Annotated in this window: 60 protein-coding genes, 1 tRNA gene and 1 pseudogene (2 of these 62 running past the window's edge); 48 read left to right on the top strand and 14 right to left on the bottom strand. The window is 73.7% G+C overall.

Features of this window, described 5'->3' with window-relative positions:
- The 5 genes from murJ to O7598_RS17855 all read left to right on the top strand — a co-directional run.
- On the top strand, positions 1–777 hold the 3' portion of the coding sequence (murJ, locus tag O7598_RS17875; RefSeq protein WP_269692475.1) for a murein biosynthesis integral membrane protein MurJ. The gene continues 912 nt to the left of window position 1, outside the view; 777 of the gene's 1,689 nt are visible here — the last part of the coding sequence; the start codon falls outside the window, past its left edge; its stop codon occupies positions 775–777.
- Positions 774–1,907: a glycosyltransferase family 4 protein gene (locus O7598_RS17870; RefSeq protein WP_269692474.1), complete on the top strand. Its 1,134-nt coding sequence runs from the start codon at positions 774–776 to the stop codon at positions 1,905–1,907. The genes murJ and O7598_RS17870 overlap by 4 nt, the downstream gene beginning before the upstream one ends.
- Positions 1,907–4,306, top strand: coding sequence for a hypothetical protein (locus O7598_RS17865; RefSeq protein WP_269692473.1), 2,400 nt, complete (start codon positions 1,907–1,909; stop codon positions 4,304–4,306). The genes O7598_RS17870 and O7598_RS17865 overlap by 1 nt, the downstream gene beginning before the upstream one ends.
- A gap of 226 nt (positions 4,307–4,532) precedes the next feature.
- Positions 4,533–6,266: a CTP synthase gene (locus tag O7598_RS17860; RefSeq protein ID WP_269692472.1), complete on the top strand. Its 1,734-nt coding sequence runs from the start codon at positions 4,533–4,535 to the stop codon at positions 6,264–6,266.
- A complete protein-coding gene (locus O7598_RS17855) occupies positions 6,263–6,871 on the top strand; it encodes an NUDIX domain-containing protein (RefSeq protein WP_269692471.1) in 609 nt (202 codons plus the stop codon). The genes O7598_RS17860 and O7598_RS17855 overlap by 4 nt, the downstream gene beginning before the upstream one ends.
- Before the next feature lie 65 nt (positions 6,872–6,936).
- Here O7598_RS17855 and O7598_RS17850 read toward each other — a convergent pair whose 3' ends face one another.
- Positions 6,937–7,188, bottom strand: coding sequence for a TM2 domain-containing protein (locus tag O7598_RS17850; RefSeq protein WP_269692470.1), 252 nt, complete (start codon positions 7,186–7,188; stop codon positions 6,937–6,939).
- Positions 7,189–7,479: 291 nt separating this feature from the next.
- Between O7598_RS17850 and ald the strand changes: the two genes are divergently transcribed.
- The 9 genes from ald to O7598_RS17805 all read left to right on the top strand — a co-directional run bounded on the left by ald (position 7,480) and on the right by O7598_RS17805 (position 15,919).
- Positions 7,480–8,595, top strand: a complete 1,116-nt coding sequence (ald, locus tag O7598_RS17845) for an alanine dehydrogenase (RefSeq protein ID WP_269692469.1) — start codon at positions 7,480–7,482, stop codon at positions 8,593–8,595.
- Entirely contained in the window at positions 8,592–9,578 is a 987-nt protein-coding gene (locus O7598_RS17840) for a site-specific tyrosine recombinase XerD (protein WP_269694899.1), read from the top strand. Before ald ends, O7598_RS17840 begins: the two co-directional genes overlap by 4 nt.
- A 169-nt stretch (positions 9,579–9,747) precedes the next feature.
- Positions 9,748–10,671 (top strand): ParA family protein, encoded by a 924-nt coding sequence (locus O7598_RS17835; protein ID WP_091657002.1) that lies wholly within the window; start codon positions 9,748–9,750, stop codon positions 10,669–10,671.
- 41 nt (positions 10,672–10,712) lie between these two features.
- The gene (locus tag O7598_RS17830) at positions 10,713–11,783 is read left to right on the top strand and encodes a segregation and condensation protein A (RefSeq protein WP_442929868.1); all 1,071 of its coding nucleotides are present in this window, start codon (positions 10,713–10,715) and stop codon (positions 11,781–11,783) included.
- 4 nt (positions 11,784–11,787) lie between these two features.
- On the top strand, positions 11,788–12,666 hold the full coding sequence (scpB, locus tag O7598_RS17825) for an SMC-Scp complex subunit ScpB (protein ID WP_269692468.1): 879 nt from the start codon (positions 11,788–11,790) through the stop codon (positions 12,664–12,666).
- Positions 12,653–13,423 (top strand): pseudouridine synthase, encoded by a 771-nt coding sequence (locus O7598_RS17820; protein WP_269692467.1) that lies wholly within the window; start codon positions 12,653–12,655, stop codon positions 13,421–13,423. The genes scpB and O7598_RS17820 overlap by 14 nt, the downstream gene beginning before the upstream one ends.
- 171 nt (positions 13,424–13,594) lie before the next feature.
- Positions 13,595–14,275 (top strand): (d)CMP kinase, encoded by a 681-nt coding sequence (cmk, locus tag O7598_RS17815; RefSeq protein ID WP_269692466.1) that lies wholly within the window; start codon positions 13,595–13,597, stop codon positions 14,273–14,275.
- Positions 14,272–15,678 carry a ribosome biogenesis GTPase Der gene (gene der, locus O7598_RS17810; protein ID WP_269692465.1) on the top strand — a complete coding sequence of 469 codons (1,407 nt, stop codon included), beginning with the start codon at positions 14,272–14,274 and terminating at the stop codon, positions 15,676–15,678. Before cmk ends, der begins: the two co-directional genes overlap by 4 nt.
- A 164-nt stretch (positions 15,679–15,842) precedes the next feature.
- Positions 15,843–15,919 (top strand) — tRNA-Pro (locus O7598_RS17805).
- A 130-nt stretch (positions 15,920–16,049) separates the two neighbouring features.
- Here the strand turns inward: O7598_RS17805 and O7598_RS17800 are convergent.
- Positions 16,050–16,589, bottom strand: a complete 540-nt coding sequence (locus O7598_RS17800) for a tyrosine-type recombinase/integrase (RefSeq protein ID WP_269692464.1) — start codon at positions 16,587–16,589, stop codon at positions 16,050–16,052.
- 155 nt (positions 16,590–16,744) lie between these two features.
- Here O7598_RS17800 and O7598_RS17795 point away from each other — a divergent pair, with 155 nt between their 5' ends.
- The 7 genes from O7598_RS17795 (at position 16,745) to O7598_RS17765 (ending at position 29,167) form a co-directional block, all read left to right on the top strand.
- Positions 16,745–17,179 (top strand): DoxX family protein, encoded by a 435-nt coding sequence (locus O7598_RS17795; protein ID WP_269692463.1) that lies wholly within the window; start codon positions 16,745–16,747, stop codon positions 17,177–17,179.
- An 885-nt stretch (positions 17,180–18,064) separates the two neighbouring features.
- Entirely contained in the window at positions 18,065–20,416 is a 2,352-nt protein-coding gene (locus O7598_RS17790) for an Ig-like domain-containing protein (RefSeq protein ID WP_269692462.1), read from the top strand.
- Positions 20,417–20,703: 287 nt separating this feature from the next.
- Positions 20,704–21,897, top strand: coding sequence for a hypothetical protein (locus O7598_RS17785; protein WP_269692461.1), 1,194 nt, complete (start codon positions 20,704–20,706; stop codon positions 21,895–21,897).
- Positions 21,894–24,725, top strand: coding sequence for a right-handed parallel beta-helix repeat-containing protein (locus tag O7598_RS17780; RefSeq protein ID WP_269692460.1), 2,832 nt, complete (start codon positions 21,894–21,896; stop codon positions 24,723–24,725). Before O7598_RS17785 ends, O7598_RS17780 begins: the two co-directional genes overlap by 4 nt.
- A gap of 61 nt (positions 24,726–24,786) precedes the next feature.
- Positions 24,787–25,038, top strand: coding sequence for a hypothetical protein (locus O7598_RS17775; RefSeq protein ID WP_269692459.1), 252 nt, complete (start codon positions 24,787–24,789; stop codon positions 25,036–25,038).
- 377 nt (positions 25,039–25,415) lie between these two features.
- Positions 25,416–26,090, top strand: coding sequence for a GNAT family N-acetyltransferase (locus O7598_RS17770; protein WP_269692458.1), 675 nt, complete (start codon positions 25,416–25,418; stop codon positions 26,088–26,090).
- Positions 26,091–26,329: 239 nt separating this feature from the next.
- Positions 26,330–29,167, top strand: coding sequence for an FtsX-like permease family protein (locus O7598_RS17765; RefSeq protein ID WP_269692457.1), 2,838 nt, complete (start codon positions 26,330–26,332; stop codon positions 29,165–29,167).
- Between the two features lie 137 nt (positions 29,168–29,304).
- Here O7598_RS17765 and O7598_RS17760 read toward each other — a convergent pair whose 3' ends face one another.
- From O7598_RS17760 to O7598_RS17745, 4 genes are read right to left on the bottom strand one after another with little or no spacing between them, the layout of a single operon-like run.
- Complete coding sequence (locus O7598_RS17760; RefSeq protein WP_269692456.1) at positions 29,305–30,117, bottom strand: ABC transporter ATP-binding protein; 813 nt, start codon at positions 30,115–30,117, stop codon at positions 29,305–29,307.
- The gene (locus O7598_RS17755) at positions 30,110–30,925 is read right to left on the bottom strand and encodes an ABC transporter permease (RefSeq protein WP_269692455.1); all 816 of its coding nucleotides are present in this window, start codon (positions 30,923–30,925) and stop codon (positions 30,110–30,112) included. The genes O7598_RS17760 and O7598_RS17755 overlap by 8 nt, the downstream gene beginning before the upstream one ends.
- A complete protein-coding gene (locus O7598_RS17750; protein ID WP_269692454.1) occupies positions 30,922–31,692 on the bottom strand; it encodes an ABC transporter permease in 771 nt (256 codons plus the stop codon). The genes O7598_RS17755 and O7598_RS17750 overlap by 4 nt, the downstream gene beginning before the upstream one ends.
- 7 nt (positions 31,693–31,699) lie before the next feature.
- Positions 31,700–32,674 (bottom strand): ABC transporter substrate-binding protein, encoded by a 975-nt coding sequence (locus O7598_RS17745; RefSeq protein WP_269692453.1) that lies wholly within the window; start codon positions 32,672–32,674, stop codon positions 31,700–31,702.
- Between O7598_RS17745 and O7598_RS17740 the strand changes: the two genes are divergently transcribed.
- From O7598_RS17740 to O7598_RS17730, 3 genes are read left to right on the top strand one after another with little or no spacing between them, the layout of a single operon-like run.
- On the top strand, positions 32,661–34,127 hold the full coding sequence (locus O7598_RS17740; protein WP_269692452.1) for a flavin-dependent oxidoreductase: 1,467 nt from the start codon (positions 32,661–32,663) through the stop codon (positions 34,125–34,127). The two genes, O7598_RS17745 and O7598_RS17740, sit on opposite strands and share 14 nt — an antisense overlap.
- Positions 34,124–34,591 (top strand): MarR family winged helix-turn-helix transcriptional regulator, encoded by a 468-nt coding sequence (locus O7598_RS17735; RefSeq protein WP_269692451.1) that lies wholly within the window; start codon positions 34,124–34,126, stop codon positions 34,589–34,591. Before O7598_RS17740 ends, O7598_RS17735 begins: the two co-directional genes overlap by 4 nt.
- Positions 34,588–35,085, top strand: coding sequence for a DUF3237 family protein (locus O7598_RS17730; protein ID WP_269692450.1), 498 nt, complete (start codon positions 34,588–34,590; stop codon positions 35,083–35,085). Before O7598_RS17735 ends, O7598_RS17730 begins: the two co-directional genes overlap by 4 nt.
- 66 nt (positions 35,086–35,151) lie before the next feature.
- Here the strand turns inward: O7598_RS17730 and O7598_RS17725 are convergent, their stop codons facing one another.
- The 4 genes from O7598_RS17725 to O7598_RS17710 all read right to left on the bottom strand — a co-directional run bounded on the left by O7598_RS17725 (position 35,152) and on the right by O7598_RS17710 (position 38,499).
- Positions 35,152–36,009, bottom strand: coding sequence for an RNA polymerase sigma-70 factor (locus O7598_RS17725; protein ID WP_269692449.1), 858 nt, complete (start codon positions 36,007–36,009; stop codon positions 35,152–35,154).
- 9 nt (positions 36,010–36,018) lie between these two features.
- Positions 36,019–36,924, bottom strand: a complete 906-nt coding sequence (locus tag O7598_RS17720; protein ID WP_269692448.1) for an NAD-dependent epimerase/dehydratase family protein — start codon at positions 36,922–36,924, stop codon at positions 36,019–36,021.
- Between the two features lie 85 nt (positions 36,925–37,009).
- Positions 37,010–37,462, bottom strand: a complete 453-nt coding sequence (locus tag O7598_RS17715) for a hypothetical protein (protein WP_269692447.1) — start codon at positions 37,460–37,462, stop codon at positions 37,010–37,012.
- A 335-nt stretch (positions 37,463–37,797) separates the two neighbouring features.
- On the bottom strand, positions 37,798–38,499 hold the full coding sequence (locus O7598_RS17710) for an RNA polymerase sigma factor (protein ID WP_269692446.1): 702 nt from the start codon (positions 38,497–38,499) through the stop codon (positions 37,798–37,800).
- Positions 38,500–38,637: 138 nt separating this feature from the next.
- On the opposite strand from O7598_RS17710, the pseudogene O7598_RS31465 reads away from it, so the two are divergent.
- The 8 genes and pseudogenes from O7598_RS31465 to O7598_RS17675 form a co-directional block, all read left to right on the top strand.
- A pseudogene (locus tag O7598_RS31465) lies at positions 38,638–38,829 on the top strand (hypothetical protein); the annotation flags it as partial.
- A 49-nt stretch (positions 38,830–38,878) separates the two neighbouring features.
- The gene (locus O7598_RS17705) at positions 38,879–39,445 is read left to right on the top strand and encodes a FadR/GntR family transcriptional regulator (protein WP_269692445.1); all 567 of its coding nucleotides are present in this window, start codon (positions 38,879–38,881) and stop codon (positions 39,443–39,445) included.
- Entirely contained in the window at positions 39,442–40,299 is an 858-nt protein-coding gene (locus O7598_RS17700; RefSeq protein ID WP_269692444.1) for a fumarylacetoacetate hydrolase family protein, read from the top strand. Before O7598_RS17705 ends, O7598_RS17700 begins: the two co-directional genes overlap by 4 nt.
- Before the next feature lie 37 nt (positions 40,300–40,336).
- Positions 40,337–41,116, top strand: coding sequence for an SDR family NAD(P)-dependent oxidoreductase (locus tag O7598_RS17695; protein WP_269692443.1), 780 nt, complete (start codon positions 40,337–40,339; stop codon positions 41,114–41,116).
- A gap of 10 nt (positions 41,117–41,126) precedes the next feature.
- A complete protein-coding gene (locus tag O7598_RS17690) occupies positions 41,127–42,095 on the top strand; it encodes an aldo/keto reductase (RefSeq protein WP_269692442.1) in 969 nt (322 codons plus the stop codon).
- A complete protein-coding gene (locus O7598_RS17685; protein ID WP_269692441.1) occupies positions 42,092–42,823 on the top strand; it encodes a (Fe-S)-binding protein in 732 nt (243 codons plus the stop codon). Before O7598_RS17690 ends, O7598_RS17685 begins: the two co-directional genes overlap by 4 nt.
- A gap of 20 nt (positions 42,824–42,843) precedes the next feature.
- Positions 42,844–44,262, top strand: coding sequence for a lactate utilization protein B (locus O7598_RS17680; RefSeq protein WP_269694897.1), 1,419 nt, complete (start codon positions 42,844–42,846; stop codon positions 44,260–44,262).
- On the top strand, positions 44,259–44,888 hold the full coding sequence (locus O7598_RS17675; RefSeq protein ID WP_269692440.1) for a LutC/YkgG family protein: 630 nt from the start codon (positions 44,259–44,261) through the stop codon (positions 44,886–44,888). The genes O7598_RS17680 and O7598_RS17675 overlap by 4 nt, the downstream gene beginning before the upstream one ends.
- 13 nt (positions 44,889–44,901) lie before the next feature.
- On the opposite strand, the gene O7598_RS17670 is transcribed toward O7598_RS17675, so the two are convergent.
- On the bottom strand, positions 44,902–45,606 hold the full coding sequence (locus O7598_RS17670) for a FadR/GntR family transcriptional regulator (RefSeq protein WP_269692439.1): 705 nt from the start codon (positions 45,604–45,606) through the stop codon (positions 44,902–44,904).
- Between the two features lie 346 nt (positions 45,607–45,952).
- On the opposite strand from O7598_RS17670, the gene O7598_RS17665 reads away from it, so the two are divergent.
- The 8 genes from O7598_RS17665 (at position 45,953) to O7598_RS17630 (ending at position 54,142) form a co-directional block, all read left to right on the top strand.
- Positions 45,953–46,981 (top strand): sugar ABC transporter substrate-binding protein, encoded by a 1,029-nt coding sequence (locus O7598_RS17665; protein WP_269692438.1) that lies wholly within the window; start codon positions 45,953–45,955, stop codon positions 46,979–46,981.
- On the top strand, positions 46,978–48,522 hold the full coding sequence (locus tag O7598_RS17660) for a sugar ABC transporter ATP-binding protein (protein ID WP_269692437.1): 1,545 nt from the start codon (positions 46,978–46,980) through the stop codon (positions 48,520–48,522). The genes O7598_RS17665 and O7598_RS17660 overlap by 4 nt, the downstream gene beginning before the upstream one ends.
- Positions 48,515–49,549: an ABC transporter permease gene (locus O7598_RS17655; RefSeq protein WP_269692436.1), complete on the top strand. Its 1,035-nt coding sequence runs from the start codon at positions 48,515–48,517 to the stop codon at positions 49,547–49,549. Before O7598_RS17660 ends, O7598_RS17655 begins: the two co-directional genes overlap by 8 nt.
- 183 nt (positions 49,550–49,732) lie before the next feature.
- Positions 49,733–51,058 carry an enolase C-terminal domain-like protein gene (locus O7598_RS17650; RefSeq protein ID WP_269692435.1) on the top strand — a complete coding sequence of 442 codons (1,326 nt, stop codon included), beginning with the start codon at positions 49,733–49,735 and terminating at the stop codon, positions 51,056–51,058.
- A 99-nt stretch (positions 51,059–51,157) separates the two neighbouring features.
- Positions 51,158–52,006 (top strand): amidohydrolase family protein, encoded by an 849-nt coding sequence (locus O7598_RS17645; RefSeq protein WP_269692434.1) that lies wholly within the window; start codon positions 51,158–51,160, stop codon positions 52,004–52,006.
- 17 nt (positions 52,007–52,023) lie between these two features.
- The gene (locus O7598_RS17640) at positions 52,024–52,362 is read left to right on the top strand and encodes an L-rhamnose mutarotase (RefSeq protein ID WP_269692433.1); all 339 of its coding nucleotides are present in this window, start codon (positions 52,024–52,026) and stop codon (positions 52,360–52,362) included.
- Positions 52,359–53,384 carry a zinc-dependent alcohol dehydrogenase gene (locus O7598_RS17635; RefSeq protein ID WP_269692432.1) on the top strand — a complete coding sequence of 342 codons (1,026 nt, stop codon included), beginning with the start codon at positions 52,359–52,361 and terminating at the stop codon, positions 53,382–53,384. The genes O7598_RS17640 and O7598_RS17635 overlap by 4 nt, the downstream gene beginning before the upstream one ends.
- Positions 53,381–54,142, top strand: a complete 762-nt coding sequence (locus O7598_RS17630; protein ID WP_269692431.1) for an SDR family oxidoreductase — start codon at positions 53,381–53,383, stop codon at positions 54,140–54,142. Before O7598_RS17635 ends, O7598_RS17630 begins: the two co-directional genes overlap by 4 nt.
- Positions 54,143–54,201: 59 nt before the next feature.
- Here the strand turns inward: O7598_RS17630 and O7598_RS17625 are convergent, their stop codons facing one another.
- The 3 genes from O7598_RS17625 to O7598_RS17615 are packed head-to-tail and all read right to left on the bottom strand — an operon-like array spanning position 54,202 to position 56,467.
- Complete coding sequence (locus tag O7598_RS17625; RefSeq protein ID WP_269692430.1) at positions 54,202–55,179, bottom strand: ABC transporter permease subunit; 978 nt, start codon at positions 55,177–55,179, stop codon at positions 54,202–54,204.
- Positions 55,176–56,075, bottom strand: coding sequence for an ABC transporter ATP-binding protein (locus tag O7598_RS17620; RefSeq protein ID WP_269692429.1), 900 nt, complete (start codon positions 56,073–56,075; stop codon positions 55,176–55,178). Before O7598_RS17620 ends, O7598_RS17625 begins: the two co-directional genes overlap by 4 nt.
- On the bottom strand, positions 56,072–56,467 hold the full coding sequence (locus O7598_RS17615; protein WP_269692428.1) for a GntR family transcriptional regulator: 396 nt from the start codon (positions 56,465–56,467) through the stop codon (positions 56,072–56,074). The genes O7598_RS17620 and O7598_RS17615 overlap by 4 nt, the downstream gene beginning before the upstream one ends.
- A gap of 244 nt (positions 56,468–56,711) precedes the next feature.
- Here O7598_RS17615 and O7598_RS17610 point away from each other — a divergent pair, with 244 nt between their 5' ends.
- The 8 genes from O7598_RS17610 to O7598_RS17575 form a co-directional block, all read left to right on the top strand.
- Entirely contained in the window at positions 56,712–57,452 is a 741-nt protein-coding gene (locus O7598_RS17610; protein ID WP_269692427.1) for an alpha/beta hydrolase, read from the top strand.
- A 149-nt stretch (positions 57,453–57,601) separates the two neighbouring features.
- Positions 57,602–58,234: a GyrI-like domain-containing protein gene (locus tag O7598_RS17605; RefSeq protein WP_269692426.1), complete on the top strand. Its 633-nt coding sequence runs from the start codon at positions 57,602–57,604 to the stop codon at positions 58,232–58,234.
- 147 nt (positions 58,235–58,381) lie between these two features.
- On the top strand, positions 58,382–59,626 hold the full coding sequence (locus tag O7598_RS17600; protein ID WP_269692425.1) for a cytochrome P450: 1,245 nt from the start codon (positions 58,382–58,384) through the stop codon (positions 59,624–59,626).
- 91 nt (positions 59,627–59,717) lie between these two features.
- Entirely contained in the window at positions 59,718–60,527 is an 810-nt protein-coding gene (locus O7598_RS17595; RefSeq protein WP_442929867.1) for an ABC transporter ATP-binding protein, read from the top strand.
- Positions 60,512–62,380, top strand: a complete 1,869-nt coding sequence (locus O7598_RS17590; RefSeq protein WP_269692423.1) for a hypothetical protein — start codon at positions 60,512–60,514, stop codon at positions 62,378–62,380. The genes O7598_RS17595 and O7598_RS17590 overlap by 16 nt, the downstream gene beginning before the upstream one ends.
- Before the next feature lie 185 nt (positions 62,381–62,565).
- Positions 62,566–79,200 carry a type I polyketide synthase gene (locus O7598_RS17585; RefSeq protein WP_269692422.1) on the top strand — a complete coding sequence of 5,545 codons (16,635 nt, stop codon included), beginning with the start codon at positions 62,566–62,568 and terminating at the stop codon, positions 79,198–79,200.
- 39 nt (positions 79,201–79,239) lie between these two features.
- Positions 79,240–104,514, top strand: a complete 25,275-nt coding sequence (locus tag O7598_RS17580; RefSeq protein WP_269692421.1) for a type I polyketide synthase — start codon at positions 79,240–79,242, stop codon at positions 104,512–104,514.
- Between the two features lie 37 nt (positions 104,515–104,551).
- Positions 104,552–115,343 carry the 5' portion of a type I polyketide synthase gene (locus O7598_RS17575; RefSeq protein ID WP_269692420.1) on the top strand. Its footprint extends 12,587 nt past the window's final position, so 10,792 of the gene's 23,379 nt are visible here — the first part of the coding sequence; the start codon lies at positions 104,552–104,554; the stop codon falls past the right edge of the window.

Here is a 115,343-nt window from a genome sequence, read left to right as displayed (position 1 = left end):
GCGTACCCGACGCTGGTGGCGGCCCGGGCGAGCGGCGACGAGCGCGCCTACCGCGACACCCTGGCCCCGGCGGTGCGCGGGGTCGTGCTGTTCAGCCTGCTCGGCGCCGCGGCGCTGGCCGGCGCCGCGATCCCGCTCGGGCACTTCTTCTTCCGTGATCCGGTCGACGCGGGCACCGCCGCGGCCGGGATCGCCGGGTTCGCGCCCGGCCTGCTCGGCTACGGCCTGTTCGCGATCCTCTCCCGGGCGCTCTACGCGCGCGGCGAGACCCGCGCGGCGAGCGTCGCCACCGCGCTCGGCTGGTTGAGCGTGCCCGCGCTCGCGGTCCTGCTCGCCCAGGCGCTGCCGCTGGCCGACCGGGTGCTCGCGGTGACGCTCGCCACGTCCGTCGGCATGCTGCTGCTCGGCGCGCTGCTGATCGCCGCCGTGCGCCGGTCGGCCGGGCCGGAGGCACTGGCCGGGGTCGGCCGGGCCGGCGCGGCCGGGCTGCTGGCCGCCGTGGTCGCCGCGGCGGGCGGGGCGGCCACCGCCCGGGGCCTCGCCGGCCTGGCGGGCGGGACCCCGACGACATTCGAGGCCCTCGTGCAGGGCATGCTGTCCGGGGTCGTGGTCGGTGTCCTGTTCCTCGCCGTCGCCTGGCTGACCGACGCCCGCGACCTGCGGCCGCTGCTGGCGGCCGTGAACCGCCGGCTGCGACGCCGGCGACCGGCCGACGGCCCGCCGGCGGACCAGAACCCCGGCGACCGGGGCGACGGAAAGGAGATCGTTTCCTCATGACGGACGCCTCGCCGGCACCGCGCTGGCCCGGGTCGGTCGCCCTGGTGCTCGCCTCCAGCACCGGCGGCGTGGGACAGCACATCCGCTCCGTCGCCCGGGGCCTGACCGAGGCCGGCGCGTCGGTCCTGGTCTGCGGCCCGGCCGCCACCCAGGACCAGTTCGACTTCACCGGCGCGGGCGCCCGGTTCACCCCGGTGGAGATCCCGGCCAACCCCACCCCCGGCGACGCGCGGGCGGTCACCGCGCTGCGCCGGGCGCTGGCGGAGACGCCTGTCGACGTGGTGCACGCGCACGGGCTGCGCGCCGGCCTGGTCGCGGCGCTCGCCCGGCCCGCCGTACCGCTGGTGGTGACCTGGCACAACGCGGTCCTCGCCGGTGGGCTGCGGGGCACGCTGTCCCGGCTGGTCGAGCGGGTCGTCGCCCGCTCCGTGCGGGTCGCGCTGGGCGCCTCCGCCGACCTGGTCGAGCGGGCCGCCGCGCTGGGCGCCGGCGACGCCCGGCTCGCGCCGGTCGCCGCGCCCGCGCTGCCCGCGCCGCGCCGTCGCCGCAGCGCGGTGCGCGCCGAGTTCGGCGTGACCGGCGACCGTCCGTTGATCCTCTCGGTGGGCCGGCTGCACCCGCAGAAACGGTACGACGTGCTGATCGACGCCGCCGCCCGGTGGCGCGCGCGGACCCCCTCGCCGGTGGTGGTGATCGCCGGCAGCGGCCCCGCCTACCTGCCGCTGGCCGCCCGGATCTCGACCGCCCGCGCCCCGGTGACGCTGCTCGGGCACCGCACCGACGTGGCGGACCTGCTGGCCGGCGCCGACCTGGCCGTGGTGACCAGCGACTGGGAGGCCCGCCAGCTGTTCGCGCAGGAGGCGCTGCGCGCCGGTGTCCCGCTGGTCGCCACCGCGGTCGGCGGCCTGCCGGAGCTGGTCGGCGACGCCGCGGTGCTGGTCCCGCCCGGTGACGTGGACGCCGTGGACGCGGCGGTGCGTGCGCTGCTCGACGACGCGTCGCGGCGCGCCGAGCTGGGCCGCAGGGGCGCGGCCCGGGCCGCGAGCTGGCCCACCGAGGCGGACACCGTGGCCGCGCTCGCCGACCTGTACGCCGAGCTGACGCCGCAACGCGCACCGGGAACCCGCTGATGCTGCGCAGACTGACCCCGGTGCTGCTGACCCTGATGGTGGTGGCGCTGGGCATCACGGCGCTGGCCGCCCGCCCGGACGACGGCACCCCCCGGCGCAGCGCCGACTTCGTGGTGCTGGTCGGCGCGGCGGGCCTGCGCTGGGACGACGTGGACCCGCGGAACACCCCGACGCTGTGGAAGATGGCCGAGCAGGGTGCGATCGGCTCCCTGTCGGTGCGCTCCGCGCACCGACCCACCTGCCCGGTGGACGGCTGGTTGACCCTCGGCGCCGGCAACTTCGCCGCCTGGAACGGCAGCCGCCCGGGCGGTGGCTGCCCGGCCAGCGGGGTGACGGTGGAGGAGCCCGACGGCATCGGCGCCAACCTGCCCGACCAGCCCGGTGTGGTCGCGTACAACCAGGACAAGCTGGCCTGGGGCGCCACGCCGGGCGCGCTGGCCGAGTCGGTGCGCTGTTCGGTGGCCGTCGGTCCGGGCGCCGCGGTGGCCGCCGCCCGGCCGTTCGGCCGCGTCGACCGGTACGAGTCGTCGCTGCCCGCCGACCCGGCGGGGCTGCTCGGCTCCTGCGTGCTGAGCGTCGTCGACGTGGGCACTGTCGACGACGACGACCCGGCGGTACGGGCCGCGCAGGCGCGTCAGGCCGACGCCCGGCTCGCCCGGGTGCTCGCCGCCCGGCCACCGCGCTCGCTGGTGCTGGTCGCCGGCGTCTCGGACACCGACACCCCGGCGCGGCTGCACGTCGTGGTGGCGGACGGTCCCGGCTGGGACGGCGGCTGGCTGACCTCGCCGAGCACCGGCCGGTCCGGCTACCTGCAACTGGTCGACCTGGCGCCGACCGCGCTCGCCGCGCTGGGCCGGCCGATGCCGGAGCGGCCCTTCCTCGGCCGGCCGGCGATGACCGTCGACGACCGGCCGGACGACCTGCGGACCGCGATCGCGGCGCCGGCCGACGCCGACCGGGAGGCCGCCGCGCAGCGCCGGGTCGCCGGCTGGTTCTTCACGCTGCTCGCCGCCGCCCAGATGGCGCTCGCGGTGGCGGTCCTGCCGCTGCTGCGCCGGGCCCGCCGGCTCGCCGGCCCGCACTCGCCGGCGCCGGTGTCCCGGCGGGTGGTGGCGGTGGTGGAGTTGCTGCTGATCGCCGCCGCGCTGGCCGTGCCGGCGGCGCTGCTGGCCGACGCGGTGCCGTGGTGGCGCGGGCACCACGCCGGCTGGTGGTTCGCCTCGGTGACCGCGCTGCTCATCGTCGGCGGCACCGCGGCGGTCCGGTTCACCCCCGGGCACGACCGCACGCTCGGGCCGCTCGGCGCGGTCGCCGGGCTGGCCACGCTGGTGGTCGGCGTGGACGTGCTCACCGGGTCCCGGCTGCAACTCAACGGGGTGGTCGGCTACTCCGCGCTGGAGGGTGGCCGGTACGCCGGGCTCGGCACGGTGGGCCTGGGCGTGTTCATCGCCGGTGCGCTGCTGTGCGGCGGGTGGCTGGCCCAGCGGGTACGCCGCGGCTGGCGGCCGGCCGTCCTGGTGACGGTGGGCGGCGTGGCCGTGGTGATCGTGGGCAGCCCCTATCTGGGCGCCGACTCGATCGGCGCGATCGCGTTGACCGCCGGGGTCTCCGTGGCGGCGGCGATCTGCACCGGCGGCTGGTTGACGGTCAGCCGGCTGGCCTGGGCCACCATGGCAGGGCTGGCGGTGACCATCGGCTTCGCGCTTGTCGACCTGGACCGGCCGGCGGCCGAACGGGGCAGCCTGGGCCGGTTCCTGGCGGCGCTCGGCGACGGCACCGGCGGGCTCACCGTGCACCGCTCCAGCACCTCGAACTTCCAGACGCTGGTGAACAGCCCGCTGACCGTGCTGGCCCTGGCCGGGGCTGCGCTGGTCTGGCTGGCGCTGCTGCAGCCGTGGGGCGGGTTGTTGCGGCTGTTCGGCATCTACCCGGCGATCCGGGCGGCGATGGCCGGCACCGGGGTGGCCGCCGGGCTGGGCGGCGTGCTCGGCGGCTCGGCGCTGGACGTGGCCGGTGCGGCGGGCGCGCTGGTGGTGCCGATGGCGGCGCTGGCCGCGTTGCGGGTGCTCGACCACTCCACCGACCGCACCGTGCCCGACGGCGGGCGCGGCGGGGGAGAGGGCGGCGCGGGCCCGTCGGGTGGGGCGGGTCCGGACGGCGCGCGCCCGTCGGGCGGACCGCGGCCCGGTGGCGCCCAGGTGCCGGGCGGGCCGGCCGGTGGCGCGGTCCCGGCCGGTCGACTCCGGTCGGTCGACGGGGAGGGTTCCGCGTCCGGCGACGCCGGCGGGGACGGTGCCGCGCCGGGTCGCCCGGGCCCGCCGGCCGAGGACGGCGTGGCCGCCCACCCACGGATACCCGGCCAGGTCACGCCGGCGTCGACCGAGGTGCCGGCCCGCTGACCGGTGGCCCGGCGCGCGGGCGGGGTCCGGCGGGCGGTGCACCCGCCGGTTCGGCGTACCGGGGCGACCGGGAGCGCCGGAAATGGGCCTCACGTGCGCCGACTGCGAGTGCGACGGCAGCTCACGGTCCGGAAGGTGTTACCGTGGAATCCCGTGGATCGCGTGATCACTTGGCTGATCGGCACGGCGGTTCGCACGACCGCTACGGACGACACGGGAGCAGGCCTTGGCCCCTTCAGCACGGACGACCAGGCACATTTTCGTCACCGGGGGAGTCGCCTCCTCGCTGGGTAAGGGCCTCACCGCCTCCAGCCTCGGCAACCTGCTGACCGCGCGCGGTCTGCGCGTGGTGATGCAGAAGCTCGACCCGTACCTGAACGTCGATCCCGGCACCATGAACCCGTTCCAGCACGGCGAGGTGTTCATCACCGAGGACGGGGCCGAGACCGACCTCGACGTCGGCCACTACGAGCGGTTCCTCGACCGGGACCTCTCCGGCAAGGCGAACGTCACCACCGGGCAGATCTACTCGGCGGTGATCGCCAAGGAGCGGCGCGGGGAATACCTGGGCGACACCGTCCAGGTCATCCCGCACATCACCAACGAGATCAAGGCCCGGATCCTCGGCATGGCCGACCCGGACGCCGAGGGCCAGGTGCCCGACGTGGTGATCACCGAGGTGGGCGGCACCGTCGGCGACATCGAGTCGCTGCCGTTCCTGGAGTCGATCCGCCAGATCCGGCACGACCTGGGCCGGGACAACTGCTTCTACCTGCACGTGTCGCTGGTGCCCTACCTGGCGCCGTCGGGCGAGCTGAAGACCAAGCCGACGCAGCACTCGGTGGCGCAGCTGCGCAGCATCGGCATCCAGCCCGACGCGCTGGTGCTGCGCTGCGACCGGGAGATCCCGGACAAGGTCAAGGAGAAGCTGTCGCTCTACTGCGACGTGGACCGGGAGGCGGTCACCGCCGCGCCGGACGCGCCGAGCATCTACGACATCCCGAAGGTGCTGCACCGCGAGGGCCTGGACGCGTACGTGGTGCGCCGGCTCGGCCTGTCGTTCCGCGACGTCGACTGGACCAGCTGGGACGACCTGCTGGAGCGGGTGCACCAGCCGCGCCACACGATCACCGTGGCGCTGGTCGGCAAGTACGTCGACCTGCCCGACGCGTACCTGTCGGTGAGCGAGGCGATCCGGGCGGCCGGGTTCGGCCACCGCGCCCGGGTGCAGCTCAAGTGGGTGCCCAGCGACGAGTGCGTCACCCCGTCCGGTGCGGCCGCCGCGCTGGCCGGCGTCGACGGCATCGTGATCCCCGGCGGGTTCGGGGTGCGCGGCATCGAGGGCAAGGTGGGCACCGCCCGCTACGCCCGGGAGAACGGCGTGCCGCTGCTCGGCCTCTGCCTCGGCCTGCAGTGCATGACCATCGAGGTGGCCCGGCACCTGGCCAACCTCGACGGGGCGAACTCGCTGGAGTTCGACGAGGAGGCCGTGCACCCGGTCATCGCCACCATGGCCGACCAGGAGGACATCGTGGCCGGCCGCGGCGACCTGGGCGGCACGATGCGGCTCGGGGCGTACCCGGCGACGCTGGCCGAGGGCTCGATCGTCGCCGAGGCGTACGGCAGCACCGAGGTCAGCGAGCGGCACCGGCACCGGTACGAGGTGAACAACGCCTACCGGGACCAGCTCACCAAGGCCGGCCTGACCATCTCCGGCACCTCGCCGGACGGCCGGCTCGTCGAGTTCGTCGAGCTGGACCGCACCCTGCACCCGTTCTTCGTGGCCACCCAGGCGCATCCGGAGCTGAAGAGCCGCCCCACCCGTCCGCACCCGCTGTTCGCGGCGTTCGTGGGCGCCGCTGTCGCGTACTCCGAGTCCGACCAGCTCCCGGTGGACCTGGACGGCGCGGAGTCGGCCGGGAAGAAGCCCGGCCGCGCGGCGAAGGCGGCCGCGAAGTGAGTGACGCGGTGGAGCACCGGTACGAGGTGACCGCGCATCGTGACGTCTGGTCCGGGCGCATCTTCTCGGTGGTCAGCGACGACGTGACGATGCCCGGCGGCGGCACCGCGACCCGGGACTACGTCCGGCACGTGGGCGCGGTGGCCGTGGTGGCGCTCGACGACGCCGGTCAGGTGGTGCTGATCCGGCAGTACCGGCACCCGGTCGGCCGGCACCTGTGGGAGCTGCCCGCCGGGCTGATGGACGTCGGCGGCGAGGACCTGGCCGTCGCGGCGACGCGGGAGCTGGCCGAGGAGGCCGACCTGACCGCGGGGCGCGTCGACGTGCTCGTCGACCTGCACAGCTCACCGGGCTTCTCGGACGAGGTGATCCGGGTCTTCCTGGCCCGCGACCTCGCCGAGGTGCCGGCGGAGCGGCGGCACGACCGGCGCGACGAGGAGGCCGATCTGCAGGTGGTCCGCGTCGACCTCGACGAGGCGGTCCGGATGGTGCTGGCCGGCGAGATCACCAACGCGCCCTGCGTGGCCGGGTTGCTCGCCGCCGCCCGGGCCCGGGAGACCGGCTTCACCGAGCTGCGCCGGCCGGAGGCGCCGCTGCCCCGCTGATCGGGAACCGACGACGAAAGGGGCCGTGCGGCGTGTGCCGCGCGGCCCCTTTTCCGTGCCCCCGCTCAGTCGCGCAGCGGGCGCCCCTGGCCGTCGACGCCGCCGTTGACCAGGAGCAGGATGCCGTCGACGAGGCCCCAGACCGCGCCGAAGCCGCAGGTCACGATCGTGACGACGAGCTGGATCACGGCGGTCTTGGTGTCGCCGATGTAGAACCGGCCGGCGCCGAAGCCGCCGAGGAGGATCTGGAGGATGCCCGCGACGACCTTGCTCTTGTCCGAGACGCCCTGCGGGTACTGCTGGTAAGGAGTGGTCATGAGCGGACACCATAGTGATCCACTCGCGTCCTGTCCGCATCGGCACCCCGACGGTGCGAGGATATTTACCGAAGTCTGTCCTGTCGGCTGACGGCGTCTCCACCGGCCGGCCCGGTCCATGCCTGACACTCCGTCAGCACCGCCGGGCACCGGATGTCACTGTGTTGGCGTCCCCGGGCCTCCGGCGCGCCTAGACTGCCGCCGGCGGGACCGGTGGACCGCGTCGGCAACGGAGCCGGCGGGGCGCCGCGCTGTCGGGGGAGAGCCGCCCCGGAGGAAGGTGTCTGCATCGTGAAGGTCGGAATCCCCCGCGAGGTCAAGAACCACGAGTACCGGGTGGCGATCACGCCGGCGGGCGTCAACGAGTTCACCCGCCACGGCCACGAGGTCTTCGTCGAGGCGGGCGCCGGGGTCGGCTCCAGCATCACCGACGACGAGTTCGCCGCCGCCGGCGCGAAGATCCTGGCCACCGCCGACGAGGTGTGGGACACCGCCGAGCTGGTGCTCAAGGTCAAGGAGCCGATCGCCGAGGAGTACCACCGGATGCGGGAGGGGCAGGTGCTCTTCACCTACCTGCACCTGGCCGCCTCCCGCGAGTGCACCGACGCGCTGGTCGACCGGAAGGTCACCGGCATCGCCTACGAGACCGTCGAGCTGCCCGACCGGTCGCTGCCGCTGCTCGCCCCGATGTCCGAGGTGGCGGGCCGGCTCGCCCCGCAGGTCGGCGCGTTCTACATGATGCGCACCGGCGGCGGCCGGGGCGTGCTGCCCGGCGGCGTCTCCGGCGTGTACGCGGCCAAGACCGTGGTCATCGGCGCCGGCGTGTCCGGCCTGAACGCCGCCGCCATCGCGCTGGGCCTGCAGTCCGAGGTGCTGCTGCTGGACAAGAACGTGGCCCGGCTGCGCTCCGCCGACGCCATCTACCGCGGCCACCTGCAGACCGTCGCCTCCAACGCGTACGAGATCGAGCGGGCCGTGCTCGACGCGGACCTGGTCATCGGCGCGGTGCTGGTGCCCGGCGCGAAGGCCCCGAAGCTGATCTCCAACGAGCTGGTCTCCCGGATGAAGCCGGGCAGCGTGCTGGTCGACATCGCCATCGACCAGGGCGGCTGCTTCGAGGACTCGCGCCCCACCACGCACGCCGAGCCGACCTACAAGGTGCACGACTCGATCTTCTACTGCGTGGCGAACATGCCCGGCGCGGTGCCGAACACCAGCACCTACGCGCTCACGAACGTCACCCTGCCGTACGCCCTCGAACTGGCGAACCAGGGTTGGCGGGGGGCGCTGCGGGCCGACCCGGCGCTGGCACTGGGGCTGAACACCCACGACGGCAAGGTGGTCTACGGCCCGGTCGCCGAGGCGCACGGGATGGACGTGCTGCCGCTGGCCGAGGTGCTGAGCTGACCGAGACGACGCGCCGGGCCGGCGCGCAACCCGCGCCGGCCCTGCGTCGGGCGGTCCGCGGCTACCTGGACCACCTCACCGTGGAGCGCGGGCTCTCCGGCAACACGCTCGCCTCGTACCGCCGGGACCTGGACCGCTACCTCACCACCCTGACCGAGGCCGGGGTGGGGGACCTGGCCGCCGCCGGCCCGGGCGAGGTCGAGGCCCACCTGGCCCGGCTGCGCGCCGGCGACGACGACCACCCGCCGCTCGCCGTCTCGTCCGTCGCGAGGGCCGCGAGCGCGGTACGCGGCCTGCACCGCTTCGCGCTGCGCGAGGGCCTCACCGGCGCCGACGCGGGCCGTGACGTCCGGCCGCCCACGCCGCCGCGCCGGCTGCCCCGGGCGCTGCCGGTCGACGCCGTCCTGCGGCTGCTGGAGGCCGCCGGCCCGACCGGGACCACCGGCGACGCCGCGCCCCGCGCGCTGCGCGACCGGGCGCTGCTGGAGTTCCTGTACGGCACCGGCGCGCGGATCTCCGAGGCGGTCGGCGCGGCCGTCGACGACCTCGACCTCGACACCGGGACCGTGCTGCTGCGCGGCAAGGGCGGTCGGACCCGCCTCGTCCCGGTCGGCGGGTACGCCGCCGACGCGGTGCGCGCCTGGCTGGTCCGCGGCCGGCCCGGGCTGCTCGCCGCCGGACGGGGCACCCCGGCGCTGTTCGTCAACGCCCGCGGCGGACCGCTCACCCGGCAGGGCGCCTGGGGCGTGCTGCGTGCCGCCGCCGGTCGCGCCGGCCTGCCCGTCGACGGCCCCGAGTCGGTCTCCCCGCACACGCTGCGCCACTCGTACGCCACCCACCTGCTCGACGGCGGCGCGGACGTGCGTGTGGTGCAGGAGCTGCTGGGCCACGCGTCGGTGACCACCACCCAGGTGTACACGTTGGTCACTGTGGAACGGCTGCGCGAGGTGTACGCCACCGCGCACCCGCGCGCGCTCTCCTGACCGGCGGCCGACACGCCGACCCGGTACCGAAGCTGCTGCTGGCCGGTGGCGTACAGTCGGCATCGGCGCGGGCCTCCAGGTGCGACGGACCGGGGGTGCGCAGCGGCGCCGCGAGGGACGTCGGACGGCTCCGACGCCGGGTTGGTCGTCGGGAGGGGGCAACGAGGACATGGCAGGAAACGGTGACCGTGCCGAGACCTGGACGTCGGAGCTCCGTGAGCAGCAGGCGACGCTCGGCGCCGACCTCGGTCCCGCCGACCCGGCCGCGTACACGATGCGCAAGCCGATCCCCGAGCCGATGCCGACCGACCGGCACGGCCCGGCGCGGATCATCGCGATGGCCAACCAGAAGGGTGGCGTCGGCAAGACGACGACCACCATCAACCTGGGCGCCGCCCTCGCCGAGTACGGCCGCAAGGTGCTCCTGGTGGACTTCGACCCGCAGGGCGCCCTCTCCGTCGGCCTGGGCGTCAACCCGCACAACCTCGACCTGTCGGTCTACAACCTGCTGATGCAGGACGACGTCACCGCCGAGGACGTCCTCATCAAGACCGACGTGGCCGGGCTGCACCTGCTGCCGGCCAACATCGACCTCTCCGCCGCCGAGATCCAGTTGGTCAACGAGGTCGCCCGGGAGATGGCCCTGGCCCGGGTGCTGCGCACCATCCGCAAGGAGTACGACTTCATCCTGATCGACTGCCAGCCCTCGCTGGGCCTGCTGGCGATCAACGCGCTGACCGTCGCGCACGGCGTGCTCATCCCGCTGGAGTGCGAGTTCTTCAGCCTGCGCGGGGTGGCGCTGCTGCTGGACACCATCGACAAGGTGCGCGAGCGGCTCAACTTCGACCTGGAGCTCGAGGGCATCCTCGCCACCATGTACGACAGTCGCACCACCCACTGCCGCCAGGTGCTGCAACGGGTGGTGGAGGCGTTCGGCGACAAGGTCTACCAGACCGTCATCACCAAGACCGTGAAGTTCCCCGAGTCGACGGTGGCCGGCGCGCCCATCACCACCCTCGACCCGGCGTCCTCCGGCGCGCGCAACTACCGCCAGCTCGCCCGCGAGGTGATCGCCGCGGAAACGGACCGGTAGGGCGCACGCCGCCGGCCTGCCGCGTCGACTACGGTTTCCCGGTGACCGCACCGCCCCTCGACCCGCACGCCGACCCGGCCGACGCCGCCGGGCTGGCCGCCGAGGTCGACGGCGTCCTACCCGCCGACCCCGCCGTCGTCGAGGAGACCAGCGGCTTCACGGTCCGGCTGGACAACTTCACCGGCCCGTTCGACCTGCTGCTCCAGCTCATCAGCAAGCACAAGCTGGACGTCACCGAGGTCGCCCTGCACAAGGTCACCGACGAGTTCATCGCCTACCTGCGCGCCATGGGCGACCAGTGGGACCTGGACGAGACCAGCGAGTTCCTCCTGGTGGCCGCCACCCTGCTCGACCTCAAGGCGGCCCGGCTGCTGCCCTCAGCCGAGGTGGAGGACGAGGAGGACCTGGCGCTGCTGGAGGCGCGGGACCTGCTCTTCGCCCGACTGTTGCAGTACAAGGCGTACAAGGAGGCGGCGGCGCACATCGCCGAGCTGGAGTCGGTCGGCGGCCGGCGCTACCCGCGCGCGGTCACCCTGGAGCCCCGCTACGCCGAGGCGCTGCCCGACCTGGTGCTCGGTATCGGCCCGCAGCGGCTGCTCAAGCTGGCCGTGAGGGCGATGAGCCCGAAGCCGGTGCCCGAGGTGTCCATCGCCCACGTGCACATGGTCCGGGTCAGTGTCCGGGAGCACGCCGGCGTCATCGCCGAGCGCCTGCGCCGCGCCGGGGTGGCCACCTTCTCGCTGCTCTGTGCCGACTGCGAGATGACGCTGGAGGTGGTGGCCCGGTTCCTGGCGCTGCTGGAGCTGTACCGGCAGGGTCTGGTCGCGTTCGTGCAGGAGCAGGCGCTGGAGGAGCTGACGGTCCGCTGGACCGGCCCCGCCGACGGCGACGCCGAGCTGACCGTCGACGAGTACGCCGGCTCGCCGGACCCGGCTGACGCAGCCGGACCGGATGCCGCCCCCGCTGCCGGTGGGCCCGACGACGCTGTCGCCGACGGCGGCCCGCCCGCCGACGTCGACGCCCGAGCCGCTGACGGCGGCCCGCCCGCCTACGCCGCCGCCTCGGACTCGCGTCGCGAAGCGGCGGACACGACCGCACCGACGCAGGAGTGACCTGATGAGCGACGAGGAGCGCCGCGACTCGCTGGCCGACCAGGCCGCCGCCTGGATCCCCCCATGGGCGCGCCCCACCCCACCCGAGCCCGCCCCTTCCGACGAGGAGCGTGCGGATCTCGACTCCTCCGCAGATCTTGGAAGCAATGGGCCCCCAGAAGGGCCGATTCCTTCCAAGATCTCGCCTTCGGGCGAGATCTTGGGGGAGACCTCGGGTGGCGACGTCGGGGTGCCGGGTCGGGAGTCGGCAGTCGATGACGGGGGGAGCGCCGGCGGCGTACCCCCGAGGCGGGGGCGGCGGCGGGCGGCGCCGGAACCGGCGCCCGCGCCGGTGCTGGACGATGCCGAGCTGCGCGGCGCCCTGGAGGCGATCCTGCTGGTGGTGGACCAGCCGGTCAGCGAACTGGTGCTGGCCGAGGTGCTGGAGCAGGCCCCGGAGCGGGTGGGTGCGATGCTCGACGACATCTCCGCCGGCTACACCGCGGCCGGGCACGGTTTCGAGCTGCGCCGGGCCGCGGGTGGCTGGCGTCTCTACACCCGGCCGGAATACGCTACCTACGTCGAGCGGTTCGTGCTTGACGGGCAGTCGGTCCGGCTGACCCAGGCCGCGCTGGAGACCCTCGCCGTGGTCGCCTACCGCCAGCCGGTGACCCGTTCGCGCATCTCGGCCATCCGGGGTGTCAACTGCGACGGGGTGCTCCGTACCCTGGTGGGTCGCGGCCTGGTCGAGGAGTGCGGCACCGAAGCGGACAGCGGTGCGTTCCTCTACCGGACCACCACCATGTTCCTGGAGAAGCTGGGGCTCAACTCGGTGGACGACCTGCCGCCCCTGGCCCCGTTCCTTCCCGACGACGTAGAAGAGCTTGCCGATGCGACGCGATGACCGTGCCCCGAAGCCCGACGCCCCCGTGTACGAGAGCGCCGAGCGCCTGCAGAAGGTGCTCGCCGCCGCGGGGGTGGGCTCGCGGCGCGCCTGCGAGGACCTGATCTTCCGGCGGCGGGTCACCGTCAACGGGCGGGTCGCGCAGCTCGGCGACAAGGCCGACCCGACCCGCGACGTGATCGTCGTCGACGGCGAGCGGTTGCAGGCCGACGTCCGCCTGGTCTACGTGGCGATGAACAAGCCGCGCGGGGTGGTCACCACCATGGCCGACGAGAAGGGCCGCACCGAGCTCGCCGACTTCATCGGCGCGCGGCTGGAGCAGCGGGTCTACCACGTCGGGCGGCTGGACGCCGACAGCGAGGGCCTGCTCCTGCTCACCAACGACGGCACCCTCGCCCACAAGCTCATGCACCCGTCCTACGAGGTCCTCAAGACCTACCTCGCCGAGGTGGCCGGGCCGATCCCGCGCAACCTGGGCAAGCGGCTGACCGCCGGCGTCGAGCTGGAGGACGGGCCGGTGAAGGTCGACGGGTTCAGGGTGGTCGACACGCTGGGCAAAACCGCCCAGGTCGAGCTGACCCTGCACGAGGGGCGCAAGCACATCGTCCGGCGCCTGATGGCCGAGGTGGGACACCCGGTGTCCCGGCTGATCCGTACCTCGATCGGTCCGATCAAGCTTGGCGACCTGCGCACCGGGCGTCTGCGGCGGCTGACCAACGCGGAGGTCGCCGCCCTGTTCAGGGCGGTGGGTGACTGACCCGGTCGATCGGGTACGGCTCCCGGTAGGCTTCGACGCGGTCCGCGGGCCGGCGCATGCGCCCCTGCGGGGCGCCCGCGCGGCGCGGGCATGATTGACGACGAGACACATCCGCTCAACGGCGCCGGACATTCCGGTCGACCCGCGAGGTACGGGCTGAGGAGGACAACGGTGGAGGAAAACGTACCGGCCGGGCGATGCGTGGTCGCTGTGGACGGGCCGTCCGGTTCGGGGAAGTCCACCGTGTCGCGACGCCTGGCGGTGAGCCTCGGCGCCCGCTACCTCGACACCGGCGCCATGTACCGGGCGCTGACCTGGGCGGTGCTGCGCTCCGGGGTCGAGCTGACCGACGCCGAGTCGGTGGCCAAGGTCGCCGGCGAGGCCGACCTGCGCATCGGCACCGACCCCCGGGGGTACGCGGTGACTGTCGACGGCACCGACGTGTCCACCGACATCCGCGGCGCCGAGGTGACCGGCGCGGTCTCCGCGGTGGCCGCCGTCGGCGCGATCCGTGAGCTGCTGGTCGACCGGCAGCGCCGGCTGATCACCGAGGCGGGCCGGATCGTGGTCGAGGGCCGCGACATCGGCTCCGTGGTGGCGCCCGACGCCGACCTGAAGGTCTACCTGACCGCCTCCGAGGCGGCCCGCGCCCGGCGGCGCAGCGCCGAGGACGCGGCCGACGTCACGGCGACCGCCGCCGACCTGGCCCGGCGGGACCGGCTCGACTCGACCCGCAAGGTCAACCCGTTGCAGCAGGCCACCGACGCCGTGGTGCTGGACACCACCGAGCTCGGCATCGACGAGGTCGTCGCCCGCCTGCGTGACCTCCTCACCGAGCGGGGCGTGGCGTGAGCGACGAATTCGGCGGCTGGGTGGAGCTGCGTGAGCCGGAGGTCGAGGCCGACGAGCCCACCGGCCCGCGGCCCGTGGTGGCCGTGGTCGGTCGCCCCAACGTGGGCAAGTCCACGCTCGTCAACCGCATCATCGGTCGCCGCCAGGCGGTCGTCGAGGACATCCCCGGCGTGACCCGGGACCGGGTGCCCTACGACGCGCAGTGGAACGGCCGGGAGTTCACCGTGGTGGACACCGGCGGTTGGGAACCCGACGCCAAGGACCGGGCCGCAGCCATCGCCGCCCAGGCCGAGACGGCCGTGGTCACCGCCGACGTGGTGCTGTTCGTGGTGGACGCCATGGTCGGCTCGACCGATGTGGACGAGGCCGCGGTGAAGATGCTGCGCCGCAGCGCCAAGCCGGTGATCCTGGTGGCCAACAAGGCCGACAACACCACCATCGAGATGGAGGCCACCTCGCTGTGGTCGCTCGGTCTCGGTGAGCCGTTCACGGTGTCGGCGCTGCACGGCCGCGGCTCCGGCGACCTGCTCGACGCGATCATGGCCGCGCTGCCCGAGGCGCCGAAGATCGTCGAGAACCGGCCGCGCGGCCCGCGTCGGGTGGCTCTGGTCGGCCGCCCCAACGTCGGCAAGTCCAGCCTGCTCAACCGGTTCTCCGGCGAGGACCGTGCGGTGGTCGACTCGGTCGCCGGCACCACCGTCGACCCGGTGGACAGCCTGGTCGAGATCGGCGGCGAGACCTGGCAACTGGTGGACACCGCCGGGCTGCGCAAGCGGGTCGGCAGGGCCAGCGGCACGGAATACTACGCGAGCCTGCGTACCGCCTCGGCGATCGAGGCGGCCGAGGTGGCGGTGGTGCTGCTCGACTCCAGCGAGGTGATCAGCGAGCAGGACCAGCGGGTCCTCACCATGGTGGTGGAGGCCGGCCGGGCCCTGGTCATCGCGTTCAACAAGTGGGACCTGGTGGACGCCGACCGCCGCTACTACCTGGACAAGGAGATCGACCGGGAGCTGCGGCGGATCCCCTGGGCGATCCGACTGAACCTGTCCGCGCAGACCGGCCGGGCCGTCGACAAGCTCGCCCCGGCGCTGCGCAAGGCGCTCGCGAGCTGGGAGACCCGCATCCCCACCGCGCAGCTCAACCAGTGGCTCACCGCGCTGGTCCAGGCCACCCCGCACCCGGTACGCGGCGGGCGCGCGCCGCGCATCCTGTTCGCCACCCAGGCCGGGGTGGCGCCGCCGCGGTTCGTGCTGTTCACCACCGGCCCGCTGGACGCCGGCTACCAGCGGTTCGTGGAACGCAAGCTGCGCGAGGAGTTCGGCTTCGAGGGCAGCCCGATCGACATCTCGGTCCGGCCGCGCAAGAAGCTGGGCCCGGGGGGTCGCGGCAAGGCGCACGGCTGACCGTTCCCAGAAGCCGCCGGGGTACCACCCCGGCGGCTTCTTTCCTAGGACGCTCTAGGGGGAGTGACGTTGGCGTCGTGCCGCACGGAGGGGCCTGTGCGTACGGTGCGAAGATCTTGCGCTAAGCTGTACCGGCTGCTGCGGGGGAGACCGCGCGGGGGCATCGGGACGTGGCGCAGTTTGGTAGCGCACTTGACTGGGGGTCAAGGGGTCGTCGGTTCGAATCCGGCCGTCCCGACCAAAGTCAAAGCCCTGACCAGCGTAAATGCTGGTCAGGGCTTTGACTTTCTTCTATGGGGATTTGAACCGCCCCCCGAAAACCCCCCGTTTACGTGGTGCGGCAACCACGTTCGTCATCGATGTGCATCGTTCTAGTCTGATGATGATCCTTGGCTGCTCGGGTGGCTGCCGAGCCGTTCGAGGATGCCGGACACGTCCAGGGCTTGTACCCGCTTGGCGATGTAGTAGGTGTCCGTGACCTCCTCGCTGGAGTGCCCGAGCTGCGCCGTCGCGCTCTCGGTGTCGGTCTCCTCCTTGATCAGGGTGGCGACGGTCTTTCGGAAGGTGTGCGGGGTGACCCAGTCGAGGTCGGCTTCGGCGCGGGCCTGGCGCCGCTGACGGCGAACGTTGTTGGGTGAGAGCCAGGTGCCTCGTCGAGAGGTGAAGATCGCGTCGTGCGGGTTGTCCGCGGCGGTGAGGTTGCGGGCCATCAGCATGCCGACCGCGAACCGGGGGAGGACGACCCTCCGGTAGCCGGCGTCGCTCTTGGTCCAGGGCTGTCGGAAGAAGCCTTGCCCCTTGAGGAAGACCAGCGTGCCGCAGATCGTCAGGGTCGGTCGTTCGGCGGCGAGGTCCAGGTCCTCCCAGCGGAGGGCGAGGATCTCGCCGATACGGGCGCCGGTGGCGAGCATGAGGTCGACGACATCGGCCAGGTCGCCGCTGTGCCGAGGCCCGGGCTTGCCAGGGATCGGCCGCTAAGATGGGCCGCCTCTTCTGTCCGTAGGGTGGTAAGAGTCGCCCCCGCGGCGGGCCGGCCGTCCCTCGTTCACACCATGAAAGAGAAACCATGACATCCACGTCCGCCCGACGGATGACGGGCGCGGTCGGCCAGGTCGCGTTGGGCGTGATGCTCCTCGTTGCCGGAACCGCCCACCTCACCGTCGCGCGCCAGGAGTTCCTGGCGCAGGTGCCCTCCTGGGTCCCGCTCGACGCCGACCTCGTCGTCGTCGCCTCCGGAGTGGTCGAGATCCTTCTGGGACTCGCCCTGCTCGCCGCTTGGAGGCAGCCCGTCCGCGGCATCACCGGAGCGGTCGTAGCCGCCTTCTTCGTCGCGGTCTTCCCGGGCAACATCGCTCAGTTCACCGAAGGGCGTGACGGATTCGGCCTGAACACCGACGCCGCACGGGCGGCCCGCCTTGTCTTCCAGCCGCTGCTCGTGCTCTGGGCGCTCGCCGCCACCGACGCGGTTCCCGCGCTGCGCTCACTGCGTCGTCGCACCTGACACCCGAACCGAATCCAACGACATCATCAGCCTGGTTGCCGCTCGTTGCCTGGTGCCAGCTATAGATCATCTCTGATGGCGCACACGGATGCTCGGATGTCGTCGCCCCTCGGCCACAAAATTGCAGCATCCGCGCTTTGCTTCGCGTACTGGTGGTCAAGCACGCTTGACCACGCAAATCTGATCTCAGCGGCGCCCTCGACCGAACCTGTCTCGATCGAGGGCGGTTGTCGTGGCTTATCGTTCCGTGGCTTCCGTCATCCCCACCAACCGCTCGATTCGGAGAACCAGGACCTAGCCGAGGGGTTCGTCGTCGTCCGGCGGTCCGTGCTTCGCCGGCACCGGCCGACCGGCCGAGCCCTGGCCGGTAGTTTCCGGCCTCACCGGGGAGCGGTCGGACCACCGTGACGCGGGACCGGACCAGGCGCGGACGTGCGGTCCGTACGAGCCCGATGCAGGATGACGTCGGGGTGGCGTACATGTAGCAGGTCACCGCGTTGGCCAGGGAGAGATCACTCGGATGCTTACATGGTCCGGAGCGGGTCCCAGGCCAAGACATCACGGCATCGAGTGAAAACAGAGTCGAGCCGTCCTGGAAGCCATCAAAGCTGAGAGAGCATTGACGTCGAACTCTTAGCTCTCTGAGCGCCCAGTTGTTCGTCCTGAGGACGATTCGTACGTGATCGCCAGCGGTTCCTTATTTCCCGCCATCTCGAAATCTGCCTCTCGGTCAACCGCCTTGAGCTGGGTTGTTGACCGTGACGGAAATTCCACAGTCCCCGCCGGGAGATGCGCGTGCGAGATTGGCCCCGCCAGGCCCGCGAGGGTCGATCCGACGAAGGGACCGCAGTGCACCGTCGATCATGGACAACTCGGCTACGCATCGTGCCCACCGCCATTCTCGTCACCCTGCTGTTGGCTGCCGCGCCCCTGCTGAACCCCGCGGCCGCGCTCGCCACGGTCACACCGGTGGCCGACATGAAGCCCCGACTCACTGGCGTGGGCGTCCCGGCCGGCTCCACGGCGGACATCGAGGGGATCGGCGGCACCGGGCCGGACCGCGCGCGGTTCACCTCGGTCGCCGCCGATTCGCCAATCCCTTTCTCGCTCAAGGTCGACTTCTCGGACGCGGCGACCGCGCCGGCCACCGGCTACGTCCGCGACTCCGGAGAGGCATACCTGGCGACTCGCGGGTACGGCTGGGTCGACCTGGGCGAGCGCACCCCGGTGAGCCTGGTCGGCAACGGTCGCAACCGCAACCCGGCAGCCGGCCAGAGCGACCTGCGGCTGGCCACCTTCATGCACGCCCAATTGCCGGCCGGGAGCGCCGGCGTGCCGACGCCCGGCGCCTGGGAGGCTGCGGTGCCGACCGGCAGCTACACGGTCACCGTCGCGGTCGGCGACGCCGGCACGGCGGTCGACAGCGTGCACTGGGTCAACATCGAGGACCAGAACGCGATCGCCGCCTTCGTGCCGACCTCCACGACCAGGTTCGCCACCGTCACCCGCACAGTGAGCGTCACCGATGGCAAACTCACGGTGACCCCGACGGGCGGCACCAACACCAAGTTCGCGTACCTCGACATCACCAGCGTGGCCGACTCGGCCACCACCCCGACGGTACGCACCAGCACCCCGGCCAACGGCGCCACCGGCGTACCCACCACGACCAGCGTGGTGGAGGACCTGGTGCTGCCCAACGGCGGGGTGGCCGCAGCCACGCTCACCTCGTCAACGGTGCGGCTCACCCGCCTCGCCGACGGCGCGGCGGTACCTGCCACCACGATCACCAGCGGCGGCGGCGACGTCATAAACCTTTCCCCGACCGCACCGCTCGCGTCCAACACGGCGTACCGGTTCAGCATCACCAGCGGCGTCACCGACGTGACCGGCAAGCCGTTCGCGCCGTACTCCATCGTGTTCACCACCGGCGCGGGCGCGGGCGGCAGCGGGCCAATCGCCTTCGACAAGACCGTCGGCGTGGCCACCGGCAAGTCCTTCACCACCGTGGTCAAGGGACCCGACGGCCGGCTCTACGCCGGGACCCTGGACGGCTACGTCTACCGCTTCCCGATCAACGCCGACGGCACGCTGGGCACGCCGACGGTCATCGCCGCGGTGCGCACCAACGCCACTGCCCTCGGCCTGCCCGGCGCTCCGGCCCGCACGATCATCGGCATGGCCTTCGACCCGGTCTCCACGCCCACCGCGCCGATCCTGTGGGTCACCGACAACTACCAGTACGTCGGGGCGCTGAACGTGCCGGACTGGTCCGGACGGGTGGGCCGGCTCAGCGGTGCCGACCTGGGTACGTACACCTCGGTGGTGGTGAACCTGCCGCGCTCCGTCAAGGACCATGAGACCAACTCACTGGCCTTCGGCCCGGACGGCGCACTCTATTTGAGCCAGGGCGCCAACAACGCGATGGGCGCCGCCGACTCCACCTGGGGCAACCGGCCCGAGCGCCTGCTCAGCGCCGCCGTGCTGCGGCTGGACCCCGCCCGGCTGCCGGCCACTTTGCCGCTGAACGTCCAAACCGAGGCGGGCGGCGTCTACGACCCGTATGCGACCGGGGCGCCACTGACGCTCTACGCCACCGGCGTGCGCAACGCCTTCGACCTCGTGTGGCACAGCAACGGACACCTCTACGCGCCGACCAACGGCTCGGCTGCGGGAGGCAACACCCCCGCCACGCCCACGCCGCTGCCCGCCTCGTGCACACGCCGCGGCTACACCGGCCCGGCAGTTCCCGCTCTGACCGGCGTGCCGACGGCGGAGACCGACTACGTCTTCGACGTCAAGCCGGGCCGCTACTACGGCCACCCCAACCCGCTGCGCTGCGAGTGGGTGCTCGCCGGCGGCAATCCGAGCGCCGGCACCGACCCGTTCGAGGTGCCCGCCTATCCCGTGGGCACTCAGCCCGACCCGAATTTCGACCTTGCCGGCACGTACGATGCCGGCCTGCACGCCTCCGCCAACGGCGCGGTCGAGTACCGCGGCGGCGCCTTCGGCGGTGCGCTGCGTGGCAAACTGCTGGTGGTGCGCTACTCGGCCGGTCAGGACATCGAGACGTTCGACGTGGCACCCGGCGGGGTGCTGTCCAACCGCACGACGGGCCTGGCCGGGTTGACCGGTTTCAGCCAGCCGCTGGACGTCACCGAGGACACAGCCACCGGCAACCTGTACGTGACTGAACTCGGCGCCAACCGCATCACTCTGCTGCGACCACGCGTCTAGCCGCAGGCACAGCCGTCGTCCGCGGCGATGGATCCCGGCCGCCCCGTCCTGCGAGACGGGGCGGCCGCGCTCCCGCCGGCGGCCGGCTGCGCCCCGGTGCCAGACGCAAGACGCATACGAACACCAAGTATCGGTCCGCTGAACAGGGATGACATGGTGCACTCCCGAAGAGTCGACGACTTCCGGAGTCAGTCTTCACCGAGCGGCGGCATAGGTCGGATCCATGATCTGGCAGGGGTCGGGTTCACGACTGCCTCGGGTGACCGAGGGCTCCTACGCTGAAATTTGTGGAAGATGTCGATGACGCCCGCGAGCTCGTTGAGCAGCGGATGCGCGCCACGGGGTTCGAGGAGGACATCCTCGACAAGGTCTTGGATCTGCTGGAACGCTTCGACACCGATCGGGAGAAGCTGTTCGAGGAGATGCTCTCCAAGCTGGAGCAACCGGGCTATGACGGCCTGACCGACCGGTGGGAGACCAACTGCGAGCAGGCCGAGGCGCTGATGGAGCGCCTCGAATCGGACATCCGGTCGGTGCTGGAGGACAGCCAGGCCAACGCGATGTCCGTCGACGAACGGTGGATCGCGGTCGGCCCGCGTGACTTCCTCGCCGGGGAGCGCAAGATCTGGGCGCAGGTCGCCCGGCTCGACGTCCCCGAGGTCGCCACGCTGATGAGCAAGGTCCTGGAGGCCGACCTCGCGCTCATCAAGAAGTGCGAGGAGGACCTCAAGAACGCGCGCAGCAACGACGCGATCGTCGAGCAGCTGCTCCTCAAGAACTTCGGCTCCATCCAGGACACGGTCAAGAGCCTGCTGGTCAAATACCTCCCGACCTCGGGCGCCCGCCTGATCGTCCTCTTCATGAAGGACCCGTCGTCCAAGGAAGCCGCCAACGAGGCGATCAAGAACTTCGAGAAGCTCACCGCGGAGAACCTCATGGCGGCCAAGCAGAAGCGTGCCGCGAAGCAGACGGTGGTCGACAACATCAAGCTGCTGACCGCGGCCCGCGAACAGCTCGACGAGGACTGGATCGACAAGCTCTTCGCGCGCGGCGCCGAGGCGGCGGGGAACTGGCGCGGCATCGGCGCGTCCGGCGACTACCGGGCCACCGACTGGGACTGGATGAAGGAGAACGTCCTCGACCGAGGGCTCGACACGCGGGCCGAGGCGGCCAAGGAGCAGTCCAGCAAGCTCTACGACGAGCTCTTCCCCACGCTCGTGGAGGAGAGCACCAACGCCTTCGCCCAGCTGACCGATGATCAGGGCACGCTGGCGAAGTTCAACGAGGAGCTGGCGAAGGCCTCGGAATCCCTGGAGTCGCTGCTGGCGACCGAGGAGGAATACGTCAAGGACCTGGCCGAGGGACCTTACAAGCAGACGGGCCTCGCCGCGTTCGCACAGGTCAGAGACGCGGTCAAGGTGGGCTTCAAGCTGCTCGCGGACAAGACGAAGGAAGCCGACGACGAGGTGAAGAAGTCATGACCGACCTCTTCGTCGCGGCGGGCGGCCCGGTCGGCGACGGCACCCGGGCCCGGCCGTTCCACGACCCGTGGCTCGCGCTGCGGCAGGCTGCGCCCGGCGACCGCATCCACATCGCGGCGGGCACCTATACCGGGCGTGGCGAGCGCTCCTCGTGGGTCGTCGACACCCCCGAGCTGACCCTGCTCGGCGGATACAGCACCGACTTCGCCCGCCGCACCCCCTGGCAGACACCGACGGTCTTTGCGGCAAAGACCGGCCTGCGCGTCCCGAACGAGCCGAACATGCTCCAGGGCATCGACGGCCACGACGGCCTCGTCCTGGACGGGCTGTTCTTCGACGGGGCCGGGCGCGACGACTACGACGAGCAGGGCGGCCTGCAGCGCGCCTCCTACGGGGACGGCTCGCTGGTGAGCCTGCGCGGCGAGCGCATCGCCGTCCGCGACTGCTGCTTCGCCAACGGCAGCTCCGGCGCCGTCGAGCTCGGCGGCGACTCCGTGGTCTTCGAGAACAACATCGTCGTCAACTGCGTCGGCCTCAGCCTGCTCACCGTCCGCGACGGGGCCCCCGAGACCCCGGCCGCGGTCAGCCGCAACACCTTCGCCTTCGCCCACGACGACTCCGACCCGCCGCGCGGCTCCGGCGCCGACCGGGCCGTCGGCGTACGTGTCGACGGCGCTGCCGCGATCGCCGACAACGTGTTCGTCGGCTGCGGCAACGCGGCCGTCGCCTGCCTGCGCGACGTCGGGCAGATCGCCATCGACCGCAATCTGTTCTTCGCCACACCGCGCGACATCGTGCGCAGCCGGGTGTCGGGCGCGGAGGCCGAGCTCACCGAGGAGTACGCCACGGAGCTCGAAGACGTCGGCCTGCGCTCGGCGGCCGGCAACACCGTCGCCGACCCACAGCTGACCGGGCTCCCCGCGGCGTGGCTCGACACGTACACGGTGGACGTCGCCGTCACGTACGAGCGCCCGCCGATCGCCGCCCTCAACGCGCTGCGGAAATCGGCCGGCCTCGGTGAGCTGCCGTCCACATCAGACCGCGATGTTCAGCGGCCCGTCATGCGCCGGCTCGCCCCGGCCGAGGTGCTCGCCCTCGCGGTCGGTGCGGCGCCGGGGGCGCACCCCGCCGACCTGGCGGCACCGGAGCCGTTCACCGAGCTCCCGGCCGGTCCGGCGTACCAGGCCGTCGACTGGGCGCGGCTCTACGAGGCCGACCCGGCGCTCGCCGGAGCCCCGGTGCAGGTGCGGGCCGGGGTCGGCTTCGACCAGAACACGCAGATCCTCCCCGAGCTCGCGGAGACGCACATCGGCGTCGCCGTCTACGAGCCCGGCACCGACAACAGCCCGTGGTGGGCGCTCGCCCCACGCTACGGCCTCGTCCATCACCAGACTGAGGAGGCCGTACGGTATTCGCGCGGCCTCGACGTCGAGTCCACGTACCTGCTCCGCGGCACGTATCGCCTCACGCCGCCCGGCGGGCGTCAGAGCGCCACCATCGTCCTCGACTCCCTCGCGCCCGTGCTCGACGTCACGGCCCCCGAGCCGCCTCGGCCGCCCGGCCGCGACTGGTTCGTGCGAGCCGGATCCTCCGGCGGGGACGGCAGCCGCGAGGCGCCGTTCCGCGACCCGTTCCAGGCCCTCGAAAAGGCCGCCGAGGGCGACCGCATCCTCGTCGCCGCAGGTGAGTACACGGGCCGCCTGCGGTCGGGCACGTGGCGCATCCCCGTACGCAACCTGACGCTGCTGGGCGGGTGGGACGCCGAGTTCGCCGCGCGCGACCCCTGGCGACACCCCGTGCGCTTCGTGCTCACTCCGGAGACCAGAGCGAAGGGCATCTTCGGCGATCCGGTGCTCACCGGCGAGGACTCGGGGGAGGGCCTCATCCTTGACGGGTTCATGTTCGACGGGGCGACCTACAACGCGTACGCCGACAGCGGCGCCCTCGACGCGGGCCATTCCCAATCGGCGGCGCTGCTCGACCTGCGCGGCGGCAGCGGCGGCATCACCGTGCGCAACTGCGTCTTCGCCAACGCGGCTTACTGCGCCGTGCAGCTCAGTGCGGCGTACGGGACTTTCGAGAACAACGTGGTCGTCAACACGAGCGGCACCGCCGTCCGTATCCAGGCACCCGGCGCGGGCCCCTGGACCATCCGCGGCAACACGGTCCTGTTCGCCGCCGACCCCACCGGCCGGGCCTCGACCGGGCAGTCCACGACCGGCTGCCTGCTGGACATCTCCGGCCGGGGTGTCATGCGGGTCGAGGCCAACGTGCTCGCCTTCGCCGACAGCATCGCCGTCCGCGCGACCGTGCCCGACCAGAACCTGCTGCTCGACGGGAACGTGCTCGCCGCCAACCTGTACGCCGACCTCCACGACGGCCGCCACGTGCTCGTCGACGCCGAGAACCGCGACCGGGTGTTCCGCGACGCCCCGTTCGGCGCTCAGACCGGAACCCGGTTCGAGTTGCCGGCGGTGCCGGTCGACGCTGCGTACGCCGACCAGGCCGTCGGCCGCCTCTCGGCGCTGGCCGCCGCGATGCCGAAGGACGGGCTCAACGCCGCTGCGGCGGCGCTCGGCGTCTCGATCACGGCGCCGAAGACGGAGGCACCCGTCGAGGCGGCGCCCCCGGAGCCGAAGAAGGAACCGTCAGTGGCCGACCTGCTCGCGGACCTCGGCCGGGCCCGCAAGGCGTTCGAGGCGAAGGACGCGGCCCCGCCGGCCACAGACACTCCGCTGTACTGCCCGGTCTATCCGGTCGAGGCGGCGCTGAGGCTGGCCCTCGACGCCCCGCCAGGCGAGCCCGGCGCCCACGCCCCGCCCTCATGATCGAAGAGCTTGTCACATCCTGATCCCGCAACCCATCTGGCTTGCTCCACCCACTCGCTCGATGATCAGCATCGACCGTACCGAGGCCGGGCAGGTGTTCATCTACTGGGAGTGTGCCGAGGGCCTGCGGTCGCGATCGATGGCAGCGTTCGAAGCCCGAGACCTCAGCAGCCCTGACCTTCGACGTAGGGCCTGCGCTCAGCAGGTGATGGGGGAGGCGCTGGTCGCCATTCTCTCGGGAGCGGGCTACGAGGCTGGCCTGGGTGCGGATCTGGATCCCAGCAGCGTGTGGGTGCGACGCAAGTCCAACTGACGGGCTGGTGGCTTGGCGCTGCTTGACCGCCGGTCAAGGCTCAAGCGTCCAGCCGGGATGGTTGGCCAATCGTTCGCTCTCGATATGAAGGCGGCCCGCAAGCGGGCCGCGTCGGCCGGCCACGCTTGGGACGATCAGACCTGAAGGCCTTGGGGGTTCCACCCCGAACGCCGGCCCTCTTCAGAGATGCCGGGGCGGATCACCTCGCCAGGCGCCCCAGGACTGCCAGCCTTCGTGAACGTGGCCAAGGTCGTTCCGGTAGGGCGCCCCACCTTGGCTCCGTCCGGGAAGGCTGGACGGGTCGACGACTACCCGACGAGGAGATCCGCCAACACCTTCGGGCGACGGCAAACGGCAGGACAGGGCATGATGCTCGGATGACATTGGCCGATATCTGGCCCGTGCGCCGGATGCGGGTGACGACGTCCGTGCTTGAGCTGGCTGTACCGGGTGAGGACGAGCTTGCCGAACTGGCGGTCCATGCGGCAGCCGGCATCTACGATCCGCAGAACCGCTTTCTGGCGCGTTCGCCCGTAGCGGGATGGGAGTCGGGACCGTCTCCCCAGGCCGAGTTGTCGTTCCTGCGGTACTGCTGGGCGTCCCTGGCGGACTGGCGGCCCAGCAGATGGAACCTGGTAATGGCTGTGAAGGTCGATGGCGCGTGCGTTGGGGTGCAGGAGATCGGCGCGCAGGACTTCGGGGTCACTCAGACCGTCTCGACCGGGTCATGGATAGCGCGGCGGTTCCAGCGGCGTGGTTACGGCAAGGAGATGCGGGTCGCCGTCCTGCACCTCGCGTTCGCCGGGCTGGGAGCGGAGCGTGCCGAGTCCGCCGCCTGGTCCACTAACGCGCCGTCGCTGGGAGTCTCGCGGTCGCTCGGCTATCAGTCGAACGGCACCACAATCCGGACCTTCAACGGTGTCCGCCAGGAGCAGATCAACCTGGTGCTCGACCGTGAGCGGTGGGAGAGCCGCCGTGACGACATCGCGATCCATGGACTCAGCGACGAGGTGCTCGAGCTGATGGATGTTAAGCGGGCCGCATCCCGGTGATGGCCGCTGCCTGCGTGGCCGCACGTCTGTTGGGCTGGACAGGACCGGCCACCGCCGTCGCGCCGGCGGGCGCCACCGGCGCGGTGGCCGGCCCGAGCGGTTCCGGCTCGATCAGGAGGAGTGGGAGAGGTTACGTCCGGGTCCGGGACTGCCGAAAGGCTGCGACAGCATCGGTACGACCTGCGGCTCCTGCCGCACCACCACGACGCGCTGCTGACTGAGGGGAGAAGCTCCCACCCATGTTGCGAATGGTCTGGTCACAGTTGCGGCACACTCGCGGCCGGAGCCTGGCGGTGTTCGCCGCCGTGCTGGTCGCGACCACCGGGTTCACCGTGCTCACCGGTGTCGCAGCCACCTCGCGGCTGGTCGCCCGCGGTTCCATCGACGGCCAGTTCCGGCCGTCGTACGACATTCTGGTCCACCCGGGGCCGGCCGACGGTCTGCTGCACCAGGACCGGCCCACCGCAGCCTACGGCGGCATCGCCCTGGACCAGTGGCGGCGGATCGAGCGCATCCCCGGGGTCGAGGTGGCCGCCCCGTTGGCGGTCCTCGGGCTCGCCGACATCCGATCCGACCTGCGGGTCGACGTGACCGACCAGGTCGACCTGACAGCCGTGCGGCAGGTCGTCGAGGTCGCCCCCCGGGTCAGCGCAGATCGTGGGCTGAGTACGCTCGCCGCCGCCCCCACCTACGTGTACGTGTCCCGCCGCCCCCTGCTGCCACTGTCCTGGATCAGGGGTGACCAGCGGATGTTCGTCTACACCGACGGCACCCGCGTCGACCAGACCGCTTCCGCCGCCGAGTGCCCGGGCACCGGAGGGGGAGGTGCCCTGGAGGTGCAGCCCGACGGCCGGCGCCTGCAGGTGTGCGCGACCGCCGTCGGCAGTTTCGAACCGGGCGCCCGACGGACCAAGGTCAGCGCGCTACAGGCGTACCAGTTGCTCCCGGACGGCACCTTCCGGTTGGCGTCCGTGATAACACTCGGCCGCGCCGCTGCCGCCATTCCCGCCACCGCCCGACTGGAGCTCCGGCTACCCGCGCTCGTACCGATGCTCGTGGCCGGGATCGACCCCGCGGCCGAGGCGCGGCTGGTCGGCCTGGACCGGGCGGTACGCCAGGGCCGCTACCTGACCGGCTCCGACACCATCGGTCCCGCGACCCGGAGCACATCGACGTCCCCGTTCGCGCCGGTCGGCCCGGCGGGCCGGGCACTTCCGGCACTCGCCGCCACGGACCTCGCGGTCGACGAGCAGATGAACCTCGCCGTGTCCCGACTCACGGGTCAGACCGCCCGGCGGGTGCCCGGCTCCACCACAGAAGCGCTGTGGCCACTGCTGCGCGACTCGACGAGGACACCCCCGCGGGCGGCCGCGTACGACCTGGGGCAGCTCTACCGTGCCCGACTCGACACGGCCCTGGCTGGCCACACCCCCCTGTCCGGCGTCCAGACCCTGCTACGGCCCGCACCGGCGACGTACACGCCACAACCCGACGGCGCGAGCCGGATACAGCCCCGGGCCGGTGAACCCGGCGCCACCGACCAGGCCGTCGACGACCTGTGGCGGGACGCCTGGTTCAGCGCCGGCGGTGTCGGCACCGGAGAGCCGATCGTCCTGAACGGGCAGAGCGAGGAGTGGTCGATCACCCCCGTGGGCAGCTTCGCACCCGAGGACCTCCCCACCGCCGGCAGCGCCGCCCAGCAGGCCCTCGACCTGTACCGGCCGGCCGCACCGGTGGGCGGCGACCCTCGTACCCGACGACTGCTCGCCGACCGTCCACTACTGCCCGGCGACGATCCGCTGGGCTATCCGCCCCGCCCGCCCCACCTGCTGACCACCCTGACCGCCACCCACGACCTGTACCAGAGCGTCCGGTCACCGGCGGCGGACGCACCGCTGAGCTCCGTCCGGGTGCGGGTGGCGGACATCGGCCGGTTCGACGAGGTGGCCCGGGAACGCGTCCGGCTCGTGGCCGACGAGATCGTCCACCAGACCGGACTGACCGTCGAGATCGTGCTCGGCGGCTCCACCGTACGTAGCCCCGTGCTGCTGCCCGCCAACCAACTCGGCCGCCCCGACCTGACGCTGGCCGAGGCCCGCACGCGCAAGGGCGTGGCCGCCGAGATCGTGACGGCCGTCGACCGCAAGAACATCATGCTGCTCGGACTGCTCCTGGTGGTCTGCGCCCTGCTGGTCGGCAACGCGGCGTCCACCGCCGTCCGCGCCCGCCGCCGCGAACTGGCCATACTGGCCTGCGTCGGCTGGCCCGGCTGGCGACTGAGTCAGCTGGTCCTCACCGAGACCACCACCCTCGGCCTCGCCGCGGGCCTGCTCGGCGCCGGCCTGTCCGGGCCGCTCGGCCACCTCGCCGGCGTCCAGGTCTCCGGCACCGTCGTCCTGCTGTGCATACCGATCGCGGTGCTGCTCACCGCGGTTGCCGGCGCGCTCCCGGCGATCCAGGCCGCCCGGACCCGATCAGCCGAGGCACTCCAGGCAACCTCCGTGCCGGCCCGACGGTCCGCCCCACGGCGGACCTTCGCCGGACTCGCCGTGGCCAATCTGGTACGGGCACCAGCCCGCACCTTCGCCGGAGCCGTCAGCCTTGCCGCCGGCGTCGGCGCGGTCACCTTGATCGCCGCCTCCCTCTGGGCGTTCCACGACGGCATGGTGGGCTCACTGCTCGGCCAGGCCGTCTCCGTGCAGGTACGCGGAGTCGACCTGGTCGCGGTCGGCGGGGTGCTGCTGTTCGGGCTGCTCAGCGTGGCCGACGTGCTCTACCTCAACGTGCGGGAACGGTCAGCCGAGTTCGCCACCCTCCGGGCCGTCGGATGGCCGGACCGCGCACTCAACCGGCTGCTCGTCTACGAAGCTCTCGGCGTCGGGATGCTCGGTTGCGTTCTCGGGACCGTGGCGGGCCTCGGATCGGTGGCCCTGCTGGTCGGCCACCTCGACGGCCGGCTGGCGGTCCTGGCGCTGGCCGTGACCGCCGCAGCGCTGCTGCTGACCGTGCTCGCCGCGCTGGTCCCGGCGATCCTCATTCGCCGGCTCCCGATCGCCGCCCTGCTCACGGAAGAATGACAACCATCGAACGAGGTGCCAACCGGTGGCCGGAACGCCCCACGGGAGGAACCAGGACGTCGGTTCGAACCCGGCCGTCCCGATCGGCTTCGGCGCGTGCCGGCGGCTACGGGCGTTGCCGGGGTCGGCGAGGCGCGTCACGGTGCCGGGTGGCGCGCCGAGGCCGGCGCACGCTTGGCCCGCTGGATCTGCGCGTAGACGTGGGTCCGCAGCTCGGTGAACCGGGGCAGCGCCCGGGTGGTGAGCTGATCGCGTTCCCGCGGGAGGTCGATCACGAGGTCTTCCTGCACCCGGGTCGGCGAGTGGGACAGGACGAGCACGCGCTGGCCCAGATACACCGACTCGTCGATGTCGTGCGTGACGAAGACAGTGGAGATACCGCGGTTCAGGTGCAGGTCGCGTACGAGGTCCTCCAGGTCCGCGCGGGTCTGCGCGTCCACCGCCGCGAACGGCTCGTCCATGATCAGCACTTCGGGCCGGTACGCGATGGCGCGCGCGATGGCCACCCGTTGCTGCATCCCGCCGGAGAGCTGCCACGGGTGGCTGCGTGCCGACTGCGGCAGTCCGACCGCGTCGAGGGCGTCGGCGACCCTCCGGTCGCGTTCGGCGCGGGAGAGCTTCTGGTGTCGAAGGGGAAGCTCCACGTTGCCCCGGACCGTGAGCCAGGGATAGAGGCTGCGGCCGTACTCCTGGAACACCACTGCCATCGCCGGGCTCGGGCCCGTCACCGGGGATCCCTCCATCTCGACGAGGCCGCTGGTGGGCCGGAGCAGTCCGGCGAGGCATTTCAGGAGGGTGGTCTTTCCGCAGCCCGACGGGCCGACGACGCACAGCAGTTCGCCGGGCAGCATGGTGAAACTGAGATCCCCGATCGCCTCGACCTCGCCCCGGCCGGAGGCGTAGACCTTCCGCAGGTGCTCGACCCGTAGCAGCGGACGTGCGTCAGGCACGGGTGACCTCCCTCATTCCGTGGTACCAGCGCAGGACGCGGCGTTCGACGACGCCGAAGGCCACGGCGAGGAGGACGCCGATAAGGCCGAGCAGGAGGATGCCGCTCCACATCTCGGCGATGAGGTAGTTCCGCTGGAAGTAGGCGATCCGGTAGCCGAGGCCCGCCGAGGACGCGAACATCTCCGAGATGACCATGAGGATCAGGGCCACCGAGAGTGCCTGCCGTACGCCGGTCATGATGCGCGGACTCGCCGCCGGGAGGATCAGCAGCCACACCCGGTCCCACCGGGAGATCCGGTACGAGTCGGCGGTCTCCAGCATCACGCTGTCGGTCGCCCGGACGCCCTCGATCGTGTTCAGCAGGATCGGCCAGATCGCGCCGGAGGAGATGACGACGACCTTCATGGTGTCGGTGATGCCGAGCAGAAGCATCGCGACCGGAATCAGCACCGGTGGCGGAATCGCGCGGAAGAACTCCAGCAGCGGTTCGAGGATCTCGCGTAGCGGGCGGAACCGGCCGATGAGGACGCCGGCGGCGACGCCGAGCACGATCGACGCGAGCAGGCCGGCCAGCAGTCGGTACACGCTCGGCAGCACGTCGTCGACGAACGCCGGGCCGATCCAGGTCTGCCGGAACGCGTCGAGGAGCGGGCGGGGGCCGACGAGGAACCGGTTGGCCGACCGGGTGGACCAGACGGCCCAGAGCCCCACGGCCAGGACGGGGAGCCCGACCGCGTACAGGATGTCCTCGGCGACCCGGACGCCGAGGCCGCGGGGGGCGGTCCGGCCGGCACCGAGGGCGGTCATCGGGTTGCCTCGTCCGCGAGCACCGACTGGTGCCAGGCCAACGAGCGGCGTTCGGCGAAGCGGAACACGACGTTCACGACCACGCCGAGGAGCCCGGTGACCACGACGAGGCCGTACAGGCCGACGGCGTCCCCGGCGGAGCGCGACAGCTCGATCATGCGTCCGAGGCCGGGGTTACCGATCACCATCTCCGCGGTGACGGCCAGGATGAGCGCGACCGCCGCGGCGAGGCGCAGGCCGGTCATCAGGTACGGCAGCGCGGTCGGAAGGACGAGGTACCGCAGCCGCTCGTAGCGGGTGAGGCCGAAGCTCCGCGCGGTGTCCCGGGCGACCGTGTCGACGTCGGCGACGCCGTAGATGACCTGCACGAACACCTGCCAGAACGCCGCGTAGACGATGATGACGAGTGCGGCGCGCATCTGCAGGCCGAACATCAGCACGGCGAGGGGGATCAGCGCGACCGACGGCACCGGCCGCAGGAACTCGACAGTCGTGTGCGTGGCGCGACGCAGGAACGGCACCAGCCCGACCACCGTCCCCAACCCGACCGCGGCGAGCGTCGCCAGCGTCAGGCCGATCGCCCAGGACGTCATGGTGAGCCGGAGCCGCCGCCAGAACGCCAGGTCGCGGAGATCGTGGAACAGCCGTCCGAACACGTCGGTGGCGTACGGCAGGTCGTGCCGGTCGACCAGCCCCAGAGCCGGGAGCAGTTGCCAGACGGCGAGGAACCCCAGCAGGCCGACGGCGCCCAGCAGGATCTTGCGCATCGGTCGGCTACTGCTGCTGGACGAGACGGTCGAAGTCGGGCTGCCGGTCGAGTACGCGGTACTTCTGGGCGAGCGTTGCCAGTTGCTCCAGGCCGGCCTGGTCGATTTCCCACCCGAACGCCGGGAGCCGGACCGAGTCCGCCACCGCATCCGGCAGTTCGAGGTTGTCCTTGATGGCCTGCCGCAGCGCGGCCTGGTTGGCCGGGTCCTTGGCCCAGGTGAGCGTCTTCTTCATCGCCGACGAGAAGTCCGCCACCAGCGTGGCGTCGGAGTCCTTCAGCTTGCTCGACGTGATCGTGGTCAGGGTGGTGAGTCCGGGAACGGTGGCCTGGTACGGCGCGACCACGAGAACGTCACCGCGCTTACGCATCTGGGTGATGAACGGCTCGGTCACCCAGGCGGCGTCGATGGTGCCGGCGGCGAGCTGGGCCGGTGCGTCCGGGAAGGCCACCTCGACGAACTTGACCTTCGTCGGATCGCCGCCGTCCTTCTCGACCGCTGCCATGATCGTGACGTCGCCGGCGGCGCCCAGGCTGTTCACCGACACCTTGCGTCCGGCGAGCTGGGCCGGCCGGGTGATGCCGGACTTCGCGGACGCCACCACGGCGTTGATGTCGTCGCCGTCGGCGTAGGACGACGCGTAGTTCCCGATGATCACCACGCCGAGGTTCTGCAGGTCGGCGCGGAACGGGCCGAACGGCTGGCCGATGGCGAAGTCGATGTCGCCATTGATCAGGGCCGGGATGGCCTGGGCGCCGCCCTGTGCGGGCACCACCTCCACGTCGAGCCCCTGCTCCCGGAAGATGCCCGCCTTGATGCCGCCCCACAGCGCGGCGGTCTCGCTGATCGGCAGCGCCGCCACGCGGACCTTCCGCAGGTCGCCGCTCGCCCCGGGGGACGGGTCGGTGGCGTCGGAATCCGTGCAGCCGGTCAGGGCGATCACGACGCCGGCGAGAGCAGCGAGGGCGGTGACCTTCTTCATGGACGGGCCCTTCCGTGCGCAGCGCTTGTGCAGCCTGACGAGTGGGGTCGACGGAGTGCCGAAGCATCCGATCGCGTCGATCAGCGTCATGCAGAAGCGATTGATTGTCAAGAATTCCCAAAGGGCGAATGGCGTATTGAGAAGACGTCTTGACGGTCGACGATTTTGTGACCAAACTGTGCGGTTGGTGGCGCGGGGCGGAGAGGGCGACGACGTGGCAATCGTGATCGTGGGCGCTGGTATCGGTGGCCTCGCCACCGCACTCAGCCTGCACCGGGTCGGCTTCCGTGAGATCACCGTCTACGAGCGCGCCGCCGCGCTGCGCCCACTCGGCGTCGGAATCAATCTCCTCCCGCACGCCGTCCGTGAGCTGACCGAATTGGGTCTCGGGGAACGCGTGGAAAGGCTGGGCGCCGCACCCGGCACGCTTGCCTACTACAACCGCCACGCTCAGCAGATCTGGAGCGAGCCACGCGGACTGGACGCCGGATATCGCTGGCCGCAGCTTTCCGTGCACCGCGGCCGGTTCCAGATGGAACTGCTCGCCGTGGTGCGGGAACGGCTGGGCGCCGACGCGGTGCGCACCGGGCACCGGCTCGTCGGCGTCCGCGACGGCGTCGCGCGCTTCGAGACGGCGGCAGGGGAGGTGAGCGTCGCCGGCGACCTGGTCGTCGGGGCGGACGGCATCCACTCCGCGCTGCGCCGGCAGCATCAGCCCGACGAGGGCGAGCCGCTCTGGAACGGGCTGACGCTGTGGCGGGGGACGGCACGGGCACCCGGATTCCTGGACGGGCGGACCATGATCATGGCCGGGGACGCGGAACAGAAGTTCGTGGCGTACCCGATCGGCGCCGGCCTGATCAACGTCGTCGCCGAGCGGCGCGGGCCCGGTTTCGCCGGGCCCGACGCGGACTGGAACCGGACGGTCGACCCCGCGCCGGTCGTCTCGCTCTTCGCGGACTGGCGTTTCGCGTGGCTCGACGTGCCGGAACTGCTGGCCGCCGCCGACGAGATCCTCGAATACCCCATGGTGGACCGCGATCCGATCGACACGTGGACCCACGGCAACACCACGCTGCTCGGCGACGCGGCCCACCCGATGTATCCGAACGGTTCCAACGGGGCGTCGCAGGCGATCCTGGACGCACGTACCCTCGCCTTCCACCTCGCCACCGCGCCGACGGTCCGGGCGGCGCTCGACGCCTACGAGGCGGACCGGCGGCCCGCGACCACCGCGCTCGTGCTGAGCAACCGGCGGCAGGGCCCGGAACAGGTGATGGTGCTCGCCCACGAGCGCGCGCCGGACGGGTTCACGCACATCCACGACGTCATCGGACCGGAGGAGCTCACCGCTATCGCCACCGGCTACAAGAAGGCGGCCGGTTTCCTACCCGCCGACCTCAACGAACGGGCCTCCCTGACGCCGACGGCCCTCCCAGGCGTCCTGCCGTGACCGGCCCGGAGCCGACCGAACTGGACGCGGCGCGACTGGCGTCGGTGATCTCACCGCTGCGCCGCACGCTGCTCGCCGCAGCCCGGGCCGCCGAGCACCTGCCGGAGATCCCGGACGCGCAGATCGAGATCGTGCGGGCCCTGCCCCGGGGCACCGTGGCCAGCCCCGGTGAGCTGGCCGAGCGGCTGCGCCTGAGCCGATCCACGGTCAGCAACCTGCTCACCGCGATGGAGGGCAACGGTCTCGTCGAGCGTCGCCCCCGTCCCGGCAACCACCGCCACGTCGACGTCCTCGCCACCGCGAAGGCCCTCGACCTGTTCGACCGCTTCGACCTCGCGAGCGGAGACCTGGTCGCCCGCGCCGCGGCGACCCTGCCGGCGGCGGACCGCGCGGCCCTCGCCGCCGCGGTGCCCGCGCTGGAACGCCTCCGCGACGCCCTCGCGCACGCCGAGGACACTCCATGAGTACGCGCCGAGCCGCCGGTCGGGACGCCGTGACCGCCCCGCCGGTTCCCGGGCTGGAGGCCGCGTTCGAGGTGGAGGTGCGGCTGGGCGCGCTGGAGGACCACGGGACGACCCGTGCCGGTCACCGTCGCGTGGTGCCTGTCGTCGGCGGCCGGGTCACCGGTCTCTTCGACGCCGACATCCTGCCCGGCGGCGCCGACTGGCAGGTGGTCCGCCCCGACGGCGCGATCGAGATCGACACGCGCTACTCGGCGCAAACCGCCGACGGCGGTCACGTCTACCTGCGTACGTTCGGCGTCCGCAGCGGCCGCGCGGAGGTCCTTGAGGCGTTGCTGCGCGGCGACGCCGTCGACCCGTCCGAGTACTACTTCCGCCTGGGCGTACGACTGGAGACGTCGGTGCCCGCGCTGGCCGTCCTGGAGCAGTCCGTCTTCGTGGCGTCGGCGATCCGCGAGGCCGACCTGGTGCGCTACACCGCCTACCGCGTCACGTAGCTGCTCTCTTCGCCGGTAGCCGAACCGTGCTTCGGCACGTGTTTGCGTCAGCACGGTGGTCATGAGTCAGGGGGCGAGGCCTCGGAGCTTGTCCGGGTTGCCCTGCATACGTACACCGGTGATCCACTCGCCGTCGAAGTCGAAGCAGATCGCCCCGGCCGGTTGCCCGTTGACCAGGCCGAGGATGCCCGGTCCGCCGTTGATCTCGGTGATCACGAGCCGTGTGTTCTGCGTCTCCGGCTTGGCGAAGACCCCGAGCAGCCAGCGGGCGACGTTGTCGGCGCCTTCCAGCGGCCGGCGGGCGGCGGTCACCTTGCCACCGCCGTCCGACCAGCAGATCACCTCGGGCGCCAAAAGTTCCATCATCGCGTTCAGGTCGCCTCCGGCACAGGCCTTACGGAACCGGTCCACTGCTTCTCGGCGTACGCCTTGGTCGACGTCGAAGCGCGGCCGGCGGGCCGCGACATGCGCTCGGGCCCGGACCGCGGTCTGCCGCACCGCGACCTCGGACCTGTCCAGAATGGATGCGATCTCGGCGTGGTTGTAGCCGAAAACGTCGTGGAGCAGGAAGACCGCGCGTTCGGTCGGGGTGAGCGTCTCCAGGACGACGAGCATCGCCATCGAGATCGATTCGGCCATCTCGGCCTCCTGACCCACGTCGGGCGCGGTGAGCACCGGCTCGGGAAGCCAGGGCCCGACGTACGTCTCGCGGCGAGCACGGGCCGAGGTGAGCTGGTTCAGCGAGAGGTTGGTGACGGTCTTGACCAGGTACGCCCGTGGGTTGGCGACCTGGTCGCCGACGTCGCGGCACCGCAGCCACGCCTCCTGCAGGATGTCCTCGGCATCGGCGACGCTCCCCGTCATCCGGTACGCGACGTCGAAGAGCAGCCGCCGATGCTGGGCGAAGGCCTGGTCATCGATCATGGAAGCAGGCTAGACGTGCGCCAGCGCCTGGGCGCGCAGCCCGTCCAGCACCGTCGGGTAGGCGGGCTGCCACCCGAGCTCGCGGCGGGCCTTCTCGCTCGAGACCCGCATGCTGACGCCGAGCATCAGATGCATGTACGACGCGGCCCTCATCGTCCACGTGGGCACGGTGAACGGCTTGGGCGTGCCGAAGGTCTCGGCGATCGCCCGGATCATCTCCCCGAAGCCCATGTGGTCGTCGACGACGTTGTACGCCTCACCTGGCCGACCCCGATCGATCGCCGCGACGACGGCGCCGGCCGCGTCCGCCAGGTGCGTCCACGGCGAGACGCGACCGTGGTCGTCGAACGTCGGCAGCCGCCGCTTCCGCAGCATGTGCACCATCGTCTCGGTGCCTCCCGGCCCGTAGAACAGACCGAATCGCAGCGAGATCGCCTCCAGCCCCGACTGCCGGGCCAGGCGCTCCTTCTCCCGCACACCCTCCAGGTGCCGGTTGACCTTCGGGTCAGTCACGGGCGTTGCGAACTCGTCGGCCTCGGTCAGCACACGGTCGCCGAAGTCGCGGTAGCCGTAGCCGATGGCGATGTTCTCGCCGATGAAGCGGCGTACGCCTGCGATCTTGGCCGCCTCTATCAAGTTCGCGGTCCCGACGACCCGCAGGTCGTCGGTGCCGAACATGCCCTTGTGCGTCATCGGCGGCTTGCGCAGCGCGGTCGCGGCGTGCACCACGACGTCGGCCTTGATCCCCTCGAACGCCCGCAGCAGGCCGTCGCGGTCGAGCAGGTCGCCGCAGATCTCGTTGCCCTTCCCACGGCCCACACCCAGCACGGTGTGCCCGGCGTCGCTCAGCGCCTGACGGATGTGCCGGCCGAAAACACCACTGGCTCCGGCGACGATCACGGTCTGGTTCCTCATCCTCGTCATGGCCATGGGACAAGGTGACCGCCCCATCCGTGACACAACCGGGCGTGACCCCGGTCACACGCTCAGCTCGTCATGTTCAGTCGAACCAGTTGAACAGCAGGTCACCGAGCCGGCTCGGCTGGTGATAGGCGACATCCCTGCGTTCGTCCTCGCTCAGGAGATGCAGGTATCGGTTGTTGAGTGGCTGATTCAGCTCTGCCGTGGTGGCAACCCGCAGCCCTGCGCGGCGGTAGAAGTCACCGCCGGGGACGTCGACGAACACGGCGTTGATCATGGCGGGTTCTTGTTGTTCCGCTCCGGCGACCAGGAAGGCTGCAGCGTTGAAGAGGATGCTCAGCGGCTTGCCGTCACGAAGTCGCACACCGATCCTGTAGTGGTTTCGGCCTACCTCCGGCTCCTCGCCTGTGGTCGTGACCACTCCGCGGACTGCTCTGGTGCTGGCGTACACCATGGCCAGCCAGGTGGCACTGGCCGCCTGATCTGGGTGCGGTCTGGTCACTCCCGCCTGTAGCCGATGGATGATTTCCATGCAGGGATCCTCCGGCATCACGGCGCAGGGGGCGAACCTCAGGAGCGGACACCAGTGCGTCACCGTGGATCGGCCTCGTCGCTGGAGTGGTCTCAGTTCTTGCCGCGCGTTGGTTCACTGACTCGTTGCTGGGGTCGCTGCTCGTGGCCGCGGTCGTCGGCCTGGTCTTCGCCGGAGCCTCGGCGGTGCTTGTGCGTCGCCGGCCCCGCCATGATGCCTAGGAGCGCTACCGGGTGAGCGCTCATGCCACGCCTCGCGCCTCACGGAGCGTAGCCAGCTAACGCCTGGGTGAAGCATCCGGACGTGCCGATGTGCGGACGCCGACCGGCTACCGGTCAGCCGAGGCGGTGGGCTCGGCGCTGGAGGTATCGCTGTTCGACCTGGTTCCGGGTGAGAGCGGCTGCTTCGCGGTACCGCGCCACCGCGCAGGCCGTGTCACCGGTCATTTCGAGCAGATGTGCGCGGATCGCGCGTTCGCGTTGCCGGGTCAGTGGGTTTTCGTCCAGGCGGTGGCTCCGGTTGAGGTCGTGGAGCAGGGCCAGCCCGCGGGCCGGCCCGTATGCGTGCGCGACTGCGACCACCCGGCTCAGGCGTACTGGTGCGGTCGGACTGAGCCGTTCCAGTCCCAGGTACAGGGCCGCGATCTGGGGCCAGTCCGTCTGGTCCGGCGCCGCGGCTGCGGCGTGCACGGCCGCGATCGCTGCCTGTAGCTGGTAGGTGCCGACCTCGCGGCGCCGCCAGACGCTGTCGACAAGGTCGGTGCCCTCGCGGATCAGCTCGGGATCCCACCGTGTCCGGTCCTGCTCGTCCAGCGGCACCAACTCGTCGCCGTCGGTACGGGCAGCGCGTCGCGACTCGGTGAGCAGCATCAGGGCGAGCAGCCCGGTCACCTCTGAGTCGTCCGGCAGGGAATCGTGGAGCATGCGGGTCAGCCGGATAGCCTCGCGGGTCAGGTCCACGCGGGTGAGTTCGTCTCCGGTGGAGGCGGTGTAGCCCTCGTTGTAGATCAGGTACAGCACCCGCATGACGGCGTTCATCCGCCACCACCCCGGTCGGGGTCCTGCGGACCGTGGTGCTGACTGCCGGTTGGTGCCGGTCACCGGGGCAGCCCGAGCGTGCGGCCGCTCCAGTTCCTATCTTCCCTCCGGCAAGGGCTCTTCCGGCCGGCACCTCCAATGTCCACAGTCGGTGAGTCGGCTCCGATCAGACCTCTGATGCGGTGTGCGGGGTGCGCCCACCCGCATTTGGCGGAGTACGCTGCCAGACATCGGACGTTCGAAGGGGGTGGCGTGCCTGTCACCGACGGGGCGATCGACAAGGTCAGATCCATGATCGTCCGAGGCGAGCTCTCTCCCGGATCGCGCCTGCCCCGGGAGGCCGACCTGGCCGACCGGCTGGGGCTGTCCCGCAAACTCGTTGCGGGAGGCGGTCGAGGCGCTGTCGCTGATCCGGGTGCTGGACGTGCGCCAGGGCGACGGGACGTACGTCACCAGCCTGGAACCGGCTCTGCTGCTGGACGCGATCGGCTTCGTCATGGACTTCCACCAGGACGACACGGTGCTGCGGATCCTCGAGGTGCGTGGTGTCCTCGAACCGGCCGCGACCGAGCCGGCCGCCGTCCGGATGACCGACGCGCAGATCGCCGAGCTGGGTGCGTCGCCGAGCGTGGCGGCCCTGGTCGCCAACGACCTGCGGTTCCACCACCACATCGCGGCCGGTTCCGGCAACGATGTGCTGTGCTCGTTGATCGACAGCCTGTCCGCGCCGACGACCCGGGCCCGGATCTGGCGCGGGCTCACCCAGGAGGGCGCGGTGCGTCGCACCCGGGAGCAGCACGAGGCGATCTGCGAGGCGATCGAGGCGCGCCGCCCGGAGGTCGCGCGCCGGGGCGACGTGCACGTCGCCGGTGTGGAGATGTGGATCCGCGACGCCCTCGGCGCGCCCGGACGCCCGTCGCCGAGCCGACCGGAGGGTGTGGAGTGAAACTGCTGCGAGTGGGGGCGGTCGGCCGGGAACGTCCGGCGGCGCTGGACGCCCACGGCCGGCTCGTCGACCTGTCCGGGGTGGTGGCCGAGATCGACGGGGCGTTCCTCGCCGACGGCGGCGTCGAGGCTGCGCGCACCGCGCTGGCGTCGGGTGAGCTGCCCGTGCTGACCGACCCCGCGCTCCGCATCGGCGCCCCGGTCGCCCGCCCCGGCAAGATCGTGTGCGTCGGGCTGAACTACGCCGACCACGCCGCCGAGACCGCTGCCGCACCGCCGGCCGAGCCGATCCTGTTCCTGAAGGCGCCGAACACCGTGGTCGGCCCGAACGACCCGGTCCTGCTCCCGCGCGGCAGCGTCAAGACCGACTGGGAGGTGGAGCTCGCCGTCGTCGTCGGCCGCACCGCACGCTATCTCGACAGCGACGCCGAGGCGTTGGCATGCGTCGCCGGGTACGCCGTCTCCAACGACCTCTCCGAGCGGGAGTTCCAGCTCGAACGCGGCGGCCAGTGGGACAAGGGCAAGTCGTGCGAGACGTTCAACCCGCTCGGGCCGTGGCTGGTCACCGCCGACGAGATCCCCGACCCGCAGGACCTCGGCCTGCGCCTGGCCGTCAACGGAAAGCGCCGCCAGGACGGCCACACCGGCCGGATGTTCTTCGGCGTCGCCGAGATCGTCCGCTACGTCAGCCGGTTCATGGTGCTCGAACCGGGCGACGTCATCAACACCGGCACGCCCGCCGGGGTGGCGCTGGGGCAGCCCGAGCCCAAGCCCTACCTGCGCGCCGGCGACGTCATGGACGTCGAGATCGACGGCCTCGGCTCACAGCGACTGACCGTGCGGGAGGCGCCGTGACCGCGCGCGTCACCCGGTCCGGCGCGCCGGAGCGGCCGTGAGCACCGAGTTCGCCGGCCTGAGGGCGGTGGTGACCGGCGGCGGCTCCGGCATCGGCCTGGCCACCGCCCGGCTGCTCGCCGAGCGGGGCGCCGCCGTCGCCTGCCTCGACCTGGACCCCGCCGCGGCGCCTGCCCCGCTGCGCGCGCTGCGGTGCGACGTCACCGACGACATCTCCGTGGCCGAGGCCGTCACCGCCGCGGCGCGCCACCTCGGCGGCATCGACATCCTGGTCAACAACGCCGGGGTCGGCGCGCGGGGGACCATCGAGGCGAACCCGGTCGACGAGTGGCAGCGGGTCTTCGACGTCAACGTGGTCGGCATCGTCCGGGTCACCCGGGCGGCGCTGCCCGCGCTGCGCGCCTCGCGCCACGCGGCGGTGGTCAACACCGGCTCCATCGTGGCGGGCACCGGCCTGCCGGACCGGGCGCTCTACAGCGCGACCAAGGGCGCGGTGCAGGCCCTGACCCTGGCGATGGCCGCCGACCATGTCGCCGAGGGCATCCGGGTCAACTGCGTCAATCCCGGCACCGCCGACACCCCGTGGGTGCGCCGCCTGCTGGCGGCGACCACCGACCCGGAGGCCGAACTCGCCGCCCTGCGGGCCCGCCAACCCATCGGCCGACTGGTGTCGGCCGACGAGGTGGCCGCCGCGATCGCCTACCTGGCCAGCCCGCTGGCCGCCGCCACCACCGGGACCGTGCTGGCCGTCGACGGCGGCGTGCACGGCCTGCGTCTGCGCCCGCCCGGTGACGCTCCGCCCCCACCCGCGAATTGAGGAGCCCCCTGTGGAGACCAACCGGTTGGGCCGTTCGACGGTCCGGGTCACCTCGGTCGGCTTCGGCGCGGCCGGGATCGGCAACCTCTACCGCGCCGTCGCCGACGACGAGGCGCGTGGCGCCGTCGACGCCGCCTGGAACGACGGCATCCGATACTTCGACACCGCCCCGCACTACGGCCTCGGTCTCTCCGAGCGCCGCCTCGGCGCGGCCCTGGCCGGGCGGCCCCGCGCCGAGTTCACCGTCTCCACCAAGGTCGGTCGCATCCTGGTCCCGTCCCCGGACACCGCCGACCGGCGCGACGACGCCGGCGGGTTCGACGTGCCCGCCGACCACGTGCGCCGGTGGGACTTCAGCGTCGACGGGGTACGCCGGTCGCTGGAGTCCAGCCTGACCCGCCTCGGCCTCGACCGGGTGGACGTGGTGCTGATCCACGACCCCGACGAGCACTGGCGGCAGGCGGTCGACCAGGCGTACCCGGCGCTGCACGAACTGCGCGCGCAGGGTGTGGTCGGTGCGATCGGGGTGGGCATGAACCAGTGGCAGATGCTGGAGCGGTTCGTCGTCGACACCGACGTGGACACCGTCATGCTCGCCGGGCGCTACACCCTGCTCGACCAGTCCGCCGGGCGGACGCTGCTGCCCCGGTGCCGGGATCGGGGGGTGGGGGTGCTCGCCGCCGGGGTGTTCAACAGCGGCGTGCTGGCCACCGACCCGCCCGGGCGGACCTACGACTACGGGCCGATCCCGCAGCCCCTGCATGACCGGGCGCGGCGCATCGCCGAGGTGTGCCGCGCGCACGGCGTGACGCTGCCGCAGGCGGCGATGGCGTTCGTCGCCCGGCATCCCGCCGTCGCGACGGTGGTCCTCGGTGCGAAGAGCCCGGCCCAGGTGCGGCGCAACACCGCCTGCGCCGCCGCGCCGGTGCCGGATTCGCTCTGGACGGACCTCGCCACGCAGGGGCTGGTCGAGTCGTGAGGATCGCGCTCTTCGTCACCTGCGTGGTCGACACCATGGCGCCCGGCACCGGCCGCGCGGTGGTGCGCGTCCTCGAACGGCTCGGGCACCGGGTGACGTTCCCGGCGCAGACCTGCTGCGGCCAGATGCACCTCAACACCGGCTACCCGCGCGAGTGCGTGCCGCTGGTGCGCCGGTTCGTCGACGATTTCGCCGACGCCGACGTGGTGGTCTCCCCGTCGGCGTCCTGCGTGGCGATGGTGCGCGAGCAGCACCGGCGGGTCGCCGAGATCTCCGGCGACGCCGCTCTGGCCGACGCCGTGGCTTCCACCGCGCCCCGGGTGCACGAGTTCAGCGAGCTGCTCGTCGACGTGCTGGGGGTGACCGACGTGGGGGCCCGTTTCCCGCACCGGGTCACCTACCACCCGACCTGTCATGGGCTGCGCACGCTGGGGCTCGGCGACCGGCCGCTGACGCTGCTGCGCGCCGTACGCGGGCTCGACCTCGTCGCGCTCGGCGGCGCGCGCGAGTGCTGCGGCTTCGGCGGGACGTTCGCGTTGAAGAACGCCGACGTCTCGGTCGCCATGGGTGCGGACAAGGTCCGGCAGGTGCTCGCCACCGGCGCGCAGGTGCTCACCGCCGCCGACAACTCCTGCCTGCTGCACGTCGGCGGGCTGCTGTCCCGGGCCCGCTCGCCGGTGCGGGTCATGCACTACGCCGAGATCCTCGCGGCGGGGGAGCGTCCGTGAGCGGCGCGACCTGGCTGGGCATGCCGGCCTTCCCGCAGGCGGCCCGCGCGGCGCTGGCCGACCGGCAGCTGCGCGCCAACCTGCGCCGGGCGACCACCACCATCCGGGCCAAGCGGGAGGCGGTGGTGGCCGAGCGCGCGGACTGGGAGCACCTGCGCGAGGCGGGCGCCGCGATCAAGGACCGGACGCTGCGGGGCCTGGACCGCTACCTGCTCCAGTTCGAGCAGCAGGCCACCGCCGCCGGGGCGGTCGTGCACTGGGCCCGCGACGCCGCCGAGGCCAACCGCATCGTCGTCGACCTCGTGCGCGCGGCCGGCGCCGACGAGGTGATCAAGGTCAAGTCCATGGTGACCCAGGAGATCGAGCTGAACGCCGCGCTCGCCGCGGCCGGGATCGCGGCCCACGAGACCGACCTGGCCGAGCTGATCGTGCAGCTCGCCGACGACCTGCCCTCGCACATCCTCGTCCCGGCGATCCACCGCAACCGCGCGCAGATCAGGGACATCTTCCGCCGGGAGATGCCCGGCGTCCCGGACGACCTCGACGACGAGCCGGCCGCGCTCGCCGCCGCCGCGCGCCGGCACCTGCGACGCAAGTTCCTCACCGCCCGGGTCGCCGTGTCCGGCGCGAATTTCGCGGTCGCCGAGTCGGGCGCCCTGGTGGTGGTGGAGTCCGAGGGCAACGGCCGGATGTGCCTGACCCTGCCCGAGGTGCTGATCAGCGTCGTCGGCATCGAGAAGCTGGTGCCGACCTGGGCCGACCTGGAGGTGATGCTGCAACTGCTGCCGCGCTCGTCGACCGGGGAGCGGATGAACCCGTACACCTCGACGTGGCGGGGCGTGCACCCGGGCGACGGGCCGGGCGAGGTGCACGTGGTCCTGCTCGACAACGGCCGCACCGCCGTGCTCGCCGACGACGTCGGCCGCCAGGCGCTGCGCTGCATCCGCTGCTCCGCCTGCCTCAACGTGTGCCCGGTCTACGAGCGCACCGGCGGGCACGCGTACGGCTCGCCGTACCCCGGCCCGATCGGGGCGATCCTCACCCCGCAGCTGCGCGGCATGCGCGGCGACCCGGTCGCGGCCCAGCTGCCGTTCGCGTCCACGCTCTGCGGGGCCTGCTACGAGGTGTGCCCGGTGCGTATCGACATCCCCGCCGCCCTGGTGCACCTGCGGGCCCGCACCGTCGACGAGGCGCGCGGTCCGCTGTCGGTGGAGCGGGCGGCGATGCGGGCCGCGGCCTGGACGCTGGCCCGCCCGCGTCGCCTCGCCGCCGCGCAGCGTCTCGCCGCCCTCGCCGGCGCGCTCCTCGGTCGCCGGGGCCGGATCGGCCGGCTGCCGGGACCGCTGGCCGGCTGGGCCCGGGCCCGGGACACCCCGACGCCGCCGGCGGAGTCGTTCCGGGCCTGGTGGCGCGGAAACCGGAAGGGTACGGCCGGGTGAGCGCCCGGGAGGAGATCCTGAGCCGGATCCGCGGCGCGTTCGCGGACGCGCCCGACACGCCTGTCGAGGTGCCCCGCCGGTACGCGCGCGCGGTCGACGGGGTGGACGTGGTGGCGTTGTTCGCCGAGCGGGTCGGTGACTACCGGGCGAGGGTCCGCGTGGTGGACCCGGCGGCCCTGGCGGACGTGGTGGCGGTGGAGCTGCGGGACGCGGGCGTCGAGGTGCTCGCGGTGCCCGCGGACCTGCCGGGGGAGTGGTCGGCGCGGACCACCGCCCGGGTCCACGCCGACTCGCCCCCGCTGTCGGTCGAGGCGCTGGACGGCTGCGACGGGGTGCTGACCGGCTGCGCGGTGGCGATCGCCGAGACCGGGACGATCGTGCTCGACGGCGGGCCCGGCCAGGGCCGCCGTGCCCTGACCCTGGTGCCGGACGTGCACGTCTGCGTGGTGGCGGCGGCGTCGGTCGTCGGCACGGTGCCCGAGGCCGTCGCCCGGCTGGCCGGGACCCGGCCGCTGACCTGGATCAGCGGCCCGTCAGCCACGAGCGACATCGAACTCGACCGCGTCGAGGGCGTGCACGGGCCGAGGAACCTCGTCGTCCTCGTGGTGGATCCGGGCCGGCGCTGACCCTCGGTGCCGGTCAGTCCGACCGGTTGTCGTCGTCGGCCTCGGCCAGGATCGTCCGTAGCCAGGACTCGGAGGTGTTGACGTGCATCAGCGCGGTCGCCTGGGCGAGCAACTGGTCGCGGGAGCGCAGCGCGCGGTAGATCGCCTGATGTTCGCCGAGCGTGACATGTGCCGCGTTGCCCTCGATCAGGCCACGCCAGACCCGGGCTCGCACGGTCCGGCCGGACAGCCCGTCGAGCAGCGAGGTGAGCGTCTCGTTGCCGGTGGCGGCGATGACCGTGCGGTGGAAGGCCGTGTCGTACTGGATCAGCTTCTCGGCGTCCTCGGCGGCGGTCCGCATGTCCTCCAGGATCTGCGCCAGCTCGTCGAGGTGGGCGTCGGTGAGACGGACGGCGGCCAGGCCGGTGGCGGCCGGCTCCAGCAGCCGGCGTACCTCCATGACCTCCAGCAGGGTGTCGTCGCGCAGCAGTTCGACGGCCAGGCCGACGCCCTCCAGCAGCAGGCGTGGCGCCAGGCTGGTGACGTAGGTGCCGTCGCCGCGGCGGACGTCGAGCACGCGCGCGGACTCCAGCGCCTTGACCGCCTCCCGGACGCCGCTGCGCGAGAGCCCGATCTGGACCGCCAGCTGAGGTTCCGGAGGCAGCCGCGCGCCCGGGGGCAGCTCCCCGGACTGGATCATCTGCCTGATCTTTGCGATGGCCTCGTCGGTCAGTGCCATGCGCCCTCCCTCGCCCCGGTGCTTCCGCGGTAGACATCATATCTCCGCACGTCCATGCCCCTGTGGCCAGCTCCGTCCAGGTGTGAGTGGTCCGGGCGGAGGGCGATCGGTGCGAGCCCGTAACCCGGACGAAACCTGGCTCTAGACAGTCGGAAAGGGTTTCGTCTATAAAGACATCAGATCTTTGCCGCATGTTTTTGATCTTCTCGTTTCCCACCACCGGTCGCTCCGGCGCGGGTTCCGCCGTCGTCGCACGCCGGCGGCCGACGAGCCAGCACCCGTCCCGCGCAGGCCGAACCCGAACAGGAGAACGGTGAGCATTTCGAATTCGCTACGCCTGACATTGGTGTCACTGCTGGGCCTGGGCATGCTCACCGCATGCTCCTCCGACGACAGCGCCGGCGCCGCCGGTGGCGGCAAGCCGCTCGTCGGCGTCGACTACCCCCGGTCGGACACCGACTTCTGGAACGCCTACATCAAGTACGTCCCGCCCGCGGCGCAGGAACTGGGCGTCGACCTCAAGACCACCAACTCGCAGAACGACATCGCGACGCTCATCTCCAACACCCAGACGTTCATCAGCCAGAACGTCAAGGGTGTGGTGATGGCGCCGCAGGACACCGCCGCCATCGCCCCGTCGCTGCAACAGCTGGCCGACAAGAAGATCCCGGTGGTCACCATCGACACCCGGCCGGACGCCGGCAAGGTCTTCATGGTGGTCCGCGCCGACAACCGCGCCTACGGCACCAAGGCGTGCCAGTTCCTCGGCACGAAGCTGGGGGGCAAGGGCAAGGTCATCATGTTCCAGGGCGGGCTCGACTCGATCAACGGCCGGGACCGCACCGAGTCGTTCAACGAGTGCATGAAACAGAACTATCCCGGCATCACCGTCTTCGGCGAGGCGACCGAGTGGAAGGGAGACCTGGCGGCGTCGAAGTTCCAGACCCGGCTCGCCTCCGACCCGGACATCAAGGGCGTCTACATGCAGTCCTCCTTCGCGCTGGCCGGCACGCTCCAGGTGCTCAAGCAGCGCAACCTGCAGTTCCCGCCGTCGGACCCCCGGCACGTCTTCGTGGTGTCCAACGACGGCATCCCGGAGGAACTCAAGGACATCAAGGAGGGCCTGATCGACGCCACGGTCAGCCAGCCCGCCGACCAGTTCGCCAAGTACGGCCTCTACTACGTCAAGGCAGCGATCGACGGGAAGACCTTCGCGCCCGGCCCGACCGACCACGACAGCACCATCGTCCAGGTCCGTGACGGGCTCCTCGAGGACCAGCTCGCCGCGCCGCTGGTCACCGCCGACGGCGCCACCATCGCCGGGCAACCGACAGTGAAGTACGACGACAAGACGCTGTGGGGCAACGCGTCGTGACCGACCCCGCAGCACCCCCCGACGACGGGCGGAGCGGTCACGGTCCACCCGTCGTCGAGGCGGTCGACATCACCAAACGGTACGGCTCCACGGTCGCCCTGGACTCGGCCGGCATCATGATCCGGCCGGGAGAGACGCACGCCCTGGTCGGCCGCAACGGGGCCGGCAAGTCCACCCTGGTCAGCATCCTCACCGGCCTCCAGGAGCCGGACGGCGGGCAGGTCGCGTTCGACGGCCGCCCGGCCCCGCCGCTGGCCGACCGGGACGCCTGGCGGCGCCGGGTCGCCTGTGTCTACCAGAAGTCGACGGTCATCCCCACCCTGAGCGTCGCGGAGAACCTGTTCCTCAACCGCCACGCGCGGGGCCGGGACCGGCTCATCCGGTGGCGCACCGTGCGCCGGGAGGCCGAGCGGCTGCTCCAGGAGTGGTCGGTGGCGGCGGACGTGGACCAGCCGGCCGGCACGCTCACCGTCGAGGAACGCCAGTTCGTCGAGATCGCCCGGGCGCTGTCGTTCGGGGCCCGGTTCATCATCCTCGACGAGCCCACCGCGCAGCTCGACGCCGGCGGCATCGCCCGGCTGTTCGCCCGCATCCGCGATCTCCAGCACCAGGGCGTGACGTTCCTGTTCATCAGCCACCACCTCCAGGAGATCTACGAGATCTGCGACACCGTCACCGTGTTCCGCGACGCCCGGCACATCCGCACCGCGGCGGTCGCCGACGTCACCCCGGCCGAGCTGGTGGCCGCGATGACGGGGGAGGAGGCCGCCGCCGGGCCCGCCACCGCCCGGCCCGCGCCGGCCGGGGACACCGCCGAGCTGTTGACCGTCGAGGGTCTGGTCACCGGCGCCGGGGCCGAGGCGTCCTTCCGCGTCCGCGCCGGCGAGGTGGTCGGGTTGGCGGGCGGCGGCGGCAGCGGCAAGGTCGACGTGGCCGAGACGATCGTCGGCCTGCGCCGGCGGTGGGCCGGCACGATACGCCTCGACGGGCGCGTGCTGCGCCCCGGCAGCGTGCGCGACGCGCTCGACGCCGGCATCGGGCTGGTCCCGCAGGACCGGCACCGGCAGGGCCTGGTGCCGATGCTGTCGGTCGCCGAGAACATCACCATGACGGTGCCGGGGAAGCTGCGTCGGCGCGGCTTCCTCGCGCCGGCGCGCCGCGACGCGTTCGCCGAGCGGTCCATCGCGGACCTGGGCATCAAGACCGCCGGCCCGGGGCAGCCGGTCTCCGGCCTGTCCGGCGGCAACCAGCAGAAGGTGGTGATGGGCCGGGCGCTGGCCAGCGACCCGCAGCTGCTGGTGCTGATCACTCCCACCGCCGGGGTCGACGTGCGGTCGAAACAGAACCTGCTCGCGGTGGTCGACCGGGTCTCCGCCCAGGGCACCGGCGTGCTCATCGTCTCCGACGAACTCGACGACCTGCGGGGGTGCGACCGGGTGCTGGTCATGTTCGCCGGCCGCGTCGTGCGGGAGATACCCCGGGGCTGGCGCGACGCCGACCTCGTGGCCGCCATGGAAGGGGTGCAGGCCGAGCATGTCTGACACGCTTGTCTCCACGGGCGCCCCGGCGCCCACCGACCGTCCGACCGCCCGACGGCGGATGCCCGCGCTGGCCCGGCTGCGGGACCTGGTGCTCGTGCCGGCGATCGTGGTGATCGCCGTGGTGGGCCAACTGGTCAACCCGGTGTTCCTGCAGAGCGACAACCTGATCAACATCCTGCAGAGCATGTCCGCCATCGCGATCCTGGTGCTCGCCGAGACGCTGGTGCTCGTCACCGGCAAGATGGACCTGTCGCTGGAGTCCACCTTCGGCCTGGCCCCGGGCGTCGCGGCCTGGCTGGTGGTCGACCCGGCGATCACCCACGGGCTCGGTGTCGACCTGCTCGACGGCGCCTGGGGCGTCCCGGTCACCCTGCTCGTCGGCGCGCTGATCGGCGCGTTCAACGGCCTGCTGATCGTCCGGTACGGGCTGAACGGGTTCATCGTCACGCTCGGCATGCTGATCGTGCTGCGGGGCCTGCTCACCGGCATCTCCGGCGGCAGCACCTTCTTCGGCCTGCCGCCGTCGATGTCCTACCTCGGCAGCGCCTCCTGGCTGGGGGTGCCGGTCTCCATCTGGCTCTGCCTGGTGGCGTTCGCGGTGGCCGTCGTGGTGCTCGGCTTCACCGCCGGCGGCCGGGCGCTCTACGCCATCGGCGGCAACGTCGACGCGGCGCGGGCGGCCGGCATCCGCACCGACCGGATCCTCTGGCTCACGCTCGTCACCGCCAGCGTGCTCGCCGCGCTGGCCGGCCTGATCCAGGCCGGGCGGCTCGCCTCCATCCCCAGCGGCCAGGGCGACGGGGCGATCTTCCAGGTGTTCGCCGCGGCGGTCATCGGCGGCGTGAGTCTCAACGGTGGCAAGGGCAGCATGGTCGGCGCCTTCACCGGGGTGCTGCTGCTGTTCATGATCGTCAACGTGCTGACGCTGGCCGGGGTGCCCGCGCAGTGGACCAACTTCCTCAACGGCGCGGTCATCCTGGTCGCTCTGGTGCTGTCCCGGATCACCGGTGGCAAGGCGCAGGAGTGAACGCGCCGGGCGGCGCAATCATGTGATGTACGCGCCCTCGATCGATGAACTATGGACTATCCATCGATAGAAGGGTAGAAATACGTCTGATGTTCGCCCCGGGCGTCGTTGCTCGGCTGCGCATCGGCCCACGCCTCACGGGTGCCGCCGTCCGGCACCGATCGACCTTCCGGGGAGCAGACGGTGACTGAGCTGATCTCGTCCGTAGCGACCTTCGACGTGCGATTCCCGACCTCGCGGCACCGCGACGGATCCGACGCGATGAACCCCTTCCCCGACTACTCCGCCGCCTACGTGGTGCTGCGGACCACCGGTGGCGCCGAGGGCCACGGCCTGATCTTCACCGTCGGTCGCGGCACCGAGGTCCAGGTGGCCGCCGTACGAACACTCGCCGACCTGATCGTCGGCGCGTCGGTCGACGAGATCGTGGCGGACCCGGGCGCGCTCGCCCGTCGCCTGATCGGCGACAGCCAGATCCGCTGGCTCGGCCCCGAGAAGGGCGTCGTGCACATGGCCGCCGGCGGCATCGTCAACGCCGTCTGGGACTTGGCCGCACGGCGGGCCGGCAAGCCACTGTGGAAACTGCTGGCCGACCTGACCCCCGAGCAGGTCGTCGCCCAGGTGGACTTCCGCTACCTGCGCGACGCCCTCACCGAGGAGGAGGCCCTGGCGCTGCTGCGCGCCGCCGTGCCGGGCCGGGCCGAGCGGGAGCGGCTGCTGCGCGCGGAGGGCTACCCGGCCTACACCACCACGCCGGGCTGGTTGGGCTACGACGACGACAAGCTCACCCGGCTGTGCCAGGAGGCGGTCGAGGACGGCTACGACCTGATCAAGCTCAAGGTCGGCGCCGACCTGGACGACGACGTCCGCCGGATGGCCCTGGCCCGCAAGGCGGTCGGGCCCGAGGTGCGCCTCGCCGTCGACGCCAACCAGATCTGGGGGGTGCCCGAGGCGATCGGGTGGATGAACGCATTGCGCGGCTTCGACCCGTACTGGATCGAGGAGCCGACCTCGCCGGACGACATCCTCGGCCACGCCGCGGTTCGCCGCGCGGTGGCCCCGATCAAGGTGGCCACCGGCGAACACGTCCACAACGCCGTCATGTTCAAGCAGCTCCTGCAGGCCGGTGCGGTCGACGTCGTGCAGATCGACGCCTGCCGGGTGGGTGGCGTCAACGAGAACCTGGCGATCCTGCTGCTGGCCGCCAAGCACGGGGTGCCGGTCTGCCCGCACGCCGGCGGCGTGGGCCTGTGCGAACTCGTGCAGCACCTGGCGATGTTCGACTTCGTGGCGGTCAGCGGCAGCTGGGAGGACCGGGCCATCGAGTACGTCGACCACCTGCACGAGCACTTCGTCGATCCGGTACGCGTCGAGCGCGGCCGCTACCGCGCGCCCACCGCGCCGGGCATGAGCGGACAACTCCTGGCCGACTCGCTCGACGCGTACCGCTTCCCCGACGGTCCCGAGTGGGCCGTGGCGGACGACGCCGTCGCGGCCGCGACCGCCTGACCTGGAGGCCCGACCCGTGCGGGACGACGAATCGCCGACCCGCGCCGCGACCCCGCACCGACCAGTTCCACCGAGCGCCCGGACGAGCAGGGAGACGTCGTGATCGTCGACGCGCACCACCACCTCTGGCGACCCGAGCGGGGCTACACCTGGCTCGACGACCCCGAGCTGGCCGGCATCCGCCGGCCGTTCACCCCGCAGGACCTCCGTGCCGAGGTCACCGCCGCCGGTGTACGCCACACGGTGCTGGTGGAGGGCGGTCGCTGCCACCGCGACGAGGTGCCGGAATTCCTCGGGTACGCGGCCGACACCGAGCCGATCGCCGGAGTCGTGGCCTGGGCCGACGTCACCGACCCCGACCTGCCGGACACGCTGGCCGGTTACCGGCGGATGCGTGGCGGCGAGCTGCTGGTGGGCATCCGCTCGCAGGTCCAGGGCGAGCCCGACCCCGACTACCTGGACCGTCCGGAGGTTCGCCGGGGCCTGGCCGCGGTGGCCGACACCGGACTCGTCTTCGACCTGGTGGTCCGGGCCGACCAGCTTCCCGCCGCGGCCCGGGCGGCGCGAGACCTGCCACAGCTGCCGTTCGTCCTGGACCATCTGGGCAAGCCGCGCATCCGGGCCGGCGTGGCCGGGCTGGCCGGCTGGTCGGCGGACCTCGCGGCGCTCGCGGTCAGTCCGAACGTGACAGCCAAGCTCTCCGGTCTGGTGACCGAAGCCGGGCCGGGCTGGACGGTGGCCGCGCTGCGCCCCTTCGTGGCCGTCGCGGTGGACACCTTCGGGGCGTCGCGGCTGATGTTCGGCTCCGACTGGCCGGTCTGCCTGCTGGTCGCCGACTACGGCAAGGTGCGCGACGCGCTGGGTGCGGCGCTCCCGCCGCTGTCCGCGGCCGAACGCGACGAGATCTTCGCCGGCACCGCGACGCGCGTGTACCGGCTCGCGGTCTGACCGGAAGGAGCTGACGGATGCAACGCTACGGCACGGTGATCCGGCTGCGCCCGGAGCGGCGGGCGGACTACCTGCGGCTGCACGCCCAGGTCTGGCCGGCCGTGGAGCAGACGCTGCGGGAGGCCAACATCCGCAACTACACGATCTTCCTACACGGCGACCTGCTGTTCGGCTACTACGAGTACGTCGGCACCGATCACGCCGCCGACCAGGCCCGGATCGCGGCCGATCCGCAGACACGTCAGTGGTGGCAGCTCACCGACCCGTGCCAGCAGTCCCTGGCCGAACCGGGATCCGGGCAGTGGTGGGCGCCGATGCAGGAAGTCTGGCACCTCGACGAAGGCGGAACGACATGACGCAGGCCGCACTGTACGTCGGCAATCGCACCTTCACCGTCGAGGAGCGACCGGCGGTGCCACCCGGGCCGGGGGAGGTCCGCATCGCCGTCGCCTACACCGGGATCTGCGGCACCGACCTGCACGTGATGCACGGTGCGATGGACCATCGGGTGACCGTGCCGGCGGTGATCGGGCACGAGATGGCCGGCCGCGTCGCCGAGCTGGGCGCCGGCGTCACCGGCTGGCGGGTCGGCGACGCGGTCACCGTGATGCCGCTGGCCTGGTGCGGCCGGTGCCCGGCGTGCCGCGCCGGTGACCAGCACGTCTGCCACCGGCTCACCTTCATCGGCGTCGACTCCCCGGGCGCGATGCAGAGCTCGTGGACGGTGCCCGCCGAGACCCTCGTGGGGTTGCCCGAAGGGCTGTCCCTGCGGCACGGGGCGTTGATCGAACCGACCGCGGTGGCGGTGCACGACGTACGGCGCTCCCGGCTGGCGGCCGGCGAGCACGCGGTGGTGATCGGCGCGGGTCCGGTCGGCCTGCTGATCGCCTGCGTCGCGCGCAGCGTCGGCGCGGCCGTCGTCCTGGTCGAACTCGACCCGCACCGCCGTGACGTCGCGGCGAGGCTCGGCTTCACCGCGGTCGACCCGGCCACCACCGATCCGGCGGACTTCGTCGACGGCTGGACCGGCGGGGCCGGAGCGGCAGTGGTGTTCGAGGTGTCCGGGTCGGCGGGCGGGGTGCGTACCGCCACCGGACTGCTCGCGGTGCGCGGACGCCTCGTCGTGGTCGGCATCCACCCGGTGCCCCGCGAGGTGGACCTGCACCGGGTCTTCTGGCGCGAGCTGGAGATCGTCGGCGCCCGGGTCTACCGGCGCGACGACTTCACCGAGGCGGTCCGCCTGCTGGCCGCCGGGGAGGCGCCCGCAGCGGACCTCATCTCCGCGGTGGTGCCGCTGAGCGACGTGGCGAGGGCGTTCGACGCGTTGGAACGCGGCGGAGTGGTCAAGATCTTGATCGACTGTGACGGAGGCCGATGATCATGTTCGACCTGACCGGCCGGCTGGCCGTGGTGACCGGATGCCGGCGCGGTATCGGGTTGGCCATGGCCGAGGCCCTCGCGGGTGCCGGCGCCGACATCGTCGGCGTCAGCGCGGCCCTGGAGAGCGAGGGCAGTGAGGTGGCGCGGCGGGTCGAGGCGCTGGGCCGGAACTTCACGGCGTACCGCGTGGACCTGGCCGACCGCGCGGCGGTGGGCGCGCTGGCCGCGGCGCTGGCCGGCGGCCCTCGCCCGGTGGACATCCTGGTCAACAACGCCGGCACGATCCGGCGGGCGCCGGCCGCCGAGCATCCGGACGAGGACTGGGACGAGGTGGTGCAGGTCGATCTGACCGCGCCGTTCGTGCTCGCCCGGGAGATCGGTCGGCAGATGGTCGACCGGGGAAGCGGGAAGATCATCTTCACCGCCTCCATGTTGAGCTTCCAGGGCGGGGTCAACGTGGTCGGGTACGCGGCGGCGAAATCGGCGATCGCCGGGGTGACGAGGGCGCTGGCCAACGAGTGGGCGGGCCGGGGCGTCAACGTCAACGCCGTCGCCCCCGGCTACATCGCCACCGACAACACCCAGGCGCTGCGTGACCAGGTGGACCGCAACAGGGCGATCCTGGAGCGCATCCCGGCGGGCCGGTGGGGGCGACCCGAGGATCTGGCCGGGGCGACGGTCTTCCTGGCCTCCGACGCCGCCGCCTACGTCCACGGCACCATCCTCGCCGTCGACGGAGGTTGGCTGGGCCGCTGAGCCGGATGGCGAACGCCCGCGTGCGACGGCGGCACGCCGTTCCGCTCGCGGTCAGGGCACTAGATCACCCGGCGTCGCACCCGCCACACCACCACACCGGTCAGGACCGCCGCGACGGCGACGAACAGGGCCGCCTCGACGAGCTGGAACGTCCAGAACCGGTCGGCCGGGTGATAGACCGCGAACCGCTGGATGCCCCGCGCGTGCAGGAACTGGTTGAGGTTGGTGCCGGCCCCGTCGGCGGCGGCTTCCAACTCGTGGTAGTCGGTCCAGCTCAGCCTGCGCCCGGCGGCGTCTGCGTAGCCGTGTTCGATCGTCCAGTCGGCGACGTCGTGCAGGGGGCGGTGCCCCGCACTGTCGTTCGAGCCGCCGACGGGGATCGGGTCCATGGTGGTGAGCGGCGTGGCGTACGCGGGACGGGCCAACAGCGCCACCGACATCCGGGCGGCGAGGAACGCCCCGAACGCGACGCCGAACGCGGGCAGGCTGCGGCGCAGGATCGCCCCGGCGGCGGTGGCGACGCCGAACGCGAACAGCGCGTACGCCACCGGAACGAGGCCCTCCAGGTCGAAGGCGTCGTACTGGAAGCGCCCTTCCCACGCGTCGAACGGCTGACGGAACCAGGTGAGCACCGCGGTGAACATCCCGGTGAGCGTGATCGTGGCACCGGCCAGTGCCGCGAGCTTCGCCGCCAGCCAGCGCATCCGCGGCACGGCCTGCGTCCAGGCGAGCTGCCAGGTGCCGTCCTCCAGTTCGCGCGCGAGCAGCGGCGCACCGAGGAACGCACCGATGACGACGGGGACCAGATAGAAGGCCGCCAGGAGGTTCTCGACGTACCCGTACTCCTCGTCGAGCCGGCGGAACGAGGCCGCGCAGGCCTCGTTGACGCCGGCCTCTCCCGCACACCGGGCGGGGCCGCCGGGAAACAGGTCGTGGGCCTGCGTCCCGAGCACGAGCAGGGCGGCGCCGAACGTGCCGACGAGCAGACCCAGGACGCAGACCTCGGTCCGGTGCTGGCGCCAGATCAGCCACGTCATGCCGCCACCCCCGACCGGACCGTGGCGCTCGGCCCGGACGACCGGCGCAGGTATGCCAGCACCAGGTCCTCCAGCGCGACCGACCGGGCCTGCCATCCGGGCGCGGCCGGGATCGCGCCGTCGCGTACCAGCAGGGTCGTGTGCCGGTCGCTGTGGACGGCCTCCACCACGGCGCCGGACCGCTCGATGTCGGTGGCCGTGCGCGGGCCGACGAGCAGCCGGTGCTCGGCGAGGAGGGTGTCGATGTCGCCGGTGAGCGTGACCCGGCCGTGGTTGAGCACGACCAGGTGGTCGCAGACGCGCTCCAGCTCGTGCACCACGTGGGAGGAGAACAGGACGGTCACGCCGCCTTCGGCCACCGCGCCCATGAGAACCTGCAGGAACTCGTGCCGGGCCAGCGGGTCGAGGCTGGCCACCGGCTCGTCGAGGACGAGCAGATCCGGCCGCTTCGCCAGGGCCAGGGCCAGGGCGACCTGGGCCTGCTGCCCGCCGGAGAGCGTGCCGGCCCTGCGGTCGAGCGGAATGCCCAGCTTTGCCAGCCGACGCTCGGCCAGCCCCTGGTCGAACCGGACGTTGCAGGCCCGGCCGAAGCGGAGCATCTCGGCGACGGTGAAGCGCTTGTACAGCGGGTGGTCCTGGGCCAGGAACCCGATCCGGGACAGGGTTTGCGGGGTGCTGGCGGTGACGTCCCGGCCGAGGACCTCCACGGTGCCGGTGCTCGGTGCCAGCAACCCGACGGCCAGGCGCAGCAGTGTGGTCTTGCCCGCGCCGTTCGGCCCGACCAGGGCGATCACGCCGCCCGCCGGCAGGGCCAGGGTGCAGTCGCGCAGCGCCCAGCCCTTCCGGTATCGCTTGCCCACACCGTCGGTGCGCAGCGCGAACTCGGCCGCTGTCACGCCGCGTCCTCGTTCCTCGTCTGCTGGTGGACGGAGGTGAGGAGCGCGTCGACCGCCTGCTCGTCGAGGCCGGCCGCGTAGGCGCGACGCAGCCAGGCCGCCAGGCCGCGGCGCAGCGACGTGTACGTCGATGCCGACATCGCGGCCGACTGCTGTTCGTCGACGAACGTGCCCTGGCCGGGCCGGCCGGTGACCAGGTTCTCCTGCTCCATCTGCCGGTAAGCCTTGGCGACGGTGTTCGGATTGATCGCCAGGTCCTCGACCACCTCGCGGATGAGCGGGAGGCGGTCGCCGGGCTGGAGGAAGCCCAGCAGCACCGCCTGGCGGACCTGCTGGACGAGTTGCAGGTACGGCGGCACGCCGGAGTGGGTGTCGAGCCGGAAGACGAACACGGTAACCCCTTAATTGCTTTTCTAGGAACATAGTAAAGCAGCAGGTGGCCGGTCAAGGACCGTGCCTCCGGTGGAAAACACCTGGCGGATCGCGGCGGCCGCTGTTACTTTGCCGGAGGCCGTGCGAGAGACCGAGGAGGTGGTACCCGTGAACGTTTCGACATGGGTGCTCCCCTGCGGGGTCACGGTCGGGCGATAAGTCGCCCGGGAGCGCCGTTCACGAGCACTCCCGAAAGGCACGACCATGCGATTCACCACTGAGCAGCGCCTGGACGACGGCGTCCTCGAACGCGAGTTCACCCTCGACGAGATCCCCGGCATCCTGTGGACGCCCGAGTCCGCGTCCCCGTCGGCGCCGGTCCCGCTGATCCTGCTCGGCCACCCTCCGCTCGGGCTGCGCACGATGTACCCCCGCCTGGTGGCGCGGGCCCGCCACGCCGCGGCGGACGGCTTCGCCGCCGCCGCCATCGAGCTTCCCGGCAGCGGCGACCGGCCCCGGTGGCCGGCTCTCGACCAGGCCCGCGCCGACCTGCGCCGGGCCATGGCGGCCGGCCACCCCGTCGACGACGAGATCGTCGACGCGCTCATCCTTTCGCTCGTCGACAAGGCGGTGCCGGAATCGCGGGCCGCCCTGGACGCTCTCCTGGCGCTGCCCGAGATCGGCGGCCCGGTCGGGTACTCCGGGGGAGTGATCTCCATCGGCATCCGGCTCGCGGTGGTCGAGCCGCGCATCGTGGCCGCCGGCCTCTTCGCCGGGAGCCTCGTGCCTCGCGCCATGTTCGAGGAGGCCCGTCAGGTCACCATTCCGCTGTACGTCCTGCTCCAGTGGGACGACGAGGGTAACGACCGCCAGGCGTCCCTGGACCTGTTCGACGCCTTCGGCTCCGAGGAGAAGACGTTGCAGGCCAACATGGGCGGACACACCGGTGTCCCGCCGTACGCCGGGGACGGCGCGGGCCGGTTCTTCGCCCGGCACCTGAGCTAGCTGCGCGTCGGACCGGCCCGAGGCCGGCGGTCAGCAGACCGCACAACCGCCCCGACCGCGGCGGTACCGACCATCGGCGGTGCCGGCCGGTCGGGGCTGCGCTGCGCGCCCTCGCCCGCGGCTGACGGTCACGGTCGTAGGATGCCGCGGTGGCCGACCACACCACCGGAAAGATCGACTTCAGGAGGACGCTCGACGTCTACCGGGCGAGAGCGGGTCACTTCCGGACGGTCGACGTGCCCGACATGCGTTACCTCATGGTCGACGGCCACGGCGACCCCAACACCTCGCCCGCCTTCACCGAGGCGATCGAGGCGCTCTACCCGACGGCGTACAAGCTGAAGTTCGCCAGCAAGCGTGACCTCGGGCGCGACTACGTCGTCCCGCCCCTGGAGGGCCTGTGGTGGGCCGACGACATGGCCTCCTTCACCACCGCACGGCACAAGGCACGCTGGCACTGGACGCTGATGCTCATGGTCCCCGACTGGATCGACGAGTCGATGGTCGCCGCCGCTGTCGCGCAGGCCGCCGCCAGGGACCGGCCGGCGCGCCTGGACGACGTCCGCCTCCGCGTGCTGTCCGAGGGGCGGTGCGTGCAGACGCTGCACGTGGGCTCCTTCGACGACGAGGCCGACGTGCTCGCCCGGCTGCACCACGAGTACCTCCCGGCCAACCGCCTCCGGATGACCGGCGACCACCACGAGATCTACCTCAGCGACTTCCGCCGGGTCGCGCCCGAGCGGCGACGCACCATCCTCCGGCAGCCGGTCACCGACTTGTGAGCGACGCCCGAAGGGCGGGAGGCCGGCCGAACCTGCCGGGGCGTCGACCAGGCGGGCGAGCGCGAGGAACGATTTCTGGGGTTCCTGGTAGGGGGGCGTTGGTCCTTATGGTGGCTTTCGGACCGAGTCGCCCCCTGGAGGTTGGTGATGACGACACTTCCGGACGCCGGGCTGCGCGCCCGGATGGCGGGTTACTACGACATCCTGGAGAAGGCCGACGACGAGGGGGATCTCTATGCCCGGCTGCTCCGCGGGCCGGAGGATCCCTATCCGGTCTACGAGCAGATCCGGGCGCTCGGGCCGCTGCCGCGCAGCGCGCTCGGCACGTGGGTGACGACCGATCACCAGATCGCCAACAAGGTGCTGCGGGACCGCCGCTTCGGGGTACGGCTGGCCGACGGGCAGAAGGTGCCGGAGTTCATGAACTTCGACAACTCGATGCTCGGACTCGACCCGCCGAACCACGCGCGCCTGCGCAAGCTCACCATCCCGGCGCTCAACCCGCGGATGGCCGGCAGGTGGCGGGGCCGGGCGGACGAGCTGTGCGCCCGGTTCATCGACGAGCTGCCCGCCGACGGCGCCACGTTCGACCTGATGACCGAGTTCGCCCAGAAACTGCCGGTCACCGTGATCGCCGATCTCGTCGGTATCCCGGACGACCTGCGGCCGCGCTTCACCCGACTGAGCCGGCGGATCGCGCCCCTGCTCGACGGCGTGGTCTCGTTCCACAAGGTACGCGGCGTCGACCTGGCCATCGGTGAGCTGACCGACATGTTCCGGGGCATCATCAAGCTGCGGCAGGAAGACCCCGGTGACGATCTGATCAGCCAGATGCTGCCCGCGATCGACGACGGCCGGCTGACCATGGACGAACTCGAGCCGCTGTGCATGTTCCTGCCGCTGGCCGGCTCGGAGACCACTGTCAACCTGATCGGCAACGGCGTGCGGGCGCTGCTGGCCAACCCCGACCAGTGGGACCTGCTCCGCGCCGACCCGGAGGGCCTGGCGGCGGGCGTGGTCGAGGAGACGCTGAGGTTCGACCCGCCGGTGCAGCAGTACCGCCGGGTCGCCCACCAGGAGATCGAACTCGCCGGGGAGGTGCTGCCGGTCGACGGCGAGCTGGCGATCCTGGCCGCCGCCGCGAACCGAGACCCGGCCGTCTTCGACGACCCGCACCGGTACGACATCACCCGGAAGAGCGCCGCCGACACACTGTCCTTCTCGGCCGGCATCCACTACTGCCTCGGTGCCCCGTTGGCCCGGGTCGAGGCCGAGGCGGCGTTCCGGGCGATCGCGACGCGCCTGCCCGACCTGCGCGTGGCGGGCGAGCCCCGGCGCCGCGACTCCTTCATCATCCACGGCATGCTGCACTTCCCCCTCTCCGTCGGGTGAGCGCAGTGGATCCACTCTGTATGTAGGCGCTTCCATATGCAGCGCAAGTCGGGCAAACTGGGCCCGCCACCTAGCGACTTCGAGGGGAATCATGGAGCCATCGACCACTCAGTACGCCGCAGCGGAAAGTCCTGATGTGGATGGCCGGCCGGCGGCCCTGCGCCTGACCGGCCTGCACAAGGAGTTCGGCTCGAACACGGCGGTCGACCACGTCGACCTCGTGGTGCCGCAGGGCTCCTTCTTCGGACTGGTCGGCCCGAACGGTGCGGGCAAGACGACGTCGCTGTCCATGGCGGTCGGGCTGCTCCGCCCCGACGAGGGCGCCTCGCAGGTGTTCGGGGTGGACGTGTGGTCCGACCCGGTCGAGGCGAAGACGCTGATGGGTGTGCTGCCCGACGGGCTGTCCATGCCGGAGCGGCTGACCGGGCGCGAGCTGCTGACGTACGTCGGGCAGTTGCGCGGCATCGAGGCCGGCGTGCTGGCCGGCCGGGTCCAGGAGCTGCTCGACGTGATGGAGCTCGGCGGCGCCGAGCGCACCCTGGTGGTCGACTACTCCACCGGCATGCGCAAGAAGATCGGGCTGGCGACCGCCCTGCTGCACGGGCCCCGGCTGCTGGTGCTGGACGAGCCGTTCGAGGCGGTCGACCCGGTGTCCGCGGCGGCCCTCAAGGCGATCCTCATCGGGTTCGTCTCCGCCGGCGGCTCGGTGGTGCTCTCCAGCCACGTGATGCCGCTGGTCGAGCAGTTGTGCGACACCGTGGCCATCATGGCCGGGGGCAAGGTCGTGGCGGCCGGTCCGCTCGGCGAGGTGCGCGGCGACACCACCCTGGAGCAGACGTTCGTCCGGCTGGTCGGCGGCGACGAGCACACCCGGAAGGGGCTGTCGTGGCTGGCGTCCTGATCCGGATGAAGCTGTCGATCATCAAGAACTCGATGACCGGCGGCCGGGCCGCGTGGATGCTCGTCGGCGCGGTCTTCGGCCTGCTGTTCGCGGCCGCCACCATCTGGCTCTCCCTGGTCGACCTGCCCAACGCCGACGTGCTGGGCGACCTGCTGGCCGGCGTCTTCCTGATGTGGACGCTCGGCTGGCTGATCGGCCCGCTGTGGGGCGGCTCGGCGGTGCTGCGCGCCGACCACTTCGCGCTGCTGCCGGTGCCGCGCCGCCGGCTCGCGGTGGGGCTGCTGGGGGCGGCGTTCGTCGGGATCACCACCGCGGTCACCGCGCTGGGCTTCCTCGCCCTGATCACGTACGGGGCCCGGCAGGGTCTCGTGCCGGCGCTGCTGGCGGTGCCGATCGCGGCCCTGCAACTGGTCTTCGTCGTGCTGCTGTCCCGGGTGGTCTACGCGTTGTTCGGCGTCGTCGCGGCGTCCCGGGTGGGTGCCGCGATCACCGGCGTGCTGTTCGCGGCGATGCTCGTGCTCACCCAGTCCGGCTGGATGATCGTCGTGGCCGTGATGTACTCCGACATCCTGCAGACCGGGTTCTCGCACACCACCACCGTCACGCTGCGGGCGATCCCGTCGAGCTGGGGCGTGGTGGCGGTGGACGCGGCGGGCCGTGGGGACTGGCCGCTCGCGCTCGCCGCTCCGGCCGGCCTGGCCGTGCTCTGCGTGCTGCTGCTGCTCGTCTGGTCGGTCGAGCTGGGCAATCCGCGCCGGGCCCGGGTCACCATCCGGGGCAGCGCCGGCCGTGCCCCGGTCAGCGGCGGCCCGCTCGGCGGCACCACCGGCGCGGTGGTCCGCAAGGAGCTGCGCACCTGGTGGCGTGACCCGCTGCGGACCACCACCGCGGTGGTGCCGATCGTCTGGGCGCTGGGCACCGTGCTGCTGCCGCTGACCTTCGACGCCCGGCTCCTGCTGCCCTGGGCCGGCCCGGCGGTCGCGCTCTTCGCGATCACCTCGGCCTGCAACCTCTACAGCCAGGACGGCACCGCACTCTGGCAGACGATGACGACCGGCACCCAGCGTGCCGACGTGCGGGGCCGGCAGTTGGCGTACCTGATCGTCTTCGCGCCGGCGGCGATCGCCCTGAGCATCGGCTTCGTCTGGTGGAGCGGGATGACCTGGACCTGGCCGTGGGTCGCCGCCGCGGTGCCCGCGCTGCTCGGCGGCGGCGCCGGCCTGATCGTCTACTCGTCGGTGTTCGGCATGGTCCCCGGCCCGGACGCCCACAAGCGGCCGAGCAACCCGCTGGAACGCGCCGACACGACCGGCCAGTCCAACGTGCTGTTCTGGGTCGGGCTGCTGCCGCCGGCGCCCGCGCTCGCCCTGGTCTATCTCGGCACCCGGTTCGACCAGCCGTGGTTGACCTGGGCCGGGGTGCCGGTCGGCGTGCTGACGGGCGTCGTCGTCGCCTGGGTGCTGGGCGGTGCGGCGGTCCGCAAGCTCAGCGCGGACGGCTCGGACCTGCTGCACACCATGCGCACCGGCCGGCCCACCGTGGTCCGCAAGGCCGGCGACGCCGAGGCGGCCAAGAAGGGCGGCACGATGGAGGGGCTGAGCTGGGGTCTCGGTTCGATCCTGCTGATCCCGCAGGGGATCATCCCGCTGGTCTTCATCCTGTCCGACATCGACGTCAAGTCCTGGTTCCTGGCGATGTACGTGCGGCCCCTCTACGGCGTGCCGATCGCCGTGGTCAGCATCCTGGCCGGCGTCGCCCTGTACGCCCGGGCCATCATGACCAAGGTCAACAACCGGGCCGGACGCGGCGCTGCCCCGTCGGCGGCCCAGGGGCGCGAGCTCGAATCGGTCTGACCGGCGACCACCGCGAGGGGGGCGGGGCAGGCATCACCACGATGCCTGCCCCGCCCCCTTTCCCGGTGCGGTGAGGGGCTGCCACCTCGCCTAGGGGTTGGTCCGTGAGCAGGGCATTCATAGTGTTCGGGATATCGCCCGTCGCCGTGACGGTTGCCGTCCGCCGGACCGAATTCGAGGCGCCGATGTCCGAGAACCGCAGCCCCGACAACGATCCCGTCGCCGTTGTCGGGCTGGCGTGCCGGTTGCCCGGCGCTGCCTCCCCCGACGCGTTCTGGCACCTGCTGCGCGACGGCGTCGACGCCGTCCGCGAGGCCCCGCCGGACCGCTGGCCGGCCGGTCCGGACCGCCCCCGGGGCGGTTGGCTCGACGAGGTCGACCGGTTCGACGCCGGGTTCTTCGACATCGCCCCGCGCGAGGCCGCGGCCATGGACCCGCAGCAGCGCCTGGTGCTCGAACTGAGCTGGGAGGCGTTGGAACGCGCCGGGATCCCGGCGGCGGAGCTGCGCGGCAGCGCCACCGCGGTGTTCGCCGGGGCGACCAGCGGCGACTACGCGACCATCGCCCAGCGCGGCGGTGGCACCCCGATCGGCCAGCACACCACGACCGGCCTGAACCGGGGCCTGATCGCCAACCGGGTCTCCTACGCGTTGCGGTTCACCGGTCCGAGCGTGACCGTCGACGCCGGGCAGGCCTCCTCACTGGTGGCCGTCCACCTCGCCGCGCAGAGCCTGCGCTCCGGCGAGGCCACCGTCGCGCTGGCCGCCGGCGTCCAGCTCAACCTCGCCCCGGAGAGCACGCTCGCGCTGTCCGCGTTCGGCGCGCTCTCGCCCGACCAGCGGTGCGCCGTGTTCGACGCGTCCGCCAACGGCATCGTGCGCGGCGAGGGCGCCGTGGTGCTCGTGCTCAAACCGCTGGCGGCGGCACTGGCCGACGGCGACACCGTCCACTGCGTGATCCGGGGCAGCGCGGTGAACCACGACGGCGGTGGCGACAGTCTCGTCACCCCGGTCGAGGAGGCGCAGGCGCGGGTGCTGCGGGCGGCGTACCGGCGCAGTGGCCTCGCCCCGGAGCAGGTGCGCTACGTCGAGCTGCACGGCACCGGCACCGCCCTGGGCGACCCGATCGAGGCGGCCGCGCTCGGCACGGTGCTCGGCGCCGGTCGCACCGGCGAGCCGCTGCGGGTCGGTTCGGTCAAGACCAACATCGGCCACCTCGAGGCCGCCGCCGGGATCGCCGGCCTGCTGAAGACCGTCCTCGCCATCAGCCACCGCGAGTTGCCGCCCAGCCTGCACTTCACCGCGCCCCCGGCGAGCATCCCGCTGGAGCGGCTCGGCCTGCGGGTCCAGACGGAACACGGCGGGTGGCCCGGCGCCGGACCGCTCGTCGCCGGCGTCAGCTCGTTCGGCATGGGCGGCGCCAACTGCCACGTCGTCCTCGCCGAAGGCCCCACCGCCGACGGCGACGCCGCCGTTCCGGCACCGAGCGCCGACGGCGCGGCCGCCGCGCTGGTGCCCTGGATGGTGTCGGCCCGCACGCCCGAGGCGCTGCGCGAGCAGGCCGCCCGGCTGGCCGCCGGCGTCGACCCGGCCGACTCCGACGTGGCGATCGCCCGGGCGCTGGTGCGCACCCGCACCGGCTTCGAGCACCGCGCGGCCGTCCTCGGGCGGGACCGCGCCGAGCTGCGCGACGGGCTCACCGCGCTGGCCTCCGGGCTGCCCGCCACCGGCGTGGTCACCGGCACGGCCCGGCCCGGCCGGATCGTGTTCGTGTTCTCCGGCGAGGGCTCGCAGTGGCTCGGGATGGCCCGCGCGCTGCTCGACCAGTCGCCGGTGTTCGCCCGGGAGTTCGAGGCGTGCGACCGGGCGCTGCGCCCGTACGTCGACTGGTCCCTGCGGGACGTGGCGCTCGGCGTCGAGGGCGCGCCCCCGGCCGACCGCCTCGACGTGCTCCAGCCGTACCTGTTCGCGGTCCGCGCCGCGCTGGCCGCGATGTGGCGGGCGCACGGCGTCGAACCCGCGGCGACCGCCGGCAGCTCCCAGGGCGAGGTGACCGCGGCGTACGTGGCCGGCGGTCTCACCCTGGACGACGCGTGCCGGGTCATCGCGCTGCGCAGCCTGATCTACACCCGGCTCGTCGGCCGCGGCGGCATGGTCGCGCTGACGCTGACCCGCGACGAGGTGCGCGAGCTGATCGCCGGCTGGGACGGCCGGATCGAGATCGCCGCCGTCAACGGATCGCGGGCGGTGGTGGTGGGCGGCGCGAACGACGCCCTGGACGAGCTGGTCGCGCACTGCGTCGCGCACGACATCCAGGCCACCCGGGTACGGGCCGGCTTCGCCTCGCACACCGCGCAGGTCGACGAGTGCCGCGACGAGCTGCTCGACGCGCTGGCCGACCTGCGGCCGCGCACCGGCACGGTGCCGTTCTGGTCCACCGCGCTCGACCGCTGGGTGGACACCGCGGAACTCGACGCGGACTACTGGTACGACAACGTCCGCCGTACCGTCGAACTGGAGGCCGCGGTGCGCGGCCTGGCCGCCGACGGCTTCCGGTTCTTCGTCGAGGTGAGCCCGCACCCGACACTGGTGCACAGCGTCCGGGACACCGCCGCCGACGCCGGCCTCGACCTGGTCGCGGTGCCGACGCTGCGCCGCGACGACGGCGGCCTGGACCGCTTCGTCACCTCGGTCGCCACCCTCGCGGCGGCCGGCGCCGAGCCGGACTGGGCGAGCGTGCTGGGCGCGCCGGTCGGGCCGCGGGTCGCGCTGCCCACCTACGCGTTCCAGCGCAGCCGGTTCTGGATCACCGACGACCCGGCCACCCTGCCCGCGCCGCCGTCCCGCCGGGCCGCGGCGACGCCGTTGTCGGCCGACCCGCTCGTGCTGGTCCGCGCGCACGCGGCGGCCATCCTCGGCCACGCCGGGCCGGACGACGTCGACGCCGACCGCACGTTCCGCGGTCTCGGCTTCGACTCGCTGACCGCGGTCGAGCTGCGCAACCAGCTGGTCGCCGCCACCGGCGTCGAGCTGGACACCACGGCCCTCTACGACCACCCGACGCCCCGCCGGCTGGCCGCGCACCTGGGCAGCCGGGCCGCCGGCGCGGGCGACGACGTACGCCCGGTCACCGCCACCGTCGCCGCCGGCAGCGAGCCGATCGCCGTCGTCGGCATCGGCTGCCGGTACGCCGGCGACGTCCACGGCCCGGCCGAGTTCTGGCGGCTGGTGGCCGGCGGCGTCGACGCGGTCACCGGCCTGCCGGCCGACCGTGGCTGGACGGTCGACCTGGCGTCCGGCGCGGCCGGCGGGTTCCTGACCGACGCCGCCGACTTCGACGCGGCGTTCTTCGGCATCTCGCCGCGCGAGGCGCTGGCGATGGACCCGCAGCAGCGGGTGCTGCTGGAGACCGCGTGGGAGGCCCTGGAGCACGCCCGGCTGGACCCCCGGTCGCTGCGCGGCACCCCGACCGGCGTGTTCGTCGGCGCGATGGCCCAGGAGTACGGGCCGCGGCTGCACGAGGCGTCCGGCGCGGTCGAGGGGCAGGTGCTGACCGGCACCACGATCAGCGTCGCGTCCGGCCGGATCGCCTACACGCTCGGGCTGGAGGGCCCGGCGATGACCGTCGACACGGCGTGCTCGTCGTCGCTCGTGGCGCTGCACCTGGCCGGGCAGGCGCTGCGGTCCGGGGAGTGCGACCTGGCCCTGGCCGGCGGCGTGACGGTGATGTCCACCCCGGGCATCTTCACCGAGTTCTCCCGCCAGGGCGGCCTGGCCCCGGACGGGCGGTGCAAGGCGTTCGCGGACGCCGCGGACGGCACCGGCTGGGGCGAGGGCGCCGGCGTGCTGGTGCTGGAGCGTCTCGCCGACGCCCGCCGCAACGGCCACGAGGTCCTCGCGGTGCTGCGCGGCACCGCGGTCAACTCCGACGGCGCCTCCAACGGCCTGACCGCCCCGAACGGGCCGTCGCAGCAGCGGGTGATCCGCCAGGCGCTGGCCAACGCGGGGCTGCGACCGACCGACGTGGACGCGGTGGAGGCGCACGGCACCGGCACCCGCCTGGGCGACCCGATCGAGGCGCAGGCGTTGCTGGCGACGTACGGGCAGGACCGGCCGGCGGACCGGCCGCTGCTGCTCGGGTCGGTGAAGTCGAACCTCGGGCACACCCAGGCCGCCGCCGGCGTCGCGGGCGTCATCAAGATGGTGCTGGCGATGCGGCACGGCATGCTGCCGGCGACGCTGCACGTGGACGCGCCGTCCGGGCACGTCGACTGGTCGTCCGGCGCGGTGCGGCTGCTGACCGAGACCCGGGACTGGGCCGCCGAGGACGGCCGGGTCCGTCGGGCCGGCGTGTCCTCGTTCGGCATCAGCGGCACGAACGCGCACGTGATCGTGGAGGAGGCGCCGGCCGCGCCCGGGACCGCGTCGTCCCCGGTGGCCGTGACGGCGCTGCCGTGGGTGCTGTCGGGCCGGTCCCCGGAGGCCCTGACCGCGCAGGCGCGCGCGCTGGCCGGGTTCGTCGCCGGGCGGCCGGAACTGGACGTCGCCGCGGTGGCCCGGGCGCTGGTGTCGACGCGGGCGGCGCTGGAGCACCGGGCCGTGGTGGTCGGCGCCGACCGGGAGGAACTCCTGGCGGGACTCGCCGCGGTGGAGCCGGCCGGTGCGGCGGGCCCCGCCGACGGCGGTGTCGTCCTGGTCTTCCCCGGGCAGGGCGCCCAGTGGCTCGGCATGGCCGCCGAGCTGCTGACCGAGTCGCCGGTCTTCGCCGCCCGGATCGCCGAGTGCGCGGCGGCCCTGGCGCCGTATGTGGACTGGTCGCTGCTCGACGTCCTGGAGTCGGCCGACGACAGCTGGCTGCGGCGCGTGGACGTGGTGCAGCCGGCCCTGTGGGCGGTGATGGTGTCGCTGGCCGAGGTGTGGCGGACGTTCGGTGTCGACATCGCCGGCGTGGTCGGGCACTCGCAGGGCGAGATCGCGGCGGCGGTGGTGGCCGGGATCCTGTCGCTGGCGGACGGCGCCCGGGTGGTGGCGGTGCGCTCGGCGGCGCTGCGGGCGATCGCCGGCACCGGCGGGATGCTCGCCGTGGCCGCGGATCCGGCCGCCGCGGCCGCGCTGATCGAGGGCGTCGCCGGGGTGTCCGTGGCGGCGACCAACGGCCCGGCCTCGGTGGTGCTCTCCGGTGACGTGGCCGGCGTGGACGCGGTCGAGGCCCGGTGCGCGGAGCAGGGGGTGTGGTGCCGGCGGGTGCCGGTGGACTACGCCTCGCACAGCGCGCACGTGGACAGCCTGCGGGCGGAGCTGCTGGCCGCGTTCGACGGGCTGACCCCGCGGGCGGGCACGGTGCCGTTCCACTCCACCGTGACCGGTGCGCGGGTCGACCCGGCGGAGCTGGACGCGGCGTACTGGTTCGAGAACCTGCGCCGGCCGGTGCGCTTCGACGAGGTGGTGACCGGGCTGATCGCCGCCGGGCACCGCACGTTCGTCGAGGCCAGCCCGCACCCGGTGCTCACCGCGGGCATCGGTGAGCGGGGCGGCGCGGCGGTCGGCTCGCTACGCCGGGGCGAGGGCGGGCTGGCCCGGATGCTGCGCTCGGCCGGAGACCTGTGGACCCTGGGCGGGCCCGTCGACTGGCGGGTGGCCACCGGTGACGGCCCGGTCGGCGAGCTGCCCACGTACGCGTTCCAGCGGCAGCGCTTCTGGCTCGAACCGTACGGCCCGCTGCTGGGCGAGCCGATCAGCCTGGCCGGCGCCGGCGCCCTGTGGAACGGCACCCTGTCGACGGCGGCCCTGCCCTGGCTCGCCGACCACGCGGTGCTCGGGCAGACGCTGCTGCCCGGCGCGGCCTTCGCCGAGATCGCGTTGCAGGCCGTGCCCGGCCTCGGCGAGCTGACCCTGCAGGCGCCGCTGGTGCTGCCCGCCGGCGGCGACGTCGCGATCCAGGTGATCGTCGAGGACGGCGCGTTCCGGATCGCCTCGCGGGCCCCGGACGGCGCGAGCTGGACCGTGCACGCCACCGGGACCGTGGCCGAACCGGCCGCGCCCGATGACGCCGGGCCGCTCGGATGGCCGCCGGCCGGCGCGGACGAGCTGGACCTGGGCGACTTCTACGACGAGCGGGCCGCCGCCGGTTACGGGTACGGCCCCGCGTTCCGCGGCCTGCGCCGCGCGTGGCGGGCGGGCGACGACACGTACGCCGAGGTCGAGCTGCCGGCCGAGGCCACGGCCGGACTCGACCGGTTCGGGCTGCACCCCGCGCTGCTCGACGCCGCCCTGCACGCCGCGCTGCTCGCCTTCGACAGCACGGTCCTGCCCTTCGTCTGGTCCGGCGTGCGGCTGTACGCCACCGGCGCGACCCGGCTGCGGGCGCGGATCAGCCCGGTCGACGCGGACACCGTGGCGGTGTCGCTCGCCGACGCCGGCGGCGCGCCGGTCGCCGAGATCGACGCGCTCACGTTCCGCCCGGTGTCGTCGACGGCGCTCACCACCGCCACCACGGCGGTGCGCGACGCGTTGTTCGAGGTGCGCTGGACGCCGTCGGACGCCCCGGCCGCCGCGCCGGCCGGGACGGTGCTGCGGGCCGGCGGCCCGCTGCGGGAGCGACTCGCCGAGGTCCTCACCGCGATCCAGGACCACGTCGAGGGCGACCATGCCGAGCCGCTGGTGGTCGTGACGAACGGGGCGGTGCCGGTCGGTGGCCCGGTCACCGACCCGGCCGGCGCGGCGGTCTGGGGCCTGGTGCGGTCGGCGCAGACCGAGCATCCCGGGCGTCTGCTGCTCGTCGACACCGACGGCGACCTCGGCGGGCAGCCGCTGCCCGCGGACGAGCCGCAGATCGCGCTGCGCGACGGCGTCGCCCACGTGCCGCGGCTGACCCGGGCGACCGTCACCGCCGCCGAGGAGACGCCCGCGACCGGCGGCACGGTGCTCGTCACCGGCGGCACCGGCGTGCTGGGGGCGCTCGTCGCCGAGCGGTTGGTCACCGTCCACGGCGTACGCCGTCTGGTGCTGACCAGCCGCCGGGGCCCGGCGGCGCCGGACGCGGCCGAGCTGGTCGAGCGGCTGACCGCCCTCGGAGCCGAGGCCACCGTGGTCGCCTGCGACGCCGCCGACCGGGCCGCGCTGGCCGCCGTGACCGCCGGGGTCGATCTCACCGGCGTGGTGCACTGCGCCGGCATCCTCGACGACGGCGTGCTGACCGCGATGACCGCCGACCGCCTGGACCGGGTGCTCGGCCCGAAGGCCGACGCCGCGCTGCACCTGCACGAGCTGACGGCCGGCACGGAGCTGGACTTCTTCGTGCTGTTCTCGTCCGTCGCGGCGACCCTGGGCACCGCGGGTCAGGCCAACTACGCGGCGGCCAACGGCTTCCTCGACGGCCTGGCCTCGCTGCGCCGCGGCCAGGGGCTGGCCGGCACCTCGGTGGGTTGGGGGCTGTGGGCCGAGACGTCCGCGATGACCGGGCAACTCACCGGCCGCGACGTGAGCCGGCTCGGCGGCGCGTTGTCCACCGAGGACGGCATGGCGCTCTTCGACGCGGTGCTGCGGTCCGGCCCGGCGCACGCGGTGGCGGCCCGGATCGACACGCGCGGCGACTCCGTCCCGGCCCTGCTGCGCGGCCTGGTCCGGCAGCCGGCGCGGCGGGCCGCCGCGACCGCGGCGTCCCCGACGTTCACCGCCGACGACCCGGCCGAGCGCCGCCGCCGGCTGCTCGATCTGGTACGCGCCGAGGCGGCCGCGGTCCTCGGGCACGCGTCGCCGGCGGCCGTCGACCCCGACCGGGTGCACGTCGACCTCGGCTTCGAGTCGCTCACCGCGGTCGAGCTGCGCAACCGCCTGGCCCGGGCGACCGGCCTCAGCCTGCCGGCGACCCTGGTGTTCACCTATCCCACCCCGAACGCCGTCGCCGACTACCTCGCCGAACGCCTGGGCGCGCCGGCCGCGCAGCCGGCCCGGGCCGCGAGCCCGGCGGTGACGGCGGCCGACGAGCCGATCGCGATCATCGGGATGAGCTGCCGCTACCCGGGCGGCGTGACCGGGCCGGACGAGCTGTGGCGGCTGGTCGCCGACGGCGGGGACGCGGTCACCCCGTTCCCGGCCAACCGAGGCTGGGACACCGACGCGCTCTACGACCCCGACCCCGACCGGCCGGGCACCACGTACGCCACCGAGGGTGGCTTCCTGCACGACGCCGACGCGTTCGACGCGGAGTTCTTCGGCATCTCGCCGCGCGAGGCCCTGGCCATGGACCCGCAGCAGCGGATCCTGCTGGAGACGGCCTGGGAGGCGTTCGAGTCGGCCGGGATCGACGCGCGCACCGTGCGCGGCACCCGGGCCGGTGTGTTCACCGGCGTCATGTACCACGACTACCAGACGCTGCTCGCCGCCTCGGACACGCCGGACCTCGACGGGTACGCCGCGATCGGCGTCGCCGGCGGGGTGGCCTCCGGGCGGGTCGCCTACACGTTCGGCCTGGAAGGCCCGGCGGTCACGGTGGACACGGCCTGCTCGTCGTCGCTGGTCGCCGTGCACCTGGCCGCCGAGGCGCTGCGCCGGGGCGAGTGCACGACGGCGCTGGCCGGGGGCGTCACGGTGATGGCCACGCCCGGCACGTTCGTCGACTTCAGCCGGCAGCGCGGCCTCGCCCCGGACGGCCGGTGCAAGTCGTTCGCCGCCGCCGCCGACGGCACCGGCTGGTCGGAGGGGGCCGGGCTGCTGGTCCTCGAACGCCTCTCCGACGCCCGGCGCAACGGGCACCGGATCCTGGCGGTGGTGCGTGGCAGCGCGGTCAACCAGGACGGCGCCTCGAACGGGCTGACCGCACCGAACGGCCTCTCCCAGCAACGCCTCATCGCCGCGGCGCTGGCGGCGGCCGGGCTGGAGCCGGGCGACGTGGACGCCGTCGAGGCGCACGGCACCGGCACCACGCTCGGCGACCCGATCGAGGCCGAGGCGATCATCGCGGCGTACGGGCGGAACCGTCCCGCCGACCGTCCGCTGCGGCTCGGCTCGCTGAAGTCGAACATCGGCCACAGCCAGGCGGCCGCCGGCGTCGGCGGGATCATCAAGATGGTCCTGGCCATGCGGCACGGGATCCTGCCCCGGACGCTGCACGTGGACGAGCCGACGCCGCACGTCGACTGGGCCGGCGGCGCGGTGGAGCTGCTGCGGGAGGCCTGTGCGTGGCCGGAGACCGGCCGGGCGCGCCGGGCCGGCGTGTCCTCGTTCGGGATCAGCGGGACCAACGCGCACGTCGTACTGGAGGCGCCGCCGGCCGCCGACACGGTCGAGCCGGTGCTTCCGGCCGGGCCGGCGCCGCTGGTGCTCTCCGCGCCCGGCGCCGCCGCGGTGCGGGCCCAGGTCGCACGGATCCGGGGGTTCCTGGCCGGGCGGCCCGAGCTGGAGCCCGCGCGGGTCGGCGCGGCGCTTGTCGGGTCGCGGGTGGTCTTCGACCATCGCGCCGTGCTGATCGACGACGTGACCGAGACCGGGGTCGTCGAGCCGGGTGCCCTGGCGTTCCTGTTCGCCGGTCAGGGTGCGCAGCGGGTCGGGATGGGTGCCGGTCTGGTGGCGCGGTTCCCGGTGTTCGCGGAGGTGTTCGAGGGGGTCGTGGCCCGGTTCGACGGGTTGCGGGAGGCCCTCGATTCCGAGGCGATCCACCGGACGGTGCACACGCAGGCGGGGTTGTTCGCGGTCGAGGTGGCGTTGTTCCGGCTGCTCGAATCGTGGGGTGTGGCCCCGGACTATCTGTTGGGGCATTCGATCGGGGAGATCGCCGCCGCGCATGTGGCGGGGGTGATGTCGCTGGACGATGCGGTGACGTTGGTGGCGGCGCGTGGTCGGTTGATGCAGGCGTTGCCGGCGGGTGGGGCGATGCTGGCGGTGCGGGCGTCCGAGGAGTCGGTGCGGGAGATCATCGCCGGCACGGGTGTCGACGTCGCCGCCGTGAACGGTCCGACGTCGGTGGTGATCTCCGGTCCGGCTGACGCCGTCGACGAGTTGGCGCCGCGGTTCGCGAAGGCGACCCGGTTGACGGTGTCGCACGCGTTCCATTCGTCGTTGATGGAGCCGATGCTGGCCGAGTTCGCGGCGGCGATCGGGCACATCGAGTTCGGGGTGCCGCGTGTTCCGGTGGTGTCGAACCTGACCGGTGTGCCGGTGCAGGAGTTCACCGTCGACTACTGGGTGCGGCACGTGCGCGAGGCGGTGCGTTTCGACGACGGCATGACCTGGCTGGCCGAGCACGGCGTGACTCGGTGCCTGGAGGTCGGGCCGGCGGGTGTGCTGAGCGCGCTGGCCGCGCCGGAGTTGACCTGCGTCGCGGCGTTGCGCAGGGACCGCGACGAGGCGTCGACGCTGCTGGCCGCCGTCGGCCGGTTGTGGACCCTCGGCGTGCCGGTGGACTGGAGCGCGGTCCTGCCGCCGGCCGGGCACGTCGACCTGCCCACCTACCCCTTCCAGCGCTTGTCCTACTGGCCGGCGCCGTCGACGGCCACCCCGGCGACGCGGCACGCCCCGGGGGAGGCCCGGTTCTGGGACGCGGTCGACCGCGGGGACCTCGCCCAGCTCGCCGGCGACCTCGACGTCACCCCCGACACGATCGACTCGGTCCTGCCCGCGCTCGCCGCCTGGCGCCGCGACCAGCGGTCCACCACCGTCGTCGACGGCCTGCGCTACCGGGAGAGCTGGGTGCCGCTCAGCCTGCCCCCGGCCCGGCTCACCGGCCGCTGGCTCGCGGTCGCCGCCGCGCACCCGCCGGTCGGGGACGTCCTCGACGCGCTGCGTGACCAGGGCGCCGACGTCCTGGACGTCGTCGTGTCGGCGCCGGAGGACCTGACCGAGCGCCTCACCGACCTCGACGCGGGTCACCTCGACGGCGTCGTACTGCTCACCGGGCTCGCCGAGGAGCGGCTGTCCGACCGCCCCGCCGTACCGTCCGGGCTGGCGCTGACCGTGACGGGCATCCAGGCGCTCGCGGCGGCCGGGATCGACGCGCCGGTCTGGTGCCTGACCCGGGGCGCGGTGTCAGTCGGGCGCTCCGACCCGCTGCGCGCCGACGTGCAGGCGGCGGTGTGGGGACTGGCCCGGGTCGCGGCCATCGAACAGCCCGTCACCTTCGGCGGCGTCGTCGACCTGCCGGAGGTCGTCGACGAGCGGGCCGGGCAACGCCTCGCCGCGGTTCTCGCCGCGGGCACCGAGGACCAGGCCGCCGTCCGGGGCTCCGGCGCCTTCGGCCGCCGGCTGGTCCGCGCCCCCGCCCCGACCGGCACGCCGCCCCGTCCCGCCCCGACCGGCACCGTGCTGGTCACCGGCGGCACCGGGGCGCTGGGCGCGCATGTCGCCCGCCGGCTCGCCGCCCACGGCGTACCGCGTCTGCTGCTGCTCTCCCGGCGCGGCCCGGACGCGCCCGGCGCCACCGAACTGGTCGCGGAGCTGGCGGACCTGGGCAGCGACGCGACAGTGGTCGCCGCCGACGCCGGCGACCGCGACGCGCTGGCGTCCGTGCTGGCCGCGATCCCGGCCGATCGGCCCCTGACCGGCGTCGTGCACGCCGCCGGCGTGGTCGACGACGCCACCTTCCTGTCGCTCACCGTGGCGCAGCTCGACGCCGCCCTGCGGTCCAAGGCCGTGGCGGCGGAGCACCTCGACGAGCTGACCCGTGACCTGCCGCTCGACATGTTCGTGCTGTTCTCCTCGTTCGCCGGCAGCGTCGGCAACGCCGGCCAGGCCGGGTACGCGGCGGCGAACGCCCGCCTCGACGCGATCGCCGCACGGCGGCGCGCCGCCGGCCTCCCGGCCACGGCCGTCGCCTGGGGCCCGTGGGCCACCGGCGACCCGGCCGCCGGCGGCGCGGGCATGGCCGCCGGGGAGGTGGGGGAGCGGCTGCGCCGGCTCGGGCTGTCGCCGGTGCCGGTGCCGGCCGCCCTGGACGCGCTCGACACGGCGCTCCGGTGCCAGGACACCGCGATCGTGGTCGCCGACGTCGACTGGACCCGGTTCGCCCCGACCCGGCCGAGCGCGTCGACGAGCCTGCTGGCCGAACCGCCCACCGCGACCGCCGCGCCGGCCGACCTCACGACGCTGGGCGCCGCCGACCGGCGCCGCGCCCTGCTCGACCTGGTCCGCGCCCGGACGGCCGCCGTGCTCCGGCACCCGATGCCCGACGCGATCGAACCCGGCCGCGCCTTCCACGACATGGGGTTCGACTCGCTGACCGCTATCGAGCTGCGTAACACCCTCGCCGCCGACAGCGGCCTGCGGCTGCCGCTCACCCTCGTCTTCGACCACCCCACCCCGGCCGCCCTGGCCGACCACCTGGCCGCGCTGCTCGGCGGCGAAACCGACGATCCGGTCGAGGCCGCCCAGCCGGTCGCGGACGCCGACGACCCGATCGTCGTCACGTCGATGGCGTGCCGTTTCCCCGGCGGCGTGCGCACCCCGGAGGACCTGTGGGCGCTCGTCCGCGACGGCGTCGACGGGCTCACCGAGCCGCCTACCGACCGGGGCTGGCGGCCCGGAACCGGCTTCGTCGGCGGGTTCCTGGCCGACGCCGCCGACTTCGACGCCGCCCTGTTCGGCGTGTCCCCGCGCGAGGCCCTCGCCATGGACCCGCAGCAGCGACTGCTGCTCGAATCGGTCTGGGAGACCTTCGAGCGGGCCGGCATCGACCCCCGATCGGTGCACGGCGCACGGATCGGCGTGTTCGCCGGCACCAACGGGCAGGACTACCCGGCCGTGCTGGCCGCCGCGGGCGGCGCCGACGTCGAGTCGCACACCGCCACCGGGAACGCCGCCGCCATCCTCTCCGGCCGGGTCTCGTACGCGTTCGGTCTGGAGGGCCCGGCCGTCACCGTCGACACCGCGTGCTCGTCGTCGCTGGTGGCGATGCACCTGGCGGCGCAGGCGATCCGGGCCGGGGAGTGCCACGCGGCACTGGCCGCCGGGGTCACCGTGATGTCCACCCCCGGCGCGTTCGACGAGTTCGACAGGCAGGGCGGCCTGGCCCCGGACGGCCGCTGCAAGGCGTTCGCCGACGCGGCCGACGGCACCGGCTGGGGTGAGGGCGTCGGCGTCCTGCTGCTGGAGCGCCTGTCGGCGGCGCGGGAGCACGGCCGCGAGCCGCTGGCCGTGCTGCGGGGCAGCGCGGTCAACCAGGACGGTGCGTCGAACGGGCTCACCGCCCCGAACGGCCCCTCGCAGCAGCGGGTCATCCGGCAGGCGCTGGCGAACGCCGGACTGTCCCCCGCCGACGTGGACGCGGTCGAGGCGCACGGCACCGGCACGAAGCTGGGCGACCCGATCGAGGCCCAGGCGCTGCTGGCGACCTACGGGCAGGACCGGCCGGAGGACCGGCCGGTGTGGCTGGGCTCGGTGAAGTCCAACATCGGGCACACCCAGGCGGCGGCCGGCGTCGCCGGGGCGATCAAGATGGTGCTGGCGATGCGGCACGGCGTCCTGCCGGCCACGCTGCACGTGGACGCGCCCACGGGGCGCGTCGACTGGTCGGCCGGCGCGGTGCGGGTGCTGACCGAGGCGCGGGAGTGGGACAGCCCCGGGCGGGCGCGCCGGGCCGGAGTGTCCTCGTTCGGGCTCAGCGGCACCAACGCCCACGTGATCCTGGAACAGGCGACGGCGGCGCCGGCCGCCGCGGCGCCCGCGCCGGCGGGCCCGGTCGCCTGGGCGTTCTCCGCGAAGACCGACGGCGGCCTGCGCGGGCAGGCTCGGCGACTGGCCGGGTACGCGACGTCGGCCGACCCGTCGGACGTCGCGCGGGCACTCGCCGGCGCCCGGGCGACGCTGGAGCACCGCGCGGTCGTCGTCGCGGACACCGCGGAGCGTTTCGCCGCGGACCTCGCCGAGCCGTCGTCGCTGATCTCCGGCGTCGCGTCGCCGGGCGGGTCGGCGTTCCTGTTCACCGGTCAGGGCGCGCAGCGGATCGGCATGGGTGCGGGCCTGTACGCCCGGTTCCCGGTGTTCGCGGCGGCGTTCGACGGGATCTGTGCCCGCTTCGACCAGCTCCTCGACGTGCCGCTGCGCGACGCGATCGACTCCGACGCGATCCACCGGACGGTCTACACCCAGGCCGGCCTGTTCGCGGTCGAGGTGGCGTTGTTCCGGTTGGTCGAGTCGTGGGGCGTGATCCCGGACTTCCTGTTGGGCCATTCGATCGGTGAGATCGCCGCCGCGCACGTCGCGGGTGTCATGTCGCTCGACGACGCGGTCACGCTGGTCGCCGCTCGGGGTCGGTTGATGCAGGCGTTGCCGGCGGGTGGGGCGATGCTGGCGGTGCGGGCCTCCGAGGCCGAAGTCCGCGGCCAGCTGATCGACGGGGTGGACGTCGCCGCGGTCAACGGGCCGACCTCGGTCGTCGTCTCCGGGCCGGAAGAGAAGATCGACGAGTTGGCACCGCGGTTCGCCAAGGCGACCCGGTTGACGGTGTCGCACGCGTTCCACTCGTCGCTGATGGAGCCGATGCTGGCGGACTTCGCGGCGGCGATCGGGCACATCTCGTTTGCGCCGCCGCGCATTCCGGTGGTGTCGAACCTGACCGGGGAGCCGGTCGAGGAGTTCACCGCCGACTACTGGGTGCGCCACGTGCGGGAGGCGGTGCGCTTCGACGACGGCATGTCCTGGCTCGCCGGCCACGGTGTCACACGTTGCCTGGAGATCGGCCCGGCGGGCGTGCTGTCCGCGACGGCGGCACCGGACCTCACCTACGTCCCGGCGCTGCGCAAGGACCGCGACGAGGTCACCACGCTGCTGGAGGCCGCCGGCCGGCTCTGGACCACGGGCGTGCCGGTCGACTGGACCGCCGTCGTCGGCCGCCCCGAGCGGACGCTGGACCTGCCCACGTACGCGTTCGACCGGACCCGGTTCTGGCCGGCGACCCCACCCCGGGACGGGGACACCCCGCGGTTCCACGCCGAGGCCTGGGTTCCGCTGGCCGAGCCCACCGTCGCGCCGGCCGGCACCTGGCTACTGGTGCTGCCCGACGGCGTCGACTGCGCCGACATCGTCGCCGCCTTCCCGGCGGCGCGGACCGTGACCGTCGACGACACCGCCGGCCGCGCCGAGTTCACCGCCCTGCTCGCCAGCGCCACCGACGCCGGGCCGCTGCGCGTGCTGTCGCTGCTGGGACTGGACACCACGCCGCACCCGGGCCAGCCGGACGTGCCCGCAGGCCTCGCCTCGACCGTGGCGCTCGCCCACGCGGTCACCGGCCTGCCGGGGCCGGCGAAGCTCTGGTGCCTGACCCGCAACGCGGTGGCCACCGGCGCCGCCGACGGCCCGGTGAACGCCGTCCAGGCCCACCTGTGGGGCCTGGGCCGGGTCGCCGCGATGGAACTGCCCCAGCACTGGGGTGGCCTCGTCGACGTGCCGCCGGACCTCGACGAGACCGACCGGCGTCGGCTGGCCGCCGCGCTCGCCGCCGCCGACGAGGACCAACTCGCGCTCCGGCCCGCCGGCCTCCTCGCCCGACGGCTGCGCCGCACCGACCCACCGGCCGGCGCCGTCGAACCGGTGATCCCGACCGGCACCGTGCTGGTCACCGGCGGCACCGGCGCCCTCGGCGCCCACGCCGCCCGCTGGCTCGCCGCCCGGGGCGTACCCCATCTGCTCCTGCTCTCCCGGCGCGGCCCGGACGCGCCCGGCGCCGCCGACCTCGTCGGCGAGCTGACCGCGGCCGGCGCGACCGTCACCGTGCGGGCCTGCGACGTGGCCTCGCGCACCGACCTGGCCGCCGCCATCGACGCCATCCCCGCCGAGCACCCTCTCGACGGTGTCGTGCACACCGCCGGGGTGACCGCCGACAGCCCGCTGGAGACGCTCACCCTCGACCAGTTGGCGGCGGTGCTGCATGCCAAGACCCTCCCGGCGGCGCACCTCGACGCCCTCACCGCCGGCCGGCCGCTGCGGATGTTCGTGCTCTACTCCTCGATGGCCGGCGCGGTCGGCAACCCGGGGCAGGCGAACTACGCGGCCGCGAACAGCTACCTGGACGCGTTGGCCGGCGACCGGCACGCCCGCGGCCTGCCCGCCACGGCGCTGGCCTGGGGCCCGTGGGCGGACGGCGGACTCGCCGCCGGCCCCGCGCTCGCCGACCGGCACCGTGGCTTCGGCCTGCGGCCACTGGCCGCCGGCCCGGCGATGGCGGCGTTCGGCCTCGCCGTCGCGGGTGACCGACCGGCGCTGGTGGTGGGCGACGTCGACTGGACGGCGTTCGCCGCGGCCACCGGACCCAACCGGCTGCTCGCCGAACTCACCGACCCGCCCGCGACCGGCGACGCCGGTAGCGCCTCCCCGGCCGACCAGCTGCGCGCCCGCCTCGCCACCGCCACCGACCGGGACCGGGTGATCCTCGACCTGGTCCGCGCCGAGACCGCCGCGGTCCTGCGGCACCGCGACCGGGACCGGATCGACCCGGCGTCGTCCTTCCGGGACCTCGGCTTCGACTCGCTGCTCGCGGTCGAGCTGCGCAACCGCCTCGGCGCCGCCGCCGGACTGCCGCTCCCGGCGACGCTGGTGTTCGACCACCCGACGCCGGCCGCGCTGGCCGCGTACCTGATGCCGCAGGTGGCCGGCGAGCCGGAGCGTCCCACGGTGGCGAGCGAGATCGACCGCCTGGAGGCCGTCCTCTTCGGCGTCGCCCCGGACGAGGACGAGCGGGACGGCATCACCGCCCGACTGCGCGCCCTGCTCGACAAGTGGAGTCGTACCAACGCCGCACCCGAACCCGGCGACGACCTCGACGCCGGGCTGGACCTGGCGACCGCCGACGAGATGCTCGAGCTGATCCAGCGCGAGTTCGGCAGCCCCACATGACCACCCACCGCATTCGACACCGCGTACTAGGGGACAGCCATGGCGAATGAACAGAAGCTTCTCGACCATCTGAAGTGGATGACCGGCGAGCTGCGCCAGGCCAACCGGCGCCTCCGCGAGGTCGAGGAGGGCGCTCGCGAGCCGATCGCCGTCGTCGCCATGAGCTGCCGGTTCCCCGGCGGGGTGGCGAGCCCGGAGGAGCTGTGGCAGCTGGTCGCCGGCGGGCGCGACGCGGTCGCGCCGTTCCCCGGCGACCGGGGCTGGGACGTCGACGCGCTCTACGACCCGGACACCGAGCGGCACGGCACCTCGTACGTGCGGGAGGGCGGCTTCCTCTCCGGGGTCGACCGGTTCGACGCCGGCCTGTTCGGCATCGCCCCCCGTGAGGCCACCGCCATGGACCCCCAGCAGCGCATCCTGCTGGAGACCGCGTGGGAGGCGTTCGAGCGGGCCGGCCTCGACCCGCGATCGCTGCGGCAGCAGCGCGTCGGCGTGTTCGCGGGCACCAACGGCCAGGACTACGGCTCGCTGATCGCCGGCGACGACGAGACCACCGAGGGCTACCTGGCCACCGGCACGGCGGCGAGTGTCATCTCCGGTCGGCTCGCCTACGCGTTCGGCCTGGAGGGCCCCGCCGTCACCGTCGACACCGCGTGCTCGTCCGCCCTGGTGGCCCTGCACCTGGCGGCGGAGTCGCTGCGCCGCGGCGAGTGCACCCTCGCGCTCGCCGGCGGTGTCACGGTGATGAGCACGCCGACCGCGTTCGTCGAGTTCAGCCGCCAGCGCGGGCTCGCCGCGGACGGGCGCTGCAAGCCGTTCGCGGCGGCCGCCGACGGCACCGGCTGGGGCGAGGGCGCCGGGCTGCTGCTGCTGGAGCGGCTCTCCGACGCCCGGCGCAACGGGCACCGGGTGCTGGCGGTGGTGCGCGGCACCGCAGTCAACCAGGACGGCGCCTCCAACGGGCTGACCGCCCCGAACGGGCCCTCGCAGCAGCGGGTGATCCGCGAGGCGCTGGCCGGCGCCGGACTGTCCCCGGCCGAGGTGGACGCGGTCGAGGCGCACGGCACCGGCACCAGGCTGGGCGACCCGATCGAGGCGCAGGCGCTGCTCGCCACGTACGGGCAGGACCGGCCCGAGGACCGGCCGTTGTGGCTGGGCTCGGTGAAGTCGAACATCGGCCACACCCAGGCGGCGGCCGGCGTCGCCGGGGTCATCAAGATGGTCATGGCGATGCGTGCCGGGGTGCTGCCGGCGACGCTGCACGTCGACGAGCCGACGCCGCACGTGGACTGGTCGGCGGGCGCTGTCGCGCTGCTGCGCGAGGCGCGCCCGTGGCCGGAGACCGGGCGGCCGCGGCGGGCCGGTGTCTCGTCGTTCGGGATCAGCGGGACGAACGCGCACGTGGTGCTGGAGTCGGCCGCGCCGGTCGAGGACGAGCCGGCCACCGAGCAGCCCGGGCCGATGCCGTTCGTGCTGTCCGCCCGGACCGGGCCGGGCCTGCGGGAACAGGCGACGCGGCTCGCCGCCCTGCTGTCGTCGGGCGCGACGCCGACCCCGGCCGCCCTCGGATCGGCCCTCGCCACCACGCGGGCGGCCCTCGACAGCCGAGCCGTGCTCGTCGCCGACGGTCTGGACGACCTGGCGGCGGCGCTCGCCGGGCCGGTCGGCGGCGAGGTCGTCGAGCCGGGTGCCCTGGCGTTCCTGTTCACCGGTCAGGGTGCGCAGCGGGTCGGGATGGGTGCCGGTCTGGTGGCGCGGTTCCCGGTGTTCGCGGAGGTGTTCGAGGGGGTCGTGGCCCGGTTCGACGGGTTGCGGGAGGCCCTCGATTCCGAGGCGATCCACCGGACGGTGCACACGCAGGCGGGGTTGTTCGCGGTCGAGGTGGCGCTCTACCGGCTCCTGGAGTCGTGGGGTGTGACGCCGGACTATCTGCTGGGTCATTCGATCGGGGAGATCGCCGCCGCGCACGTCGCCGGTGTCATGTCGTTGGACGACGCGGTGACGTTGGTGGCGGCGCGTGGTCGGTTGATGCAGGCGTTGCCGGCCGGTGGGGCGATGCTGGCGGTGCAGGCGTCCGAGGAGTCGGTGCGGGAGGTCATCGCCGGTGCGGATGTCGACGTCGCCGCGGTGAACGGCCCGGCCTCCATCGTGATTTCCGGCGCGGCCGACGCCATCGACGAGCTGGCGCCGCGGTTCGCCAAGGTGACGCGGTTGACGGTGTCGCATGCGTTCCACTCGTCGTTGATGGAGCCGATGCTCGCGGAGTTCGCGGCGGCGATCGGGCACATCGAGTTCGGGGTGCCGCGTGTTCCGGTGGTGTCGAACCTGACCGGTGTGCCGGTGCAGGAGTTCGACGCCGGCTACTGGGTGCGCCACGTGCGGGAGGCGGTGCGTTTCGACGACGGCATGTCCTGGCTCGCCGCCAACGGGGTGACCCGCTGCCTGGAGGTCGGCCCGGCGGGTGTGCTGTCCGCACTGGCCGCGCCGGAGCTGACCTGCGTCGCGGCGTTGCGCAAGGACCGCGACGAGGCGTCGACGCTGCTGGCCGCCGTCGGCCGGCTGTGGACCGTCGGCGTGCCGGTGGACTGGAGCGCGGTCCTGCCGCCGGCCGGGCACGTCGACCTGCCCACCTACCCCTTCCAGCGGCAGTCCTACTGGCCGCCGGCCCGCGCCGGCCACGGCAACATCGCCGCCGCCGGACTGTCCGCCGCCGAGCACCCGCTGCTCACCGCCGCCGTGACGCTCGCCGACGACGACGGGATCCTCCTCACCGGCCGCCTCTCCGCGCACACCCACCCGTGGCTGGCCGACCACGTGGTGCTCGACCGCGTCGTGCTGCCCGGCACCGCAGTCGTCGAGCTGGTGCTGCGCGCCGCCCAGCAGGCCGGCGGGCTCGACATCGCGGACCTCACCATCGAGACCCCGCTGGTGCTGCCCGCCACCGGCGGCGTCCAGCTCCAGGTGCGGGTCACCGACGACGCGGGCGAACGCTCGGTCCAGGTGTACGCCCGGCCCGAACCGGACGCCGGCACGGAACCGGAGTGGACCCGCCACGCGTCCGGCGCGCTCGCCACCACCGCCGGCGCCGACCAGTTCGACCTCGCGGTCTGGCCGCCGGCCGGCGCCACACCGATCGACCTCGGCGACTTCTACGGCGACGCCGCCGCGCGTACCGGCCTGCGCTACGGGCCGGTGTTCCGCGGACTGCGCGCGGCCTGGCTGCTCGACGGTGACGTCTACGCGGAGGTCGCGCTGCCCACCGAGGCGCACGCCGACGCGGCCCGGTTCGCGCTGCACCCGGCGCTGTTCGACGGCGCGCTGCACGCCGCCGCGCTCGGCGGCCTGCTGCCCGACGACGGCGCCGCCCGCCTGCCGTTCGCCTGGTCCGAGGTGCGGCTGCACGCCTCCGGCGCCCCCACGCTGCGGGTCCGCCTGCGCGCCGACGGGCCCGAGGCCGTCACGCTTCAGGTCGCCGACGTGGACGGCGTCCCGGTCGCCACCGTCGGCCGCCTGGTCCTGCGCCCGGCCTCCCGCGACCAGCTCGACTCCGTCGCCGGCGACGCGACCCGGGACGCGATGTACGCCGTGACGTGGACCGCGCTCCCGCCGTCGCGCGCCGAGGCGCCCGTCACGGACGTCGTCGTGCTGCCGGTCCGCTCCGACGACGTGCGCACGGCCGTCGCCGAGGCCCTCACCGGCGTTCAGGAATGGCTGGCCGACGACCGTTTCGCCGACGGACGGCTGGTGGTCGTGACCCGGGGCGCGGTGCCTGTCGACGCCCCGGTGACCGACCTGGCCGGTGCGGCCGTGTGGGGCCTGCTGCGCTCGGCGCAGACCGAGAACCCGGGCCGGATCGTGCTCGCCGACCTGGACCACGCGGAGCCGTCCGAGGCGCTGCTGGCCGACCTGCTCCACCGGGACGAGCCGGAACTGGCGGTGCGCGGCGCCGACGTGTTCGCCCCACGGCTGACCCGCGCCCTGCCCGCGACCACGCTCACGCTGCCGACGGACGCGGAGTCCTGGCGGGTGGCCCCGGGTGGTGACGGCGCGTTGTCGAGCCTCGCTGCCGTCGCGACGTCGGGTGTGGAGCTGGCCGCCGGTGAGGTGCGGATTGCGGTTCGCGCGGTGGGGGTGAACTTCCGTGACGTGCTGCTGGGTCTGGGGGTGTATCCGGATCCGGATGCGGTGATGGGTTCCGAGGGTGCGGGTGTGGTCGTCGAGGTCGGCCCCGACGTGTCGGGTCTGGCCGTGGGGGATCGGGTGTTCGGCCTGTTCCACGGTGGGTTCGCGCCGCAGGTGGTGGCGGATCACCGGGTGGTCGCGCGGATGCCGGCGGGGTGGTCGTTCGCGCAGGGCGCGGCGGTGCCGATGGCGTTCCTGACCGCCTGGTACGGGCTGGCGGACCTCGGGCGGCTTCAGGCCGGTCAGCGGGTGCTGGTCCATGCCGCTGCCGGCGGGGTGGGCATGGCGGCGGTGCAGCTGGCCCGGTTGTGGGGTGCGGAGGTGTTCGCGACGGCGTCGCCGGCGAAGTGGGCGGCCGTCGAGGATCTGGGTGTCGAGCCGACCCACATCGCGTCGTCGCGGGATCTCGGGTTCGCGGCGGTGTTCGGCAGTGTGGATGTGGTGTTGGACTCGCTCGCCGGTGAGTTCGTGGACGCCTCGTTGGGCATGCTGGTTCCGGGTGGCCGGTTCGTGGAGATGGGTAAGGCCGACATCCGCGACGCCGCGCAGGTCGAGCGGGAGCGTGGGGTCTGGTACAAGGCGTTCGACCTGTCGGAGGCGGGCGCGGATCGCACGGCGGCGATGCTGGCCGACCTGGTGGCGTTGTTCGAGTCGGGGGAGCTGCGGCTGCTGCCGCCGACCGTGGCGGATGTGCGGGAACTGCCCGGTGTGCTGGGCACGATGAGTCGTGGGGCGCACGTCGGGAAGAACGTGGTCCTGGTGCCCCGGCCGGTCGACGGGCCGGTGCTGATCACCGGTGGCACCGGTGGGTTGGGCGCGTTGGTGGCGGCGCATCTGGTCGAGGCGCACGGGGTGCGGGATCTGGTGCTGGTGAGTCGTTCCGGCGGTCCGGCGCCGGAGGTGGACGCGCGGGTGCGGGTGGTCGCGGCCGACGTCACCGATCGGGCCGCCCTGGCCGCGGTGGTCGACGGCATCGACGGACTCGCCGGCATCGTGCACTGCGCCGGTGTCCTCGACGACGGCGTCTTCACCAGCCTGACCGCCGAGCGGGTGGCCGGGGTCATGGCGCCCAAGGTCGACGCCGTGCTGCACCTGCACGAGCTGACCCGCGACCGGGACCTCGCGTTGTTCACCGTCTTCTCGTCGATCTCGGCGGTGTTCGGGTCGGCGGGTCAGGCGGCGTACGCGGCGGCGAACGCGTTCCTCGACGGCTTCGTCTCGTACCGTCGCGGTCTCGGTCTGGTCGGTCAGTCCCTGGGCTGGGGGTTGTGGGCCAACGCCGCCGGCATGGGCGGCCGACTGACCGGCACCGACGCCGACCGGGTCACCCGGGCCGGCGACGCCCTCACCGACGAACTGGGCCTCGCCCTCTTCGACGCGGCCCGGCACCTGCCCGCCGCGCACCTCGTCCCGGCCACCCTCGATCTCGCCGCGTTCCGCCGCGCCGGCGCCGTGCCCGCGCTGCTACGCGCCCTGGTGCGCGGCACCGGCCGACGCGCCGCCCAGCACACCGGCGGCGGCTCCGGCCTGGCCCGCCGCCTGCTGGCGCTGCCCGAGGCGGAGCGCGAGCGTACCCTCGTCACCCTCGTCTGCGACCAGGTCGCGGCGGTCCTCGGCCACAGCGGCGCCGACGCCGTCGACGCCCGGCACGCCTTCAAGGACCTCGGCTTCGACTCGCTCACCTCGGTCGAGCTGCGCAACCGGCTCAACGCGGCGGCCGGGATCCGGCTGCCCGCCACCGTCGTCTTCGACTACCCGAACCCGACAGTGCTCGCCACCTACCTCGGCCGGCAACTCGCCGGTACGGCCGACGCGGCGAAGCCGGCCGCCGCCGTCACCTTCGACGCCGACGAGCCGATCGCCATCGTCGGCATGGGCTGCCGCTTCCCCGGCGGCGTCGAGAACCCGGCCGACCTGTGGGACCTCCTCACCGCAGGCACCGACGCCATCTCGACGTTCCCCGCCGACCGCGGCTGGACCGGTGACCACGACGACTACACCCGCGTCGGCGGCTTCATCGACCACGCCGCCGACTTCGACGCGCGGCTGTTCGGCATCTCGCCGCGCGAGGCGCTCGCCATGGACCCGCAGCAGCGGGTGCTGCTGGAGACCTCCTGGGAAGCCTTCGAGTCCGCCGGCATCGACCCGGCGACGCTGCACGGCAGCCAGACCGGCGTCTTCGTCGGCGCGGCGGCCTCCCGCTACGGCCAGGGCGCGGACCTGCCGCCCGAGGCCGAGGGGCACGTCCTGACCGGCATCGCGACAAGCGTGATCTCCGGCCGGGTGGCCTACTCGTTCGGCCTCGAAGGCCCCGCCGTCACCATCGACACCGCCTGCTCGTCGTCGCTCGTCGCGCTGCACCTGGCCGCCCAGGCGCTGCGGCAGGGCGAGTGCGACATGGCGTTGGCCGGTGGCGTCACGGTGATGGCCGGGCCGGACATCTTCGTCGAGTTCAACAGGCAGCGCGGACTGGCCGCCGACGGGCGATGCAAGGCGTTCTCCGCCGAGGCCGACGGCACCGGCTGGGGCGAGGGCGCCGGCGTGCTGCTCGTCGAACGGCTCTCCGACGCACAGCGGAACAACCACCGGATCCTTGCTCTGGTACGCGGGTCGGCGATCAACCAGGACGGCGCCTCCAACGGCCTCACCGCCCCCAACGGGCCCTCCCAGCAACGGGTGATCGACCGGGCGCTGGCCGGAGCCGGACTCCGCGGTGCCGACGTGGACGCGGTCGAGGCGCACGGCACCGGCACCGCTCTCGGCGACCCGATCGAGGCGCAGGCGCTGCTCGCCACGTACGGGCAGGACCGGGACCCGAACCGTCCGCTGCTGCTCGGCTCGGTGAAGTCGAACATCGGCCACACCCAGGCGGCGGCCGGCGTCGCCGGGGTCATCAAGATGGTGCTCGCGATGCGGCACGGCGAGCTGCCGCGCACCCTGCACGCCGCGCAGCCCTCGTCGCACGTCGACTGGACCAGCGGGGCGCTGCGCCTGCTCGACGAGCCCGCCGTCTGGCCCACGACCGACCGGGCCCGCCGGGCGGCGGTCTCCTCGTTCGGCATCAGCGGCACGAACGCGCACGTGGTGCTCGAACAGGCGCCCCCGGCGCCCGCCGCCGCGCCGGAGCCGACGCCGGGCCTGGTGCCGTGGGTGGTCACCGGCCACACCGCCGACGCGGCGCGGGCCCAGGCCGGCCGGCTGCTCGACTTCGCCGCGGCCGCGACGCCGCCGCTCGACCTGGCCGCCGTCGGCCACACCCTGGCGACCGGCCGTAAGGCCCTGAAGCACCGGGCCGTCGTGGTCGGCGCCGACCTCGCCGAACTCCTCGACGGCCTGGCAGCCGTACGCGACGGCAGCCTGCTCCCCGGCACCGAACAGCTCGGCCGGACCGCTTTCCTGTTCACCGGTCAGGGTGCGCAGCGCGTCGGGATGGGCGCCGGTCTGGCGGCCCGGTTCCCGGTGTTCGCGGAGGCGTTCGAGGGGATCGTGGGTAGGTTCGACGGGTTGCGGGAGGCCCTCGATTCCGAGGCGATCCACCGGACCGTGCACACCCAGGCCGGGTTGTTCGCGGTCGAGGTGGCGTTGTTCCGGCTCCTCGAATCCTGGGGTGTGGCCCCGGACTACCTGCTGGGCCACTCGATCGGGGAGATCGCCGCCGCGCACGTCGCGGGGGTGATGTCGCTCGACGACGCGGTGACGTTGGTGGCGGCGCGTGGTCGGTTGATGCAGGCGTTGCCGTCCGGCGGGGCGATGCTGGCGGTGCAGGCGTCGGAGGAGTCGGTGCGGGAGATCATCGCCGGCACGGGCGTGGACGTCGCGGCGGTCAACGGCCCCACGTCGGTGGTGGTCTCCGGTCCGGTGGAGGCGATCGAGGATCTGGCGCCTCGGTTTGCGAAGACGAACCGGCTCTCCGTGTCGCACGCGTTCCACTCGTCGCTGATGGAGCCGATGCTGGCCTCGTTCGCGTCGGTGGCGGCCGGGCTCGCCTACCTGCCACCGCGCATCCCGGTGGTGTCGAACCTGACCGGTGCGCCGGTCGAGGAGTTCACCGCCGACCACTGGGTGAAGCACGTGCGCGAGGCGGTGCGCTTCGACGACGGGCTGCGGTGGCTGACCGCACAGGGCGTCAGCCGCTTCGTCGAGGTCGGCCCGGCGGCAGTGCTGACCGGGCTGGTGCGCGGCGGCGTCGGCGTGGCGGTGCTCCGCAAGGACCAGGACGAGGAACGGGCCGCCCTGCGGGCGCTGGCCGACCTGTTCACGGCCGGGGTCGCGATCGACTGGCCGGCGGTCACCGGCCGGCGGTCACCCACCCGGGTGGACCTGCCGACGTACGCGTTCCAGCGGGACCGCTACTGGCTGACCCCGTCCGAGCCGGCGCCGGTGGCAGGTGGCGAGGACGGCGGCTTCTGGTCGGCGGTGGAGCGCGCCGACCGGGACGGGTTGGCCGCGGAGCTGGGCCTGGCCGCCGACGGCGCGGCCGCCCTGGACGGGCTGCTGCCGTCACTGTCCGCCTGGCGTCGCCGGCGGCGCGCGCAGGGCGTGGTGGAGGGCTGGCGGTACCGGATCGGCTGGACGCCGATCGCGGAACCCGGCCCGGCGGCGCTGTCCGGGGCGTGGCTCGTGGTGTCGGACGACCCGACCGACGCCACCGACGTGGCCGCCGCGCTGACCGCGGCGGGCGCCGAGGTGGTACGGGTGCAGGGGCCGGCCGACCGTGGCGTGCTGACCGGCGTGCTGACCGTCGCCACCGACGTCCGGGGCGTCGTCTGGGCCGGCAGCGCTGGTCAGTCGTTGACCGTGCTGCTCCAGGCGGTCGCGGACGCCGGGACCGAAGCCCGGGTGTGGGCGGTGACCCGGGGCGCGGTCGCGGTGGGTCGGTCCGAGTCGGTGACTGACGTCCCCGCCGCGACGGTCTGGGGTGTGGGCCGCGTCGCCGCGCTGGAGCTGCCGCGGACGTGGGGCGGCCTGGTCGACCTTCCGGTGGTCCTGGGCGAGCGGGAGGCCCGGCGGTTCACCGCGCTCCTCGCCGGGGACGGCGAGGACCAGCTCGCGGTACGCGCCTCCGGGGTCTTCGCGCGCCGCCTGCGCCGGGCCGCCCCGGCCGGACCGGCGAACCCGGTGTCGTTGTCGGGCACCGTGCTGGTCACCGGTGGGACGGGTGCGCTGGGCTCGCGCGCGGCACGGTGGGTGGTGCGCCGTGGCGCGGAGCGGGTGGTGCTGCTGTCGCGTCGGGGTGACCTGGCGCCCGGTGTCGGCGAGCTCGTCGCCGAGTTGAGCGCCGAGGGCGCCGAGGTGTCGGTGGTGGCCTGCGACGTCGCCGACCGGGAGGCGGTCCGGCGCGTGGTCGCAGGTGTCGAGGGTCTGAGCGGCGTGGTGCACGCGGCGGGGGTGTCCGGCACGGAGCCCTTGCTGGACGTGTCGGCGGACTCCTACGGGGCGGTGGTGTCGGGCAAGGTGTCCGGTGCGCTGCACCTGGACGAGGCGACCGCCGACCTCGATCTTCAGCTGTTCCTGGTGTTCTCGTCGATCGCGGGTGTCTGGGGCAGCGGCGGTCAGGCCGCGTACGCCGCCGGCAACGCGCTGCTGGACGCGCTCGTCGAGTCGCGGCGCGCCGCCGGCAAGGCGGGTACGGCAGTCGCCTGGGGACCGTGGGCCGAGGGTGGGATGGCCGGCGAGGTGGGCGCCGCCGACTACCTGGCGCGTCGTGGCCTGGCGGCGATGGATCCCGACCTGGCGATGCAGGCCCTCGACATGGCGGTCGACGCCGGTGACGTGACGACGACCGTGGCGGACGTGGACTGGTCGCGGTTCGTGGCGACGTTCGCCGCCCAGCGGCCGGCGCCGCTGTTCGGCGAGTTCGTCGTGGTCGAGGAGACGGTCGCGGACGGCGGATTGACCGCCCGCCTCGCGGGCATGTCCGAGGCCGAGCGGCGTCGCGAGCTGTTGGCGTTGGTGCGGGCGCAGACCGCGAGGGCCCTGGGCTATTCCGGGGTGGTGCAGGTGGAGCCGCAGTCCGCGTTCCGGGACCTGGGTATCGACTCGGTGACCGCGGTGGAGGTGAAGAGCCGCATCAACGCGGCCACCGGCCTGCACCTGGGGTCGTCGCTGGTGTTCGACTACCCGACCCCGCAGGTCCTCGCCGACCATCTGCTGGAGGCGCTGGGCCTCGCCGGTGCGGCCGACGTGCCGGCCGTGGCCGTGCCGCAGTCGCTGACCGGTGACGACATCGTGATCGTGGGGATGGCGTGCCGGTATCCGGGTGGGGTGGAGTCGCCGGAGGATCTGTGGCGGTTGGTCGCCGGGGGCGCGGATGGCATGTCGGTGTTCCCGTCGGACCGGGGTTGGGTGGTGCCCGACGGCGCCGGCTATGCGGCGCTGGGTGGGTTCGTGGACAGCGCGACCGGCTTCGACGCGGGTCTGTTCGGGATCTCGCCGCGTGAGGCGGTGGCGATGGATCCGCAGCAGCGGCTGTTGTTGGAGGTGTCGTGGGAGACCCTCGAACGTTCGGGGGTGGATCCGCGGTCGTTGCGGGGTCGTCCGGTTGGTGTGTTCGTGGGCGCGTCGCACTCGGGGTACTCCGCTGACGGCGCGGACGGTCATGTGTTGACCGGTACGGCGAACAGTGTGATCTCGGGTCGGGTGTCGTACTCGTTCGGGTTCGAGGGTCCGGCGATGACGGTCGACACGGCCTGTTCGTCGTCGCTTGTCGCGCTGCACCTGGCCGCGCAGGCGTTGCGTTCTGGTGAGTGTGATCTGGCGCTTGCCGGTGGGGTCACGGTGATCACGGGTCCGGAGGTGTTCGCGGAGTTCGCCCGCCAGGACGGCCTGTCGTCGGACGGCCGGTGCAAGTCGTTCGCCGGGAGCGCGGACGGCACCGGGTGGGCCGAGGGCGCCGGCATGCTGCTGGTGGAGCGCCGTGGTGACGCGGAACGGCTCGGGCACCGCATCCTGGCCGTCATCAGCGGCAGCGCCGTCAACCAGGACGGTGCGTCGAACGGTCTGACCGCGCCGAACGGGCCGGCGCAGCAGCGGGTGATCCGGCAGGCCCTGGCCAGCGCCGGGTTGACGACCGCCGACGTGGACGCGGTGGAGGCGCACGGCACCGGCACCCGGTTGGGTGATCCGATCGAGGCGCAGGCGTTGCTGGCGACCTACGGGCAGGATCGTGAGCAGCCGTTGTGGTTGGGGTCGATCAAGTCGAACATCGGCCACACCCAGGCCGCCGCCGGTGTCGCCGGGATCATCAAGATGATCCTGGCGATGCGCCACGGTGTGCTGCCGGCGACGTTGCACGTGGACGAGCCGTCCCCGCACGTGGACTGGTCCGCCGGAGCGGTGGAGCTGCTCACGGCGGCGCGGCCGTGGGAGCCGAACGGCCACGCGAGGCGGGCGGCGGTGTCGGCGTTCGGGATCAGCGGCACCAACGCGCACGTGATCCTGGAGGAGCCGGCCGCGCGACCGACGGAGGTCGAGGCGCCCGAGGTCGACGGTCCGCTGCCGTGGCCGGTGTCGGCGCGGTCGGCGGAGGCACTGGCCGGGCAGCTCGTCCGGCTGCGGGACGCCGTGGCGGAGCTGGACCCGGCGGCGGTGGCGTGGTCCCTGGCCACCGGCCGCGCCGGACTGGAGCACCGTGCGGTCCTGCTGGCGGCTACCCGTGAGAACTTCCTGGCCGCGCTGCCGGCACCCACCGGGCCGGACGTCGCCGGTCCGAAGCCCTTCCCGGTACCTGACGCCGTCGGTCCGCAGAAGTCCGTGGCGCCTGACGCCGTCGGTGCGCACGCGGCTGTGGTGTCGGGTGTGGTGTCCGAGGGTGCTCTGGCGTTCCTGTTCACCGGTCAGGGTGCGCAGCGCGTGGGGATGGGCCTGCGGTTGGCGGAGCGGTTCCCGGTGTTCGCGGCGGCGTTCGACGGCATCTGCGCCCGCTTCGACCTGGTGCTGGACGTGCCGTTGCGGGAGGCGGTCGACTCCGACGCGATCCACCGGACCGTCTACGCCCAGGCCGGTCTGTTCGCGGTCGAGGTGGCGCTGTTCCGTCTGGTCGAGTCGTGGGGTGTCATCCCGGACTTCCTGCTGGGTCACTCGATCGGTGAGATCGCCGCGGCGCATGTGGCGGGTGTCCTGTCGCTCGACGACGCGGTGACGTTGGTGGCGGCGCGTGGTCGGTTGATGCAGGCGTTGCCGTCCGGTGGGGCGATGCTGGCGGTGCAGGCGTCCGAGGAGTCGGTGCGCGAGATCATCGCCGGCACGGGTGTGGACGTCGCGGCGGTGAACGGCCCGACCTCTGTCGTCGTCTCCGGTCCGGCCGACGTGATCGACGAGCTGGCGCCACGCTTTGCCAAGGCGACCCGGTTGACGGTGTCGCACGCGTTCCACTCGTCGCTGATGGAGCCGATGCTCGCGGACTTCGCGGCCGCGATCGGGCACATCGAGTTCGGGGTGCCGCGTATTCCGGTGGTGTCGAACCTGACCGGTGCGCCGGTCGAGGAGTTCACCGCCGACTACTGGGTGCGGCACGTCCGGGAGGCGGTCCGCTTCGACGACGGCATGTCCTGGCTGGCCGCCAACGGGGTGACCCGCTGCCTGGAGATCGGCCCCGCCGGTGTGCTGTCCGCGACGGCCGCCCCGGACCTCACCTACGTCCCGGCGCTGCGCAAGGACCGCGACGAGGTGTCCACGCTGCTGGCTGCCGTCGGGCGGCTCTGGACCGTCGGCGTCTCCGTCGACTGGACCGCGATCCTGCCCGCCGCGCCCCGCGTCGACCTGCCCACGTACGCCTTCCAGCGGGACCGCTACTGGCGGTCGCCGCGCACCGCGGACCCGGTCGAGGCGGCGTTCTGGCAGGCGGTCGAGGACGGGAGCCTGCACGACCTGCTGCACACCGACGTACCGGCCTCGCTGGGCGCCGCGCTCGCCGAGTGGCGACGTGACCGGGTGGCGGCCGGCGCCACCGCCTCCTGGCGCTACGAGGTCACCTGGGAACCGGTCGCCGAGCCGCCCGCGCCGGCCGCCGGACAGTGGGTCGTGCTCGTGCCCCGGCCGGGCATGGCCGAGGCGATGTTCGGCGGCACCGGCCTGGACTTCACCGAGATGCTGGTCGGCGAGGAGGGTCTCGTCGGCCTCGACCCGGACGTCGCCGGGGTGGTGTCGCTGCTGCCGGCGACCGCGCACGAACTGCTGGCGACGGTGCGCGCCCTCGACGGGACCCGCCTGTGGTGGGTCACGGCCGGGGCGGTGTCGGTGGGCCGGTCCGACCCGCTGACCGACGTCGCGGCGTCGATGGTGTGGGGCGCGGGCCGGGTGGCCGCCCTGGAACTGCCGGAGCTGTGGGGCGGCCTGATCGACGCCCCGGTCGCACCGGACGAGCGGGCGCGCCGCCGCCTGGCCGCCGTGCTCGGCGGCGCGGAGGACCAGGTCGCGGTGCGCGGCGACGGGGTGTACGTCCGCCGGCTGCGTCCGGCCGCCGGGAGCGCGCCGGCCGAGGCGCGCACCTGGGACGGTACGGTCCTGGTCACCGGCGGTACCGGGGCGCTCGGTGCTCAGGTGGCCCGTTGGCTGGTGGGTCGTGGGGTGTCGCGGTTGGTGTTGACGTCGCGGCGGGGGATGGACGCGCCGGGTGCCGCCGAGTTGGTGGCGGAGCTGTCGCCGGCGCGGGTGGACGTGGTGGCGTGTGACGTCGCGGATCGTCCGCAGGTGGCGGAGTTGCTGGCCGGGATCCCGGACCTGCGCGGGGTGGTGCACGCCGCCGGGGTCTCCGGAGTGGGCCTGCTGACCGAGTCCACCCCGGAGGAGTTCGCGCAGATCGTGCGCGGCAAGGTCGCCGGCGCGGTCAACCTGGACGCGTTGACCGACGGGCTGGACCTGTTCGTGGTGTTCTCGTCGATCTCCGGCGTGTGGGGCAGCGGAAGCCAGGCCGCGTATTCGGCCGGCAACGCGTTCCTGGACGCCCTGGTGCAGTCGCGCCGGGCCGCCGGAAAGGCGGGCACGGCGATCGCCTGGGGCCCGTGGGCCGAGGCCGGCATGCTGGTCACCGAGGAGGGCGCCGAGGACTACCTGCGCCGTCGCGGGCTGCGCCCGATGCCGCCGGCGCTGGCGATCCGGGCGTTGGCCGAGGCGGTCGACGCCGACACCGGTTGCCTGACCGTCGCCGACGTCGACTGGGCCCGGTTCGGGCCGGCGTTCACCGCCTCCCGACCCAGCCCGCTGCTCCAGCACGTGCTCGACACCGAACCGGCGGCGGACCCGACCGCGAGCCGGTGGGCGACGGAGGTCGCCGCGATGCCGGCGGCCGAACGCGGGCGGTCGGTGCTCGCGCAGGTGCGCCGCACGGTCGCCGAGGTGCTCGGGTACGCCGACGTGGACCGGGTGCCGCCGGGCCGGGCGTTCAAGGACCTCGGCGTCGACTCGCTCACCGCGGTCGAGCTGCGCGACCGCTTGCAGGCGCTGACCGGGCTGGCGCTGCCGGCCAGCCTCGCCTTCGACCACCCCAGCCCGACCGCGATCGTCCGGATGCTGCTGGAGCGTCTCGTCGAAGCGCCGACCACTGTCGCGACGACCACTGTCGCCGCGGTGAGCGGCGACCCGGTGGTGATCGTCAGCATGGCCTGCCGCTACCCGGGCGGGGTGGACTCGACCGAGGCGCTGTGGGCGGTGGTCGAGGGCGCCGAGGACGTGCTGACGCCGTTCCCCGGGGACCGGGGCTGGGACCTCGACGGGCTCGCGGCGGGCGGCTCGGACACCACAATGGGCGGCTTCCTGGACGGGGCGGCCGATTTCGACGCCGGGCTGTTCGGGGTGTCGGCCCGGGAGGCGCTGGCGATGGACCCGCAGCAACGGCTGCTGCTGGAGACCACCTGGGAGCTGTTCGAGAAGGCGGGCATCCCGCCGACCTCGCTGGCGGGCACGTCGACCGGGGTCTTCGTGGGCTCGAACACCCAGGACTACTCGGGCGTACTCGCCGCCGGCACCGGCCACGACGGCTACCTGGCCACCGGCACCTCGGCGAGCGTCGTCTCCGGACGGCTGTCGTACGTCTTCGGGCTGGAAGGCCCGGCCGTCACCGTCGACACCGCCTGTTCGTCGTCGCTCGTCGCGTTGCACCTGGCCGCGCAGGCCCTGCGGGCCGGCGAGTGCGACCTCGCCGTGACCGGCGGGGTGGCGGTCGTCTCGACGCCCGGCATCTTCACCGAGTTCTCCCGCCAGGGCGGCATGGCGCCCGACGGCCGCTGCAAGGCGTTCGCCGAGGGCGCGGACGGCACCGGTTGGGGTGAGGGCGCCGGCGTCCTGCTGCTGGAGCGGCTGTCCGACGCCCGCCGGAACGGGCACGAGATCCTCGCCGTGGTCGCCGGTTCCGCGATCAACCAGGACGGTGCGTCGAACGGTCTGACCGCGCCGAACGGGCCGGCGCAGCAGCGGGTGATCCGGCAGGCCCTCGCGAACGCCGGGCTGAGCCCCGCCGAGGTGAGCGTCGTCGAGGCGCACGGCACCGGTACGAAGCTGGGCGACCCGATCGAGGCGCAGGCGTTGCTGGCCACCTACGGCCAGGACCGCGACGAGCCGCTGTGGCTCGGCTCGGTCAAGTCGAACATCGGGCACACCCAGGCCGCCTCCGGCGTCGCCGGGGTCATCAAGATGGTGCTGGCGATGCGGCACCACACGTTGCCGGCGACGCTGCACGTCGACCAGCCGTCGACGAAGGTCGACTGGTCGTCGGGCGCGGTACGGCTGCTGACCGAGGCCCGGGACTGGACCGGCGGGGACCGGACCCGCCGGGCCGGGGTGTCGTCGTTCGGGATGAGCGGCACGAACGCGCACGTGATCCTGTCGGAGCCCCCGGCGGCCCCGACCGTCGCGCCGGTGGCGCTCCCGTCCGGGCCGGCGGTGCCGTGGCTGCTGTCGGCGCGTTCCGCCGAGGCGCTGACCGGGCAGGCACGTAAGCTCGCCGACTTCGTGGCCGCCCGGCCCGACCTCGACGTGGCCGCCGTGGCCGGCGCGTTGCGCTCCAACCGGGCCGTGCTGGAGCACCGGGCCGTCGCCGTCGGGTCCACCCGGGACGACCTGCTCGCCGCCCTGACCGCGATCCGGCCCGGCGAGCCGGTGACCGACGCCGACGGCGGTGTCGTGCTGGTCTTCCCCGGGCAGGGTGCCCAGTGGCTCGGGATGGCCGCGGCGCTGCTGGACGAGTCGCCGGTGTTCGCCGCCCGGATCGCCGAGTGCGCGGCGGCGCTCGACGGATACGTCGACTGGTCGCTGCTCGACGTGCTGCGGTCGACGGACGACGGCTGGATGTCGCGGGTAGACGTCGTGCAGCCGGTGCTGTGGGCGGTGATGGTCTCGCTGGCCGCCGTCTGGCAGTCGCTCGGCGTGGAGATCGCCGGTGTGGTCGGCCACTCGCAGGGCGAGATCGCGGCGGCGGCGGTCGCCGGGATCCTGTCGCTCGCCGACGCGGCGATGGTGGTGGCCGTCCGGTCGCGTGCGCTGCGGGCGATCGCCGGCACCGGCGGGATGATCGCGGTCGCGATGGGCGCCGACGCCGCCGCCGAGTTGCTGGACGAGCTGCCCGGCATGTCGCTGGCGGCCGTCAACGGTCCGGCGTCGGTGGTGCTCTCCGGCGACGTCGCCGGCATCGAGGCGGTACTGGCGCGGTGCGCGGAGCGGGGCGTGTGGTGCCGGCAGGTTCCGGTCGACTACGCCTCGCACAGTGCCCAGGTCGACGGCCTGCGCGCGGAGCTGCTGGCCGCGTTCGACGGGTTGACCCCGCGGGCGGGCACGGTGCCGTTCCACTCGACGGTGACCGGCGGCCTCGTCGACGCGGCGGAGCTGGACGCGGCGTACTGGTTCGAGAACCTGCGCCGCCCGGTGCGCTTCGACCAGGTCGTCACCGGCCTGATCGCCGCCGGGCACCGGCTGTTCGTCGAGGCCAGCCCGCACCCGGTGCTGGTCGCCGGCGTGGGAGAGCGCGGCGGCCTGGTGACCGGCTCGCTGCGCCGGGACGAGGGCGGGCTGGCGCGGATGCTGCGCTCGGCCGGCGACCTCTGGGCCCTGGGCGGTCACGTCGACTGGTCGGCGGTGACCGGCGCCGGCACGGTGCGGGACCTGCCGACGTACGCGTTCCAGCGACGCCGCTACTGGCCGGCGCCGGCCGCCGGCGCCGCGGACGCGGCGGCGATCGGCCTGTCCGGGCTGACCCACCCGCTGCTCGGCGCCACCACGGTGCTCGCCGACACCGACGGCGTGCTGCTGTCCGGCCGGGTCGCGCCCGCGTCGCCGGGCTGGCTCGCCGACCACCGGGTGGCCGGCCGGGTGGTCCTGCCCGGCACCGCCTTCCTGGAACTCGCCCTGCAGGCCGCCCAGCGCACCGGCGACCGCCGGATCGGTGAGCTGACCGTGGCGGCGCCGCTCGTGCTCGACGGCGGTGCGGCCCAGCTCCAGGTCCGGGTGGCCGAGGCCGACGAGCACGGACGACGTGCCCTGCACATCTACGCCCGGCCCGAGCACGACGCCGACGGGTCCTGGACGCGGCACGCCTCGGGCACGCTGGAGCCGACCGGACCGGCCGCCCCGGCCGGTGTCGGCGCCTGGCCGCCGGCCGACGGCATGGTCCTGGACGTGCCGGCGTTCTACCAGGCTGCGGCCGCCGCCGGTTACGACTACGGCGCCGCCTTCCGCGGCCTCCACCGGGCCTGGCGGGTCGGCGACGACGTCTACGCCGAGGTCGAACTGCCCGCCGACATCGCCACCGAGGGCGCCGGCTACGGCCTGCACCCGGCGCTGCTCGACGCCGCGTTGCAGGCCGTCGGGCTGGGCGACTTCATCACGGCGGACGGCCTCGCGCTGCCCTTCGCCTGGACCGGCGTCCAGCTGTCCGCGGTGGGCGCGACAGCGCTGCGGGTACGGATCAGCGCCGCCGGCCCGGACGCCGTCAGCGTCACCGTGACCGACCCGGCCGGCGCACCGGTCGCGACGGTCGAGCGACTGGACTTCCGGGCGCTGGGCGCGGGCGGGTTGCCCAGCGCCGCCGGCACCCGGGAGGCGCTGCTGCGGATCGACTGGTCGCCGCTGCGTGACGCGGTCGCCGTGGACGTGCCGGCCGAGGTGTGGCGGGTGGACGCGCCGGACGTCGCAGTGGTGTTGGAACGGGTTCAGGGGTGGCTCGCGTCGACGATCGATGGCGTCCTGGTTGTGGTGGTCAACGCTGCGGTGCCGGTCGGCGGCGCGGCAGTCGACCCGTACGCGGCTGGGGTGTGGGGATTGTTGCGGTCGGCGCAGTCGGAGAATCCGGGCCGGATCGTGCTCGTCGACAGCGACGGGGGCGACGAGGACGGGTTCCTGCGCGGGTTGGCCGGGTTGGGTGAGCCGCAGCTGGCGGTGCGGGGGTCGGCGGTGTTCGTGCCGCGTCTGGTGCGGGCGTTGCCGTCGTCGTCGCTGGTGGTGCCGGACGCCCCGGCGTGGCGCCTCGACATGGTCGGCGGGTCGTCGTTGGACTGCCTGGCGTTGGTGCCGGCCGACGACGCGCTGGCCCCGTTGGCCGCCGGTCAGGTGCGGGTGTCGATGCGCGCCGCCGGCGTCAACTTCCGCGACGTCCTGGTCGCGCTCGGCGTGCACACCGCGACGAGCATCATGGGCTCCGAGGGCGCCGGCGTCGTCCTCGAGGTGGCCCCGGACGTCACCGACCTGAAGCCCGGCGACCGCGTCTTCGGCTCGTACGTCGGTGCCTTCGGCCCGGTGGCGGTGACCGACCGGCGGCTCGTGTCGCCGATGCCGGCGCAGTGGACGTTCGCCCAGGCGGCGTCCGTGTCGACCGCGTTCGTGACCGCGTTCTACGGGCTGCGGGACGTGGCCGGGTTGCGGGCGGGGGAGCGGCTGCTGGTGCACGCCGGCGCCAGTGGCGTCGGCATGGCCGCGGTCCAGTTGGCGCGGGCGTGGGGTGTGGAGGTGTTCGCGACCGCGTCGCCGGCGAAGTGGGACGTGCTAAGGGGTCTGGGTCTGGACGACGCGCACATCGCGTCGTCGCGGGACACGGGTTTCGAGGCGGCGTTCGGCCGGGTGGACGTGGTGTTGAACTCGCTGGCGGGTGAGTTCATCGACGCGTCGTTGCGGATGCTGGGCGACGGTGGCCGGTTCGTCGAGATGGGCAAGGCCGACTACCGCGACGCGGGCCCACTCGCCGAGCGCGGCGTGCGCTACGCGACGTTCGACCTCGCCAGCGAAGGCTGGGAGCGCACCGCCCCGATCCAGCGCGAGGTGCTCGGGATGTTCGACAGCGGCGAGGTGTCGCTGCTGCCGTTCCGGGTGTGGGACGTGCGGGATGCGGCGGAGGCGTTCCGGTTCATGTCGCAGGGCCGGCATGTGGGCAAGATCGTGTTGACGATTCCGTCGGCGCTGTCGGGGACGGTGTTGTTGACCGGTGGCACGGGTGTGTTGGGCGGGTTGTTCGCGGAGCACCTGGTCGGAACGCACGGGGTGCGGGATCTGGTGTTGGTGTCGCGTCGCGGCCGGGCTGCGCCCGGTGCGGACGACCTGGTGGAGCGGTTGCGGGCTGCCGGCGCTCGGGTGCGGGTGGTCGCGGCGGATGTGGCGGATCGTGGGGCGTTGGCGGGGGTGCTGGAGGGGATCGAGGTTCTGTCGGGTGTGGTGCATCTGGCGGGTGTGTTGGATGACGGGGCGTTTGAGGGTTTGTCCGGCGAGCGGGTGGCGTCGGTGTGGGCGGGTAAGGCGGTGGCGGCGGCTCATTTGGATGAGTTGACGCGGGGTCGGGATCTGGCGTGGTTCGTGGTGTTCTCGTCGGCGTCGGCGACGTTCGGTACGGCGGGTCAGGCGGGGTATGCGTCGGCGAATGCGTTTCTGGATGGTCTGGTCGCGGCTCGGCGGGCGGAGGGTTTGCCGGGGTTGTCGGTGGGGTGGGGGTTGTGGGCGGCGTTGTCGGAGATGACGTCGCATTTGGATGAGCGTGCGGTGGCGCGTATTGGTGGGGTGTTGTCGTCGGGGTTGGGTGTGGCGTTGTTCGACGAGGCGGTGCGTCTGCCGTTGCCGCATGTGGTGCCGATCAGTTTGGACCTGTCCGGCTATCGCGGCGGTGACGTGGAGGTGCCGGCGCTGCTGCGCTCGCTGGTCCGACCGGCCCTGCGCCGGGCCGGCGTCGCCGCACCCAACACCGACACCTTCGCCGACCGCCTCGCCGCGCTGCCCGAGGCCGCGCGGCACCGGTTCGTGCTCGACACCGTCGTCGACCACGCCGCCGCCGTGCTCGGCCACGAACCCGCCGAGGCGATGAGCCCGAACCAGGCGTTCAAGACGCTCGGCTTCGACTCGCTGACCTCCGTCGAGCTGCGCAACCGGCTGCGCGCCGCCACCGGCGTGCTGCTGCCCGCCACGCTCGTCTTCGACTACCCGTCCCCGGCGGCGCTCGCCGGGTTCCTCCTGGAACGGCTGACCGGCGACAGCGGCCCGGCCGCACCCGTCGCCCGGCCGGCCGTCCAGGTCGGTGACGACGACCCGGTCGTGGTGGTGGGCATGGGCTGCCGCCTGCCGGGCGGCGTGTCCTCCCCGGAGCAGCTCTGGGACGTGGTGGCCGGCGGCCGCGACGCGATCACCGGGTTCCCGGCCGACCGCGGCTGGGACCTGGCGAACCTGTACGACCCGGACCCGGACCGTGCCGGCACCACGTACGTGCGTGAAGGCGGGTTCGTCGACGCCGCCGCCGGTTTCGACGCCCGGCTGTTCGGTATCTCCCCCCGCGAGGCGCTCGCCATGGACCCCCAGCAGCGGCTGCTGCTGGAGGTGTCCTGGGAGGCCCTCGAACGCGCCGGGATCTCCCCGGACTCGCTGCGCGGCTCGCCCACCGGCGTGTTCGTCGGCGGCGCCTCCTCGACGTACGGGATCGGTGTGGACCTGCCCGACGGCGTGGAGGGGCACCTGCTGACCGGCTCGGTCACCAGCGTCATGTCCGGCCGGGTGGCGTACCAGTTCGGCCTGGAAGGCCCGGCGGTGACCATCGACACCGCGTGCTCGTCGTCGCTCGTCGCGCTGCACCTGGCCGCACAGGCGCTGCGAGCCGGCGAGTGCGACCTGGCGCTGGCCGGCGGCGTCACGGTGCTGACCAACCCCGGCATCTTCACCTCGTTCGCCCGCCAGCGCGGCCTGGCCGCCGACGCCCGGTGCAAGCCGTTCGCGGCCGCCGCCGACGGCACCAGCATGGCCGAGGGCGCCGGCGTGCTCGTCGTGGAACGCCTGTCCGACGCGCGCCGCCACGGCCACCACGTGCTCGCCGTGGTGCGCGGCAGCGCGGTCAACCAGGACGGCGCCTCCAACGGCCTCACCGCCCCCAACGGGCCCGCCCAGCAGAAGGTGATCCGGCAGGCCCTGGCCGGCGCCGGGCTGAACGCCGCCGACGTCGACGTGGTCGAGGCGCACGGCACCGGCACGAAGCTCGGTGACCCGATCGAGGCGCAGGCGCTGCTCGCCACGTACGGGCAGGACCGGGACCGGCCGCTCTGGCTCGGCTCGGTGAAGTCGAACATCGGGCACACCCAGGCCGCCGCCGGGGTCGCCGGGATCATCAAGATGGTCATGGCGTTGCGGCACGAGGCGCTACCGGCGTCGCTGCACGTCGACGAGCCGACCCCCGAGGTCGACTGGTCCACCGGAGCCGTCCGCCTGCTCACCGAGTCCCGCCCGTGGGACACCACCGACGACCGTCCGCGCCGGTTCGCGGTCTCCTCGTTCGGCATCAGCGGCACCAACGCCCACGCCATCTTCGAGGCGCCGCCCACGGACGACGCCCCGGCGGTCGCGCCGACGGTCGCCGGACCGCTCCCGTGGCCGCTGTCCGCGCAGAGTCCCGAGGCGCTGCGGGCCCAGGCCGGCCGGCTGCGCGAGCTGCTCGACCGGGAACCGCGGCTCGACCCGGCCGACGTCGGGGCCGCGCTCGCCGCCACCCGGGCCACCCTCGGCCACCGTGCCGTCCTGACCGCCACCGACCGCGTCGGGTACGCCGCCGCGCTCGACGCGCTCGCGACCGGCGCGCCGACGCCGGCGGTGGTCACCGGCGTCGCCCAGGACCGCCGGACCGCGTTCCTGTTCACCGGGCAGGGCGCCCAGCGGATCGGCATGGGCGTCGGGCTGGCCGCCCGGTTCCCGGTGTTCGCCGAGACGTTCGACGACATCGTCGCCCGCTTCGACGGACTGCGGGAGGCGCTCGCCGCGGAGGAGATCCACCGGACCGTCCACGCCCAGGCCGCGCTGTTCGCGGTCGAGGTGGCGCTGCACCGGCTCCTGGAGAGTCGGGGGATCAGCCCCGACTTCCTGCTCGGGCACTCGATCGGGGAGATCGCCGCGGCCCACGTCGCGGGCGTGCTCGACCTGGACGACGCGGTGACCCTGGTCGCCGCCCGGGGCCGGCTCATGCAGGCGCTGCCGGCCGGCGGCGCGATGCTCGCGGTGCAGGCCACCGAGTCCGAGGTCCGCGCCATGCTTCCCGACGGCGTGGACGTCGCCGCCGTCAACGGCCCGACCTCGATCGTCCTGGCCGGGCCCGCCGAGGCGGTCGACGAGCTGGCCCCCCGGTTCGCCAAGGCGACCCGGTTGACCGTGTCGCACGCGTTCCACTCGTCGCTGATGACCCCGATGCTCGCCGAGTTCGCCGAGGTGGCCGGCGGCCTGACCTACCGGCGTCCGCTGATCCCGATCGTGTCCGGCCTGACCGGGGAGCCGGTCGACGACTACTCGGCCGGCTACTGGGTGCGGCACGCCCGGGAGACGGTCCGCTTCGCCGACGGCGTCCGGTGGCTCCAGGACCACGGCGTCTCCGCGTACGTCGAGGTCGGGCCGGACGGTGTGCTCGCCGCGATGCTGCCGGCGTGCCTGCGGGAACCGGCCGGCGGCGAACTCGCACCGGTCGTCGTGGCCACCCAGCGGCGTGATCGCGACGAGGCCGAGACGCTGACCCAGGCCGCCGGCCGGCTGTTCGCCGAGGGCGCCCCGGTGCGTTGGGACGCCTGGTACCCGGGCGCCGCCCGCCGGGTCGACCTGCCGACGTACGCGTTCCAGCGCGAGCGGTTCTGGCTCGCCGACCGGGCCGCCCGTCCGGCCGAGGACGGCGCCGCCGAGCGGCACTTCTGGGATGCGGTGGCCGGTGGCGACCTGGACGCGATCGCCGCCGACCTGGATCTCGACGCCGGCACCCCGTCCCGGGAGGCGCTCGGCAGCGTGCTGCCCGCGCTGTCGAGCTGGCACCGCCGGCAGCGGGAGCAGGCGGCCGTGCTCGACCTGCGGCACGCCGTGCGGTGGGAGCCGCTGGACCGCTCCGCCGCACCGCCGGCGAACGGGCCGTGGCTGGTGATCGCCGCGCCGGGCGACGAGCCGCCGCTGGACGACGTGGTGCCGGTGCGCGACGCGGCGACCCGTACCGACCTGGCCGTCGCGCTGCGCGCCGCGGCCGACGGGACCACGCCCGCCGGGGTGCTGTGGGCGCCGCCCGCCGGACTCGCCGACGCGGCCGCGCGGACCCTCACCGTCGTCCAGGCCCTGGACGACTCCGGCATCGGCGTACCGCTGTGGTGCCTGACCCGCGCCGCCGTGCAGACCGGCGCCGACCCGGACGTGGACGTCGCGCACGCGCAGATCTGGGGCTTCGGCCGGGCCGCCGCGCTGGACTGGCCGCAGACCTGGGGTGGGCTGGTCGACGGCCCGACCCGCTGGACCGCTCGCACCCGGGCCGACCTGGCCCGGACACTCGGCGGCGACGAGGACCAGGTCGCCCTGCGCGACGGCGGCGCGCTCGGCCGCCGGATCACCCGGGCCGCCACGCTGCCCGCCGCGCGGTCGCCCTGGCGCCCGGCCGGCACCGTGGTCGTCACCGGCGGCACCGGCGCGCTCGGGGCCGAGGTCGCGACGTGGCTCGCCGAGCGGGGCGCGGAACACCTGCTCCTGCTCAGCCGGCGCGGGCCGGACGCGCCCGGCGCCGCCGAGCTGACCGCCGACCTGCGCGCCGCCGGAACCCAGGTGACGGTCGCCGCCTGCGACGTCGCCGACCGGGCCGCGCTCGCGGCGGTGCTCGCCGCCGTGCCGGCGGACCGGCCGGTCACCGGCGTCGTGCACACCGCCGGCGTCGACACCGGCCAGACACTGGACACCGCCACCGAGGAACACGTGGCGAGCGTGCTGCGGGCCAAGGTGGACGGCGCCCGCCACCTCGACGAGCTGCTCGCCGACGCGCCGCTCGACGCGTTCGTGCTGTTCTCGTCGATCGCCGGGATCTGGGGCAGCGGGCACCAGGCGGCGTACAGCGCGGCCAACGCCGCCCTCGACGCGCTCGCCGAGCGGCGCCGCCTGCGGGGCCGCACCGCCACCGCGGTCGCCTGGGGGCCGTGGGCCGGCACCGGCATGGCGGCCACCGAGGAGGCCGCCGCGTTCCTGCGCCGCCGAGGGCTGCGGCCGATGCCGGTACGGTCGGCGCTGACCGCGCTGGGCCACGCGGTCGACCACGACGAGACCTGCGTGACGGTCGCCGACGTGGACTGGACGCCGTTCCTGGCCGCCTTCACCGCCATGCGGCCCAGCCCGCTGATGCGGACGGTGGCGCCCGCGCCCGACGGCACGGAGGTGCCGGAGCCGGCGGCGGAGGCCACCGGGGAGTTGCACTCGCGGCTCACCGGTCTCCCGCCCGCCGACCGCTACCGGGTGCTGGCCGACCTGGTCTGCCGCACCGCCGCCGACACCCTCGGCTACACCGGCGGCGCCGCCGTCGAGGAGAACCGCAGCTTCAAGGAGCTCGGCTTCGACTCGCTGACCGCTGTCGAGTTCCGCAACCAGCTGAACGCGGCGACGGCGCTCACCCTGCCCATCTCCCTGGTGTTCGACCACCCGACCCCGGCCGCCGCCGCGGCCTACCTGGAGCGTGAGCTGTGCGCCGGGCAGGCCGACGACCCGGACGAGCAGGAGACCGCGCTGCGGGCCGCGCTGGCGACCGTGCCGATCGCCCGCCTCCGCGACGCCGGCGTCCTCGACGTGCTGCTGCGCGTCGCCGGGCTGGCCGTCGACGAGGAGCCGGCCGGTTCCGGTCCGGCGGCCGAGGAGATCGACGACCTCGACGTGGACGCCCTGATCCAGATCGCGCTCGAGAACGACAACGACTGATGCTGCTGCTGACCATGGGTAACGGTGGGAGATCCTGATGAGCGACCGCGCCGAGAAGACGGTCGAAGCGCTGCGCGCTTCGTTGAAGGAGATCGAGCGTCTGCGTCAGCAGAACCGGGACCTGGTGAGCGCGGCACGTGAGCCGATCGCGATCGTCGGCATGGGCTGCCGGCTGCCCGGCGGCGTGACCGACCCGGCCGGGCTCTGGCAGCTCGTCGCCGAGGGCCGCGACGCGATCGGCGGATTCCCGGTCAACCGCGGCTGGGACGAGATCCCGGACGCCCCGGACGCGCCGGCGTACGCCCGGCAGGGCGGCTTCGTCCACGACGCCGACGCGTTCGACGCGGGCCTGTTCGGCATCAGCCCCCGCGAGGCCGTCGCGATGGACCCGCAGCAGCGGCTGATCCTCGAATCGGCGTGGGAGACGGTGGAACGCGCCGGCATCGACCCGCTGTCGCTGCGCGGCAGCCGCACCGGCGTCTTCGTGGGCGCCTCCGCCTCCTGGTACGGGGCCGGCGCCGCGGCCAAGGAGACCGAGGGGCACCTGCTCACCGGCACCGCCAACAGCGTCATCTCCGGCCGGATCGCCTACACGCTCGGGTTGGAGGGCCCGGCCGTCACCATCGACACGGCCTGCTCGTCGTCGCTCGTCGCGCTGCACCTGGCCGCCCAGGCCCTGCGGCAGGGCGAGTGCACGCTGGCCGTCGTCGGCGGGGTCACCGTCATCCCGGGCCCGGCCGTGTTCGCCGAGTTCGCCCGCCAGGGCGGCCTGGCCGGCGACGGCCGGTGCAAGTCCTTCGCCGCCGGCGCCGACGGGACCGGCTGGTCCGAGGGCGCCGCCGTGCTGGTGGTGGAGCGGCTCAGCGACGCCCGCCGGCTCGGGCACGACGTGCTCGCCGTCGTGCGCGGCAGCGCGGTCAACCAGGACGGCGCGTCGAACGGTCTCACCGCCCCCAACGGGCCCGCCCAGGAACGGGTGATCCGCCAGGCACTGGCCGCCGCCCGCCTGGTCCCCGACGACATCGACGTGGTCGAAGGCCACGGCACCGGCACCACGCTGGGCGACCCGATCGAGGCGCACGCCCTGCACCAGACGTACGGCCGCGACCGGGCCACCGGGCGCTCGCTGTGGCTGGGCTCGCTGAAGTCGAACATCGGGCACACCCAGGCCGCCTCCGGCATCGCCGGCGTCATCAAGATGGTGATGGCGATCCGGCACGGCGAGCTGCCCCGCACGCTGCACGCGGGCGTCCCGGACCCGAACATCGGCTGGGCGCCCGGCGGCGTCGAACTGCTCACCGAGGCCCGGCCGTGGCCGGTCACCGGGCAGCCGCGCCGCGCGGCGGTCTCCTCGTTCGGGATCAGCGGCACCAACGCGCACGCCGTCATCGAGGAGGCGCCACCGGTCGAGCGGCCGGTCGCCGAGGCCGTCGCCGCGCCCCGGATCGTGCCGATCCCGCTCGCGGCCGGCTCCGACGCGGCGCTGCGCGCCCAGGCCGGCCGGCTGCGCGGCCTGCTCACCGCCGAGCCGCCCGCCGACCTGGTCTCGGTGGGCCTCGCCTCCGCCACCACCCGGGCCGCGCTGGAGCACCGGGCGGTCGTGCTGGCCGGCGACCGCGCCGCCGCGCGGGACGCGCTGGACGCCCTGGCCGAGGGACGCCCGGACGCCGACCTGGTCCGGGACACCGTGCACACCGGGCGCACCGCGATCCTGTTCACCGGGCAGGGCGCCCAGCGGGCCGGGATGGGCCGCGCCCTCGCCGAGGCGTTCCCGGTGTTCGCGGACGCGTTCGACACGATCGTCGCGCGCTTCGACGGGCTGCGGGCGGCGCTGGAGTCCGACGAGATCCACCGGACCGTCCACTCCCAGGCCGGCCTGTTCGCCTTCGAGGTCGCGCTGCACCGGCTCCTGGAGAGCTGGGGGATCACCCCCGACTTCCTGCTCGGCCACTCGATCGGTGAGATCGTCGCGGCGCACGTCGCCGGCGTGCTGGACCTCGACGACGCGGTGACAGTGGTCGCCGCGCGCGGCCGGCTCATGCAGGCGCTGCCGGCCGGCGGGGCGATGCTCGCGGTGCGCGCGTCCGCGGACGAGGTCCGGGCGGCGATCGCCGGCACCGGAGTGGACGTCGCGGCGGTCAACGGCCCGACCTCGGTGGTGCTCTCCGGCCCGGTCGAGGCGATCGACGAGCTGGCGCCCCGGTTCGCCAAGGCGACCCGGCTGACGGTGTCGCACGCGTTCCACTCGGCCCTGATGGAGCCGATGCTCGCCGAGTTCGCGGCCGCGATCGCGCACCTCGAGTACGCGGCGCCGCGGATCCCGGTCGTGTCCAACCTGACCGGCGAACCGGTGGCGGCGTTCACCGCCGACCACTGGGTGCGGCACGTACGCGAGGCGGTGCGCTTCGCCGACGGCATCGACTGGCTGCGCGCCCAGGGCACCACCCGGTTCCTGGAGGCCGGCCCGGACGCGGTGCTCACCGCGATGACCCGGCTCTGCCTCGACGGCGCCCCGGCGCTGGTCGCCCCCACCGCCCGCCGCGACCACGACGAGGTGCACACGGTGCTCGGCGCCGCCGGCCGCCTGCACGCCAACGGCGCGGCAGTGGACTGGCGGGCCGTCTTCGCCGACTGGGGCGGCACCCCGATCGCGCTGCCCACCTACCCGTTCCAGCGGGAGCACTACTGGCTCGGCGCCGCCCCGACCGGCGTGGCGGACCTCCGCCACCGCGTCACCTGGGAACCGGTCGACCTCGGCCCCGGCACGCTCGACGGCACCTGGCTGCTGGCCGGCGCGGACGACGACATCGCCGCCGCGCTGCGGTCCGCCGGGGCCACGGTGACCCCCTTCGCCGTCGGCGACCAGCCCGACCGGACCGACCTCGCCGCCCGCCTGCGCGCGCTCGGCGACGTCGCCGGCATCGTCGTCGCCGGGGCGCCGGACACCTCGGTGATCGCGCTGCTCGCCGCCGCCCGCGACGCCGACGTCGCCGGCCGGCTGTGGTGCGTGACCCGCGGCGCCGTCGCGGCCGGACCGCACGACGCCGTCGCCGACCCCGACGCGGCGCGACTCTGGGGCCTCGGCCGGGTCGCCGCCCTGGAAGCCCCCGACCGGTGGGGCGGGCTCGTCGACCTCGACGGCGACGCCGTCGACCAACTCGCCGGCGTCCTGGCCCAGCACCGCGAGGACCAGGTCGCGCTGCGCACCGGCGGGGCGCTCGGCCGGCGCCTGGCCCCGGCCGGCGAGCCCGGCCCGGGCGCCGCCTGGCAGCCGCGCGGCACGGTGCTCGTCACCGGCGGCACCGGCGGCCTCGGTGGGCACGTCGCCCGCTGGCTGGCCGAGCGCGGCACCCCGCACATCATGCTGCTGTCCCGGCGCGGCGCCGACGCGCCCGGCGCCGCCGAGCGGGTCGCCGAGCTGACCGCGTACGGCAGCCGGGTCTCGGTCGTGGCCTGCGACGTCGCCGACGGCGACGCACTCGCCGCCGCCCTCGCCGAGGTGCCCGCGGACCTCCCGGTCACCGGCGTCGTCCACACCGCCGGCGCGATCGACGCCACCGCCCTGGACGAGGTCACCCCGGCCGGGTACGCCGCCGTGCTGCGCGCCAAGGTGGACGGCGCGGCGCACCTCGACCGGCTGCTCGCCGACGCCGACCTCGACGTCTTCGTGCTGTTCTCCAGCATCTCCGGGATCTGGGGCAGCGGCGGCCAGGCCGCCTACAGCGCCGCCAACGCCTACCTGGACGCCCTCGCCGCCCGCCGCCGCCACCAGGGTCGGGCCGCGACCGCGGTGGCCTGGGGACCGTGGGCCGGCGACGGCATGATCACCGCCGACGACGCCGAGACCTACCTGCGCCGCCGGGGCCTGCGGCCGCTGGCGCCGCGGCGGGCGATCGCGGCCCTGGCCCACGCCGTCGACCACGACGAGGGCCAGATCGTGGTGGCCGACGTCGACTGGGACCGGTTCCAGCCGGCGTTCGTCGCCGGCCGCCCGTCGGCGCTGTTCCCCGACCGCCCGGCCGCGACCGAGACCGCACCCCCGGCGTCCGCCGACGACGCGCTGCGGCGCAGGCTGGGGGCGGCCGACGAGGCCGAGCGCCTGAGGATGGTCCTGGCGCTCGTGCGCGCCGAGGTGGCCGCCGTGCTCGGGCACCCGGACCCGGCGGCGGTCGAGCCCAACCGCCCGTTCAAGGCGCTCGGCTTCGACTCGCTGACCGCGGTCGAGCTGCGCGACCGGCTCACCACCGCGACCGGGCTGACGCTGCCGGCCAGCCTCGTCTACGACTATCCGAGCCCGGCCGCGCTGGCCGGCCACCTCGCCGCGGAGATCCTCGGCGCGGCCGGCGGCCCGGCGGTCACGGTCGTCGAGCGGGCGGCCGGCTCCGACGAGCCGATCGCCATCGTGGGCATCGGCTGCCGGTACGCCGGCGACATCCGTACCCCGGAGGACCTGTGGCGGCTGGTGGCCGCCGGCGGCGACGGGGTGTCCGAGTTCCCGGCCGACCGCGGCTGGGACCTCGCCGGGCTCTACCACCCGGACCCCGACCACAGCGGCACCTCCTACACCCGGCACGGCGGGTTCATCGGCGACATCGCCGACTTCGACGCCGGCATGTTCGGCATCTCGCCGCGCGAGGCGCTCGCCATGGACCCGCAGCAGCGGCTGCTGCTGGAGACCAGCTGGGAGGCGTTCGAGCGGGCCCGGATCGACCCGACCTCGCTGCACGGCAGCCGGACCGGCGTGTTCATCGGCTCGAACAGCCAGGACTACCTGGCGCTGCTCGTCGCCGGGGACGGCGACGCCGAGGGCTACGTCGCCACCGGCAGCGCGGCGAGCGTCGTCTCCGGGCGGGTCGCGTACGCGTTCGGCCTGGAAGGCCCCGCGGTCACCGTGGACACCGCCTGCTCGTCGTCCCTGGTCGCGATCCACCTCGCGGCGCAGGCGTTGCGCAGCGGCGAGTGCACCATGGCGCTCACCGGCGGCGTCGCGCTGATGTCGACGCCGACCATCTTCACCGAGTTCTCCCGCCAGCGCGGGCTGTCGGCGGACGGCAGGTGCAAGGCGTTCGCGGACGCCGCGGACGGCACCGGCTGGGGCGAGGGCGTCGGCCTGCTCCTGCTGGAGCGGCTCTCCGACGCCGAGCGCGCCGGCCACGAGGTGCTGGCAGTGCTGCGCGGCAGCGCCATCAACCAGGACGGCGCCTCGAACGGGCTGACCGCACCGAACGGCCCGTCGCAGCAGCGGGTGATCCACCAGGCCCTGGCCAACGCGCGGCTCACGCCTGCCGACGTGGACGCGGTCGAGGCGCACGGCACCGGCACCCGCCTCGGCGACCCGATCGAGGCCCAGGCGCTGCTGGCCACCTACGGCCAGGACCGCGACGAGCCGCTGTGGCTCGGCTCGATCAAGTCGAACATCGGGCACACCCAGGCCGCCTCCGGCGTCGCCGGCATCATCAAGATGGTGATGGCCCTGCGCCATCGCAGCCTGCCGGCCACGCTGCACGTCGACGCCCCGTCGTCGAAGGTGGACTGGTCCACCGGCGCGGTGCGGCTGCTGACCGAGGCCCACGAGTGGCCCGCCGAGCCCGGCCGGATCCGCCGCGCCGGCGTGTCCTCGTTCGGGATGAGCGGCACCAACGCCCACGTGATCATCGAGGAGGCCCCCGCGTCCGCACCGGCGGCGGCCCCGACGGCGACCCCGGCGACAGTGCCGTGGATCCTGTCCGCCCGTTCCGCGGCGGCGCTCACCGGGCAGGCGGAGAAGCTTGCCGGGTTCGCCGCCGGCCGGCCGGACCTGGACGTGGCGGCCGTCGCCCGGGCGCTCGCCAGCACGCGGGCGAGCCTGGCCCACCGGGCCGTCGTCGTCGGCGGCACGGCCGAGGAACTGGTCGCCGAGCTGGCCACCGTGTCGGCGGGCCCGGCGGCGGCGGACGGCGACGGCGCCGTGGTGCTGGTGTTCCCGGGCCAGGGCAGCCAGTGGCTCGGGATGGCCGCGGCGCTGCTGGACGAGTCGCCGGTGTTCGCCGCGCGGATCGCCGAGTGCGCGGCGGCGCTGCACCCGTTCGTGGACTGGAACCTGCTGGAGATCCTGCGGTCCGACGACGACGGCTGGATGTCGCGGGTCGACGTCGTGCAGCCGGTGCTCTGGGCCGTGATGGTGTCGCTGGCCGCGCTCTGGCAGTCCCTGGGCGTGGCGATCGCCGGCGTGGTCGGCCACTCGCAGGGTGAGATCGCGGCGGCGGTGGTCGCCGGGATCCTCACCCTGCCGGACGGCGCGCGGGTGGTGGCGGTGCGCTCGCGGGCGCTGCGGGCGATCGCCGGCACCGGCGGGATGCTCGCGGTCGCCGCCGACCCGTCGACGGCCGCCGGCCTCGTCGAAGGAGTCGCCGGTGTGTCCGTGGCGGCGACCAACGGCCCGGCGTCGGTGGTGCTCTCCGGCGACGTCGCCGGCATCGAGGAGGTCGCCGCGCGGTGCGCCGACCGGGGTGTGTGGTGCCGGCGGGTGCCGGTGGACTACGCCTCGCACAGCGCCCACGTGGACAGCCTGCGCGGGGAACTGCTGGCCGCGTTCGAGGGGCTCACCCCGCGGGCGGGCACGGTGCCGTTCCACTCCACGGTCACCGGAGGGCTCGTCGACGCGGCGGAGCTGGACGCGGCGTACTGGTTCGAGAACCTGCGCCGGCCGGTGCGCTTCGACGACGTGGTGACCGGGCTGATCGCCGCCGGGCACCGGCTGTTCGTCGAGGCCAGCCCGCACCCGGTGCTCACCGCCGGCATCGACGAGCGCGGCGGCGCGGCGACCGGCTCACTGCGCCGGGACGCCGGCGACCTGGCCCAGCTGATGCGCTCGGCCGGTGACCTCTGGCGGCGCGGCGGCCACGTCGACTGGCCGGCCCTGACCGGTGACGGCCCGGCCGCCGACCTGCCGACGTACGCGTTCGACAGGCAGCGGTTCTGGCCCGCGGTGACGGTCCGCGGCGACGCCGCCGCGATCGGTCTCACCGAGGTCCGCCACCCGCTGCTCGGCGCCGGTGTGGTGCTCGCCGACGGGGACGGCGTGGTGCTCTCCGGGCGCTGGACGCTCGCGACGCTGCCCTGGCTCGCCGACCACGCGGTCGCCGGCCGGATCGTGGTGCCCGGCACCGCGTTCGTCGAGCTGGCCTGGCAGGCCTGTCTCGCCGTCGGCGCGCCGGCGGTGCGGGACCTCTCCCTGCACGCGCCGCTGGCGTTGAGCGGCGACGGCGGGGTGTCGGTGCAGGTCCGGGTCGGTGCGCCGGAGGTGGACGGCGACCGGACGGTCCGGGTGTTCTCCCGCGCCGGCGACGACAACCCGCTGGACGCCGGCGACGACTGGGTCTGCCACGCGTCCGGCGTGCTCGGTGCGACCGGCCCCGCCGCGGCGGCGGAGCCGGAGACCTGGCCGCCGTCGGGGGCGGTCGCCGTCGACGTGGACGGCTTCTACGCGGCCGGCGCCGAGGCGGGTTACGGCTACGGCCCCGCCTTCCGCGGGCTGCGGCGGGCCTGGCGGGTCGGCGACGACGTGTACGCCGAGGTGGAACTGCCCGAGTCGGTGCCGCCCGCGGCGTACGGCGTGCACCCGGCCCTGCTCGACGCGGCGCTGCACGGCCTCGGGCTCGGCGCGCCGAGCGGCACCGGGTCCGGCCCGATGCTGCCGTTCTCCTGGTCCGGGGTGCGCCTGTTCGCCCGGGGCGCGTCGACGCTGCGGGTGCGGTTGACGCGCGCCGACGACGGCGGCGTGGCGGTGCGGTTGTCCGACCCGGCCGGCGCGCCGGTCGCTTCGATCGACCGTCTCGTGCTTCGGGCCTGGGACGGGGCCCCGGCGGCCGACGCCGGCATCCGGGAGGCGTTGCTGCGGGTCGACTGGTCGCCGCTGCGCGACGCGGTCGCCGTGGACGTGCCGGCCGAGGTGTGGCGGGTGGACGCGCCGGACCCGGCGGTGGCGTTGGCACGCGTGCAGGGCTGGCTGGCATCGACCGTCGACGGCGTGCTCGTCGTCGTGCTGCCCGGTGCGGCGCCGGCCGGCGGCACTGTCGTCGACCCGTACGCCGCCGGGGTGTGGGGTCTGCTGCGGTCCGCGCAGTCGGAGAATCCGGGCCGGATCGTGCTCGTCGACGGTGACGGCGAGGACGGGTTCCTGCGTGGGTTGGCCGGTCTGGGTGAGCCGCAGGTGGCGGTGCGGGACTCGGTGGTGTGGGTGCCGCGTCTGGTGCGGGCGTTGCCGTCGTCGGCGCTGGTGGTGCCGGACGCCCCGGCTTGGCGCCTCGACGTGGTCGGTGGGTCGTCGTTGGACTGCCTGGCGCTGGTGCCGGCCGAGGAGGCGTCGGCGCCGTTGGCGGCGGGTCAGGTGCGGGTGTCGATGCGCGCCGCCGGCGTCAACTTCCGCGACGTGCTGATGGCCCTGGGCCTCTACCCGGAGCCGGCCCGGATGGGCTCCGAAGGCGCCGGCGTCGTGCTGGAGGTCGCCTCCGACGTCACCGGCATCGAACCCGGCGACCGTGTCTTCGGCTCGTTCGTGGGCGCGTTCGGCCCGGTCGCGGTGACCGACCACCGACTGCTGTCGCCGATGCCGGCGCAGTGGACGTTCGCCCAGGCGGCGTCCGTGTCGACGGCGTTCGTGACCGCGTTCTACGGGCTGCGGGACGTGGCCGGGTTGCGGGCGGGGGAGCGGCTGCTGGTGCACGCCGGCGCCAGTGGCGTCGGCATGGCCGCGGTCCAGTTGGCGCGGGCGTGGGGTGTGGAGGTGTTCGCGACCGCGTCGCCGGCGAAGTGGGACGTGTTGCGGGGTCTCGGCTTGGACGACGCGCACATCGCGTCGTCGCGGGACACGGGTTTCGAGGCGAAGTTCGGTGCGGTGGATGTGGTGTTGAACTCGCTGGCGGGTGAGTTCGTCGACGCGTCGCTGCGGATGCTCGGCGACGGCGGCCGGTTCGTGGAGATGGGCAAGGCCGACGTCCGCGACGCCGACGGGCCGGCCGCGCGGGGCGTCGCGTACTCCGTCTTCGACCTGACCCGGATCGGCGTCGACCGGATCGCCGCGATCCAGGCCGAGGTGGTGGACCTGGTCGAGCGCGACGACGTCGCCCTGTTGCCGTTCCGGGTGTGGGACGTGCGGGATGCGGCGGAGGCGTTCCGGTTCATGTCGCAGGGCCGGCATGTGGGCAAGATCGTGTTGACGATTCCGTCGGCGCCGTCGGGGACGGTGTTGTTGACCGGTGGCACGGGTGTGTTGGGCGGGTTGTTCGCGGAGCACCTGGTCGGAACGCACGGGGTGCGGGATCTGGTGTTGGTGTCGCGTCGTGGTCCGGCTGCGCCCGGTGCGGACGACCTGGTGGAGCGGTTGCGGGTTGTCGGCGCCCGGGTGCGGGTGGTCGCGGCGGATGTGGCGGATCGTGCGGCGTTGGCGGGGGTGCTGGAGGGGATCGAGGATCTGTCGGGTGTGGTGCATCTGGCGGGTGTGTTGGATGACGGGGCGTTTGAGGGTTTGTCCGGCGAGCGGGTGGCGTCGGTGTGGGCGGGTAAGGCGGTGGCGGCGGCTCATCTGGATGAGTTGACGCGGGACCGGGATCTGGCGTGGTTCGTGGTGTTCTCGTCGGCGTCGGCGACGTTCGGTACGGCGGGTCAGGCGGGGTATGCGTCGGCGAATGCGTTTCTGGATGGTCTGGTGGCGCGGCGGCGGGCGGAGGGTTTGCCGGGGTTGTCGGTGGGGTGGGGGTTGTGGGCGGCGTTGTCGGAGATGACGTCGCATTTGGATGAGCGTGCGGTGGCGCGTATTGGTGGGGTGTTGTCGTCGGCGTTGGGTGTGGCGTTGTTCGACGAGGCGGTGCGTCTGCCGTTGCCGCATGTGGTGCCGATCAGTTTGGACCTGTCCGGCTATCGCGGCGGTGACGTGGAGGTGCCGGCGCTGCTGCGCTCGCTGGTCCGACCCGCCCTGCGCCAGGCCACCACGACGCGCGCCGAAACGGGCTCACTGCCCGCGAAGCTCGCCGGAATGACGCCGGCGGCACAGCGCAGCCTCCTGATCGACCTGGTGACCACCAACGCCGCCGCGGTGCTCGGCTACGGCACCGCCGACACCATGGACGCCGACCAGCCGTTCAAGGCACTCGGCTTCGACTCGCTGACCTCCGTCGAGCTGCGCAACCGGCTGCGCGCCGCCACCGGCGTGCTGCTGCCCGCCACCCTCGTCTTCGACTACCCCACCCCGGCCGCGCTCGCCGGATTCCTGCGCGAACGGCTGACCGGCGACAGCGCCCCCAGCCCGACCGCGCGCGTCACCACGCCCGCCGCGGACGTCGGGACCGACCCGGTCGTGGTGGTGGGCATGGGCTGCCGCCTGCCCGGCGGCGTGTCCTCCCCGGAGCAGCTCTGGGACGTGGTCGCCGGCGGCCGCGACACCATCACCGGGTTCCCGGCCGACCGCGGCTGGGACCTGGCGAACCTGTACCACCCGGACCCGGACCGCCCCGGCACCACCTACGTGCGCGAGGGCGGGTTCGTCGACACCGCGGGCGACTTCGACGCCCGGCTGTTCGGGATCTCGCCCCGCGAGGCGCTCGCCATGGACCCGCAGCAGCGGCTGCTGCTGGAGGTGTCCTGGGAGGCCCTGGAGCGCGCCGGAATAGCACCCGACTCGCTGCGCGGCTCACCCACCGGCGTGTTCGTCGGCGCGGCGTCCTCCAGCTACGGCGTCGGCGTGGAACTGCCCGACGAAGTGGAGGGACACCTGCTCACCGGCGCGGCGACGAGCATCATGTCCGGCCGGGTCGCCTACCAGTTCGGCCTGGAAGGCCCGGCCGTCACCATCG

Source organism: Micromonospora sp. WMMC241 (assembly GCF_027460165.1).
GTDB classification, from domain to species: domain Bacteria; phylum Actinomycetota; class Actinomycetes; order Mycobacteriales; family Micromonosporaceae; genus Micromonospora; species Micromonospora humi.
The sequence above is the reverse complement of the archived record's forward strand: the minus strand, read 5'-3'. Positions and strand labels throughout refer to the sequence as shown.

Coding starts and splice junctions, on each gene's coding strand:
- O7598_RS17870 (WP_269692474.1), top strand. CDS start 774: ATGACGGACGCCTCGCCGGCACCGCGCTGGCCCGGGTCGGTCGCCCTG.
- O7598_RS17865 (WP_269692473.1), top strand. CDS start 1,907: ATGCTGCGCAGACTGACCCCGGTGCTGCTGACCCTGATGGTGGTGGCG.
- O7598_RS17850 (WP_269692470.1), bottom strand. CDS start 7,188: ATGACCACTCCTTACCAGCAGTACCCGCAGGGCGTCTCGGACAAGAGC.
- O7598_RS17835 (WP_091657002.1), top strand. CDS start 9,748: ATGGCAGGAAACGGTGACCGTGCCGAGACCTGGACGTCGGAGCTCCGT.
- scpB (WP_269692468.1), top strand. CDS start 11,788: ATGAGCGACGAGGAGCGCCGCGACTCGCTGGCCGACCAGGCCGCCGCC.
- O7598_RS17820 (WP_269692467.1), top strand. CDS start 12,653: ATGCGACGCGATGACCGTGCCCCGAAGCCCGACGCCCCCGTGTACGAG.
- O7598_RS17800 (WP_269692464.1), bottom strand. CDS start 16,589: ATGCTCGCCACCGGCGCCCGTATCGGCGAGATCCTCGCCCTCCGCTGG.
- O7598_RS17795 (WP_269692463.1), top strand. CDS start 16,745: ATGACATCCACGTCCGCCCGACGGATGACGGGCGCGGTCGGCCAGGTC.
- O7598_RS17780 (WP_269692460.1), top strand. CDS start 21,894: ATGACCGACCTCTTCGTCGCGGCGGGCGGCCCGGTCGGCGACGGCACC.
- O7598_RS17775 (WP_269692459.1), top strand. CDS start 24,787: ATGATCAGCATCGACCGTACCGAGGCCGGGCAGGTGTTCATCTACTGG.
- O7598_RS17770 (WP_269692458.1), top strand. CDS start 25,416: ATGACATTGGCCGATATCTGGCCCGTGCGCCGGATGCGGGTGACGACG.
- O7598_RS17765 (WP_269692457.1), top strand. CDS start 26,330: ATGTTGCGAATGGTCTGGTCACAGTTGCGGCACACTCGCGGCCGGAGC.
- O7598_RS17755 (WP_269692455.1), bottom strand. CDS start 30,925: ATGACCGCCCTCGGTGCCGGCCGGACCGCCCCCCGCGGCCTCGGCGTC.
- O7598_RS17750 (WP_269692454.1), bottom strand. CDS start 31,692: ATGCGCAAGATCCTGCTGGGCGCCGTCGGCCTGCTGGGGTTCCTCGCC.
- O7598_RS17745 (WP_269692453.1), bottom strand. CDS start 32,674: ATGAAGAAGGTCACCGCCCTCGCTGCTCTCGCCGGCGTCGTGATCGCC.
- O7598_RS17730 (WP_269692450.1), top strand. CDS start 34,588: ATGAGTACGCGCCGAGCCGCCGGTCGGGACGCCGTGACCGCCCCGCCG.
- O7598_RS17725 (WP_269692449.1), bottom strand. CDS start 36,009: ATGATCGATGACCAGGCCTTCGCCCAGCATCGGCGGCTGCTCTTCGAC.
- O7598_RS17720 (WP_269692448.1), bottom strand. CDS start 36,924: ATGAGGAACCAGACCGTGATCGTCGCCGGAGCCAGTGGTGTTTTCGGC.
- O7598_RS17715 (WP_269692447.1), bottom strand. CDS start 37,462: ATGGAAATCATCCATCGGCTACAGGCGGGAGTGACCAGACCGCACCCA.
- O7598_RS17710 (WP_269692446.1), bottom strand. CDS start 38,499: ATGAACGCCGTCATGCGGGTGCTGTACCTGATCTACAACGAGGGCTAC.
- O7598_RS17680 (WP_269694897.1), top strand. CDS start 42,844: ATGCCGGCCTTCCCGCAGGCGGCCCGCGCGGCGCTGGCCGACCGGCAG.
- O7598_RS17670 (WP_269692439.1), bottom strand. CDS start 45,606: ATGGCACTGACCGACGAGGCCATCGCAAAGATCAGGCAGATGATCCAG.
- O7598_RS17655 (WP_269692436.1), top strand. CDS start 48,515: ATGTCTGACACGCTTGTCTCCACGGGCGCCCCGGCGCCCACCGACCGT.
- O7598_RS17640 (WP_269692433.1), top strand. CDS start 52,024: ATGCAACGCTACGGCACGGTGATCCGGCTGCGCCCGGAGCGGCGGGCG.
- O7598_RS17635 (WP_269692432.1), top strand. CDS start 52,359: ATGACGCAGGCCGCACTGTACGTCGGCAATCGCACCTTCACCGTCGAG.
- O7598_RS17630 (WP_269692431.1), top strand. CDS start 53,381: ATGATCATGTTCGACCTGACCGGCCGGCTGGCCGTGGTGACCGGATGC.
- O7598_RS17625 (WP_269692430.1), bottom strand. CDS start 55,179: ATGACGTGGCTGATCTGGCGCCAGCACCGGACCGAGGTCTGCGTCCTG.
- O7598_RS17610 (WP_269692427.1), top strand. CDS start 56,712: ATGCGATTCACCACTGAGCAGCGCCTGGACGACGGCGTCCTCGAACGC.
- O7598_RS17600 (WP_269692425.1), top strand. CDS start 58,382: ATGACGACACTTCCGGACGCCGGGCTGCGCGCCCGGATGGCGGGTTAC.
- O7598_RS17595 (WP_442929867.1), top strand. CDS start 59,718: ATGGAGCCATCGACCACTCAGTACGCCGCAGCGGAAAGTCCTGATGTG.
- O7598_RS17585 (WP_269692422.1), top strand. CDS start 62,566: ATGTCCGAGAACCGCAGCCCCGACAACGATCCCGTCGCCGTTGTCGGG.
- O7598_RS17580 (WP_269692421.1), top strand. CDS start 79,240: ATGGCGAATGAACAGAAGCTTCTCGACCATCTGAAGTGGATGACCGGC.